The sequence below is a fragment of the Rhodococcus (subgen. Prescottella) equi genome (genome assembly GCF_003013675.1).
Lineage (GTDB): Bacteria > Actinomycetota > Actinomycetes > Mycobacteriales > Mycobacteriaceae > Prescottella > Prescottella equi.
In genome coordinates, this window is record NZ_CP027793.1 from 3313653 (window position 1) to 3428995 (window position 115343).

At 69.2% G+C, this 115343-nt stretch carries 109 protein-coding genes and 2 tRNA genes (2 of these 111 cut by a window edge); 43 read left to right on the plus strand and 68 right to left on the minus strand.

Annotated elements, in window-relative coordinates:
* The 6 genes in view from C7H75_RS15485 to C7H75_RS15510 are tightly spaced (at most 16 nt apart) and all read left to right on the plus strand, a layout consistent with a single transcriptional unit that may run on beyond the window.
* Positions 1-6, plus strand: the 3' portion of a protein-coding gene (locus tag C7H75_RS15485; protein WP_081181949.1) for a nitrite/sulfite reductase. Its footprint begins 1704 nt before the window's first position; the window shows 6 of its 1710 coding nt (coding positions 1705-1710); its start codon lies off the left edge, out of view; it ends in the stop codon at positions 4-6.
* A complete protein-coding gene (locus tag C7H75_RS15490) occupies positions 3-746 on the plus strand; it encodes a phosphoadenylyl-sulfate reductase (RefSeq protein WP_005512320.1) in 744 nt (247 codons plus the stop codon). The genes C7H75_RS15485 and C7H75_RS15490 overlap by 4 nt, the downstream gene beginning before the upstream one ends.
* A complete protein-coding gene (cysD, locus tag C7H75_RS15495; RefSeq protein WP_005512319.1) occupies positions 743-1684 on the plus strand; it encodes a sulfate adenylyltransferase subunit CysD in 942 nt (313 codons plus the stop codon). The genes C7H75_RS15490 and cysD overlap by 4 nt, the downstream gene beginning before the upstream one ends.
* A 2-nt stretch (positions 1685-1686) precedes the next feature.
* Entirely contained in the window at positions 1687-2982 is a 1296-nt protein-coding gene (locus C7H75_RS15500; protein ID WP_005512318.1) for a sulfate adenylyltransferase subunit 1, read from the plus strand.
* A 4-nt stretch (positions 2983-2986) separates the two neighbouring features.
* Positions 2987-3736: a sirohydrochlorin chelatase gene (locus C7H75_RS15505; RefSeq protein ID WP_044991231.1), complete on the plus strand. Its 750-nt coding sequence runs from the start codon at positions 2987-2989 to the stop codon at positions 3734-3736.
* A 16-nt stretch (positions 3737-3752) separates the two neighbouring features.
* Complete coding sequence (locus C7H75_RS15510) at positions 3753-4541, plus strand: pentapeptide repeat-containing protein (protein ID WP_081120483.1); 789 nt, start codon at positions 3753-3755, stop codon at positions 4539-4541.
* Here the strand turns inward: C7H75_RS15510 and C7H75_RS15515 are convergent.
* Positions 4538-4756 (minus strand): helix-hairpin-helix domain-containing protein, encoded by a 219-nt coding sequence (locus C7H75_RS15515; RefSeq protein ID WP_233281775.1) that lies wholly within the window; start codon positions 4754-4756, stop codon positions 4538-4540. The two genes, C7H75_RS15510 and C7H75_RS15515, sit on opposite strands and share 4 nt — an antisense overlap.
* A 114-nt stretch (positions 4757-4870) precedes the next feature.
* Between C7H75_RS15515 and C7H75_RS15520 the strand changes: the two genes are divergently transcribed.
* Positions 4871-5386 (plus strand): flavin reductase family protein, encoded by a 516-nt coding sequence (locus C7H75_RS15520; protein WP_005512314.1) that lies wholly within the window; start codon positions 4871-4873, stop codon positions 5384-5386.
* A gap of 87 nt (positions 5387-5473) precedes the next feature.
* Positions 5474-6751, plus strand: a complete 1278-nt coding sequence (locus C7H75_RS15525; RefSeq protein WP_233281776.1) for a serine hydrolase domain-containing protein — start codon at positions 5474-5476, stop codon at positions 6749-6751.
* Positions 6752-6819: 68 nt separating this feature from the next.
* On the opposite strand, the gene C7H75_RS15530 is transcribed toward C7H75_RS15525, so the two are convergent.
* From C7H75_RS15530 to C7H75_RS26405, 8 genes are all read right to left on the minus strand, one after another.
* On the minus strand, positions 6820-7767 hold the full coding sequence (locus C7H75_RS15530) for a sulfate/molybdate ABC transporter ATP-binding protein (RefSeq protein WP_022596709.1): 948 nt from the start codon (positions 7765-7767) through the stop codon (positions 6820-6822).
* Positions 7764-8570, minus strand: coding sequence for a sulfate ABC transporter permease subunit CysW (gene cysW, locus C7H75_RS15535; RefSeq protein WP_005512311.1), 807 nt, complete (start codon positions 8568-8570; stop codon positions 7764-7766). Before cysW ends, C7H75_RS15530 begins: the two co-directional genes overlap by 4 nt.
* Complete coding sequence (cysT, locus tag C7H75_RS15540) at positions 8567-9448, minus strand: sulfate ABC transporter permease subunit CysT (protein WP_022596711.1); 882 nt, start codon at positions 9446-9448, stop codon at positions 8567-8569. The genes cysW and cysT overlap by 4 nt, the downstream gene beginning before the upstream one ends.
* Positions 9448-10479, minus strand: coding sequence for an extracellular solute-binding protein (locus C7H75_RS15545; RefSeq protein WP_106851559.1), 1032 nt, complete (start codon positions 10477-10479; stop codon positions 9448-9450). Before C7H75_RS15545 ends, cysT begins: the two co-directional genes overlap by 1 nt.
* A 198-nt stretch (positions 10480-10677) precedes the next feature.
* Complete coding sequence (locus C7H75_RS26485) at positions 10678-10767, minus strand: Ms4533A family Cys-rich leader peptide (protein WP_350317242.1); 90 nt, start codon at positions 10765-10767, stop codon at positions 10678-10680.
* Between the two features lie 156 nt (positions 10768-10923).
* Entirely contained in the window at positions 10924-11148 is a 225-nt protein-coding gene (locus C7H75_RS15550; protein WP_005512307.1) for a hypothetical protein, read from the minus strand.
* Between the two features lie 94 nt (positions 11149-11242).
* A complete protein-coding gene (locus C7H75_RS15555) occupies positions 11243-12271 on the minus strand; it encodes a sulfate ABC transporter substrate-binding protein (protein ID WP_069856539.1) in 1029 nt (342 codons plus the stop codon).
* 223 nt (positions 12272-12494) lie between these two features.
* Positions 12495-12584 carry an Ms4533A family Cys-rich leader peptide gene (locus C7H75_RS26405; RefSeq protein WP_313957197.1) on the minus strand — a complete coding sequence of 30 codons (90 nt, stop codon included), beginning with the start codon at positions 12582-12584 and terminating at the stop codon, positions 12495-12497.
* A gap of 107 nt (positions 12585-12691) precedes the next feature.
* Here C7H75_RS26405 and C7H75_RS15560 point away from each other — a divergent pair, with 107 nt between their 5' ends.
* Positions 12692-14659, plus strand: a complete 1968-nt coding sequence (locus C7H75_RS15560) for a glycoside hydrolase family 15 protein (protein WP_084968384.1) — start codon at positions 12692-12694, stop codon at positions 14657-14659.
* Positions 14660-14705: 46 nt separating this feature from the next.
* Positions 14706-15083 carry a VOC family protein gene (locus C7H75_RS15565; RefSeq protein WP_013416484.1) on the plus strand — a complete coding sequence of 126 codons (378 nt, stop codon included), beginning with the start codon at positions 14706-14708 and terminating at the stop codon, positions 15081-15083.
* A 10-nt stretch (positions 15084-15093) separates the two neighbouring features.
* Here the strand turns inward: C7H75_RS15565 and C7H75_RS15570 are convergent, their stop codons facing one another.
* On the minus strand, positions 15094-16026 hold the full coding sequence (locus C7H75_RS15570) for an NAD(P)H-dependent flavin oxidoreductase (protein WP_064059059.1): 933 nt from the start codon (positions 16024-16026) through the stop codon (positions 15094-15096).
* A gap of 27 nt (positions 16027-16053) precedes the next feature.
* A complete protein-coding gene (lepA, locus tag C7H75_RS15575) occupies positions 16054-18000 on the minus strand; it encodes a translation elongation factor 4 (protein WP_013416486.1) in 1947 nt (648 codons plus the stop codon).
* Between the two features lie 474 nt (positions 18001-18474).
* Between lepA and C7H75_RS15580 the strand changes: the two genes are divergently transcribed.
* The gene (locus C7H75_RS15580) at positions 18475-19026 is read left to right on the plus strand and encodes a type II toxin-antitoxin system PemK/MazF family toxin (RefSeq protein WP_022596724.1); all 552 of its coding nucleotides are present in this window, start codon (positions 18475-18477) and stop codon (positions 19024-19026) included.
* Positions 19027-19087: 61 nt separating this feature from the next.
* Here C7H75_RS15580 and C7H75_RS15585 read toward each other — a convergent pair whose 3' ends face one another.
* The gene (locus C7H75_RS15585; RefSeq protein WP_005512291.1) at positions 19088-19858 is read right to left on the minus strand and encodes an aquaporin; all 771 of its coding nucleotides are present in this window, start codon (positions 19856-19858) and stop codon (positions 19088-19090) included.
* 327 nt (positions 19859-20185) lie between these two features.
* Here C7H75_RS15585 and rpsT point away from each other — a divergent pair, with 327 nt between their 5' ends.
* The gene (rpsT, locus tag C7H75_RS15590; RefSeq protein WP_005512288.1) at positions 20186-20446 is read left to right on the plus strand and encodes a 30S ribosomal protein S20; all 261 of its coding nucleotides are present in this window, start codon (positions 20186-20188) and stop codon (positions 20444-20446) included.
* Between the two features lie 157 nt (positions 20447-20603).
* Here rpsT and holA read toward each other — a convergent pair whose 3' ends face one another.
* The 11 genes from holA to C7H75_RS15645 all read right to left on the minus strand — a co-directional run bounded on the left by holA (position 20604) and on the right by C7H75_RS15645 (position 32144).
* Entirely contained in the window at positions 20604-21581 is a 978-nt protein-coding gene (gene holA / locus C7H75_RS15595) for a DNA polymerase III subunit delta (protein WP_005512287.1), read from the minus strand.
* Positions 21578-23956, minus strand: coding sequence for a ComEC/Rec2 family competence protein (locus C7H75_RS15600; RefSeq protein ID WP_106851560.1), 2379 nt, complete (start codon positions 23954-23956; stop codon positions 21578-21580). Before C7H75_RS15600 ends, holA begins: the two co-directional genes overlap by 4 nt.
* Positions 23953-24828 carry a ComEA family DNA-binding protein gene (locus tag C7H75_RS15605; RefSeq protein WP_013416489.1) on the minus strand — a complete coding sequence of 292 codons (876 nt, stop codon included), beginning with the start codon at positions 24826-24828 and terminating at the stop codon, positions 23953-23955. Before C7H75_RS15605 ends, C7H75_RS15600 begins: the two co-directional genes overlap by 4 nt.
* A 68-nt stretch (positions 24829-24896) precedes the next feature.
* Complete coding sequence (locus C7H75_RS15610) at positions 24897-25775, minus strand: DegV family protein (protein WP_069856543.1); 879 nt, start codon at positions 25773-25775, stop codon at positions 24897-24899.
* 4 nt (positions 25776-25779) lie between these two features.
* A complete protein-coding gene (gene octT, locus C7H75_RS15615; protein WP_064078097.1) occupies positions 25780-26535 on the minus strand; it encodes a diglucosylglycerate octanoyltransferase in 756 nt (251 codons plus the stop codon).
* Positions 26536-26575: 40 nt separating this feature from the next.
* Positions 26576-27307 carry a histidine phosphatase family protein gene (locus tag C7H75_RS15620; RefSeq protein ID WP_022596732.1) on the minus strand — a complete coding sequence of 244 codons (732 nt, stop codon included), beginning with the start codon at positions 27305-27307 and terminating at the stop codon, positions 26576-26578.
* A complete protein-coding gene (gene rsfS / locus C7H75_RS15625; RefSeq protein ID WP_005512281.1) occupies positions 27304-27720 on the minus strand; it encodes a ribosome silencing factor in 417 nt (138 codons plus the stop codon). The genes C7H75_RS15620 and rsfS overlap by 4 nt, the downstream gene beginning before the upstream one ends.
* Positions 27721-28416, minus strand: a complete 696-nt coding sequence (nadD, locus tag C7H75_RS15630) for a nicotinate-nucleotide adenylyltransferase (RefSeq protein ID WP_022596734.1) — start codon at positions 28414-28416, stop codon at positions 27721-27723.
* A gap of 81 nt (positions 28417-28497) precedes the next feature.
* A complete protein-coding gene (locus C7H75_RS15635; protein ID WP_106851561.1) occupies positions 28498-29946 on the minus strand; it encodes a vWA domain-containing protein in 1449 nt (482 codons plus the stop codon).
* Between the two features lie 13 nt (positions 29947-29959).
* Positions 29960-30841, minus strand: coding sequence for an AAA family ATPase (locus C7H75_RS15640; RefSeq protein ID WP_005512277.1), 882 nt, complete (start codon positions 30839-30841; stop codon positions 29960-29962).
* Positions 30842-30860: 19 nt separating this feature from the next.
* Positions 30861-32144, minus strand: coding sequence for a glutamate-5-semialdehyde dehydrogenase (locus tag C7H75_RS15645; protein ID WP_005512276.1), 1284 nt, complete (start codon positions 32142-32144; stop codon positions 30861-30863).
* Positions 32145-32188: 44 nt separating this feature from the next.
* Here C7H75_RS15645 and C7H75_RS15650 point away from each other — a divergent pair, with 44 nt between their 5' ends.
* From C7H75_RS15650 to C7H75_RS15680, 7 genes are all read left to right on the plus strand, one after another.
* A complete protein-coding gene (locus C7H75_RS15650; RefSeq protein WP_013416494.1) occupies positions 32189-33601 on the plus strand; it encodes an amino acid permease in 1413 nt (470 codons plus the stop codon).
* 39 nt (positions 33602-33640) lie between these two features.
* Positions 33641-34513, plus strand: a complete 873-nt coding sequence (locus tag C7H75_RS15655) for a ribokinase (RefSeq protein ID WP_084869528.1) — start codon at positions 33641-33643, stop codon at positions 34511-34513.
* 49 nt (positions 34514-34562) lie between these two features.
* Positions 34563-35018 carry an acetyltransferase gene (locus tag C7H75_RS15660; RefSeq protein ID WP_372439996.1) on the plus strand — a complete coding sequence of 152 codons (456 nt, stop codon included), beginning with the start codon at positions 34563-34565 and terminating at the stop codon, positions 35016-35018.
* Between the two features lie 52 nt (positions 35019-35070).
* A complete protein-coding gene (locus C7H75_RS15665) occupies positions 35071-37179 on the plus strand; it encodes a RecQ family ATP-dependent DNA helicase (protein ID WP_106851562.1) in 2109 nt (702 codons plus the stop codon).
* Positions 37180-37311: 132 nt separating this feature from the next.
* Positions 37312-37839, plus strand: a complete 528-nt coding sequence (gene ectA, locus C7H75_RS15670) for a diaminobutyrate acetyltransferase (protein ID WP_037084058.1) — start codon at positions 37312-37314, stop codon at positions 37837-37839.
* A 13-nt stretch (positions 37840-37852) separates the two neighbouring features.
* Entirely contained in the window at positions 37853-39112 is a 1260-nt protein-coding gene (gene ectB / locus C7H75_RS15675; protein ID WP_005512268.1) for a diaminobutyrate--2-oxoglutarate transaminase, read from the plus strand.
* Between the two features lie 43 nt (positions 39113-39155).
* On the plus strand, positions 39156-39572 hold the full coding sequence (locus C7H75_RS15680) for an ectoine synthase (protein ID WP_005512267.1): 417 nt from the start codon (positions 39156-39158) through the stop codon (positions 39570-39572).
* Positions 39573-39642: 70 nt separating this feature from the next.
* Here the strand turns inward: C7H75_RS15680 and C7H75_RS15685 are convergent, their stop codons facing one another.
* A complete protein-coding gene (locus tag C7H75_RS15685) occupies positions 39643-41550 on the minus strand; it encodes a YhgE/Pip domain-containing protein (RefSeq protein WP_069856914.1) in 1908 nt (635 codons plus the stop codon).
* A 140-nt stretch (positions 41551-41690) separates the two neighbouring features.
* Positions 41691-42164 carry a VOC family protein gene (locus tag C7H75_RS15690; RefSeq protein ID WP_022596750.1) on the minus strand — a complete coding sequence of 158 codons (474 nt, stop codon included), beginning with the start codon at positions 42162-42164 and terminating at the stop codon, positions 41691-41693.
* Between the two features lie 80 nt (positions 42165-42244).
* Here C7H75_RS15690 and C7H75_RS15695 point away from each other — a divergent pair, with 80 nt between their 5' ends.
* Positions 42245-43051 carry an NAD-dependent protein deacetylase gene (locus tag C7H75_RS15695; RefSeq protein ID WP_394342310.1) on the plus strand — a complete coding sequence of 269 codons (807 nt, stop codon included), beginning with the start codon at positions 42245-42247 and terminating at the stop codon, positions 43049-43051.
* Positions 43052-43059: 8 nt separating this feature from the next.
* On the opposite strand, the gene proB is transcribed toward C7H75_RS15695, so the two are convergent.
* The 13 genes from proB to C7H75_RS15760 form a co-directional block, all read right to left on the minus strand.
* The gene (gene proB / locus C7H75_RS15700) at positions 43060-44160 is read right to left on the minus strand and encodes a glutamate 5-kinase (RefSeq protein ID WP_005512262.1); all 1101 of its coding nucleotides are present in this window, start codon (positions 44158-44160) and stop codon (positions 43060-43062) included.
* Positions 44157-45617, minus strand: coding sequence for a GTPase ObgE (obgE, locus tag C7H75_RS15705; protein ID WP_106851564.1), 1461 nt, complete (start codon positions 45615-45617; stop codon positions 44157-44159). The genes proB and obgE overlap by 4 nt, the downstream gene beginning before the upstream one ends.
* A gap of 192 nt (positions 45618-45809) precedes the next feature.
* A complete protein-coding gene (rpmA, locus tag C7H75_RS15710) occupies positions 45810-46073 on the minus strand; it encodes a 50S ribosomal protein L27 (protein WP_013416501.1) in 264 nt (87 codons plus the stop codon).
* A 51-nt stretch (positions 46074-46124) separates the two neighbouring features.
* Positions 46125-46436 carry a 50S ribosomal protein L21 gene (gene rplU, locus C7H75_RS15715; protein WP_005512259.1) on the minus strand — a complete coding sequence of 104 codons (312 nt, stop codon included), beginning with the start codon at positions 46434-46436 and terminating at the stop codon, positions 46125-46127.
* A 262-nt stretch (positions 46437-46698) separates the two neighbouring features.
* A complete protein-coding gene (locus tag C7H75_RS15720) occupies positions 46699-49968 on the minus strand; it encodes a translation initiation factor IF-2 N-terminal domain-containing protein (protein WP_106851565.1) in 3270 nt (1089 codons plus the stop codon).
* A gap of 456 nt (positions 49969-50424) precedes the next feature.
* Positions 50425-50844: a nucleoside-diphosphate kinase gene (gene ndk, locus C7H75_RS15725; RefSeq protein WP_005512256.1), complete on the minus strand. Its 420-nt coding sequence runs from the start codon at positions 50842-50844 to the stop codon at positions 50425-50427.
* Positions 50845-50862: 18 nt separating this feature from the next.
* Complete coding sequence (locus C7H75_RS15730) at positions 50863-51264, minus strand: DUF4233 domain-containing protein (RefSeq protein ID WP_005512255.1); 402 nt, start codon at positions 51262-51264, stop codon at positions 50863-50865.
* The gene (folC, locus tag C7H75_RS15735) at positions 51261-52691 is read right to left on the minus strand and encodes a bifunctional tetrahydrofolate synthase/dihydrofolate synthase (RefSeq protein WP_013416503.1); all 1431 of its coding nucleotides are present in this window, start codon (positions 52689-52691) and stop codon (positions 51261-51263) included. Before folC ends, C7H75_RS15730 begins: the two co-directional genes overlap by 4 nt.
* Positions 52688-55348 carry a valine--tRNA ligase gene (locus C7H75_RS15740; protein WP_106851566.1) on the minus strand — a complete coding sequence of 887 codons (2661 nt, stop codon included), beginning with the start codon at positions 55346-55348 and terminating at the stop codon, positions 52688-52690. Before C7H75_RS15740 ends, folC begins: the two co-directional genes overlap by 4 nt.
* 151 nt (positions 55349-55499) lie before the next feature.
* Positions 55500-56111, minus strand: coding sequence for a hypothetical protein (locus C7H75_RS15745; protein ID WP_106851567.1), 612 nt, complete (start codon positions 56109-56111; stop codon positions 55500-55502).
* A gap of 123 nt (positions 56112-56234) precedes the next feature.
* On the minus strand, positions 56235-58274 hold the full coding sequence (locus C7H75_RS15750) for a S9 family peptidase (RefSeq protein ID WP_106851568.1): 2040 nt from the start codon (positions 58272-58274) through the stop codon (positions 56235-56237).
* Positions 58275-58310: 36 nt separating this feature from the next.
* Positions 58311-58913, minus strand: a complete 603-nt coding sequence (locus C7H75_RS15755) for a GNAT family N-acetyltransferase (RefSeq protein WP_005512244.1) — start codon at positions 58911-58913, stop codon at positions 58311-58313.
* A 22-nt stretch (positions 58914-58935) separates the two neighbouring features.
* On the minus strand, positions 58936-59949 hold the full coding sequence (locus C7H75_RS15760) for an iron-siderophore ABC transporter substrate-binding protein (RefSeq protein WP_013416507.1): 1014 nt from the start codon (positions 59947-59949) through the stop codon (positions 58936-58938).
* A gap of 118 nt (positions 59950-60067) precedes the next feature.
* On the opposite strand from C7H75_RS15760, the gene C7H75_RS15765 reads away from it, so the two are divergent.
* The 3 genes from C7H75_RS15765 to C7H75_RS15775 all read left to right on the plus strand — a co-directional run bounded on the left by C7H75_RS15765 (position 60068) and on the right by C7H75_RS15775 (position 61711).
* A complete protein-coding gene (locus tag C7H75_RS15765) occupies positions 60068-60346 on the plus strand; it encodes a hypothetical protein (protein WP_175280039.1) in 279 nt (92 codons plus the stop codon).
* The gene (gene fdhD, locus C7H75_RS15770) at positions 60347-61171 is read left to right on the plus strand and encodes a formate dehydrogenase accessory sulfurtransferase FdhD (RefSeq protein ID WP_081120500.1); all 825 of its coding nucleotides are present in this window, start codon (positions 60347-60349) and stop codon (positions 61169-61171) included.
* A gap of 81 nt (positions 61172-61252) precedes the next feature.
* Positions 61253-61711, plus strand: coding sequence for a 3-oxoacyl-ACP synthase (locus C7H75_RS15775; protein ID WP_081182032.1), 459 nt, complete (start codon positions 61253-61255; stop codon positions 61709-61711).
* On the opposite strand, the gene C7H75_RS15780 is transcribed toward C7H75_RS15775, so the two are convergent.
* Entirely contained in the window at positions 61708-62886 is a 1179-nt protein-coding gene (locus C7H75_RS15780) for an alpha/beta hydrolase family protein (protein WP_233281777.1), read from the minus strand. The genes C7H75_RS15775 and C7H75_RS15780 overlap by 4 nt on opposite strands.
* Before the next feature lie 94 nt (positions 62887-62980).
* Here C7H75_RS15780 and C7H75_RS15785 point away from each other — a divergent pair, with 94 nt between their 5' ends.
* Positions 62981-63616 (plus strand): TetR/AcrR family transcriptional regulator, encoded by a 636-nt coding sequence (locus tag C7H75_RS15785; protein WP_064078589.1) that lies wholly within the window; start codon positions 62981-62983, stop codon positions 63614-63616.
* 60 nt (positions 63617-63676) lie between these two features.
* Here the strand turns inward: C7H75_RS15785 and clpX are convergent, their stop codons facing one another.
* The 5 genes from clpX to C7H75_RS15810 all read right to left on the minus strand — a co-directional run bounded on the left by clpX (position 63677) and on the right by C7H75_RS15810 (position 68233).
* Positions 63677-64954, minus strand: a complete 1278-nt coding sequence (clpX, locus tag C7H75_RS15790; protein WP_005512233.1) for an ATP-dependent Clp protease ATP-binding subunit ClpX — start codon at positions 64952-64954, stop codon at positions 63677-63679.
* 288 nt (positions 64955-65242) lie between these two features.
* Complete coding sequence (locus C7H75_RS15795) at positions 65243-65914, minus strand: ATP-dependent Clp protease proteolytic subunit (protein WP_005512232.1); 672 nt, start codon at positions 65912-65914, stop codon at positions 65243-65245.
* A 49-nt stretch (positions 65915-65963) separates the two neighbouring features.
* Positions 65964-66572, minus strand: coding sequence for an ATP-dependent Clp protease proteolytic subunit (locus tag C7H75_RS15800; protein WP_013416512.1), 609 nt, complete (start codon positions 66570-66572; stop codon positions 65964-65966).
* A 130-nt stretch (positions 66573-66702) separates the two neighbouring features.
* Entirely contained in the window at positions 66703-68073 is a 1371-nt protein-coding gene (gene tig, locus C7H75_RS15805; RefSeq protein ID WP_005512230.1) for a trigger factor, read from the minus strand.
* A gap of 83 nt (positions 68074-68156) precedes the next feature.
* A tRNA-Pro gene (locus C7H75_RS15810) sits at positions 68157-68233 on the minus strand.
* A gap of 139 nt (positions 68234-68372) precedes the next feature.
* Between C7H75_RS15810 and C7H75_RS15815 the strand changes: the two genes are divergently transcribed.
* Together C7H75_RS15815 and C7H75_RS15820 are read left to right on the plus strand one after the other, a co-directional pair.
* Positions 68373-68443, plus strand: a tRNA-Gly gene (locus C7H75_RS15815).
* A 198-nt stretch (positions 68444-68641) separates the two neighbouring features.
* Positions 68642-69775 carry a nitronate monooxygenase gene (locus C7H75_RS15820; RefSeq protein WP_005512228.1) on the plus strand — a complete coding sequence of 378 codons (1134 nt, stop codon included), beginning with the start codon at positions 68642-68644 and terminating at the stop codon, positions 69773-69775.
* Positions 69776-69792: 17 nt separating this feature from the next.
* Here C7H75_RS15820 and dinB read toward each other — a convergent pair whose 3' ends face one another.
* A complete protein-coding gene (dinB, locus tag C7H75_RS15825) occupies positions 69793-71049 on the minus strand; it encodes a DNA polymerase IV (protein WP_106851570.1) in 1257 nt (418 codons plus the stop codon).
* A 104-nt stretch (positions 71050-71153) separates the two neighbouring features.
* Here dinB and C7H75_RS15830 point away from each other — a divergent pair, with 104 nt between their 5' ends.
* Positions 71154-72008, plus strand: a complete 855-nt coding sequence (locus C7H75_RS15830) for a GA module-containing protein (protein WP_106851571.1) — start codon at positions 71154-71156, stop codon at positions 72006-72008.
* On the opposite strand, the gene C7H75_RS15835 is transcribed toward C7H75_RS15830, so the two are convergent.
* The 3 genes from C7H75_RS15835 to C7H75_RS15845 form a co-directional block, all read right to left on the minus strand.
* Entirely contained in the window at positions 72005-72802 is a 798-nt protein-coding gene (locus tag C7H75_RS15835; RefSeq protein ID WP_084844877.1) for an Fpg/Nei family DNA glycosylase, read from the minus strand. The two genes, C7H75_RS15830 and C7H75_RS15835, sit on opposite strands and share 4 nt — an antisense overlap.
* 8 nt (positions 72803-72810) lie before the next feature.
* Positions 72811-73293, minus strand: coding sequence for a ribose-5-phosphate isomerase (locus C7H75_RS15840; RefSeq protein ID WP_005512220.1), 483 nt, complete (start codon positions 73291-73293; stop codon positions 72811-72813).
* 78 nt (positions 73294-73371) lie between these two features.
* Positions 73372-74004, minus strand: coding sequence for a mycothiol-dependent nitroreductase Rv2466c family protein (locus C7H75_RS15845; RefSeq protein WP_084869744.1), 633 nt, complete (start codon positions 74002-74004; stop codon positions 73372-73374).
* 131 nt (positions 74005-74135) lie between these two features.
* On the opposite strand from C7H75_RS15845, the gene C7H75_RS15850 reads away from it, so the two are divergent.
* Both C7H75_RS15850 and pepN read left to right on the plus strand, forming a co-directional pair.
* Positions 74136-75416 carry an NAD(P)/FAD-dependent oxidoreductase gene (locus tag C7H75_RS15850; protein WP_233281778.1) on the plus strand — a complete coding sequence of 427 codons (1281 nt, stop codon included), beginning with the start codon at positions 74136-74138 and terminating at the stop codon, positions 75414-75416.
* Positions 75417-75548: 132 nt separating this feature from the next.
* Positions 75549-78134 carry an aminopeptidase N gene (gene pepN, locus C7H75_RS15855; RefSeq protein ID WP_106851573.1) on the plus strand — a complete coding sequence of 862 codons (2586 nt, stop codon included), beginning with the start codon at positions 75549-75551 and terminating at the stop codon, positions 78132-78134.
* A gap of 69 nt (positions 78135-78203) precedes the next feature.
* Here the strand turns inward: pepN and C7H75_RS15860 are convergent, their stop codons facing one another.
* The 3 genes from C7H75_RS15860 to C7H75_RS15870 all read right to left on the minus strand — a co-directional run bounded on the left by C7H75_RS15860 (position 78204) and on the right by C7H75_RS15870 (position 79642).
* On the minus strand, positions 78204-78680 hold the full coding sequence (locus C7H75_RS15860; RefSeq protein WP_005512216.1) for a DUF5130 domain-containing protein: 477 nt from the start codon (positions 78678-78680) through the stop codon (positions 78204-78206).
* Positions 78667-78915, minus strand: coding sequence for an aa3-type cytochrome oxidase subunit CtaJ (gene ctaJ / locus C7H75_RS15865; protein ID WP_005512215.1), 249 nt, complete (start codon positions 78913-78915; stop codon positions 78667-78669). The genes C7H75_RS15860 and ctaJ overlap by 14 nt, the downstream gene beginning before the upstream one ends.
* A 61-nt stretch (positions 78916-78976) precedes the next feature.
* Positions 78977-79642 carry an HNH endonuclease gene (locus C7H75_RS15870; RefSeq protein ID WP_106851574.1) on the minus strand — a complete coding sequence of 222 codons (666 nt, stop codon included), beginning with the start codon at positions 79640-79642 and terminating at the stop codon, positions 78977-78979.
* A gap of 166 nt (positions 79643-79808) precedes the next feature.
* Between C7H75_RS15870 and C7H75_RS15875 the strand changes: the two genes are divergently transcribed.
* The 12 genes from C7H75_RS15875 (at position 79809) to C7H75_RS15930 (ending at position 92740) form a co-directional block, all read left to right on the plus strand.
* A complete protein-coding gene (locus tag C7H75_RS15875; protein WP_041674311.1) occupies positions 79809-80225 on the plus strand; it encodes a globin in 417 nt (138 codons plus the stop codon).
* A gap of 98 nt (positions 80226-80323) precedes the next feature.
* Positions 80324-81928, plus strand: a complete 1605-nt coding sequence (locus tag C7H75_RS15880; RefSeq protein ID WP_106851575.1) for a glycoside hydrolase family 13 protein — start codon at positions 80324-80326, stop codon at positions 81926-81928.
* A gap of 131 nt (positions 81929-82059) precedes the next feature.
* Positions 82060-83751, plus strand: a complete 1692-nt coding sequence (locus C7H75_RS15885; protein WP_106851576.1) for an FAD-binding protein — start codon at positions 82060-82062, stop codon at positions 83749-83751.
* Between the two features lie 26 nt (positions 83752-83777).
* Positions 83778-84551: an SDR family oxidoreductase gene (locus tag C7H75_RS15890; RefSeq protein WP_005512210.1), complete on the plus strand. Its 774-nt coding sequence runs from the start codon at positions 83778-83780 to the stop codon at positions 84549-84551.
* A gap of 6 nt (positions 84552-84557) precedes the next feature.
* Entirely contained in the window at positions 84558-85694 is a 1137-nt protein-coding gene (locus C7H75_RS15895) for an esterase-like activity of phytase family protein (RefSeq protein ID WP_081186734.1), read from the plus strand.
* An 87-nt stretch (positions 85695-85781) separates the two neighbouring features.
* Positions 85782-86495, plus strand: coding sequence for an IclR family transcriptional regulator (locus C7H75_RS15900; protein WP_106851577.1), 714 nt, complete (start codon positions 85782-85784; stop codon positions 86493-86495).
* Between the two features lie 206 nt (positions 86496-86701).
* On the plus strand, positions 86702-88426 hold the full coding sequence (mhpA, locus tag C7H75_RS15905; RefSeq protein WP_106851578.1) for a bifunctional 3-(3-hydroxy-phenyl)propionate/3-hydroxycinnamic acid hydroxylase MhpA: 1725 nt from the start codon (positions 86702-86704) through the stop codon (positions 88424-88426).
* A gap of 11 nt (positions 88427-88437) precedes the next feature.
* On the plus strand, positions 88438-89301 hold the full coding sequence (locus C7H75_RS15910; protein ID WP_106851579.1) for an alpha/beta fold hydrolase: 864 nt from the start codon (positions 88438-88440) through the stop codon (positions 89299-89301).
* A gap of 16 nt (positions 89302-89317) precedes the next feature.
* Positions 89318-90259 carry a 3-carboxyethylcatechol 2,3-dioxygenase gene (locus tag C7H75_RS15915; protein ID WP_005512200.1) on the plus strand — a complete coding sequence of 314 codons (942 nt, stop codon included), beginning with the start codon at positions 89318-89320 and terminating at the stop codon, positions 90257-90259.
* Positions 90260-90317: 58 nt separating this feature from the next.
* Entirely contained in the window at positions 90318-91550 is a 1233-nt protein-coding gene (locus C7H75_RS15920) for a cytochrome P450 (protein WP_106851580.1), read from the plus strand.
* 2 nt (positions 91551-91552) lie between these two features.
* Positions 91553-92134 (plus strand): TetR/AcrR family transcriptional regulator, encoded by a 582-nt coding sequence (locus C7H75_RS15925; RefSeq protein ID WP_064078113.1) that lies wholly within the window; start codon positions 91553-91555, stop codon positions 92132-92134.
* Positions 92135-92212: 78 nt separating this feature from the next.
* On the plus strand, positions 92213-92740 hold the full coding sequence (locus C7H75_RS15930; RefSeq protein ID WP_022596784.1) for an FAS1-like dehydratase domain-containing protein: 528 nt from the start codon (positions 92213-92215) through the stop codon (positions 92738-92740).
* A 7-nt stretch (positions 92741-92747) separates the two neighbouring features.
* Here the strand turns inward: C7H75_RS15930 and C7H75_RS15935 are convergent, their stop codons facing one another.
* From C7H75_RS15935 to ettA, 5 genes are all read right to left on the minus strand, one after another.
* Positions 92748-93428: a DUF8010 domain-containing protein gene (locus tag C7H75_RS15935; protein ID WP_106851581.1), complete on the minus strand. Its 681-nt coding sequence runs from the start codon at positions 93426-93428 to the stop codon at positions 92748-92750.
* Positions 93421-93888 carry an acyl-CoA thioesterase gene (locus C7H75_RS15940; protein WP_005512191.1) on the minus strand — a complete coding sequence of 156 codons (468 nt, stop codon included), beginning with the start codon at positions 93886-93888 and terminating at the stop codon, positions 93421-93423. Before C7H75_RS15940 ends, C7H75_RS15935 begins: the two co-directional genes overlap by 8 nt.
* Complete coding sequence (locus C7H75_RS15945; RefSeq protein ID WP_106851582.1) at positions 93885-98750, minus strand: NAD-glutamate dehydrogenase; 4866 nt, start codon at positions 98748-98750, stop codon at positions 93885-93887. The genes C7H75_RS15940 and C7H75_RS15945 overlap by 4 nt, the downstream gene beginning before the upstream one ends.
* Before the next feature lie 121 nt (positions 98751-98871).
* The gene (locus C7H75_RS15950; RefSeq protein ID WP_005512189.1) at positions 98872-99294 is read right to left on the minus strand and encodes an acyl-CoA thioesterase; all 423 of its coding nucleotides are present in this window, start codon (positions 99292-99294) and stop codon (positions 98872-98874) included.
* 4 nt (positions 99295-99298) lie between these two features.
* Positions 99299-100972 carry an energy-dependent translational throttle protein EttA gene (gene ettA / locus C7H75_RS15955; protein ID WP_022596787.1) on the minus strand — a complete coding sequence of 558 codons (1674 nt, stop codon included), beginning with the start codon at positions 100970-100972 and terminating at the stop codon, positions 99299-99301.
* A 149-nt stretch (positions 100973-101121) separates the two neighbouring features.
* Between ettA and C7H75_RS26000 the strand changes: the two genes are divergently transcribed.
* A complete protein-coding gene (locus tag C7H75_RS26000) occupies positions 101122-101514 on the plus strand; it encodes a TetR/AcrR family transcriptional regulator (protein WP_233281779.1) in 393 nt (130 codons plus the stop codon).
* On the opposite strand, the gene C7H75_RS15965 is transcribed toward C7H75_RS26000, so the two are convergent.
* From C7H75_RS15965 to C7H75_RS16020, 12 genes are all read right to left on the minus strand, one after another.
* On the minus strand, positions 101430-102572 hold the full coding sequence (locus tag C7H75_RS15965) for an alpha/beta hydrolase family protein (RefSeq protein ID WP_041674312.1): 1143 nt from the start codon (positions 102570-102572) through the stop codon (positions 101430-101432). The genes C7H75_RS26000 and C7H75_RS15965 overlap by 85 nt on opposite strands.
* A gap of 99 nt (positions 102573-102671) precedes the next feature.
* Positions 102672-103145 carry a single-stranded DNA-binding protein gene (ssb, locus tag C7H75_RS15970; RefSeq protein ID WP_049799625.1) on the minus strand — a complete coding sequence of 158 codons (474 nt, stop codon included), beginning with the start codon at positions 103143-103145 and terminating at the stop codon, positions 102672-102674.
* Positions 103146-103342: 197 nt separating this feature from the next.
* Positions 103343-105373, minus strand: coding sequence for a bifunctional copper resistance protein CopD/cytochrome c oxidase assembly protein (locus tag C7H75_RS15975; protein ID WP_044991249.1), 2031 nt, complete (start codon positions 105371-105373; stop codon positions 103343-103345).
* Positions 105354-106655, minus strand: coding sequence for a vWA domain-containing protein (locus C7H75_RS15980; protein WP_106851583.1), 1302 nt, complete (start codon positions 106653-106655; stop codon positions 105354-105356). Before C7H75_RS15980 ends, C7H75_RS15975 begins: the two co-directional genes overlap by 20 nt.
* Positions 106652-107317 carry an SRPBCC family protein gene (locus C7H75_RS15985; protein WP_005512177.1) on the minus strand — a complete coding sequence of 222 codons (666 nt, stop codon included), beginning with the start codon at positions 107315-107317 and terminating at the stop codon, positions 106652-106654. The genes C7H75_RS15980 and C7H75_RS15985 overlap by 4 nt, the downstream gene beginning before the upstream one ends.
* A gap of 10 nt (positions 107318-107327) precedes the next feature.
* Positions 107328-108206: an AAA family ATPase gene (locus C7H75_RS15990; protein WP_175274611.1), complete on the minus strand. Its 879-nt coding sequence runs from the start codon at positions 108204-108206 to the stop codon at positions 107328-107330.
* Positions 108207-108223: 17 nt separating this feature from the next.
* Entirely contained in the window at positions 108224-108814 is a 591-nt protein-coding gene (locus C7H75_RS15995) for a nucleotidyltransferase family protein (protein ID WP_081182087.1), read from the minus strand.
* Entirely contained in the window at positions 108805-109689 is an 885-nt protein-coding gene (locus C7H75_RS16000) for an XdhC family protein (RefSeq protein ID WP_081182092.1), read from the minus strand. Before C7H75_RS16000 ends, C7H75_RS15995 begins: the two co-directional genes overlap by 10 nt.
* Before the next feature lie 13 nt (positions 109690-109702).
* Positions 109703-112099, minus strand: a complete 2397-nt coding sequence (locus C7H75_RS16005; protein ID WP_106851584.1) for an aerobic carbon-monoxide dehydrogenase large subunit — start codon at positions 112097-112099, stop codon at positions 109703-109705.
* Positions 112096-112593, minus strand: a complete 498-nt coding sequence (locus C7H75_RS16010) for a (2Fe-2S)-binding protein (protein ID WP_022596807.1) — start codon at positions 112591-112593, stop codon at positions 112096-112098. Before C7H75_RS16010 ends, C7H75_RS16005 begins: the two co-directional genes overlap by 4 nt.
* A 1-nt stretch (position 112594) precedes the next feature.
* Entirely contained in the window at positions 112595-113479 is an 885-nt protein-coding gene (locus C7H75_RS16015) for an FAD binding domain-containing protein (protein ID WP_005512165.1), read from the minus strand.
* 106 nt (positions 113480-113585) lie between these two features.
* Positions 113586-114710: an XdhC family protein gene (locus tag C7H75_RS16020; protein ID WP_081182838.1), complete on the minus strand. Its 1125-nt coding sequence runs from the start codon at positions 114708-114710 to the stop codon at positions 113586-113588.
* Between the two features lie 88 nt (positions 114711-114798).
* Here C7H75_RS16020 and C7H75_RS16025 point away from each other — a divergent pair, with 88 nt between their 5' ends.
* Positions 114799-115343 carry the 5' portion of a LysR family transcriptional regulator gene (locus C7H75_RS16025; RefSeq protein WP_064077176.1) on the plus strand. Its footprint extends 412 nt past the window's final position, so 545 of the gene's 957 nt are visible here — the first part of the coding sequence; it begins with the start codon at positions 114799-114801; the stop codon falls past the right edge of the window.

Sequence of the window (115343 nt, forward strand, 5' to 3'; positions counted from 1 at the left end):
CGTTGACGATCGACATCACCACGGCAACCCAGGACGAGCTCCGGGCACTTGCCGCGCAGGGCGCAGCGGAGCTGGACGGCGCGTCCGCACGGGAATTGTTGCAGTGGACCGAGGACACGTTCGGGGCCGGGGCGAGCGAAGCGACGGGGTATCGCAACAGCTACATCGTCGCGTCGAACATGCAGGACGGCGTGCTGGTTCACCTTGCCGCACAGGTCCATCCGGGCGTGGACGTGCTCTTCCTCGAGACCGGATACCACTTCCCCGAGACCATCGGCACCCGTGACGCGGTGGAGCAGGTGTACGGCGTCAACGTCATCAACGCACAGACCGACGTCTCGGTCGCCGAGCAGGACGCGGCCGAGGGCAAGGATCTGTTCGCCCGCGAGCCCAACCGCTGCTGCGCGCTGCGCAAGGTCGCGCCGCTGAAGGCGACGCTGAAGAACTACCGGGCGTGGGTCACCGGCATCCGCCGGGTCGAGGCCCCCACCCGGGCGAACGCGCCGTTGATCTCGTTCGACGAGGCGTTCGGACTGGTGAAGATCAATCCCATCGCTGCATGGTCCGACGACGACATGCAGGCGTACATCGACGAGCACTCGATCCTGGTGAATCCGCTCGTCGACGAGGGGTATCCCTCCATCGGGTGCGCTCCGTGCACCGTCAAACCTCTCCCCGGCGCCGATCCGCGCAGCGGTCGGTGGGCCGGTTCGGCCAAGACAGAATGCGGGTTGCACGCCTCATGACCATCGACATCTCCCTCCCCGAGCCGCGGCTTCAGCTCGACGGCAACAAGTTCGACACCCTCGACGCCCTCGAGTCCGAGGCCATCCACATCTTCCGTGAGGTGGCCGGCGAGTTCGAGCGGCCCGTGATCCTGTTCTCGGGCGGCAAGGACTCGACGGTGCTGCTGCACCTGGCGATCAAGGCGTTCTGGCCGGCCCCGCTGCCGTTCGCGCTGCTGCACGTCGACACCGGACACAACCTGCCGGAGGTGCTGGACTTCCGCGACCACGTCGTCGCGAAGTACAACCTGCGCCTGCACGTGGCCAAGGTGGAGGACTACCTCGCCGACGGCCGCCTCACCGAGCGCCCCGACGGGATCCGCAACCCGCTGCAGACCGTGCCGCTGCTCGACGCGATCGCCGAGCACCGCTTCGACGCCGTGTTCGGCGGAGCGCGCCGTGACGAGGAGCGGGCTCGCGCCAAGGAGCGGATCTTCTCGCTGCGCAACGCGTTCGGGCAGTGGGACCCCAAGCGTCAGCGTCCCGAGCTGTGGAACCTGTACAACGGCCGGCATTCCCCCGGCGAGCAGGTCCGCGTCTTCCCGTTGAGCAACTTCACCGAACTCGACATCTGGCGCTACATCGCGCGGGACAACGTCGAACTGGCGAGCATCTACTACGCCCACCAGCGTCCGGTGTACCAGCGCGACGGCATGTGGATGACCCCGGGCGTGTGGGGTGGCCCGGCCGAAGGCGAAGAGCTGCAGACGCTGTCGGTCCGCTACCGCACCGTCGGTGACGGATCCACCACCGGCGCGGTGCTGTCCGAGGCCGCCGACAACGAGGCCATCCTGGCCGAGGTCGCGGCGTCCCGGCTCACCGAGCGCGGCGCCACCCGCGGCGACGACCGAGTTTCCGAAGCGGCCATGGAAGACCGCAAGCGAGAGGGCTACTTCTGATCATGAGCGACCTGCTACGACTCGCTACCGCGGGCAGCGTCGACGACGGCAAGTCCACTCTCGTGGGCCGGCTGCTGTACGACACCAAATCCGTTCTGGCCGACCAGATCGACGCCGTCACCCGCGCGTCGGTCGACAAGGGCCTGTCCACCCCCGACCTGTCGCTACTCGTCGACGGCCTGCGTGCCGAGCGCGAGCAGGGCATCACGATCGACGTCGCATATCGCTACTTCGCGACACCGCGCCGCTCGTTCGTGCTGGCCGACACCCCGGGCCACGTGCAGTACACCCGCAACACCGTGTCGGGCGCGTCCACCGCGCAGTTGGTGATCCTCCTGGTGGACGCGCGCAAGGGCGTCATCTCGCAGACCCGTAAGCACGCCGCGGTGCTGGCGCTGCTCGGAGTGCCGCGACTGGTGCTGGCGGTCAACAAGATCGACCTCGTCGAGGATCCGGCGCAGGTGTTCGCCGACATCACGGCCGAGTTCCGTTCGCTGACCGGATCTCTCGGCTGGGACGACGCCGACGTCCAGGCGATCCCGGTGTCCGCGCTACACGGCGACAACGTCGCCGTGGCGTCGGACAACACGCCGTACTACGACGGGCCGACGCTGATCGAGCATCTCGAATCGGTGCCCGTGGACAGCGACAACGAGGGCAAGCACGCCGTGGGTCTGCGGTTCCCCGTGCAGTACGTGATCCGTCCGCGCACCGCCGAGTTCCCCGACTACCGCGGCTACGCCGGTCAGGTAGCGGCCGGTTCGGTCGTTCCCGGCGACGAGGTGGTGATCCTGCCGTCCGGAACCCGGACGACGGTCACCCGCATCGACACCGCCGACGGCGAACTCGACGTCGCGCACGCGGGCCGCAGCGTGACGCTGGTGCTCGCCGACGACGTCGACGTCTCCCGCGGCGACACCATCGCGGCGCCGTCCGGCGCGCCGGAGCCGATCGACCAGTTCGACGCCACCGTGTGCTGGCTCGCCGAGAAGCCGCTTCGTCCGGGCGCACGCCTGCTGCTCAAGCACGGCACCCGCACCACGCAGGCCATCGTCGGCGCGCTCGTCGAGCGCCTCGACGAGCAGGAACTGACGTCGGAGCTGTCCCCGGAAACCCTCGAGCTCAACGAGATCGGCAAGATCTCGGTGCGTGTCGCGGAACCGATCGTGGCCGACGACTACACCGTCAACCGGCACACCGGCAGTTTCCTGCTGATCGATCCCGCCGGCGGCAACACGCTCGCGGCCGGTCTGGTGGGCGACGCCATCGCCGCGGTCGAGCTCGGTGAGCGGGTCTGACACCGTGACTCCACTGATCGCCGTCGCACACGGCAGTCGTGATCCCCGATCCGCTCGGGTGGTCACGGCTGCCGTGGCGGCGATCCGCGCGCAGCGGCCGGACGTCGACGTCCGGTTGTGCTTCCTCGACCTGAACACGCCGTCGGTGGACCAGGTCGTCGACGCCGTCGCCGCGGAGGGGCATACCGCTGCAGTGGTGGTGCCCCTGCTGCTCGGCAGCGCGTTCCATGCCCGCGTGGATCTGCCCGGGATCCTGGCCGCTGCCCGCGCACGGCACCCGCAGCTGACGCTCGTCCAGTCCGACGTCCTGGGCCACGACCGCCGCCTCGTCGACGCGGTGCGGGACCGGATCACCGAGACCGGTGTCGCCACCGACGACACCCGCGCCGGAGTCGTGCTCGCCGCGGTCGGCTCGTCCGATTCGCGGGCCAACGATCGCACCCGTGCACTGGCCGGCGTCCTCGCCGACGGCAACCTGTGGGCGACGGCCGCCTGCTTCGCAACCTCCGCCGAACCGACCGTCGGACAGGCGATCTCACAGCTGCGCTCGCGAGGGGTCGAGCGCATCGTGATCGCCCCGTGGTTCCTGGCGCCGGGACGCCTCACCGACCGTCTCGGCGCAGCCGCACTCGACGCCGCTCCCGACGTCGTGTTCGCCGAGACGATCGGCGCACACCGGAACGTCGCCGAAGTTGCGCTCGATCGGTACCGGACCGCCCTCGGCGCAGCGGACTCGTGGCGACTCTCCGCCTGACGTTTACAGTGAGTCGGTGACGACCGACAAGCACAGCGCGGCGAGTGCCGCATCGCTGCGCGGCAGGTGGAGTTCCGAGACCACAGCCCAGCTCGCGCGCCAGTTCGTCGATCAGGCCGGATTCGTCGGACGCACACACGAGATCACGTCCCCGTTCGGAACCGACGACGACGGTCGTGTGGACCTGCGCGGCGTGAAAATGGCTCGCGGATACCCGCTCTCGATCAAGTACCTCACGCTCGAGCGGCTCGACCTGAGCTACGCCCGAGGAACCCTCCACTTCGTCGAGACCGAGGTGAGCGACAGCCGCTTCGACGGAATCTCCGCGTCGGGCAGCACGTTCGACCGATTCTTCGCAAGGTGCAGTTTCAGATCGGCGCGCCTGACGCGGGCACGGATCGGGCGGCGATTGACCGACTGCGACTTCACCGGCGCATCGATGCGCAAACTCACACTCGGAGAGAACACCGTGTTCGAGCGGTGCACGTTCCGCGGAGCAGACCTCACCGACGCGAAGCTGGTGGGCGGCCGCTTCGTCGAGTGCACATTCGCCGACACCACGTTCTCGGCGCTCACGACCTTCGACCGCTGCGACTTCCGGGGCACCCTGCCCGAGCTCGGACCCGCGCGCCGAATCCGGTGCACCCACGGCGGCCGTCCCCTGCCCGACAGCTGGCCGGGTCAGGCGTACGCCGACGACCTCGAAAGTGACTACCTCGGGCGTTACGGGCGCGCAGTGCAGGCGGGGACCGCGGAGACCATGCCACTCGACCCCGAGTCACCGCCCGGGCACGCCACGCGCTAGGCGTTGTCGGTTCGGAAGCCGAGACCGCGCTCGCCCAGCGAGTCGGTCAACACCCGGAGCGCTTTGGGACCGACGCCGTGGAGCGCGAGGAGATCCTTCGCCGAGTGCTGCGCGACGGCCTCCAGCGTGGTGATGCCGGCTTGCGCGAGCGCCCGGGTAGCCGGACGCCCGATCCCGGCAGGGAGATCGCCGGTGATGTCGCTGGGTGGGGTCATGCACGTCATCGTAGGGAGCCGTACCCGTGGCGTCGACCACAATCCCTTTACCTCGAGTCAACTCGAGGTTCTAGCGTCGTCAGTGACACCCCCGCCTCGACGAAGGACCTCGCGTTGACGACCACTGCCCCGAACCCCCTGCTCGGCGAAGACTTCCGGCGCGCCTTCCGGGGTTACCCCGCGGGCGTCGCGATCATCACCGCACAGGGTGCCGCCGGCCCGGTGGGCATCACCTCGTCGTCGGTCGCGTCGATCTCCGCCGATCCCGCCGTGCTGGGCTTCTCGCTACAGGCCCTGCGGGGTTCTGCCGCCGAGATCGCGGTGGCGTCGAGCGTCCTGGTGCACCTGCTCACCGCCGACAACGTGGCGCTGGCCCGTCGGTTCGCGGCGTCCGGCAACACCCGGTTCGGCGTCGACACGGCCTGGTCGACACTGGGATCGGGTGAGCCACTCCTGCACGACACCGGCACAGTGCTGCGCTGCACCCCGCTCACGCGTACCGAGGTCGGGCAGGCACTGGTCGTCACGGCCGCTGTGACGGAGATCCACGACGCCGAGTCGCTCGCGGCTCCCCTGGTGTACCAGAACCGCTCGTACCACTGCGTGAGTGCCTGGACCGCACTCCCCTGATCCAACGTTCGTTCGGACGCAGGTCGGTCCCGACCGCTACGGGAAAAATCTGACGAAAACCATTACCTCAGATTTACTCTCGTGATCATGCAACCGACTCTCCGCCGCCCGTATCGACGGGCCGGCGCCGCCGCCCTGGCGACTGCGACATCCCTGGTGCTCGCCGCCACCCTCGCACCGACAGCCTCCGCAGCGATTCCCGTCCCGAATGCAGGGTCGTCGATCGGTGACGGGTGGGAGACGCGAGCCGTGGCCCGGGCCGCATCGAAGGTGGTCGGCCACAGTGCACCCGGCATGTCGATCGCGATCGTCAAGCGCAACCCCGACAAGCCCGACGAGGCGATCACCACCACATACCACTTCGGGTTGGCGGACAAGGAGAATCAGCGCCCGGTCGGTCCGCAGACTCAGTTCGAGATCGCCTCGGAAACCAAGACGTTCACCGCGGGACTGCTCGCGAAGCGGATCGACGAAGGCCTCTCCACTCTCGGCGATCTCGCCCAGGACTACGAGCACGACGTCACGTTCCCGACGATGGACGACACGGTCGTCACGCTCGGGGATCTCGTCACCCACCGGTCGGGGCTCACCGACGACCCGGGCAACCTGAATGCCGGCTGCCCGGGAGGCGGCGACCACGGGTGCTCGGACGCGAAGGCGCTCTACAACCGCACCCTGCTGTGGGAGGGGCTGGAGGCGCCGGGTTCGCTGGCGAGCGCACCGGGATCGGAGTGGATCTACTCGGACTTCGGTTTCGGAACCCTGGGCACCCTGATGGCCGATGCGTACGCACCGGGTCACGCCGAGCCCCGCTTCGCCGACGTGGTCCAGCGCGAGCTCACCGGTCCACTCGGCATGACCGGGACCGTCATCGAAAGCCCCACCCCGGACCTGGCCGTGCCCTACGCGAACGGCAGCCCGACCGACCTCTGGAACAACACCGGTGCGCTGGCCGGCGGCGGCGGTCTGATCAGCACGGCGGCGGACATGGCGAAGTGGGTGGCGGCCACCCTCGGCTACGGGGACGAGCCGCTGGTTCCGGTTCTGCAGTCGATGCTCGATCCGATCCCGGGCGTGGCGCCGACCAAGATGCCGAACATGCAGATGGGCATGGCCTGGCAGCTGTTCCCCCCGCAGAACGGGATCAACCGCCCGTACGCGTTCAAGGACGGTGGCGCCTCGGGAATGACCAGCGCCACCTACCTCGTGCCGTCCGAGGGATGGGGTGTGACGGTCATGGCGAACGGCGACTCGGAGCACACCGACGGGGTCGCCCTGGACCTGATGCGTGAGCTCGCCCCCGACTACCCGGCGCCGCCGGAGAGCGGCAGTGGCTCACTGTCGTTCGGCTCGCTGGGGTCCTGACCCGTCGGACGACGACGAAAGCCCAGCTCCACCTTGGCGGAGCCGGGCTTTCGTCTTTGCTCGGCGGACTAGCTTGCGATGTCGCTGGGCCGCACGTACACGGTCTCGCCCTCGCGCAGACCGAGCGCCTCGGCGTCGCTGCGGGTGATCTGCGCCGACAGCTCCTGCGCTCCGGTCTTGGGCTGCAGCTCGACGCGGACCTCGAATCCGAGGTGCACGACGCGGGAGACCGTGGCCGCGAACGACTGCGGCAGCTGGTTGCGGTCCAGGCGCAGATCGTGCGGGCGCACGAGCTGCCCGTTGAGCCGGGCGACCGGGCCGAGGAACGACATCACGAAGTCGTTGGCCGGGGTGTCGTACAGCTCCTGCGGGGTGCCGACCTGCTCGATGCGGCCCTTGTTGAGCACCGCGATCCGGTCGGCGACGTCCAGGGCCTCCTCCTGGTCGTGGGTGACCAGCACCGTGGTGACGTGCACCTCGTCGTGCAGGCGGCGCAGCCACGTCCGCAGGTCGTCACGCACCTTCGCGTCGAGCGCGCCGAACGGCTCGTCGAGCAGCAGCACCTGCGGATCGACGGCGAGCGCACGGGCGAGGGCCATGCGCTGACGCTGTCCGCCGGACAGCTGTGCGGGGTAGCGGTGCTGGAAGCCGTCCAGCCCGACGATCCCGAGCAGATCGTCGACCTTCTTGGTGATCTCCGCCTTGGGGCGCTTGCGGATCTTGAGCCCGAACGCGACGTTGTCCCGCACGGTCATGTGTTTGAACGCCGCATAGTGCTGGAACACGAAGCCGATGTCCCGCTTCTGCGGCGGCACGCCGGTGACGTCCTTGCCGGCGATCGTGATGGTGCCCGAGTCGGGATGTTCGAGGCCGGCGATCGACCGCAGCAGCGTCGACTTGCCCGAGCCGCTGGGGCCCAACAGGGCGGTCAGCGAGCCCGACGGGATGTCGAGGGTGACATCGTCGAGCGCGGCGAAGTCGCCGTAGTTCTTGCGCGCACCGGTCACGGTGATCATGTCGTGCTCCTCTTGCGGTCGAGCAGAGTCATCAGCAGCAGGGTGATCAGGGCGATACCCATCAGCAGCGTTGCCGCCGAGTAGGCCCCGAAGGTGTTGTGGTCGTCGATGTAGCGGGAGTGCACGAGCAGGGTCAGGGTCTGCGATTGGCCGGGAATGCCGGACGAGACCATGATGACCGCGCCGAACTCGCCGAGCGCGCGGGCGACGGTGAGGACGACGCCGTAGGTCAGGCCCCAGCGGATGGCCGGCAGGGTGATCCGGCTGAACGTCTGCCACTTCGACGCGCCGAGCGTCGCGGCGGCCTGCTCCTGTTCCTCACCGATCTCGTGCAGCACGGGTTCCACCTCGCGCACCACGAACGGGAGGGTCACGAAGATGGTGGCGATCACCATGCCCGGCAGCCCGAAGATCACCTTGAAGCCGGTCGATTCGATCCCACCGAACCAGCCGTTCGCCCCCCACAGCAGGATCAGCGAGACACCGACGACGATTGGCGAGACCGCGAACGGCAGGTCCACCACCGACTGCAGGAGACCGCGGCCCGGGAAGCGTCCGCGCACCAGCGCGAGCGCCGTCACGATGCCGAACACCACGTTCAACGGGACCACGATCGCCACGATGATCAGCGACATGTTGAGCGCCGAGATGGCGGCCGGGGTGCTGATCGCGTGGAAGAACGCGACGAAGCCGTTCTCGAACGTGCGGTACAGGATCACTGCGATGGGCAGGACCAGCAGGACGAAGAGGTAGGCGAGGACGATGGTCCGCAGACCGATCCGCGCCTTCGGGGACAGCTTCACTGGGCGTGCTCCTCTCGGCGCTGGTTACGGGCCGCGAACAGGCGCAGGACGAACAGCGTGACGAACGCGATCGCCAACAGTGCCACCGACACGGCCGCGGCGCTGACCGGACGGTCGATCTCGATCTGCTGTTGGATGTACTGCGACGCCACCTGCGTCTCGCGGGGAATGTTGCCGCCGATCAGGACGACGGAGCCGTACTCGCCGATCGCCCGGGCGAACGCCAGCCCGGCACCGCTGATGACCGCCGGCGCCAGCGTCGGCAGCACCACCGAGCGGAAGATGGTCCAGTTGTTCGCACCCAACGACGCGGCCGCCTCCTCGACCTCTCGGTCGGCCTCGATCAGCACCGGCTGTACCGAGCGCACGACGAACGGCAGCGTCACGAAGGCCAGCGCGACGATCAGACCCGGCTGCGTGGCGTTGAGGTGGATACCGACGGGGCTCTGCGGCCCGTAGAGCGAGAGCAGCACGATGCTCGCGACGATCGTCGGCAGCGCGAACGGGAGATCGATGAGTGCGCCCACGATCCGCTTGCCGGGAAACTCGTCGCGCACCAGCACCCAGGCAATGGCAGTGCCCATCACGACGTTGATCACGGCGACGATCGCGGAGACCACCACCGTCACCCGCAGCGCCGCCAGCGCGCCGGGAGCGGTGACCGCGTCCCAGAAGCCGGCCCAGCCGTTCTCGAACGACGTGACCGTCAGCGCCGCCAACGGAAGGAGCACGATGACGCTGAGCCAGAGGCCGGCGATACCGATGCCGAGCGGCCCGACGGCACCGGTGACGGCAAACCTGCGCCGCGAGCGGGTCTTCGGTTTCGGTGAGGGTGTCTGCGCCGGCTGTCGGGCCGGCTGAGTCGTCACGGTCGTCATCACTTGGTCGCGTTCTCGTAGATTGCGGCGATCCGTCCCGAGTCCTGCTCGAACAGATCCTGGTCGACGGCGTCCCAACCACCGAGGTCGGCGATGGTCCACAGCTTCTGCGGCTCCGGGAAGTCCGCGGCGAACTCGGCCAGCACGGCCTGGTCGACGGGACGGAACCCGGCCTGTGCCCACTGACGTTGCGCTGCAGGGGTGTAGAGGAACTCACGGAACGTGACGGCGGTGGACGCGTTGCGGCCCGTGGAGACGACGGCAACCGGGTTCTCCACCTTGAACGTCACAGCGGGCGTGACGTGCTCCACCGGATCGCCCTTACGCTCGGTGAACAGCGCCTCGTTCTCGTAGCTGAGCAGCACGTCACCGGTGCCCTGCAGGAACATCTCGGTCGCCTCGCGTCCCGACTTGGGCTGCACCTTCACGTGCTCGCTCACGAGCTTGCCGAGGTAGTCGAGTCCCGCCTGCGGGTTCCGGCCGCCCTCGCTCTCGGCGGCGTACGGCGCCAACAGGTTCCACTTCGCCGAACCCGAACTGAACGGGTTGGGGGTGACCACCTCGATCCCCGGACGCAGCAGATCGTCCCAGTCGCGGATGTTCTTCGGATTACCCTCCCGCACGACGAGAGTGACGACCGACCCGAACGGGACACCGCCGTATGCGTCCTGGTTCCAGGAATCGTCGACGAGACCCGCCTCGACGAGCCGGGTGATCTCCGGCTCGACGGAGAAGCTCACCAGATCGGCCTGCGCGCCGTCCCTGACCTTGCGGGACTGGTCGCCCGAGGCACCGTACGACGGATTGAACCGCACGCCCTGACCCTCGTCGGTCTCCGCGAACGCCGCGGTGACCTTGTCGTAGCCCGGCTTGGGGACGCCGTATGCGAACAGGTTGATCGTGCCGCCACTGCCGTCGGCACTGCCGTCGCCGCCACCCATGACGTCACTCGAACCGCCGCTACACCCGGCGAGCGCCACCGCGGCGACGGCGACGAACGCAGCCACGAGGGGGCGGGACCGATGGTTCATAGGGACTTACCTTCCTACAGTGCCGGCAGATGCAGAAGAGCTCGCAGCAGAGCGGACCGACCGGACGGTCGGGCGGCGGGAGCTATCGGGGCGCAGGGGGGGCGTTCGCGGCACGCAGGGCAGCGGGGTGACTCGGGGAAGAGCTACGCGTTCGGACCGAACACGAGTGTCACGACTGGGCGAACACCGACGAGGTGATCAACAACAGTCGACGTCGGCAACTGCAAGTCGGCCGACAGCGATCAACGCCAGTTCATGGCGGACCTGGTGGGCGACGACTACAGACACGCGGCAGACTTTAGCAGAGCGCCGAACCGCCGTCCGAATCGCTTTTCTGGTGACCGGGACGGCCGTAGTCGGGCAGGCCTCAGCGGGTGAAGTACCAGGCGATGACGACCAGGACGATAAGTGCGATCAGAGCCAGGGTCACGCGTGAGCGCGGCATCAGGAACCCTCCACCTTCGAGCGCGCGTCCGCGCAGACATCCGACGCGGCCGGTTCGGCACGACCGACTGCAGCGAACACCGCGGACAACACGCGGTCGAGCATCCAGGCGATACCGAAGCAGGCCGGGATCATCACCGCGAGCACCAGGAGAACCTGGGGAATGAACGGCAGGCCGGCGATCCACAGTTCGGCGCCGTCCCACCAGTTCGCGAGTTGATCCACCCGACCACCCTAGCGGCTGGCAAGGTGCGGACCGAACGCGGCGCAATGTGCGTGCCGCGTCCGGTCCCGTGTCCTCACCGTGCCTGCGCGCGAGCTACTTGGTCGCGTTCTCGTAGATCACCGCGATGCTGCCGGTCCCCTGCTTGAACAACTCGGCATCGACGGTCTTCCAGCCCCCGAGGTCGGCGATGGTCCACAGCTTCTGCGGCTGCGGGAAGTCGGCCGCGAACTCCTGCGCCACGGCCGGGTCGACGGGACGGAAACCCGCCTCCGCCCACAGTCGCTGGGCGTCGGCGGTGTAGAGGTAGTCGCGGAACGCGGTCGCCTGGGCCGCGTTGGGGCTGTTGGAGATGACCGCGGCCGGATTTTCGATCTTGAACGTCGCGGGCGGAGTGACGTGCTCCACCGGGTCGCCGTTGCGCTCGGTGAACAGCGCCTCGTTCTCGTAGCTCAGCAGCACGTCACCGGTGCCCTGCAGGAACGTCTCCGTGGCCTCGCGTCCCGACTTGGGCTGCACCTTCACGTGCTCGCTCACGAGCTTGCCGAGGTAGTCGAGTCCCGCCTGCGGGTTCTGGCCACCGTCGCTCTTCGCGGCATACGGCGCCAACAGGTTCCACTTCGCCGAACCGGAACTGAACGGGTTGGGGGTGACCACCTCGATACCCGGACGCAGCAGATCGTCCCAGTCCTGGATGTTCTTCGGATTGCCCTCGCGGACGACGATCGTGACGACCGACCCGAACGGAATTCCGTTGTAGGCGTCCTTGTTCCAGTTCTCGTCGACAAGGCCGGCGTCCACCAGTCGGGTGATGTCGGGTTCGACGGAGAAGTTCACGAAGTCGGCCTGCGCGCCGTCCTTGACCTTGCGGGACTGGTCGCCCGAGGCACCGTACGACGGATTGAACCGGACCCCCTTGCCATCCTCGGTCTCCGCGAAGGCCGCGGTGACCTTGTCGAATCCGGGCTTGGGCACCGCATACGCGAACAGGTTGATCGTGCCGCCGCTGCCGTCGGCGGTCTCGGTGCCGCCGACGACGTCACTGGAACCGCCGCTGCACGCGGACAGCGCGACCGCGCCGAGCGCGACGAGTGCGGTCAGGAACGAACGGGAACGATGCCTCATGAGGGATTGCCTTCCTACCAGGCTCACGGATGATGGTGATGACGTACGGAATCGGTCCGGCACACGCCGGACCGTACTCAGAGATCGGACGGATGTCCTGCATTGGAAGGGCGTTCGTGACGAACCGGGCGCGCAGCACGCCCCGGCCGGTCCACCGACGAAGAAGAGCGAAGCGCGCGGCCGCGGGCCGGATTCGACGGAAGACGAACGCCCGGAAAGGGCGTCAGCGACAAAGAATGTCGGCAACCGCCAGATCGCCGACGGCAATCAACGCCAGTTCATGGCGGACGCGGTGGGCGATGGCAGCAGACACGCCGCAGAGAGTAACAGACACCCGCAGTCGCGGCGAGCCGCACCGCTCCCCCGCGCGGCGCGGTCGAAACATGGACGGCGGCGTGCGCGCGGGTCGATGATGAGGAGATGACGTCGCAGGCCGAGCAGTCAGTCACCGGACCGTCGGGCGATTCGGACGAGATCGCGCCGGAGCACCGCAGCGTCTATCCGCCGATCGACGACTACGCATTCCTCTCCGATTGCGAGTCGAACTGCCTGATCGCCCGGAACGGCTCCGTCGAGTGGATGTGCATCCCGCGACCCGACTCGCCCAGCGTGTTCGGGTCCATCCTGGACCGCAGCGCCGGACACTTCCGGATCGGGCCGTACGGCCAGAACGTGCCGGCCGCGCGCCGCTACCTGCCGGGCGGGCTCATCCTGGAGACGACGTGGCAGACGCAGACCGGGTGGCTCATCGTCCGGGACGCCCTCGTGATGGGACCCTGGCACGCGAACGAGCAGCGTTCGCCGACGCGTCGGCGCACGCCGTCGGACTGGGATGCCGAGCACGTGCTGCTGCGGACGGTGAAGTGCGTCAGCGGCACCGTCGAGTTGGAGATGAGCTGCGAACCCGCCTTCGACTACCACCGCGCCCCGGCCCGGTGGGAATACACCGGCAAGGTGTACGAGGAAGCCACGGCGACGTCCCGCGCGTCCTCCGCCGACCACCCGACACTGCGCCTGACGTCGAATCTCCGGCTCGGCCTCGAGGGGCGCGAGGCCCGCGCCCGGACGCGAATGGTGGAGGGCGACAACGCCTTCGTCGCCCTCTCCTGGTCCGATCTGCCGGCCCCGCGTACCTTCGCCGAGGCGGCGGACCGGATGTGGCAGACCACCGAGTGCTGGCGGCAGTGGGTGACGATCGGCCGGTTCCCCGACCATCCTTGGCGTGGCCACCTGCAGCGCAGTGCGCTGACCCTCAAGGGCCTCACCTACGCCCCCACCGGCGCCCTGCTCGCCGCCCCCACCACGTCCCTGCCCGAAACGCCCGGCGGCGAACGGAACTGGGACTACCGGTACGCCTGGGTGCGCGACTCGACCTTCGCGCTGTGGGGTCTCTACACGCTCGGGCTCGATCGGGAGGCCAACGACTTCTTCTCGTTCATCTTCGACTCGTCCCAGTCCGACGACGGCGACCCGGCACCCCTGCAGGTGATGTACGGCGTCGGCGGCGAGCACACGCTCGTCGAGCAGGAACTGAGCCACCTCAAGGGTTACGACGGGGCCCGGCCGGTCCGGATCGGCAACGGCGCCTACAACCAGAACCAGCACGACATCTGGGGCACGATGCTCGACTCGGTGTACCTGCACGTCCGTTCCCGCGACCAGGTCCCCGAGACCCTGTGGCCGCTACTCAAACGTCAGGTCGAGGAGGTCGTCGAGAACTGGCGCCGGCCCGACCGCGGCATCTGGGAGGTTCGCGGCGAACCCCAGCACTTCACGTCGTCGAAGATCATGTGCTGGGTCGCGCTCGACCGCGGCGCCAAGCTGGCGACGTTGCACGGCGAGAAGGCTTATGCGGCACAGTGGGCCGACATCGCGGACGAGATCCGAGCCGACGTCCTCGCCCACGGTGTCGACGATCGTGGGGTGCTCACCCAGCGGTACGGCAGTCCGGCTCTCGATGCGTCGTTGCTGCTCGCTCCCCTGCTGCGCTTCCTGCCCGCCGACGACGAGCGCATCCGGGCCACCGTGCTGGCGATCGCCGACGAACTCACCGAGGACGGACTGGTGCTGCGCTACCGAGTCGAGGAGACCGACGACGGACTGTCCGGCAAGGAGGGCACTTTCACGATCTGCTCGTTCTGGCTCGTCTCGGCCCTGGTGGAGATCGGGGAGCTCGAGCGCGCCAAGCAGTTGTGCGAACGTCTGCTCGGGTTCGCCAGCCCACTCAAGCTGTACGCCGAGGAGATCGACCCCAAGACCGGCCGGCACCTCGGCAATTTTCCGCAGGCCTTCACCCACCTGGCGCTGATCAATGCGGTCGTGCACGTCATCCGAGCGGAGGAGGCCGGCGACACCGGCACCTTTCAGCCCGCTCACGGGCCGTCCTGACGTGGGAACGGCCACTTCTGTCGGTGACCTGTGTCACGATCGGCGCATGTTGGATCACCTGGGAATTCAATGCGTCGACATCGAAGCCGGTGCTGCGTTCTACGACGCCGTGCTCGCGCCCCTCGGCGGGAAGCGGGTCGTCGAACCCGCTCCCGGCGTCATCGGTTACGGCGTGCCGCCACACCCGGACTTCTGGATCAGCCCGCTGGTCCCGGCCGATGCCGGCTTCCGCGAGAACCATGTGGCGTTCGTCGCGGACACCCGAGCCGCGGTCGATGCCTTCTACGCGGCCGCGGTCGAGGCGGGTGCAGAGGTTCTGCACGCACCGCGCGAATGGCCGGAGTACCACCCCGGCTACTACGGCGCGTTCGTGCGCGATCCCGACGGCAACAACGTCGAGGCGGTCTGCCACCGCCCCGAGTGACGGCGTTCGCTCAGTAGGTGCGGCGTAGCAGGCGTTCGGCGTCGGCGGCGATGGCGCGGACCACGTCGCCGGCGGGTTGCTCAGTCGTGACCAGACCCGCTGCCTCGCCGGCGTAAACCACACCCTGGGTCGCGTCTGCAGGGTCGTAAGCGGCAGCGAGCGTTTCGTTGTCGGCGCCGCGACCGTGCCACTCGGCGGTGTAGTCGTTGGCAAGGGCACGGCCGCCCCACCTCGCCGGCCAGGGCTGATCGCGCGCCTGATCGAAGATCGACGTGTAGACGGTGTCGGCACTGCCGGCCTCGATCAGCTTGCGGCGGGCGTATTCCGGCCCGATCGTCTCCGGGCTCGCGAGCAGCGCGGTGCCGATCATCGCGCCCTCGGCGCCGGCGGCGATCACCGCCGCCAGTCCACGGCCGGTGCCGATTCCGCCCGCCGCGAGGACGGGCAGGCTCGTCGCGTCGAGGACCTCCTGCAGCAGCGGCAGGGTGCCGATCCGCCCGGTGTGGCCGCCGGCCTCACCGCCCTGAGCGATGACGAAGTCGACGCCCGCCCGCTCGACCACGTGCAGGTCGTCGAGCGTGTTCACCTGGGAGACGGCGAGCGCACCCGCGGCGTGGACCCGTTCGACGTACGGTGCCGGATCGCCGAACGACAACGACACCACGCGCGGGCGCTCGGCGAGCGCCGCGTCGAGCAGTGAATCGTCGGCGTCGAGAGACCACGTCATCAGCCCGATGCCGAGCAGCCCGCCGCCGATCTCGCGGGCGGTCGCCGACTCCTCGGCGATCCACTCGGGCGTCGCGTAGCGTGCCGCGCCCAGCAACCCCAGACCGCCGGCGCGGGTGACCTCCCCCGCGAGCCGTCCGCCCGCGCGGCCGCCCATCGGGGCACCGAAGATCGGCACCTCCAGCCCGAGCTCGCGGGTCAACCAGGTGCCGATCATCGAGTGTTCCTCCTACTTGCCGTCCGGCTACTTGCCCTTGGGCTTGTCCGCCACCGACTCGTTGGACAGGGCCGCAACGAAGGCTTCCTGCGGAACCTCGACGCGACCGATGGTCTTCATCCGCTTCTTGCCCTCCTTCTGCTTCTCGAGCAGCTTGCGCTTACGGCTGATGTCGCCGCCGTAGCACTTGGCGAGCACGTCCTTGCGGATCGCCCGAATGTTTTCGCGCGCAATGATCTTCGAGCCGATCGCAGCCTGGATCGGCACCTCGAACTGCTGACGGGGGATGAGCTCGCGCAACTTGGTGGTCATCTTGTTTCCGTACGCGAAAGCGGCATCCTTGTGCACGATCGCGCTGAAAGCGTCGACGGTCTCACCCTGGAGCAGGATATCCACCTTCACCAGCGCGGCCTGCTGCTCGCCCGACTCCTCGTAGTCGAGGCTCGCATAGCCCTTGGTCCGCGACTTCAGAGCGTCGAAGAAGTCGAACATGATCTCGCCCATCGGCAGCGTGTAGCGCAGCTCGACGCGCGTCTCCGATAGGTAGTCCATGCCCCCGAGCTCGCCGCGCCGCGACTGACACAACTCCATGATCGCGCCGGTGTACTCGCTCGGCGCGATGACGGTGCACTTGGCCATCGGCTCGTACACCTCGCGCACCTTGCCCTCCGGCCAGTACGACGGGTTGGTCACCTCGTGCTCGGAGCCGTCCTCCATCACCACCCGGTACACCACGTTCGGCGCGGTGGAGATGAGGTCGAGCCCGAACTCGCGCTCGAGACGGTCGCGGGTGATCTCCATGTGCAGCAGACCGAGGAAGCCGCACCGGAAACCGAAGCCGAGAGCGACCGAGGTCTCCGGCTCGTAGGCCAGGGCGGCGTCGTTGAGCCGCAGCTTGTCCAGCGCGTCACGCAGCACCGGGTAGTCGGAACCGTCCATCGGGTAGAGACCCGAGTACACCATCGGCTTGGGATCGCGGTAGCCGGTCAGCGGCTCCGATGCGCCGTTGCGGAACGTGGTGACGGTGTCGCCGACGCGCGACTGCCGCACGTCCTTCACACCGGTGATGAGGTAGCCGACCTCGCCGACGCCCAGACCTGTCGTGGCCTTGGGCTCGGGCGAGATGATGCCCACCTCGAGCAGTTCGTGTGTGGTGCCGGTCGACATCATGGTGATCTTCTCGCGGGGACGGATCTTGCCGTCGACCACACGCACGTAGGTGACGACGCCACGGTAGGCGTCGTACACGGAGTCGAAGATCATCGCGCGTGCCGGACCGTCCGCATCGCCGACCGGGGCCGGAACCTGCTTCACGACCTCGTCGAGCAACTCCTTCACACCGACGCCGGTCTTCCCGGAAACCTTCAGCACGTCCTCGGCCTCGCAGCCGACGATGTGGGCGATCTCGGCCGCGTACCGCTCGGGGTCGGCGGCCGGCAGGTCGATCTTGTTGAGCACCGGGATGATGGTGAGATCCTTCTCCATCGCCAGGTACAGGTTGGCCAGGGTCTGCGCCTCGATGCCCTGCGCGGCGTCGACGAGCAGGATCGCGCCCTCACAGGCCTCGAGCGCGCGGGACACCTCGTACGTGAAGTCGACGTGGCCGGGAGTGTCGATCAGGTGCAGCACGATCTCTTCGGTCGTGCCGTCCTCGTTCTGGACGGTCCACGGCAGACGGACGTTCTGCGCCTTGATGGTGATGCCGCGCTCGCGCTCGATGTCCATGCGGTCGAGGTACTGAGCGCGCATCGCGCGCTCCTCGACGACGCCGGTGAGCTGCAGCATCCGGTCCGCGAGAGTCGACTTGCCGTGGTCGATGTGCGCGATGATGCAGAAGTTCCGGATCTTCGACGGATCCGTGAACGTCTTCTCCGCAAAGTTGCTGCTCAAGCCCAATTCCCTCGTCTCACTCGCGCACTGACATCGGCCCGGTCCGGTCGCCCGTCCCGCACTGGTCCCGCACCAGGATCGCATCGACAGCGTCCCGTGCCCTCCCATCATCCCTTGACCATGGGTGGGCGTACACATCGAGGGTCACGGCAGGCCACTTGCCACCAACGTACTGAGCCGTCCCGGGGACCGGCGCCCCGAGCCTGCCGATCCCCGAAGACAGCGAACGCCCCGAGGATCACTCGAGGCGTTCGGCGGCTCGCTTCCCCCGAGCCACCTGTCGCAACCTACGCGCGGGGTCCGACAGTCGGCCTCCGCCGATCGGCTCGAGCACGGCCACGGTGGCCGTCGACCCATTCGACGTCGTGCAACAACACGAAGACCCCGCACCAGGGGGTAGCGCGGGGCCTGCGTGTGCGCCGTAGACGGGCACGTCCATAAACATACCGCGAGTACGTTTCGGTCGGCGTGCATCGTCGCGAAAAATTCGAAGTCCCCGGATTCGATGCCAGCTCGGTTCCCGGGCGCCGACGGTCTCCGGCGTTAAGCTCGGCTGTCATGGCGAGCACTTGGGGCAGCATCGGCAGGAAGCTCGGCGACTTCGCCGTCACGCAGGGCCCGAAGCTCCTGCGCCAAGTGCAGAACACGCCGGCGGTCAAACGCGCGACCGCGGCGCTCGCGGGCCCACCGTCCGCGGTGCCGGGCCGGCCGGTATCGCGTCGGACGTCACCGACCGCGCACCGCGCCCGCAGAATCGAGTACGCCCCCGATCTCGACGGCCGTGCCGATCCCGGCGAGATCGTCTGGACGTGGGTCACGTACGAGGAGGATCCCGGCCAAGGCAAGGACCGGCCGGTGCTGGTCGTCGGCCGGGACGGCAACACGTTGCTGGGACTGATGCTCTCGTCGAACAGCGAGCGCGACGACGAGCCGAACTGGCTGGCGCTCGGCACTGGCCCCTGGGATGCGGACAGCAGGCCGAGTTGGGTGCGACTCGACCGGGTCCTCGACGTTCCCGAGGCGGGCATCCGACGGGAGGGCGCCGTTCTCGACGTCGATCGTTTCGAGACGGTGGCCGCCCGCCTACGCGCCGACTACAGCTGGCACTGACACCTTCCACGACACGGCAGGGGCCCGGCGCATACTCGCGCCGGGCCCGTGCCCTGTCGCGTCAATCGTTCAGTCGGTTGTACCGGCCGAACAGCGCCCGGTAGATGACGGCACCCAATGCGCCGCCGATGAGTGGGAAGACGATGAACAACCAGACCTGCCCCATCGCACCCGGCTGGTACGCCGCGACCGCGAAACTCCGGGCGGGGTTGACGGACGTGTTGTCGATCGGAATCGAGATGAGGTGGATGACGGCGAGCGTGAAGCCGATCGAGACGCCCGCGAGCGGGACATCGGACAGCTGATCCGTCGAGGCGAGCACGACGAACACCAGCAGTGCCGTGAGAACGATCTCGACCGTCATCGCCGCACCGATCCCGTAACCGGGCTCGACGAGCTTGCCGAGCGGACCGGTCTGGGCCGACGGGCTGTGGACACCCCAGCCGTTCGCGGCCAGACCGTCCTCCCGACGGTTGTAGCTGGGGACACTCTGCGCGATCGCGTACACGGCCAGACCGGCCACGAGACCGCCGACCACCTGGGAGAGCACGTAGAAGCCGGCCCTGGCGGCCGTCACCCGACCGAGAATGTAGTGCCCCAGCGTGACGGCAGGATTGACGTGGCAACCCGAGATGGGGCCGATCGCGTAGACCAGGAACATCAGCGTCAGGCCGAACGCGAGTGCGATGCCGAGCTGACCGACCGTGCTACCCGAGAACACCGCTGTGCCGATCGCCGCGAACACCAGCACGAAGGTTCCGACCCCCTCGGCCAGGTACTTCTTGAGGTCGGAGATGTGTTCCTTCTCCGCGATTTCCTGTGCTGTCGACATTCACACCCTCACTTCCGAACCGAAGAGCGCCTGATGTTTCCGAACGGACGTTACGTACATCTCGGTCTCGTTTCGGCACATTCGGTACTCTCCGAGTCCGAATCGGTATGCGCGAGAGTGCGTTCCGACGGACCGCCAGCGGTGGTCGCGAGCACCGACCCCGCCGACACCCCGGCCACCGACCCGCATCAGCGTGTGGGTATGCTTTCCAAGCCCTGGACGGCCACCGGTTTGAGAACACCACACGGGTACTGGTAGTGTCGTCGGTCGGCGCATCCGTGCGCCCAGAGCTTTCCGACAGAAACCAAAGACGACAGGATTTTACGCGTGGCCAACATCAAGTCCCAGGTGAAGCGGATCCGCACCAACGAGCGCAACCGACTCCGCAACCAGTCGGTCAAGTCCTCGCTGCGTACGGCGATCCGTTCCTTCCGCGAGGCCGCGGCAGCCGGTGACAAGGACAAGGCCAACGAGCTCCTCGTCGCCACCAGCCGCAAGCTCGACAAGGCAGCCGGCGCCGGCGTCATCCACGCCAACCAGGCAGCCAACAAGAAGTCGGCGCTCGCGAAGGTCGCCAACTCTCTCTGACAAGTTTCTGACGGTTCCACCGTCGCAAGCTCTGTGGAAATAGCCCCCGATCGATGATCGGGGGCTATTTCTTGTTGTCGTCCCGGTCCTGTCGTCGCCCCGACCACGGACCGACAACCTGCATTCGGTGCGGGCCGAAGGGGCCCGTACCGGTGGTTCAGCGCCCCCCGTGCAGCGCGACGATTCGCTGCACCGCCGCTTCCACCGCGTAGTCGGCGTCGGCTGCTTGTCCCTTGACCTCGGCGTTGAGCCGGGCGACCACCTGCAATGCCTCTCCGATCGAGGCCGGATCCCAGCCGCGGACCTGCGCCTGCGCCTTCTTGATCTTCCACGGCGGCATGCCCAACTCCGACGCCATTCGGAACGGGTCGCCGCGACCGGCCGAGCCCACCCGGGCGATCGTGTGCACCGCGTCGGCGAGGGCGTCGGCGAGCAGCACGTGCGGCACACCCCGGTGCATCGCCCACCGCAGCGACTCCATCGCGCCGCGCCGATCCCCCGCCACCGCCTTGTCGGCGACATCGAATCCGGACACCTCGGCCTTGCCCGAGTAGTAGCGCTGGACGGCGGACGCATCGATCTTGCCGCCGGTATCGGCCACCAACTGAGAGCAGGCGGCGGCGAGCTCACGGAGGTCGGACCCGACGGCCTCGACGACGAGTTCGATCACTTCCGGCGACACGCGCACGCCCGCCGTGCGGAACTCCCCGCGCACGAAGTCCACTCGCTCGTTCGCCTTGAGCTTGGCGCACTGGTGCACGACGGCGCCGGACTTCTGCAGCACGCCCGCCATCGCCTTTGCGCGACCGCCGCCGGAGTGGAGTACGACCAGCACGACGCCCTCGGGGAGGTCGGCGGCGGCGTCCTGCACCAGCGCGACGGCATCCTTACCCGCCTCGGCGGCGGCTTCGAGGACCACCACCCGGTCCTCCGCGAACAGTGACGGGCTGAGCAGTTCCGCCAGTTCCGGCGCGCTCGCGTCCCCGGCGCGCAGTCGCGAGACGGGCATGTCCTGACCGGCCGACCCGGCAGCCTCCCGCACGGCGGCGATCACCGAGGCGACCGCGCGTTCGACCAGGAACTCTTCGTCACCGAGGACGAGGTGGAGCGAATCGGGCCGCGTTGAGGTGCTCACCGCACGATGTTCCCACGAGAATGCCCGACGACGGCAAGCGCCCCGGACCCCGAGCGCGCCACCGCCACATCGCCGTCCCGGTCGGTGCGCACGGTCACCGCGCCGAGCGCCGCGAGCCGTTGGAGGATACCGGGATTCGGGTGCCCGAAGGTGTTGTCGGCCCCCACGCTCACGAGCGCGACCCGCGGCCGGACCGCGTCGAGGAACTCCGGACTCGTCGTGCGGGACCCGTGGTGCGGGACCTTGAGCACGTCCGCACGCAGTGGGATCTTCGACCGCAGCAGCGCGCGTTGACCGTCCTCCTCCGCGTCGCCGGTGAGCAAGAGGCGGCCCGCCGCCGTCTCCGCCATCAGCACGAGAGATGCGTCGTTGGCGCCGTCCTCCGCGGCCGCCGGTGTCCGGGGTTCCGGGAGCAGCGGCCCCAGCACAGTGATCCGAACGGCGCCCACCGTCAGTTGGCGTCCGGCCGCCAGGCGCACGAGCGGCACGTCCGCGCGCGACGCCGCCGCAGACACGAACCGAAATCCGCCCTCCGGCAGGCTCGCCGGTCCGATCGCCACGGCCCCCACCGACCGCCCGTGCAGGACCGCGTCGAGTCCGCCGTAGTGGTCCGCATGCAGGTGCGTGACGACGAGTAGCGGGATCTCGTCGATGCCCAGCCGCCGCAGGCACCGGTCCATCGGACCCGGCTCCGGACCCGCGTCCACCACCACGGCCCTCCGCCCGCCGGCCGACAGCACCAGCCCGTCGCCTTGCCCGACGTCGCACGCCACCAGGGCCCACCCCGACGCGGGCCAGCCGGGCTGGTGGAATCGCGTCGGAACCCACACGGCCGCGACGCCGACCGCGACCGCCAGCAGCATGCGTCGCGACCACGGGTGGCGCGCGGCCAGGACCGCGACCGCGATCCCGACGGCCACGATCACCGCGCCCCCGAGTCCGTTGCGAACGGCGAGGTTTCCGCCCGGTACCGCCGCCGCGCGGTCCGCGACCTCGAGCAACCACCAGAGCGGGGGCCCGGCGACGCGGACGAGCAGGGCGGCCGCGGGCAGCCACACCACAGCCAGCACCGCCGTCGCCGCACCGACCACGGTGATCGGCGCGACCGCCGGCGCCACCAGCACGTTCGCGACGATCGAGACGATGCTGACCGTGCCCGACATCGCCGCCACCAGCGGCGCGGTCACCACGAACGCTGCGAGTGCGACGGCGCACATCTCGGCGAGCCAGCGCGGCCAGCCCCGTGCCCGCAGCCGCGCCACCAGAGCCGGCGACACGACGACCAGCCCTGCGGTCGCGAACACCGACAGCGCGAATCCGAAATCGACTGCGAGCGAAGGCGACAGCGCCAGCAGGACGACGACGGACGCGGCGAGCGCCGGAATCGCCTGCTTGCGTCGACCGGTCACCAGCGCCAACAGCGCGACGCAGCCCATCGCGGCGGCGCGCAGCACACTCGGCGACGGCCGGGCGATGACGACGAAGGCCACCAGCGCGATCCCCGCCAGCAGCGCACCGGTGCGGGGTCCCAGGCCGACACCGCGGACCACGAGAAGCACCGCACCCAGGACGATGGATACGTTCGCCCCGGACACCGCTGTCAGATGGGTGAGTCCGGCGGCGGTGAACTCGTCCTTGGTCTCCTGCGCGAGCCCCGAGGTGTCGCCGACCACCAGGCCCGGCAACAGACCCGCCTGGTCCGCCGGGAGGGCGGAGCCGGCAGCGGACGCCAGTCGGTCGCGGACCACGCCGGCCCACCTCTGGATGGCCGGCGGCTCGGCGACGTGCTGCGGCGATCCCGTCGCCCGCACCACGGCCACCGTGAGATCGCGGCGCTCGGGCTCGGCGAGCCGGCCCCGCAGGGTCACCCGCTGCCCGGGCAACAGGCCGGCCCACTGCTCTCCCTCGGCGAACACCAGTATCGACCCGCCCGCCCGCAGCACTGTCCGGTCGGTGCGGACCTCCTGTAGCGAGGCGCGCAGCATCAGCTGACGCTCCCCTCCGAAACTCTTGCCGCGCAGCATCTTCGGGTCGTCGTCGAGTTCGACTACGAGCGTCGCGGAGCCGCCGCCCGCCGTCAACGCGGCCAGGGGGTGTGTCTCGACGGCGTGCGCTCGCACGGCGACGGCCGCGGCGAAGCCCGCACCGAGCAGTGCCGCCGCGACCACCCCCACGCCGATCCCCAGCACAACCGACGGGCCGGCGCGACGCCGTCTCCACACGAGAAGCGCGAGCACCGCTCCCACCGCGGCCGACACGACCGCCGACACGGCGGCCGGCCGCCACCCCGCCAGCAACCCGACCAGGGTTGCACCCCAGCATGCGGCCGCCGACGGGACCAGACGCAGATCGAACGGGTGGTCCCGCTCGCTCACAACGTCACCAGGTCGCGTAGCTTCGCCAGTCGCGCGGGTCCGATGCCGTCGACCTCGCCCAACTGCTCGACATCGGTGAACTTGCCGTTGCTCTGCCGCCACGACACGATTGCCGCCGCGGTGACCGGCCCGACACCGGGCAGCGCGTCGAGCTCCCCCTCGCCCGCGGTGTTCAGGTTCACCTTCCCGGCGGCCTTCCCGCCACCGCCGGCTGCGCTCCCCGGCGCCGCACCGGGGCCGACGCGGGCACTGCCGACGGTGGTGGGACCGCCGTCCGGCGGCATCGCCCCGACCAGGATCTGGTCGCCGTCGTCGACCCGTTCGGCCATGTTCAACCCCAGGACGTCCGCGCCGGGGCGTGGCCCGCCCGCGGCGGCGAGCGCGTCGGCGACCCTGGATCCGGGCGGAAGCCGAACCAGCCCGGCCTGATTGACGAGACCGACCACGCTCACGACCAGTTGCGCGTCCCCGACGGGTTCCGCCTCGACCGCCGGCGCCGGCAGGCCGGCGTCCTCGTCGCCGACGGCCTCCGGCTCGCGCACCTCGACGACCGGCAACGGTGGAACCGCCTGCGCGGTGGGACGATCCCGCCACACCGCCACACCCGCAACTCCGGCGGCGATCAGCCCTGCGAGGACGAGGACCGCTGCGCCCCGGCGGCCGAGGGCCAGGCGCGACCGCGGTGAGAAGCTCGTGGGCTCGTCCTGCTCCGGCGCATCGCCGCGTTCGAACAGCCAGCCGGGAGCCCGTTCGTCGGCGGCGTCGAACGCGGAGCCGTCGCTGTGGGACTCGGCCGCGGTCCGCGGCACCGCCGTCTCGGACGCCGTCACCAGTCGACTGCGCACCGTCGCTCGATCCTGATCGCTACCCATGGGGAGAAGCTAGAACCCGTATCCGGCAGGACAGCGGCCGAATCAGCCGACGAAAAGAAACCTGTGGATCAACGATCAGCTGTGGATGACGGGCTCGAATCGCCCTCCGCTGCAGGTAGATCTGCCCCGCCCGGGCACACCACCACACCGACCGCACCCGGACCGACGTGCGCGCCGAGGACCGCACCGATCTCCGTGACGACGACCTCGCTCAGATCGGCAATCCGATCCTTCAGCTGCGCCACCACGTCCTCGGCCCGTTCGGCGGCATGGGAATGGTGCACGGCGACCGCGGCCGAACCCTCCCCTGCCTCCATCACGGCGGCGTCGACGAGTTTGGCGAGCGCCTTGCTCGACGTCCGGGTCTTCTCGCGGAGGACCAGTTTGCCGTCGACGACGTGCAGGACCGGCTTCATCGCGAGCGCCGTACCGAGCAGAGCCGCGGCCGTGCCGATCCGTCCGCCTCGACGCAGGTGCTCGAGACGGTCGACGACGATGAACGTCCGCCCCCGCGCCGCCACCTCCACGGCACGCTGGTAGACCACCTTGAGGTTGCCCCCGGCGCGTGCCACCCGGGCGGCCGCCAGCGCCGGGAACCCGAGGCCCATTCCCGTCGACTCCGAATCGACGATGCGCACCTTCTCGCCGAGCTTCTGTGCGGCCTGCCGGCCTGCCTCCCAGGTGCCGGAGAGACCGCGCGAGATGTGCACCGCGACCACGCCGTCGCCGCCGCTCTGTTCGAGCGCCGCCGCGTACGCATCGGTGAGCTCCCCGGGCGACGCACCGGACGTCGTCACCCCGGACAGGTCGTCCGGAACCGGGTCGACGCCGTCCAGGAGATCGCGGCCGCCGCTGAGCAGATGCAGCGGGACCACCCGGATGCCGAAGCGATCGACCAGTTCGGGCGACAGACAGGCCGACGAATCGGTCACGACGACGACGGGCACGGCGCTACTCCGCTCCGGATTCGGTGGACGGCACCGGACGTCGGACGTTCTTGATCGCGTCGATCATCGCCGCGGCCACCTCCTCGTGGGCGTCCCAGCCCCAGTGGATACCGTCCGGGTTGGCGTGGTCGGAGAAGACGTTGTCGCGCACGGCGGCCGCCAGATCGACCATCGGCACCCCCTTCTGCGCGGACCACGTCTCGAGGGCCCGCACCGCGGGTTCCCGTCCGGCGTGCACCCGACCGTACGCGTCGCAGCGATGCACCGACGGATAGGTGCCGATCACCGGGAGGTCCGGCCGGATCGCAGCGAGCGCGTCCCGGCAGCTCTCGAGATATTCGACCGACAGCCGCGGCGGCAGAGCGACGGGTCGGCCCAACTTCGACAGCCGCGGCTGCAGCCACTGGTAGCCGGTGCGGACGACCCGTCGCAGCGCTGGCGGACGGATGTAACGCAACTGCTCACGTAGTGCCGTCGGCAGCGGCGACGGCAGGGAATCCATGCCGCCGACCGCGAACACCACGGTCCCGGCCTGTGGTACCGCGGCCCACACCCGCGGGTCCTGCGTGATCGCCCACCAGGCGTCACGACTGGTCCAGCCGATGCGCGCCACCAACTCGACCCGCCAGCCCAATTCCTTCGCGACCAGGCTCGGCCAGATCCTCGGGTGATCGGCGGGGAGTCCGCCCTTCGGTCCGTAGTAGGCGAGCGAATCCGCGACCACCAGCAGGACCGGCTGCTCCGGCTCGGACGCGGTCACGACGGTGCCGCCGTCAGATGCCGAATCGACGGCGCCGCCGTCAGAGCACGTCGCCGGCGACGTTCGCCGACGCGTTCCACACATCCAATCGCCATACCGGTTCCGTACCCTCCCCGTGTCCGCTGAGCTGCACCCAGCTGGTGTTCCCGAGTCCTCCGAGCACCGGCCAGCGATCGGCCGGAAGGTCGAGCAACCGCGCCGTCAGCGCAGCGATCAGCCCCCCGTGCGCGACGAGCACGAGGGGGCGCTCCGCGCCCTGTGCGCCGTTCCGGTAGTCGGAACTACCAGAAAGGCGCACGGGTGCGTCAGCGCCCACGCCCCAGTTCTCGTGGCGCGCGAGCAGTTCCTGCACCACCGGCAAGCTGCGGGCGGCGACGTCGATCCGGCTCTCCCCGGCAGGCGGCGCCCACTCGGCGTCGGTCCGCCACCGCGCCCGCGCACCCGGCGAGATCTCGTCGACATCGGTGTGGGTGAGCCCCTGCCAGTCGCCGAGATGCGTCTCCCGCAGCCGGCTGTCGGTCTCGACGGACAGCCCGACGTGGTCGCCCAGCGCGAGCGCGGTGTCGTGCGCGCGGCGCAGGTCGGACGAGACGATCGCGAACGGCTGCTTCTCGGCGAGAGCCTGCGCGGCAGACTTCGCCTGCGCCCGCCCCAGATCGGACAGGTCGGTGTCGAGCTGTCCCTGCATCCGGTTGCTCGCGTTGTATTCGGTCTGCCCGTGCCGCAGCAGGATCAGCCGCCTGACCGCGGGCCCGGCTGCGGCCGCCGTCACTGCTCCGACTCCCCCGCCTCGTCGGCCGGCTCGTCGAGCGACAGGCTGCGGGGCTCCACGCCCTCGACGGGGATCACCGGGCAGTCCTTCCACAGCCGGTCCAGCGCGTAGAAATTGCGCTCGTCGGTGTGCTGGATGTGTACGACGATGTCGACGAAGTCGATCAGGGCCCAGCGGCCCTCGCGCGCTCCCTCGCGGCGCACAGGCTTGTGCCCGGCCTCACGCAGCTTGTCCTCGACGTTGTCGACGATCGCGTTGACCTGACGTTCGTTGGCCGCCGACGCGATCACGAAGCAGTCCGTGATCACCAGCTGCTCCGAGACGTCGAGCACCACCACGTCCGAGGCCAACTTCTCGTCGGCCGCCAGTGCCGCGATTCGTGCCATCTCGATGGCGTCGTTCGATGCGCTCACTCAGTGTTCTCCCGGTTCTGCTTGTACTGAAGATTGTGAAGGGTCTGCGGCCGGGTGTCGCGCCGGGACCGGCTCCGACATCGTGACCGCCCCGTCCAGCCGCTCCACCCCGTGCGGTCGGTACAGGTTTCGCTTGCTGATGTACTGCACCACCCCGTCCGGCACGAGGTACCAGACCGGCCGGTGCTCGCTGGCGCGCAGCCGGCACTCGGTGGACGAGATCGCCAGCGCGGGGATCTCGATCAACGTCACCGCATCGCGCGGCAGCCGCTCGAGGTGCGACGAGAGGTGCTCGGTGTGCAGCTCGTAGCCCGGCCGCGAGACGCCGACGAATTTCGCCAGCGCGAACAGCTCCTCCCAGTCCTGCCACGACAGGATGCTCTCGAGTGCGTCGGCACCCGTGATGAAGTAGAGCTCCGCGTCGGGGTGCTGGGCCCGCAGATCCCGCAGGGTGTCCACCGTGTAGGTGATCTTGCTGCGGTCGACGTCGACACGACTCACCGAGAACCTCGGGTTCGACGCCGTCGCGATGACCGTCATGAGGTAGCGGTCCTCGGCCGGACTGACGTCGCGGTCGTCCTTCTGCCACGGCTGTCCCGTGGGCACGAAGATCACCTCGTCGAGAGCGAATCGATCGGCGACCTCACTGGCCGCCACGAGGTGGCCGTGGTGGATCGGATCGAAGGTGCCACCCATCACGCCCAGGCGGCGCCGCGGGGCGATAGCTGTCGGCTGCTGCACGAGGATCCAGCTTACGGGCTGCCGCGGCGCACCCGGTCACACAGGCAGCAAACCGGCGACCACTGCCGCCAATTGCTGCGCGGAGCGGCACTCGTGCATGTCGATCACCTCGTTGTAGACGAGCGCCGCGGAATCGCCGGTCCCCCACTGACCGCGCGGTTCCGGGTTGAGCCAGTGCGCGTGCTTCGCGACGGACACCAGAGCCTCGAGGGCCGGCAGGCCGGGATCGCGATAGTTGTTGCGGGCGTCACCGAGGACGAGCAGAGAACTCCGTCCGGTGAGGGTGTGCGCGTATCGCTCCGCGAACACCCCGAGCGAGTGCCCGTAGTCGGAGTGCCCGTCGTAGGTGATCAGTTCGGCCTCGCGGATCATCCGCGACATCGACACCCCGAGATCGGCCCCGGTGTCGAAGAACCGGGTCACCTCGTCCGTGGTGTCGATGAACGCGAACACCCGCACCCGCGAGAACTGCTCCCGCAGGGCGTGCACCAACAACAGTGTGAAGTGTGAGAAGCCGGCCACCGACCCCGAGACGTCGCACAGCAGCACCAGTTCGGGGCGGGCCGGGCGGGGCTTGCGCTGCACCAGATCGATCGGCACCCCGCCGGTCGACATGGACTTGCGTAGCGTGCGCCGCAGGTCGATCGCGCCCGAGCGAGCCCGGCTGCGTCGTACCGCCAAGCGGCTCGCCAACAACCGGGCCAGCGGGGTGACGCTGCGCCGCAGGGCCACCAGTTCGGAGTCGGATGCCCGCAGGAAGTCGACCTCTTCGGCAAGCTTGGGCACCCCGTAGTTCGCCACCCGCTCCTTGCCGATCCGCTCCGCCGACCGGCGCCGGGTCTCGGACTCCACCATCTTCCGGAAGTCCATGATCCGCTGGACCGCGGCGCGCTTGGCGACCTCGGACGCGTAGTCGCCGCCCGACTTCCCTTCCTGCGGCTGGTTGCCCAGCAGGCCCGACAGGATCTTGTCGAGGAGCGTGTCCGGCGCGACGTTCCGCAGCGCCTGGTACGCCGAGAACGACGGGCCGTTCGTCGACTCGTACCTGCCGATGTCCTCGACCATCTGCGCGACGAGCGCCTCGAGCTGTTCGAGCGCCTCCGGGGAATCGTCCGAGAGGAGTTCGGCGAGCAGTTCCTGCAGCGCGTCGAAGTCGATCTCGCCGTCCGGGGTCCGGGGAATGCTCGGGGCTTCGTCCGCACCCTGACCCCGCAGGCCCACGCCGGCCGGGAACCACAAGTCGAACAGCGCGTCGAACGTGGCCCGATGGGTGTGGCGGCGCAGCAGCGAACACGCGAGTCCCTCGCGCAGCGCCTCCCGATCCAGCAGATCCAGGACGGACATCACCCGGCCGGCGTCGACCGTCTCGGACGGCCCGACCGAGATGCCGCGCCGACGCAGCGCCTCGACGAAGTCGACGAGATGACCGGGGATTCCGTACGGCGCGGGCGGGCCGCCACGACGGTTCGCGGGCGAGGTGACCATCGGTCGGGTCCTCTCAGTTCAGGCGCAGCTCGGCGGCGGCGCGCTGCTGATCGGCGCGGTGCTTGAGCACCACACCCATCGTGGCGCGGACCGCGTCGTCGTCGAGGGTGTCGAGTCCGAGCGCGAGCAGCGTCCGACCCCAGTCGATGGTCTCGGAGACCGACGGCACCTTCTTGAGCTGCATGCCGCGCAGCACGTTGACCGTGCGGACCAGCTGCTCCGCGACGGCCTCGGGCAGTTCGGGCACCCGGCTCGCCAGGATCCGTCGCTCGAGGTCGGCGTCGGGGAAGTCCAGGTGCAGGAACAGGCAGCGCCGCTTGAGCGCCTCGGACAACTCCCGCGTCGCGTTCGAGGTGAGTACCGCGAAAGGCTTTCGGGTGGCGGTGATGGTCCCGAGTTCGGGGATCGTGACGGCGAAGTCGCTGAGCACCTCGAGCAGCAGGCCCTCGATCTCGACGTCGGCCTTGTCCACCTCGTCGATCAACAGCACCGTCGGGTCCTCACGGCGGATCGCGGTCAGCAACGGCCGCGACAGGAGGAACTCCTCCGAGAACACGTCCTGCTTGGTCGCGTCCCAGCTGTGATCGCTGCCGGCTTGAATGCGCAGGATCTGCTTCGCGTGGTTCCACTCGTAGAGCGCGCGGGACTCGTCGACACCCTCGTAACACTGCAGCCGCACCAACTCGGCCGCCGACGTCTGCGCGACGGCCCGCGCCAGCTCGGTCTTACCGACCCCGGCCGGGCCCTCGATGAGCAACGGCTTGCCCAACCGGTCGGCGAGGAACACCGCGGTCGCGGTCGCCTTGTCGGCGAGGTAACCGGTCTCGGCGAGCCGTTCGACGACGTCGTCGACACTCGCGAACAGCGGCGGTGCGGTCGGCAGGGCGCGGTCCACACTCGCTCCTTTCGGGCCGTCAGGCCGGTCGGGTATGACCGTCTCCCCAGACAGTCCACTTGGTCGAGGTGAGCTCGCCCAGACCCATCGGGCCGCGGGCGTGCAGCTTCTGCGTGGAGATCCCGATCTCCGCACCGAACCCGAACTGCTCACCGTCGGTGAAGGCAGTCGAGGCGTTGACCATAACCGCGGCGGCGTCGACACGCGTGGTGAACTCGCGCGCAGCGGACAGATCGGACGTCACGATGGCCTCGGTGTGGCCGGTGCCGTAGTGGTCGATGTGCGCGACGGCCTCGTCGAGACCGTCGACGACCTTGAGGGCGATGTCGAGGGTGAGGTACTCCTCGGACCAGTCGTCCTCGGTGGCGGGGACGAGACCGGGCAGGTCGCCGTGCACGGTGACGCTGTGCTGCTGCAGCGCCTGCAGCAGCTTGGGCACCGCGGTCTCGGCGATCGCCGCGTCGATCAGCAGCGTCTCGGCGGTGTTGCACACGCTGGGCCGGCGGGTCTTGGCGTTGAGGACGATCTTCTCGGCCATCTCGAGATCCGCGGCGGCGTGCACGTAGACGTGGCAGTTGCCGACCCCGGTCTCGATGGTCGGCACCGTGGCGTCACGGACGACCGCGTTGATCAGGCCGGCGCCGCCGCGCGGGATGACGACGTCGACCAGACCACGGGCCTGGATGAGGTGCGTGACACTGGAGCGGTCGGCGCTGGGCAGCAGCTGGACGGCGTCCGCGGGCAATCCCTGCTCGGTGAGCGACTCGCGCAGCACCTGCACCAGCGCGGCGTTGGACTTCGCTGCCGACGACGACCCGCGCAGCAGTGCCGCGTTGCCGGACTTGAGCGCCAGCCCGAACGCGTCGACCGTGACGTTGGGGCGGGCCTCGTACACCATGCCCACCACGCCGAGCGGAACGCGCACCTGTCGGATCTCGAGGCCGTTCGGGAGCGTCGAACCGCGGACGATCTCGCCGACCGGGTCGGCCAGGCCGGCCACCTGACGCAGACCCGACGCGATGCCTTCGACACGCGCGGCCGTCAGACGGAGTCGGTCGAGGAGAGAGTCCTCGGTGCCGGCCGCGCGGGCGGTCTCGATGTCCTCGGCGTTCGCGGCGAGCACGGCGTCGGTCGCGGCGACGACCGCGTCCGCCGCCGCCTGCAGGGCGGCGTCCTTCTGCGCGGTGGTGAGCAGCGCCAGCGCGCGAGACGCGACACGCGCGCGCCGGGCCGCGTCGTGGACCTCCTGGCGGGTGTCCCCGGAGTCGGTGGCGGCCGGTGAAGTGTGCGTCGCGGCAGTCATCTCTACAGATTAGCGAGCGCCGCGGGCGCATAATCGTTCTGCCCATGCGCCGACTGCATAAGGAAAAGTCAGTGTCACAACACGAGACGATCCACCAAGCACCGTCAGAGGGATACAGTCGCGGACTCAACGCCCGCACCGTGCAGATGATCGCGCTCGGCGGCGCGATCGGGACGGGCCTGTTCTACGGCGCCGGCGGCGCGATCGAGGAGGCCGGGCCGTCGCTCATCCTCGCGTATCTCGCGGCCGGCCTGGCGATCTTCGTCATCATGCGGGCGCTCGGCGAACTGCTGACGTACCGGCCGATCTCCGGCAGCTTCGCCGAGTACGCCGAGGAGTTCCTGGGGCGGTTCTTCGGGTTCGCCACCGGGTGGGCGTACTGGGCGGTGTGGGCGGCCACGTGCATGGCCGAGATCACGGTCGCCGGCAAGTACGTCGAGTACTGGTGGCCGAGTGTCCCGACGTGGCTGACCGCGCTCGTGGTCCTGCTCGTGCTGTTCAGCGCCAACCTCATCTCGGTGAAACTCTTCGGCGAGGCCGAGTTCTGGTTCTCGGCCATCAAGATCACCGCCATTCTGGGGATGATCCTCATCGGGATCGGCGTCCTCACTCTCGGATTCGGTCACGCCACCAATCCGACGGTGACGAACCTGTGGGCGGACGGCGGCGTCTTCCCCAACGGGTTCGGCAGCGCGCTGATGAGCCTGCAGGTGGTCATGTTCGCGTACGTCGGCGTCGAACTCGTCGGCGTCACGGCCGGCGAGGCCAAGGATCCCAAGCAGACCCTGCGCAAGGCGATCAACACGCTGCCGTTCCGCATCGGCCTGTTCTACGTCGGCTCGCTGATCGTCATCCTCTCGGTCGCGAGCTGGCAGGACTTCCACGCCGGTAAGAGTCCGTTCGTCGAGGTGCTCGAACAGATCGGCATCCCCGCCGCCGCCGGCATCATGAATTTCGTCCTGCTCACCGCGGCGCTGTCGTCGTGCAACTCCGGCATCTACTCCACCGGCCGGATGCTGCGCAGCCTGTCGCTGCGCCGTGAGGCACCCGAGGTGCTGGGCAGGTTGAGCAGTCGGCACGTGCCGTACGCGGGTATCACCATGTCGGCCGGAGCGATGATCATCGGCGTCGTCGTCAACATCCTGTCCCCGGACCGCGCGTTCGTCTACATCACCTCGGTGTCGACGATCGGGATCATCTTCGTGTGGGGTGTGATCCTCGCGTGTCATCTGCGCTACCGCCGCTTCGTCAATCGCGGCGCGCTACCGGCGTCGGACTACCGGCTGCCCGGCGCGCCGTACACCAACTGGATCGCGCTGACGTTCCTGGCATTCGTCGTAGTACTGCTGTTCTTCACCGATGCGGGCCGGATCGCCCTCGCGGTCGGCGCGGTGTTCGGCGTGCTCGTCGGCGCGGGCTACTTCACCCTGCTCGGACGCGCCTCGTCGCGGTACTGACCCGGCCGGTCTCCCGCGTGGGGCGACTAGCCTCGGCACATGGAGCAGAACACCGTGGTCGTCGTCGGCAGCATCAACATGGACCTGGTGGCGCGGGCTGCACGGATGCCCGCCCCGGGCGAGACGGTCCTCGGCACCTCGTTCGCGACGACACCGGGCGGCAAGGGATCCAACCAGGCGATCGCCGCGGCGAAGGCCGGAGCGGACGTCGCCTTCGTGGGCGCGGTGGGCGACGACACGTTCGCGCTCGAACTGCGCCAGACACTCGTGGACGCGGAAGTGGACGCCGAACGGCTGCGGGAGGTGCCCGGCCCCAGCGGCGTCGCCGCGATCACTGTCGACAGCTCCGGCCAGAACTCGATCATCGTGGTGCCCGGCGCCAACTCCCGGGTCGTGGACCTCACACACGACGAGCTGGCGGCAATCGCCGACGCCGACGTCCTGCTGTGCCAGTTGGAGATCCCTCTCGACACCGTGACCGCGGCCGCCCGGCACGCCGCCGCACACGGGACCGTCGTGATCCTCAATCCCTCTCCGGCGCAGCCACTGCCCGACGGCCTCGTCGATGCGGTGGACGTCCTCGTCGTGAACGAAACCGAGGAGCGGCAACTCGGCGAGGACGCCCTCACCCGGGTGCAGCACGTGGTCACGACTCTCGGCGCCGACGGCGCGCGCTACCGCGGACCCGGCGGCGAGCAACTCCGGGTCGCCGCCCCCTCGGTCGACGCGGTCGACACCACCGGCGCGGGTGACGCGTTCGCGGGAGCGCTGGCATCGGCGTGGAGCCGCGGCCCGCTCGCGGCGCTGACGTTCGCCTGTGCGGCGGGCGCGCTCACCGCGACCCGTCCCGGCGCCAGTGCGGCGTCGCCGACGCGCGCCGAGATCGAGGAAATCTCGGCCGCGGACGCTTGACGTGGAAATCGGGTTGGCACCCGCGGTCGGGGCCCGTACGGTTCACCGGGTGATCTCTGCCGATCCGGTCCTGCGGCCGTGTACGAGTCCGACGGAGTGGCCGGCCCTGGTCCGCATCTGGCGGAGCGCGGTCGAGGCAACCCACGATTTCCTCACCCCCGAGGACGTCGCGTTCTTCGAGTCCCGGATGACCAGTGACTACCTCCCGGCGGTCGAAGTCACAGTGGCAGACGTCGACGGGGTGCCTGCGGGTTTCTCCGGACTCGCCGGCAACTCCCTCGAGATGCTCTTCGTCGACGACGCGCATCGCGGACGCGGAATCGGCTCCGCGCTGCTCGACCGCGCGCTCGCGGGTCATCCGGACCTGGTACTGGACGTCAACGAACAGAATCCTCAGGCCGTCGGGTTCTACGAACGCCACGGCTTCGTCACGCTCGGCCGCTCGGAGACCGACGCCGACGGTCGCCCGTTCCCGATCCTGCACATGGCGCGTTCCACCTACTGACCCGAGCCACCGTGACACCGGACCTGTCGGCGTCCTCGGGCACGATGGACGCATGACGACCGCGACCAGCACCGAGTCCGCCGCCGATCTCCGCGACGAGGCCGAACGGTTGCTCCGGGAGCTCGCCGGCCCGGACGCCCGGCTCCGGGAGGACCAGTGGACGGCGATCGAAGCCCTGGTGGTCGGCCGACGGCGCGCGCTCGTGGTGCAGCGCACCGGCTGGGGCAAGTCGGCGGTCTACTTCATCGCCGCGAAGCTGCTGCGGGCACACGGGCACGGCCCGACCGTCATCGTCTCCCCGCTGCTGGCCCTGATGCGCAACCAGGTCGCCTCTGCCGAACGGGCCGGTGTGCGGGCGGCGACGATCAACTCGGGCAACGTCACCGAGTGGGACGAGATCCACGAACGGGTGGCCGCCCGCGAACTCGATGTACTGCTGGTCAGCCCCGAGAGACTCAACAACCCCGACTTCCGCGACCAGGTGCTGCCGTCCCTCGCCGCGGATGCCGGCCTCGTCGTGGTCGACGAGGCCCATTGCGTCTCGGACTGGGGCCACGACTTCCGGCCGGACTACCGCCGCATCCGGACCCTGGTCGAGGAACTCGGCGAGGGCATCCCGGTCCTGGCCACGACGGCCACCGCGAACGACCGCGTTGTCACCGACGTCGCCGCGCAACTCGGAGTGGGCGGCGCCGAGACTCTGGTGCTGCGGGGCACCCTCGAACGCGACTCGCTGCGCATGTCGGTCGTCCGCATTCCGGAGGCCATCCAGCGCGCGGCGTGGCTGGCCGAGCACCTCGACGAGCTCCCCGGGTCCGGCATCATCTACACGCTCACCGTCTCCGCTGCCCGCGACCTGGCGAGTCTGCTGGCCGACCGCGGTCACCAGGTCGCCGCGTACACCGGGCAGACCGACGCCGCCGAGCGGGAGGTGCTCGAGAACGACCTGCTGAACAACCGGGTCAAGGCACTGGTCGCGACGTCGGCGTTGGGCATGGGATTCGACAAGCCCGATCTGGGGTTCGTCGTGCATCTCGGCGCCCCGTCGTCGCCCATCTCGTACTACCAGCAGGTGGGCCGAGCCGGGCGTTCCACCGACAGCGCCGAGGTGGTGCTGCTGCCCGGGCACGAGGACCAGCAGATCTGGAGCTACTTCGCGTCGGTGTCGTTCCCGCGTGAGCACATCGTGCGCAAGGTCATCGACGTCCTCGACACCGATCGCCCGCAGTCGACGATGGCCCTCGAGCCGCTCGTGGAACTGAACCGGACGCGACTCGACCTCGTTCTCAAGGTGCTCGACGTCGACGGAGCGGTACGCCGCGTCCGCGGCGGCTGGGTGGCCACCGGGCAGCCCTGGACGTACGACGCCGAACGCTACGGACGACTGGACGCCGCCCGGCAGGCCGAGCAGCAAGCGATGCTCGAGTACGAGCGCACCGACGAGTGCCGCATGACGTTCCTGCGCCGACAGCTCGACGATCCGGGACTGGCCGCGGCCGGTGACTGCGGCCGTTGCGACAACTGTGCCGGTCCGAAGTACAGCCCCGACGTGAGCGACACCACGCTCGCCGACACCCGGCAGCGTCTGCAGCGCCCCGGCATCGACCTCGCGCCGCGCAAGCAGTGGCCCACCGGGATGGCCAAGCTCGGAATCAACCTGTCCGGCAAGATCTCCGACGGCCCGGAGCCGGGCCGCGTACTCGGCCGACTGTCCGACCTGGGATGGGGTCAGCGCCTGCGAGGCCTGCTGGACGGCCCGGACGGGCCGGTACCGGACGCGATCGTCGACGCCTGCATCAAGGTCCTCGCGGCCTGGGACTGGGCCGAACGTCCGGGCGCGGTGATGGGTCTGGAATCGTCGACGCATCCGATCCTGGTGCGGTCGCTCACCACGCGACTGGCCGAGGTGGGCAGACTCGAGGATCTGGGTGTGCTGCACGTGCGGCCCGAGCTTGCGCCGGTCTCGGCGGCCAATTCGGCGTACCGTGTCGCGGGACTCGACGGACGGTGGGAGGCCCCGGACCTGTCCGGTGTCGCCCGCCCGGTGCTGCTCCTCGACACCGTCACCGACACGGGTTGGACGCTGACGATGGCGGCCCGCACGCTGCGTCGGGCAGGTGCCCCCGCCGTCCTTCCTTTCGCGCTCGCGACCCCCAAGTGATACCGTCTGTGATCAGGGTCACATACACCTTCTCACCTGCACGGCTGTAGGGCCTTCTCTGTCCGATTTCGCTGGTTCCGTGAAATCGAGGCGTCGGGTTGTTACGTTCGAACAACAAGGACGCCAACCACAATGACGCCAACACAGCTGAGAAATACCCCAACCACCGTGCCGGACGCGGTGGAGTTTCGTAAGCCCCAGATCTCAGACGGAGTCCGGCTCTGGGAGATCGCCAAGGATTCACAGGTGCTCGACCTCAATTCGAGTTACTCGTACCTGTTGTGGTGCAGAGATTTTCAGGACACCTCGATCGTCGCGACCGCCGACGACAGGGTCGTAGGATTCGTTACCGGCTATGTGCGCCCCGAGGTGCCGGCCACACTATTCGTCTGGCAGGTCGCCGTGGACGAGGATCAGCGGGGCCGCGGACTGGCCGGACGCATGCTGTCCCACCTGCTCGACCATGTTGCGTTGCAGGGTGTCTGGAAGCTCGAGACCACCATCAGCCCGGACAATGCCGCATCGATTGCGCTGTTCACGTCCGTCGCCCATCGGCGCGGATGTGAGATCACCAAGAGTGAACTGTTCTCCCCCAACGATTTTCCCGACGGGCACGAGGCCGAGGATCTTTTCACGATCTCGCCGCGGAATGCCTCCTGAGGAAGGAGCACCCATGACCACAGTCGAGACCAGCATCTTCGAATCGCTCGAATCCGAGGTGCGGAGCTACAGCCGTAACTGGCCCTCCGTGTTCGAATCCGCGTCCGGTGCGTGGATCCGCGACGAGGGCGGGCGCGAGTACCTGGACTTCTTCGCGGGCGCCGGCGCACTCAACTACGGACACAACAACCCTGTGATGAAGCAGGCGCTCATCGACTACATCGCGAGCGACGGCATCACGCACGGCCTGGACATGTCCACCGTCGCCAAACGGGAGTTCCTGAAGAGCTTCCAGCGCAACATCCTCGAGCCCCGCGGGCTCGACTACAAGGTCCAGTTCCCCGGTCCGACCGGCACCAACTCCGTCGAGGCCGCACTGAAACTCGCCCGCAAGGCCACCGGCCGTGAGTCGATCATCAACTTCACCAACGCTTTCCACGGTATGACGCTGGGCGCGCTGTCGGTGACCGGCAACTCGATGAAGCGTGCGGGTGCCGGTGTTCCGTTGGTGCACGCCACCCCCATGCCGTTCGACAACTACTTCGGCGGAGTCACCGAAGACTTCCAGTGGTTCGAACGCGTGCTCGACGACTCGGGCAGCGGGCTCAACCGTCCCGCCGCGGTGATCGTCGAGACCGTCCAGGGTGAGGGCGGCGTCAACGTCGCACGGCCCGAATGGCTTCGGGCCCTCGCCGACCTGTGCCAGCGGCGCGACATCCTGCTCATCGTGGACGACGTCCAGATGGGCTGCGGCCGAACCGGTCCGTTCTTCTCGTTCGAGGTCGCCGGGATCACCCCGGACATCGTGACCCTGTCGAAGTCGATCGGCGGCTACGGCCTGCCGATGGCGCTCACGCTCTTCAAGCCCGAACTCGACCTCTGGGCACCGGGCGAGCACAACGGCACATTCCGCGGCAACAACCCGGCTTTCGTGACGGCCACCGCGGCCCTCGATCACTACTGGGCCGACGACGCGCTGCAGAAGTCCACGCTCGCGAAGGGTGAGCGAATCAGCCAGATCTTCTCGAACCTGGCCCAGACTTTCGACGGCGTCAGCACCCGCGGCCGCGGCATGGTCCAGGGTCTGGTGTTCGCCGATCCCGGTATGGCCGTCAAGGTGTGCGGAATCGCATTCGACGAGGGGCTGCTCGCCGAGACCTCGGGACCGTCCGACGAGGTGGTCAAGCTGCTGCCGCCGCTGACCATCACCGAGGCCGAACTCGACCACGGACTGAGCATCCTGGCCGAGGCCACCGCCAAGGTCTTCGCCTGACACCCCCGGGCCAACCGGAAACGTAGCGACGAGAGGAGCTTTCATGATCGTTCGCACCACCGACGAGATCACCGACACCGACCGCGACATCACGAGCGAGGACGGAAACTGGCGCAGCAAACGCATCGTGCTCGCCGGCGACGGCGTCGGATTCTCGTTCCACGAGACCACCATTCGCGCGGGATCGGTCAACGAGTTCCACTACGCCAACCACATCGAGGCGGTGTGGTTGATCGAGGGCGACGGCATCCTCACCGACCTCGACAGCGGCGAGGTGTACCAGCTCCGGCCCGGGACGATGTACCTGTTGAACGGGCACGAGCGACACCGGGTGGAACCTGTCACCACGATGCGCATGTTGTGCGTGTTCAACCCTCCGGTCACCGGACGCGAGGTACACGACGAGAACGGTGTCTACCCGCTCGTCACCCTCGACGAGGACGAGCGCGCCGCCTCGTAGATCTCCACAACAGTCAGGGCCCGGTCGAACTACTCGACCGGGCCCTGACCGTTGCTGCGGATCGTGCTGATCAGCCGACGCGCTCCATCACGACGGTGGGGTCGTCCATCGGGGGAACGTCGTCCCCGACCGGTTCCTGGCGACGTCGCCACCAGATGGTGAACGCCACGGCGACGACGATCAGCGCGACGAGGCCTGCGACCGCCGTCCAGAACCGCGGCCCGTAGTAGCCGACGAGGACCATCCGCATGGCGTTGCGCGCCCACGTCAGCGGCATCAGTGCGTGCAACCACTGCAGCGGGGCGGGCATCTGCTCGATCGGGTAGACGGCGCCGAAAGCGAAGATCTGGATCATCAACGCCCCCAACGCCACAAAGGTGCCGTTCACCGCACCGAAGACCACCGTGAAGAGCCGTCCCAGCGCCACCGCCGCCGCACCCACGAGGATCATGACAGCGGCGAGGGCCAGAACGCTCGGCGGATCCGCGTCGGCGACGACGAGCGAGACCACCGTCGCCACGAGCGCCGCGACGAGCGTGACGAGCGCCGGCACCCGGTAGCGACGCAGCCCCTCCCGGATCACGTTCTCGTGCACGCGCTGCGGGCTTCCCCGACGCGGACGGACGACGAACCAGATCAGGATGCCGACGAGGAACAACAGCACCGACATCACAGCCGGCACCGCACCAGGCCCGAATCCGGCGGCCGGGTAGGCGTACTTCTCCTCGACGGCGACGGGCGCGGACAGGAGCCCTGCCGTGGTGGCCCGTTCTTCGTCGGTGAACTGGGGAACCTGCGCGGCGCCGTCGGTCAGCCCGGTCGCGAGTTCGTTGCTTCCGCTGTCGAGCTGGCCCATGCCGGTCGACAGCTGCCCCAGTCCGTCCCGCAGCTGGATTCCGCCGGTGTTCAGCTGCCCCAGTCCCGCCGACAATTCGTTCGCGCCGGTGCTCAGCTGGTTCGCTCCCGACGACAGTTCGCCGAGCCCGGTGTTCAGCTCCCCGGCACCCGCAGCCGCCGACATCAGGCCGCCGCGGTAGTCCGCCGACGGATCGGTGAGCTGACGTGCCAGCTCCCGTGCGCCGTCCCGCAGCTCGACGAGCTGGGACTGGATCTCGCCCTGTTCACCGAGGATGCTGAGCAGCGGTCCGGTGACCGTGTCGACGAGCTCGCTGATCTGTTTCGCGCCGGCCCCCAGCTCGTCCGTGCCGCCCACCAGTTGGTTCAGTCCGGCGCTCAGCTCACCCGAGCCCGCCGCAGCCTGGCCGGCGCCGGCCGCGAGTTCCCCGGCACCAGCCGCGAGTTCCTTTCCACCCTGGTTCGCCTCACCGAGTCCCGTCGACAGCTCCTTGCTGCCGGCGTAGAGCTCGTTGGTGCCGGCGAGCGCGTCCTTCGTACCGGCCGACAGCTGCTGCGCGCCGGCCGCCGCCTCGCCGAAGCCCTTGCCTAGGTCACCGAGCCCGATGAGGACCTGATCGACGGACTGCTCACCGATCGACTCCGAGACGGCCGAACGCACCTGCGCGACGACGCTCTCCCCGACCGGTGTGGCGACGAGACTGTTGTAGTCGTTGTAGACGACATCGAGCTGGGCCTTGCGGCCGCTGCCACTCGCGGCGCTGGCGACGTCGGCGCTGAACGTCTCCGGGATCAGGACCGAGAAGTAGTAGGTGCCGTCGTCGACGCCGTCCTGGGCCTGTTGCGCCGAGACGACCTTCCAGTCGACGTCGCCGCTGTCGACCAGACCGGCGACGACGTCGTCGCCCGCGACGATCCGGGTGCCGTCGACCTCGGCGCCCGCGTCTGCGTTGACGATCGCGACGGGCAGACGGCTCACGGTGTCGCCCGGATTCCACAGCGCCCACATGTAGAAGCCGGCGATCGCGAGCGGCGCGATGACGACCAACGCGAGAACTGTGCGGACGACGTGAGCCCGGCGCGTGGACGCGCCGGACTCACCGGACGGGGATGTGGACACCATGAAGAGCTCTCTCGTTGCGCGGACCGAGTGCGGCCGGCGCCCGAACGGCGCCGACGTGGACATATGTCCAATTCGGTCACGATAGAGAGTCAAACCGCTCGCGGTGGCGTTTCCCGCGAAATCGCGGCGTGGTGGCGTCGTCAGGACACCGGATCGGGAAAGAACAACTCGCGTGCCCGCCGCGCCACCTCGGCGGGCGGGACGTCCTCGATGCGGGTGCAGACGGCCCAGCGGTGCCCGAACGGGTCGAGGAACACACCGTGCCGGTCGCCGGAGAACGCGTCGGCCACGGGCGTGACGAGGGTGGCGCCGGCCCGCACCGCGGAGTCGACGAACGCGTCGGTGTCCTCGACGTACACCACCAGCGAGGAGTGCACCCAGCCCTGTTCTGGCGCCTTCAGTCCGAAGTCGGGCATCTCCTGTGACAGCTGGAGCATCGAGTCGCCGATCCGGATCTCGGCGTGCATCACGGTGCCGTCCGGGGCATCCATCCGGTCGACGATCACCGCGCCGAGTCCTCGGACGTAGAAGTCCAGCGCGGCGTGGCCGTCCGGTACCGCCAGGTACGGCGTGAGGGTTCGGTATCCGTCGGGAATCGGGTTCACTGTGGTCATGGCGACCAGTGTCCGACGGCGGACGCCGCGGCCGATTGAACGGATCGGACACGCCTACCCTGGATCGGGTGATCGACCGAATGCTCGAACTGCTCCACGGCCGCCGCGTGTGCGTGCTCACCGGGGCAGGTATCTCCACCGACTCCGGTATCCCCGACTACCGCGGGCCCGATTCGCCGCCACGGAACCCCATGACCTATCAGCAGTTCGTGGGTGATCCCTCGTTCCGCCGGCACTACTGGGCGCGCAACCACCTCGGTTGGCGCTTCATGGACGCCGCCCGCCCCAACACCGGGCATCGCGCCGTCGCCGCACTCGAACGGGCAGGCGTGGTGCACGGCGTCATCACTCAGAACGTCGATCTGCTGCACACCAAGGCCGGTACCCGGCAGGTGATCGACCTGCACGGCAGCTACGCACAGGTGCGGTGCCTGGACTGCGGCGCGCAGACGTCCCGGATGACGCTCGCCGACCGCCTCGATGCCGCCAACCCCGGCTTCGCGGAGACCGTTGCCGCCGCCACGGGTGTCGAGATCGCACCCGACGCGGACGCCGTGATCGAAACCACCGACCACTTCCGGATGGTCGACTGCGAGCAGTGCGGCGGCATGCTCAAGCCCGACATCGTCTACTTCGGCGAGAGCGTGCCGAAACCGCGCGTGACCGCGGCTTTCGAGATGGTTGCCGGCGCCGACGCCCTGCTGGTCGCGGGATCGTCGCTGACCGTGATGTCGGGTCTGCGCTTCGTCCGCCGCGCCGCCCGGGCTGGCCTGCCCATCGTCATCGTCAATCGCGGCGCCACGCGGGGCGACGAGTTCGCCACCCTCAAGATCGAGGACGGCTGCTCGGACGTGCTCGAGTCGCTCGTGTCCGCGCTGCCCGGTTGAACGGACGGCTACAGAGCCACCAGGTCGTCGGCGTGCACGACGGGACGATGCATGTCGGCGGGAAGGTCCGTGGTCGAGTGGCCCAGCATGTCCTCGATCTCCGTCGAGTCGTACGCCACCACGCCGCGCGCGACGGGACGGTCGTCGGGTCCGACGATGGACACCACGTCGCCGCCGTAGAACCGGCCGCCGACGGCGGTGATCCCCGCCGGCAGCAGCGAACGCCGACGCTCGACGACCGCCCGTACGGCGCCCGCGTCGAGGTGCAGCGCGCCCTGCGTGTCCGCAGCGTGCCTGACCCAGAACTTGCGGGCCGACATCCGGTGCGGCCGGGCCGCGAACACGGTGCCGACGTCGGCGGTGGTCAGTGCCGTCGCGGCGTCCGATGCCGCGGTCAACAGCACCGGCACACCCGAGTCGGCCGCCAGCCGGGCCGCCGACAGCTTGGACGCCATCCCGCCCGTACCCAATGCTCCGCCTGACCCGGCGACCACACCGTCGAGGTCCTCGGGGCTGTTGACCTCCGGAATCAGTGTGGCGCCGCCTTTTCGGGGGTCGCCGTCGTAGAGGCCGTCGACGTCCGAGAGCAGCACCAGGGCGTCCGCCCCGACCAGGTGCGCGACGAGTGCCGCGAGCCGATCGTTGTCGCCGAACCGCAGTTCCGTCGTCGCGACCGTGTCGTTCTCGTTGACGATCGCGACCGCGTGCAGGGCCCGCAGTCGGTCGAGGGTGCGCTGCGCGTTGCGGTGCTGGGTACGGCGGGCGATGTCGTCGGCAGTGAGCAACACCTGTCCGACAGTGCGCCCGTATCGTGCGAACGACGTGCCCCACGCATGCGCCAAGGCCAGCTGACCGACGCTGGCGGCCGCCTGTTTCGTCGCGAGATCCCTTGGGCGGTGCGTCAATCCGAGCGGAGCCAGGCCCGCTCCCACAGCGCCCGACGACACCACGACGACGTCCGACCCGGCCCGCATCCGCGCCTCCAGCGCGTCCGCGAGCAGGTTCAGCCGTCCGACGTCGAGTCCGCCGATCAGGCTCGTGAGTGCCGAGGATCCGATCTTGACGACGATGCTGCGCGCGGACGCGATGGCCGCTCTGGTCTCGCTCACCGGTTCTCGGGATCCTCGCTCTCGAGTCCCCGGCGGACCCGGCGGGCGTGCTTGCGCTCGGCAGCACCGATGCGCTCGTCCTGGTCGAGACGCGCGTCGGTGCCGCGTCCGGTACGGATGATGTCGACACCAGCCGCGGTCTGCGGCTCCCACTCGAATCCGACGTCACCGATGGTGACGAACGCGCCCGGTTCGGCGCCGTGCTTGACCAACGCGTCCTCGACGCCGAGACGGGCAAGACGGTCCGCGAGGTAGCCGACGGCCTCGTCGTTGTCGAACGCCGTCTGGCGCACCCAGCGCTCAGGCTGAGTGCCCCGCACGATGAATCCACCCGGTGTGTCCGGATCGGCGATGACGTCGAAGCCGGTCTCCTTGGCCGCGATCGGTCGGATCACCTGACGCTTCGGCTCCGCCGGCGGATGCGCCTCGCGGTACTCGGCCACCATCTTGGCGAGCGCAAAGGTCAAGGGCCGCAGACCCTCCCGGCTGACGGCCGAGATCGTGAACACCGGCCAACCGCGCGCCTCGAAGTCCGGCGTCACCATCTCGGCGAGCTCGGCCGCCTCGGGTACGTCGGCCTTGTTGAGGATCACGATGCGCGGACGGTCGGCGAGATCGCCCAGTCCGGCATCGCCCTTGAGCGCGGGCTGGTACGCCGCCAGCTCCGTCTCGAGGGCGTCGACGTCGGAGATCGGGTCGCGTCCGGGCTCGAGCGTCGCACAGTCGACGACGTGCGCGAGCACCGCGCAGCGCTCCAGGTGGCGCAGGAAGTCCAGACCCAGACCGCGTCCCTCACTGGCGCCGGGGATCAGGCCCGGGACGTCGGCGACGGTGAACGTCGTGTCGCCACTCGACACCACACCCAGGTTGGGCTGCAGAGTCGTGAAGGGGTAGTCACCGATCTTCGGCTTCGCGGCCGACAGCACCGACACGAGCGACGACTTGCCGGCGGACGGGAATCCGACGAGGCCGACGTCGGCGACCGACTTGAGTTCGAGGATCAGGTCGCCCGACTCGCCGTCCTCGCCGAGCAGCGCGAAACCGGGAGCCTTGCGCGCCTTGGACGCCAACGACGCGTTGCCGAGACCACCGCGACCACCGCGCGCCGCGACGAAACGGGTACCGATACCGACCAGGTCGGCGAGGACCTCGCCGTCCTTGTCGACCACGACGGTGCCGTCCGGCACCTTGAGGATCAGGTCCGAGCCGTTGGCACCTTCACGGTTGCCACCCATGCCCTGGGTGCCGTTGGTCGCCTTGGCGCGCGGATGGAAGTGGAAGTCGAGGAGGGTGTGGACGTTGCGGTCCACCTCGAGCACGACATCTCCGCCGCGACCACCGTTGCCACCGTCGGGGCCGCCGAGCGGCTTGAACTTCTCGCGGTGGACGGAGGCGCAACCATTGCCGCCTTTTCCGGCGCTGACGTGCAGCACCACGCGGTCAATGAATCGGGACATGACTGCCGGATCCTTCCTCAGTCAATTCTTCGGGCGGAGAGGGCGGCGCGCCGAGCGCACCGTTCTGGAAACAACAATAGGGGCGGGCAGGGTTGTGAGACCCTGGCCCGCCCCTATTGGGAGATCGGATGTGATGTCGGACTCGTCAGTGCATCGACACGACCGCAGTCCGGATCACAGTTGGCAGCAGGCTCAGGCCTCTGCCGCGACCGGAACGATGTTCACGGTCTTGCGCCCACGCTTGGTGCCGAACTCGACGGCGCCCGCAGCGAGAGCGAACAGGGTGTCGTCACCGCCACGGCCGACGTTCACGCCGGGGTGGAAGTGGGTGCCGCGCTGACGCACGAGGATCTCGCCGGCGCTGACGGACTGGCCGCCGAAGCGCTTCACGCCGAGTCGCTGTGCGTTTGAATCGCGACCGTTACGGGAGCTGGATGCACCCTTCTTATGTGCCATGTCGAATCCCTCCCAGGAATCGGTGAAAGCTGAATCGGTGAAAAGGTCGAGCTACTTGATGCCGGTGACCTTGAGGACCGTCAGCTTCTGACGGTGACCCTGGCGCTTGTGGTAGCCGGTCTTGTTCTTGAACTTGTGGATCCGGATCTTCGGGCCCTTGGTGTGCTCGACGACCTCACCGGTCACGGAGATCTTCGCCAGCTTGTCGGCGTCGGTGGTCAGCTCGGACCCATCGACCACGAGGACCGGGGCAAGCGAGACAGCGGTGCCGGGCTCACCCTCGATCTTCTCGACCTTGACGAGGTCACCAACAGCGACCTTGTACTGCTTTCCGCCGGTCTTGACGATCGCGTACGTTGCCATCGGACGGCTACCCCTTGCTACTTCGAACGTGCTCGCGCCGCTGCCGTGAGGCTTTCGTTGCTGCGCGACTGGTCTGGTGTGGCAGCTACCCCTTGCGCGCCCGTGGTAGGCCCGAAGCGGGCGCAGCAGAGCGGTATCGCCGGGTAGCGACCGGTCAAGATTACGGGACAGTGGCCGTCAGGGTCAAACTGACGCAACACCGTTCCCGCTGTGGTGCTTCACCGCCCGAAGTCGACGGAGCGGTGAAGCACCACGGGACGAATCAGGCGTCGGCGTCCACCGGAGGACCGGCGGGACGTGCGGCGGCACGGCGACGACGCGGCTTGCGTGGAGCGACTGCAGGCTCGGCGGGAGCCTCGCCATCGGGCGACGACGTGCCCTCCGCTGCCTCGGGCGCCGGCTCGGATGCCGCCGGGACTTCGGCCGTCGGAGCGGGCTCCGTGGCGGACATCACGAACACCGTCCCCGACTCGGGGCTGTCCGCCGCCGGTGCGGCCGCCTCGCGGGAGACCCGTCGGCTCCGTCGACGGCGCGGCGCCGCCTCCGGTTCGGGTGCGGACTCGGACGTCGGTTCCGCCGTCGCCTGCGGCTCGGGTGTTGCCTCCGGCTCCGTCCGCGGCGTCTCGACCGTGTCCGGCTGCGCGACGTCGGCCGGCGAGGTCTGCGTGGCGTCCTCGGCCGCCGGCGCTGCTTCCTCGGACGGCGGCGCTGCTTCCTCGGCCGCCGGCCCGCCGGACGGATCGTGGTCGGGGTGGTGCGACGCCATCGCGAGCGCGACCGGGTGGGCACGCTTGACGGTCGCGTCGGCGGCCGCCTCCTCGGCGGACGGGTGCGCGTGCTGACCGTTGGACTCCGGTTCGGGCGTCGGTGCCGGCGTCGCCGCCGCCGCGCGATCGCGGCCACGCTTCTTGCGGCCACCACCGCCCGACTCCTTGCCCTGCCCCTGGCCGCGGCCACCGTCGTCGGACGACTTCGTCTCCACCGGCTCGGTGTGGACGATGATGCCGCGCCCGTGGCAGTGCTCGCACGTGGTCGAGAACGCTTCGACCAGCCCGGTGCCGAGCTTCTTGCGCGTGACCTGGACCAGGCCCAGCGACGTCACCTCGGACACCTGGTGGCGGGTGCGGTCCCGGCCCAGCGACTCGGTGAGTCGGCGCAGCACCAGATCGCGGTTCGACTCGAGCACCATGTCGATGAAGTCGATGACGATCATGCCGCCGATGTCGCGCAGGCGCATCTGCCGCACGATCTCCTCGGCAGCCTCGAGGTTGTTCCGCGTGACGGTCTCCTCGAGGTTGCCGCCGGCACCGGTGAACTTGCCGGTGTTGACGTCGACCACGGTCATCGCCTCGGTGCGGTCGATCACCAGCGTGCCACCGGAAGGCAGCCAGACTTTCCGATCGAGTGCCTTCGCGAGCTGCTCGTCGATGCGGTGGGTCTCGAAGACGTCCGGGGTGCCCGGCGCGGGATCGTGCCGCTCGACGCGCGGCAGCAGGTCCGGCGCCACCGTCTTGATGTAGGTCTCGACGGTGTTCCAGGCCTTCTCGCCCTCGATCACCAGCTTCGAGAAGTCCTCGTTGAACAGGTCACGCACAACCTTGACGAGGAGGTCGGGCTCCTCGTACAGCGCCTGCGGCGAACCGGACTTGCCGTCCTTCGCCTTCGCGGCCTGCTCCTCGATCGTCGCCCACTGCGTCTGCAGACGGGTGACGTCGCGGGACAGTTCCTCCTCGCTGACGCCCTCGGACGCCGTCCGGATGATCACACCGGCGTCGGCCGGCACGATCTCGCGGAGAATCTCCTTGAGACGCTTGCGCTCGGTGTCGGGCAGCTTTCGGCTGATGCCGGTGGACGTTCCGCCGGGCACGTACACGAGGAACCGTCCGGCCAGGCTGATCTGCGTGGTCAGGCGGGCGCCCTTGTGCCCCACCGGGTCCTTGCTGACCTGCACCAGCACCTGATCGCCGGGCTTGAGCGCCTGCTCGATCTTGCGCTCGCGCCCACCGAGACCGGCGGCCTCCCAGTTGACCTCGCCCGCGTACAGGACGCCGTTGCGTCCGCGGCCGATGTCGATGAAGGCGGCCTCCATGCTGGGCAGCACGTTCTGCACACGACCCAGGTAGACGTTTCCGACCATCGACGTGGAGGACGACCCGGTGACGAAGTGCTCCACGAGCACGCCGTCCTCGAGGACCGCGACCTGCGTCGACGCTGCCGGGTTGGCACCACCGACCTTCTCGCGGACGACCATGACCCGGTCGACCGCCTCGCGGCGGGCCAGGAACTCCGACTCGCTCAGGATCGGCGGGCGACGACGTCCGGCGTCCCGACCGTCGCGGCGACGCTGACGCTTCGCCTCGAGTCGGGTGGATCCGCTGATCCCCTGCACCTCGTCCTTGGTCCGCGGCTTGTTTCGCGGCTCACGCTCGTGCACGACGGTGTTCGGCGGATCGTCCTCGGAGGCGACCTCACCGTCGGCGCCGCCGCGACGGCGACGACGACGGCGCCGACGACGGCTCGAGCCGTCACCCTCGTCGTCGGACTCCGACGCCTCGCCCTCGGATGCCTCGGTACTCTCGGTACCGGCCTCGGCTGCCGTGTCGTCGGCGTTCTTGCCGGTCGATTCGGCGGCTTCCGAGGCGGTCTCCTCGGTCTTGTCGGTGTCCTCGGTCTCGCCCTCGGCGTGCTGCTCGCCGCGCCCACGGCCGCGGCCGCGACGGCCCCGGCGACGGCGACGCTGCTGATCGCCGCTCTCGGTATCGGTCGACTCCCCGGCGTCGGACGAGGCGGACGACTCCGACGACTCCGAGGAGTCTGCGGTGGCCTCGGTGTCGGTCGCCTCGGCCGAAGCCTTGTCGGCGGCCGGCTCCGCGGCGGACGCCACCTTCTCCGGCTGCGGCTCCTCGGTCACCTCGGGGGCTGCCGCGGCCCGACGGCTGCGCCGACGACGCGGAGCAGGCTCCGCTGCCGCGGCGTCGGGCTGCAGGAACAACGGTGCCTGCACTACCGCAGGAGCGGCGGCCTCTTCCTTCTCGGCGGCGGGCTCGGCGTCCGTGAAGAGCGTTTCGCCCACGCCGGAGGTCTCTGCCGACTCCTCCGCCGTCGTGGGCGACGGGGCGGACTCGGCCGGCTTCTCGGCCTTGGGGGCAGCCTTCTTGCGGGCCCGCTTACGGGGCGCCGGCTTCTCGGCCGGCGGGGTCTCCTCGGGGGCTACCTGCTCGGCGGCTTCTGGCTCGGTGGCTTCTGGCTCGGTGGCGGCGACCGGTGCGGTCACCTGCTCGGCCCCGGCAGCAGTCCCCGTCACGGTGGCGTGGATACGCTCCGCGATCTCACGGGTCAGACTCGACTGCGCGCTGCGCAGCTCGGTGCCGAGTGCGGCGGCCTCGGCGAGGACCTGCTTGCTCGTCACACCGAGAAGCTTGGCCAACGCGTGGGCGCGGATCTTCTCGGGCAGTGCCGGGGTGGCACTCGCTTGGACCGACGCTTCCACGATCGGTTCCTGCACGTTTTCGGGCGGCGCTTGATCGGCCACGTATTCTCCTCGAGCCCCCGGGCGCGTCCATCCGTCTGTCTGTCGAATGTGACGCGGCCGCGCGGGGGCGATGGTTGTGTACTCGTACCTCGGGCACGAGATTGTCTGGTCTCGCTCCACGTACTCCACAGTGTCCGTTATCACTGCAGAATCGCGCGGTGCCTGGCTGGATGGCGGCGATCCACGGCGCATGCGCCTGACCGATCACGGCCCGAGCGCCTGCTCATCCAGCGTGCCTCACGTGACAGGGATTACCTGTACTGATGTGGCAGCGATGACGGGCTTCGTTCCGTGGGTGTCATCCGGCCGAATCCGCGTGGAACCAAATTGCGGTCCGGCCTCCCCCAGTATCCCACACGGCAGCGGTTTGTCCGCCCAGCGGCGCACCGATAGGTGCCGAAACGAAGGGACGCTCCGCGGGCACGAAAGCCCGGGAGCGTCCTGAGGTAGAGGGTGTCAGACCCGTGCGAGCTGCGGAAACCAGAGCGCGATCTCCCGCTCGGCGGATTCCACGGAGTCGGATCCGTGGACCAGATTCTGTCCGCCGTCCAGCGCGAGATCGGCACGAATGGTGCCGGGAACAGCCTTCTCGACGGGGTCGGTGCCGCCGGCGATCTGGCGGAACGCCGCGATCGCCCGCGGACCTTCGAGAACCGCCGCCACGAGCGGACCCGAGGTGATGAACTCGAGCAGCCCCGGGTAGAAGGGCTTGCCCTCGTGCTCGGCGTAGTGCGTGGCGGCCACGTCGTTCGGCGCGGTCCGCATCTCCATCGCCGCAATGGTCAGGCCCTTGCGTTCGATGCGGGAGAGGATCTCGCCGACGTAGCCGCGGGCCACGCCGTCGGGCTTGATCAGTACCAGGGTGCGCTCAGTCACGGCGAACAGCCTAGACGGTCAGTCTCGTTGTCCCGGCAGCAGACCCCGCGCGATGCGCTCGGAGATGTCCTTGCGCAGGTACACGATGTACAGCCAGACCGCGCCGAAGAGCACACCGATAACACCGAGCGAGATGTCGATGAAGAAGCCGAGGATCGTCGCAACCTGCAGCGTCAGGTTGAACTTCATCGCCCACGGCTTCCCCTGTACGCCCGCGCCCAGGATCATGAGCAGTGCCAGCACGCAGATGTAGAGGCCCGAGGCCCACGTCAGGCCCGTCGAGTTCACGACCGCCACGACCGGCAGCGCCAGCAGCACGACGATGGCCTCGAGGATGAGGGTCCCGGCCATCACGCCGCGGAACCCCTTCCACGGATCGTTCACCGGGGCACGGAACTCGGGTTCCGGGTTGTCGCTCACGCGGGGTCCTTTCCGAACAGGGATCGGGCGACGCCGGCGGTCACGACGGACCCGGTGACGACGACACCCGCTCCCGATACTGCCTCACCTGGTTCGGCGACCTCCTCGGCCAACCCGATCGCGGTCTCGAGGGCGTCCGGCAGGGTGGACGCCACCACGACACGTTCGTCGCCGAACCGCGCGACTGCACGGTTGGCGAGATCCTCGACATCCATCGCGCGCGGCGACCCGTTGTGGGTCACGACGATCTCGTCGAACACCGGCTCGAGGGCCGACAGGATCCCGTCGACGTCCTTGTCACCCATGACGCTCACGACGCCGACGAGCTTGCGGAAGTCGAACTCCGCCGACAAGGCGGCCGCGAGTGCCTGTGCGCCGTGCGGATTGTGCGCGGCGTCCAGGAACACCGTCGGCGCGTTACGGACCCGCTCGAGCCGTCCGGGATTGACGACCGACGCGAAGCCCGCGCGGATCGCGTCCGCGTCGAGCTGCCGGTCCGGGCCGGCACCGAAGAACGCCTCCACCGCGGCGAGGGCGAGCGACGCATTGCGCGCCTGGTGCTCGCCGTGCAGCGGCAGGAAGATGTCCTCGTACACGCCGCCGAGTCCCTGCAGCTCGAGTTGCTGGCCGCCGATCGCGATCTGTCGGCGCAGAACCCGGAACTCGGATCCCTCGCGGGCGACGGCCGCGTCGACCTCGACGGCCCGCCGCAGCAGGACGTCCATGACCTCGGGGGCCTGCTCGGCGATGATGGCGACGGTGTCGACCGGCGCGACACCCTCGACGCCGCTCTCGCGGCCCTTCTTGATGATTCCGGCCTTCTCCCCCGCGATCGACGCGAGATCGGGGCCGAGGTAGTCCATGTGGTCCAGGCCGATCGGGGTGATCACCGCGACCTGCGCGTCGATGACGTTGGTCGCATCCCACTTGCCACCCAGCCCGGTCTCGACGACCGCGACGTCCACGGGCGCCTCGGCGAAGGCCGCGTACGCCATCGCGGTGGTGACCTCGAACTTGCTCATCGCGGGGCCGCCGGCAGCCTCGGACTGCTGGTCGATCATCCGGATGTACGGCTCGATCTCCCGGTAGGTGTCGACATAGGTGCGGACCGAGATCGGGGACCCGTCGATGCTGATCCGTTCCGTCGCCAGCTGCAGGTGCGGGCTGGTGGTCCGGCCGGTCCGACGATGCAGGTGCGTCATCAGCGCGTCGATCATCCGCGTCACCGACGTCTTGCCGTTGGTGCCGGCGACGTGGATGGCCGGATAGCTGTGCTGCGGCGAGCCGAGCAGGTCCATCAGCGCGGAGATCCGGGTCAGCGACGGCTCGATCTTGGTCTCGGGCCACCGCTGGTCCAGCTCAGCCTCGACGAGCGCGAGTTCGGCGAGGTCGACCGGGTCGGGTGCGCCCGGACGTTCGGTACTCACGCTCCGCCCAGCTCCTTCAGACGTGCCGACATGCGTGCGATCTCCTCCTGGGCCACCTGCCGGCGGGCGCGGATCTTGTCGACGACCGCGTCGGGCGCCTTGGCGAGGAACGCTTCGTTCGACAGCTTGGCAGTGGTGCCGGCGAGCTCCTTCTCGGCGACCGCGAGGTCCTTCTCGAGACGCTTCTTCTCCGCCCCGAGATCCACGGCGCCCGACGTGTCCAGCTCGACGGTGACGGTGGCCTTGCTCAGTCGCACCTCGACGGACGCGGTGGCCGCGAACGTCTCGGTGGGCTCGGTCAGCTTCGCGAGGAACGCGACCGACGCCAGCTGCGACTCGATGTCGGCCTCGGCGGCACCGGTCAGGCGCGCGGCCACCTTCTGCGACGGCTTGAGTCCCTGGTCGCTGCGGAAGCGGCGCACCTCGGTGACGAGACGCTGCATGTCCTCGACCCGCTGCGCGGCAACGGGATCCGTCGCGATGCCGGTCGCGACCGGCCAGTCGGCGACGACCACGGACTCGCCGCCGGTGAGCACCTTCCAGAGCGTCTCGGTGACGAACGGGATCACCGGGTGCAGCATCCGCAGCAGCGTGTCGAGGACGTTGCCCAGCACGGCCTTCGTACCGTCGGTGTACACGCTGCCCTCGGCGAGCTGCGGCTTGGCGAGTTCGAGGTACCAGTCGCACACCTCGTCCCACGCGAAGTGGTAGAGCGCCTCGCAGGCCTTGGAGAACTCGAACTTCTCGAACGCCTCGTCGACCTCGCCGCGGACCTGCTCGAGCCGGTCGAGGATCCAGCGGTCGGCGTCGGTGAGCGCGTCGCGGGCCGGCAGGTCGGCAACGACCGCACCGTTCATGAGCGCGAACTTGGTGGCGTTGAACAGCTTGTTCGCGAAGTTGCGCGACGACTGCGCGTGGTCCTCGCCGACGGCCAGGTCGCTGCCCGGGTTCGCACCGCGGGCCAGCGTGAAGCGCAGCGCGTCGGCGCCGAAGCGGTCCACCCAGTCGAGCGGGTCGATGCCGTTGCCGCGCGACTTCGACATCTTCTTGCCGAACTGGTCGCGCACCAGGCCGTGCAGGAACAGGTCCTTGAACGGGACCTTGCCGCCCTGCACCGCGTCGTCGCCGGCGACGTACGTGCCGAACATCATCATCCGGGCCACCCAGAAGAACAGGATGTCGTAGCCGGTGACGAGAACGCTTGTCGGATAGAACTTCTCGATCTCGGCGGTCTTCTCGGGCCAGCCCATCGTGGAGAACGGCCACAGCCCGGACGAGAACCAGGTGTCGAGGACGTCGGGGTCCTGCTCCCAGCCCTCGGGTGCGGTCTCGTCCGGGCCGAAGCACTGCACCTCACCGTTCGGGCCGTACCAGATCGGGATGCGGTGGCCCCACCACAGCTGACGCGAGATGCACCAGTCGTGCATGTTGTCGACCCACGCGAACCAGCGAGGCTCCTGGCTGGCCGGGTGGATGACGGTGTCGCCGCCACGGACCGCGTCGCCCGCGGCTTTGGCCAGCGCGTCGACCTTGACCCACCACTGCATCGACAGCCGCGGTTCGATGGTCTCCCCGGAGCGCTCGGAGTGTCCGACGCTGTGCACGTACGGACGCTTCTCGGCGACGACGCGGCCCTGCTCGGCGAGCGCCTCGCGCACCTTGACGCGGGCCTCGAAGCGGTCCATGCCGTCGAACTGCGTTCCGGTGTCGGCGATCTTGCCGGTCTTGTCCATGATGGTGGGCATCGGCAGGTTGTGCCGCAGGCCCATCTCGAAGTCGTTGGGGTCGTGCGCCGGGGTGATCTTCACGGCGCCCGTGCCGAACGCGGGATCGACGTAGTCGTCCGCGATGATCGGAATCTGCCGACCCGTGAACGGGTGCTCGAGCGTGGTGCCGATCAGGTCCTTGTAGCGCTCGTCGTCGGGGTGGACGGCGACGGCGGTGTCACCGAGCATCGTCTCGACGCGGGTGGTGGCGACGATGACGTGCGGCTCGTCGTCGCTGAGGGAGCCGTAGCGCAGCGAGACGAGCTCACCCTCGACCTCCTCGAACTTCACCTCGATGTCGGAGATCGCGGTCTGCAGCACCGGCGACCAGTTGACCAGCCGCTCGGCGCGGTAGATCAGGCCGTCGTCGTAGAGGCGCTTGAAGATCGTCTGGACGGCGCGGGAGAGCCCCTCGTCCATGGTGAACCGGTCGCGGCTCCAGTCGACGCCGTCGCCGATGCGCCGCATCTGGCCCTGGATCGTGCCGCCGGACTCGCGCTTCCAGTCCCACACCTTCTCGATGAAGGCCTCGCGGCCGAAGTCTTCCTTCTTCTTGCCGTCGGCCGCGAGCTGCTTCTCGACGATGGTCTGCGTCGCGATACCGGCGTGGTCCATGCCGGGCAGCCACAGCACCTCGAACCCCTGCATCCGCTTGCGGCGGCACAGCGCGTCCATCAGGGTGTGGTCGAGGGCGTGTCCCATGTGCAGCGAGCCGGTCACGTTCGGCGGGGGAAGCACGATCGAGTAGCCGGGCTTGTCGCTCGTCGCGTCGGCGGTGAAGTAACCGGCGTCCACCCAGCCCTGATACAAGTCGGCCTCTACCGCGCTGGGGTCCCAGCTCTTGGGGAGGGCGTCTGCGGGGTTCTGGGGAGTCTCTGGCGCACTGGTCACCCCCCAATCGTAATCAGTGACGGCGAATCGCCCGGACCCGGCTCGCCACCCCCGCCACCGCCCCCGCCACCCCTCGCCCCTCCCCTCGCGTTTCGCGCACTTGTCGCGTGATTTCGGGGATCGCAAGCGCGACAAGTGCGCAAAACGCGGATCAGAAGCGCTGGACGAACGCGTACCAGTCCCCCTCGATGTGCCGATACCCGATGTCCCCGTCGCGGCGGGGCTCGCCGAGGTAGGGCCGCTCACCCGGCAAATAGGCGACACCCACGAAGTCGACCAGCCCGCCCTCGACAGTGAACCGGCACCCGCGATCTCCGACGCGTTGGACCGAATGCACCCGGTACACACCGATCCGTTGGGATCGGACATCGGTAGCGTCGGCCGGATCCGCGCACGCGATCGCTGCCCGCTGCAGGTCGTCCTTCGAAACCCACCACCCGAATCGCCCCGGCAACTCGGCGGCCGCCAGCCCGACGGTGACCAGCACGATGACCGGCGCGACGAGCGTGACGCCGCGCCAGCCGTAGCGGATCGAACCGAACACGACCGCGGCCAGCCACACGACGCCGACGATGATCAGGGCTCCCCATGCCAGCACGTACAGCGGGTAGAACACGACGGGCGGCACCAAGCTCCACAGCACGACCAGACATGCCGCAGCGGCGAGAAGTGGAATCACCAAGCCGACCGTCAGACGCCACCACAACGACGCCGGCCGCCGGGCAGGCCTTCCCTCACCGACCTCCGGACGCGTGTCGTCCATCCCCCCCACATCCCCTCGCGTTTTGCGCACTTGTCGCGACATGCCGATAGCCAAAAGTAGCGATAAGTGCGCAAAACGCGGGGAGAGTGGGGTGCAGGGCGGGCCCGGGGGGCGGAGAGTCGGTCAGCCGAGAACGTCGGGGAGCGGGACGTCCTCCTCGAGGACGTGCTCGGCGAGGAAGGACTCGACCACCTGGTACCAGACCTTGGCGTGCTGGGGGCTGAGCACCCAGTGGTTCTCGTCGGGGAAGTAGAGGAAGCGGTGGTCGGTCTTGCCCTCGGCGTCCGCGGGCAGCCCCGATTCGGACAGCAGCTCGTACCAGAGGCGCAATCCCTCGCCGATCGGCACGCGGTAGTCCTTGTCGCCGTGGATCACCAGCATCGGGGTGACGATGTCGGCGACTGCCAGGTGCGGCGAGTTCTCGAACGCCATCTCGGGGGTCATCTCGCGGGCCCAGTACCAGGCGGCGTCGGTGGTGGGGGCGAACTGGTCGAGCGCCCACAGGCTCGCGTGCGTGACGATCGCCTGGAACCGGTCGGTGTGCCCGGCGATCCAGTTGGCCATGTAGCCGCCGAAGGAGCCGCCCATCGCGGCGGTGCGCTTCGCGTCGATCTCGGGCAGCGCGACGGCCGCGTCGGTGATCGCCATCAGATCGGTGAACGGCGCCTTGCCCCACTGACCCCAGCCGCGCTGGACGAAATCCTGACCGTAGCCCGTCGACAACGCCGGATCGGGCAGCAGCACCGCGTAGCCCTTCGCCACCAGCAGCCACGGGTTCCATCGCCACGACCATGTGTTCCACGAGTTCAACGGTCCGCCGTGCACCCACAGCACGAGCGGCGCCGGCGCGTCGGCCGACGCGGACTCCGGTAGGGCCAGCCACGCGCGCAGCGGAGTGCCGTCGTCGGCCTGGCCGACGACCTCGGTGAGCCGCCCCGGCAGCCGCGGCGGCTCCGACGGGGCACGTAGTTCCGTGACGGTGCCCGCGTCGACCCCGGTGAGGGCGATCCGGACCGGGTGCGGCGGGCGCGCGTACGACGCCCGCAGCGCGTACACCGCCGAGCCGTCCGGGGCGACTTGCAGATCGGAGTAGGCGGCGTCGTCGGTGGTCAACGGCGCCGGGGTGCCGTCGCCGCGCAGCACGAAGACGGGGCCGCGGCCTCGCTCGTCGGCGGTGAGCAGCACACCGGCGGAGTCCGGGAGCCACACGGCCGAGGTGGGCCAGCGATCCCAGCCCGACGCGAGGTCCACGACGCGGGCGTCCTCGAAGTCGAAGCGGTGCAGCGTGATCCGCGGCGCCTGTTCGGCATCGCCGTACGACTCACGCAGGTACACGACGCTCGAAGCGTCGGGCGAGATCACCGGCCGCGACAGGTCCGCGCCGTCGTCGTCGACGATCGTGGTCCGCTCCCCCGTCGCCGCATCGATGCGCACCAGCACGGTGCGCATCGAGCCGAGAACGCCCGGCAGCGACCACGTGCTCACGACGAACGAGCCGTCGGGAGCCAGGTCGTAGTCGGCCTCGCGCAGCGCGATGCCGGGGGTCGGGGTGAGGTCGTCGAGCGAGATCTCGCCGTCGACGTCCGTCGTCCCGGCGAGCAGGTGCGGGACGTCCGGACCGAGGTCGTGATCCCAGTGTCGGACCGGGTATCCGGTGTGCAGGATCGCCTTGACCTTCTTGTCCTTGCGCTCGCCGCGGATCCGCTCGTCGTCCTCGACGGTGGCAGCCAGCGCGGACGTGGACACCACCACGCGCGGGGCCGAGCGTGCCGCGCGGACACCGGAGATTCCGCCGCCGCGGCAGGCCACACGGGATGCCTCGCCGCCGTCGGCCGGAAGCCGCCACAACCCATTCGGTGCGTCGTCCGCCGCGCCGGGTACGGGCCGCGACGCCGTGAACAGCAGGTCGCCGGTGCTGGTGAACGCCGCGCCCCCTTCGCCTTCGACTCCCCAGGTGATCCTGCGGGCGGACCGGTCACCGGCGGGGTCGATCTCCCACAGCGCCGACACGTACTTGGTCTCGTCGGCGTCGAGGACTGCCTGCGAGATAACGAGACGCGAGCCGTCCGGGGACAACACCAGTCCGGACAGCCGGGCCAGTGCCAGATAGTCGTCGAGGTCGTCGAACGGTGTGCCGAGCGGGGTCTGCGGGGTGGAGGTCACCCCTGATTGGTACCACTGATCGGTACGCCACCGAAGTCAGCGTGGATCGCGCCACATCTTCCACAGCGTCGGACCGCCGTTCGGGATCACGATCTCGCCGGTGACCTCGAACCCGAATCGTTCGTAGTACGGGATGTTGGCGTGCTTACTGGACTCGAGATAGGCCGGGGCCCCCTCGGCGTCACAACGCGACAACCGGGAGTTGAGCAGCGCCTTGCCGTAGCCGCCGCCGCGCCCGGCCGACGACGTCCCGATCGTCGACAGGTACCAGTGCGGCGCGGTGGGGTGGGCGGACTCGAGCGCGTGCGAGACCTCGGCGCCGACGCGGAGTTTGCCACCGAGGGCGCGGACGACGGCGGGCAGGCTGCGCAGCGAATCGAAACTCGACTGCTTCCATCGGCCCGGCGGATCCCAGAGCGCGCCCCCGACGATCGTGCCGTCGGGCGTCTCCGCCAGTTCCGCTCCGCCACCGGCGAGGTGGTGGTAGCGGGTCTCCGCCGCGAACAGACGCGCCATCCCGGTGGGACGTTTCGCGTCGTTCGGGAACATCCAGCACATGACGGGGTCGTCGTCGAACGCTTCCGCGAGAGCGCGCGACAGCGCCGGAATGTCTGCTCGGGTCACTGGCCTCACGCCCATGACCGCGAGAGTACCGGCTGGTTCAGGCGAACAGGGGCGCGATGCGCGGCGGGATCTGGTCCAGCGCGTACGGCAGGCTCACCACGGTCGACCAGGCCATCGCCTCGGCCGCCTCGTCCTCGAGCACGATCGTCCGACCGTCCTTGACGACGTCGAGGGTCTGGTAGACGGGTGTCTTCGCCAGCTCGGCCCGCAGGTCGTCACCGAAGCCGCCGCCCGCGTACCAGACGAGCAGGTCGACGTCCGCGAGGGAGAGCTGCTCGGTGCTGATCTCCGCGAAATTGGTCTTGCGGACCTGTTCCGCGACAGGCGGATTCACGAAGCCGAGCTCGGTGAAGAAACGGACCTTGGGATCCTCGGGCCCGTACACACCGAACTGGCCGGGACCCTTGAGTGCGCCGACGAGAACCGTCTTGCCCGCGAACGACGGGTTGGCCGCGGCCACGTCGGTGAAGCGCTGCTGCACACCCGCCACCAGTTCGGCGGCCCGATCCTGCTTGCCGAGCGCCTCGCCGAGGATCGTGGTCTGGTCCTGCCAACGCACGCCGTAGTCGGCGACGCCCGCGGGCTGTGCGACGGTCGGCGCGAGCGCGGACAGCTTGTCGTACTGCCCCTGGGTCAGTCCGGAGTACGTGCCCACGATGAGATCCGGTGCGGCGGCCGCGACCTTCTCGACGTCGATACCGGTGCTCGCGCTGCCGATGATCGCCGGCTGGGCGTCGCCGAGCAGCGGCTGCGACCACGGCCACACCCCGTACGGATAATTGCCGTACCAGTCGAAGACGCCGACGGGAACCGCGCCGAGCGCGAGCAACGCGTCCTGGTCGTTGTAGCCGACGCTGACGATCCGCTGCGGGTTCTCCGGCACCGTCGTGCGGCCGTACTTGTGGGTGATCGTCGCACCGGAGGCCCCGCCGGAACCACCGTCGCCGGATCCGCTGCTGCACGCGGCGGCGAACGCGAGAAGCGCGCCGGAGCTGCCGATCAGGAATCCTCGGCGCGAGATTGCGCCGGCTCGCGACTGGAGATCACCCATCGAAGGACCCTTCGTGTCGTGGTGGTGCATGCAGGAGAAGGTAAGGCTAGCCGACACTACCTGGTGGTTCGGTGCGTCGGATCGTGCGGACCCGACCGAATCGGGCCACTATGGGGTCATGACGCGCACGGGGCCCCGGGAGGACATCGCCGAGATGGGGCTGCACAACGGGCCACCGGTGGACTTGGTGCCGGAGGGGGCGACCGCCGACGGCACCGCCGAGGAACGGCGGGTCCTCGATTTCCGGGTGGTCGAGTACCGCACCCCCCGCGGCAACGCCGCCGCCTACTACTCGAAGACCAATCCCCTCGCCCCACTCGACCACGTGGCGGTGAAGTCGAACACTTCGGCGTCGAAAACCGTTGTCGTGCCTCTCGAACCGAACGGAGATCGCTAGGTGGGCCGGGTCACCGCACGCCGACCGGTCCTGCGCATCACGCCGGACGGCACCCGCCGTCGGCCGGACGCCCTCGCGGTCGAGGAGCCGCTCGAGATCCGTCTCGGCGGGCGGTCGCTCACCGTCACGATGCGCACCCCGGGCCACGACGTCGAACTGGTCCACGGGTTCCTGCTGACGGAGGGGATCATCGCGTCACCCGAGGACGTGCGAGCCGTCCGCTACTGCGACGGGGTCGACGCGGACGGCGCCAACACCTACAACGTCCTCGACGTCGAACTGGCCGCCGAGGTGCCCGACCCGGGCAACCGCGGGCGGCGCGAGTTCCTCACCACGTCCGCGTGCGGGGTGTGCGGCAAGGCGTCGCTCGACGAGGTCGCGGTGCGGAGTCGGTACCCGTTGTCCGACAACGCGCTCGAGGTCACCGCGACCGCGCTGGCGTCGATGCCGCCCACCCTGCGCAAGGGCCAGCGCGTGTTCGAGGCGACCGGCGGCCTCCACGCGGCCGGGGTGTTCACCGCCGACGGCGCGCTGCTCGCCCTCCGCGAGGACGTCGGGCGCCACAATGCGGTCGACAAGGTGCTCGGCTGGGCGCTCACCGCAGGCCGCGTCCCGGCGTCCGACACCGTCCTCGTCGTCAGCGGACGCGCGTCGTTCGAACTGGCGCAGAAGGCCGCGATGGCCGGGATCCCGGTCCTCGCCGCGGTTTCGGCACCGTCGTCGCTGGCCGTCGACCTGGCCCGAGACCGCGGGATGACCCTCGTCGGCTTCTTGCGCGGAGAGAGCATGAACGTCTACTCGGGCGAGCAGCGGATCAAGATCTGACACCCGTTCGCCCACTCGCGCGGGGCGCGGCGTGCCACAGTGGAGACCACGCGGGTCGGGCGAACGGGAGGGCGTCACGGCATGGCCGGAGGACGGAAACGGCACGTCGCGGGGGCCGCCACGGCGGGTGCACTCGCGGTGGCCGGGACATTCGGTGCAGCGCCGGCCGCGGCGACGGTGACCGGGCAGGGCGACGTGCGCACCTTCGGCAACTCGATCCTCGTGACGATGCTGAACATCGACTCCACCACCGACGCACCGGCGCGGTGCGCGACCGTCGTCTTCGACACCGTCGGCCGACCCGTGATCACCGATCTGCAGGAGATCTACGACGGTGGACTCGGCATCTGGTGGACCACGATGCCCACCGAGACACTCCATCTCGCGGGGCAGTACACGGGCAGCGCCGATTACCGCGTCACCACCGAGTGCCGGGACGACGACGGTGTCGTGCGACTGGCCGACACCGTCGTCACCCTGCCCGAGGGCGAACTCGTCGGGAACCCGCCCCGGTACTCGGAACTGTTCGGGCCGTTCTAGCAGAGGCCGGCCGGCTTCTCCCCCGCCTGCAAGGCGCCGAAGAACTGTTCGGCATCGTCGAACGACTGCGGCACGGCGGACCGGTGATCGGCACCCTCGTACGTCTTGTAGGCGACCTCGGAACCGTTGCTGCACAACGTCTCGACCACTGCCCGGCTGCCCGGTTCCGCGATGAGGGTGTCGGCGGTGCCCTGCAGCACCAGCGTCGGAACCATGAGCGTCAGCTGTCCGAGCGACTGCTTCTTCAGGTACGTCACGAGCTTGTCGATGTCGGCGCCCGGCGCGAACGCCTTGTCGACCGGCACCGAACCGATCACGTTCCGGATCTGACCGACGCACCCGGTACGCGCCGCGGTGAGCAGCACCTGCGACTCCGGCGTGACGTACGAATCCGCCACGATCGACGGATCCGCAGCCTCGGCACCCAGCAGGATCAGCGGCAGGAAGGCCAGTGCCGGGGCCACCGCGGGGTCACCGGACGCCAGGTACTGCGGCGTCGCACTCGTCTCGTTGCCCGGGGCGATCGCGACCGCGCCTCGCAGATCGAGTTCGGGTGCACGCTCGCTCCCCTGAGCCGCGGTGAACAGGGTGGCGTGCCCGCCCTGGCTGTGCCCCATCGCGTACCACTGATTGCTGATCGAGTCGTCGATCTCCCGGCTGGCGCGGACGATGTCGACCACCGCGTTCGCCTCCGTGCCACCGTCCATGTAGGGGTGGCCGCCGGGGGTGCCCATGCCGACGTAGTCGGTCTGCACTACGACATAGCCGTCGGCGACGTACCTGTCGAGAACCGCGTCGACGCCGCCCAGGTAGTCGTGCGCCGGACCGTCGGCGGTGTCGTTCGACGGCGCGCAGATGTCGGAGACACCGGTGGTGCCGTGTGCCCAGCTGAGCACCGGCCAACCGCCGTCGGGCGCCGGGGTGCGGGGTATCGACACCGTCCCCGACACAACCACCGGGTCGCCCTGCGCATTCTGCGACACGTATGTGATCAGTTCACTGCGGCCGGCGCTGGGGAGCACCGGCGCACCGCGCAACTCCTGGACCGAAAGCAGTTGCCCGGGTTCGAGAGCCGCATGGGACTCGTCGGACTTACCGTCGCTGCTGCATCCGGCAGCGACCAGCGCCACCGTCGTTGCAGCAACCGTGAAGAGGCCGGCACGACGGGCGCGCACGCCCCCGTTCCTCGACAGCGGATTCACGAACACCTCCAAATTAAGAAATCTTTCTTAGCCCGAAGAAGATAACCCATTCAGTACTCTTGCCGCTATGAACTCGAACGGTCGCGACACGATCCTTCTCGTCGCCGAGCGCCTCATCGCCGAACGCGGACTGCACGGAGTCTCCGCCCGCGAGATCGTGAGAACGGCCGGCCAGCGGAACAACTCGGCCATTACCTACCACTTCGGATCGTGGGACGGCCTGCTCGAATCGGTGTGGCTCGAACACATCGGCACCGTCAACGAGCTGCGCGCCCGCATGCTCGACGAGATCCCCGAAGACGCCGCCGATCGCCTCGACCGGCTGGTCGCCGCCTACGTCCATCCGTTCGTCGCGGAGATCTCCGCCCACAAGCCGTCCTACTGGGCGCGCTTCAACGAGCAGTGGTTGACCGGAGTCCACATGGACTTCGTCGACCGGCCCACCACCCTGCTCCCGGAGGACGCCCGCTACCCGCGCATCCAGGGCATGGACCTGCTCAAGGGGCTCTTCGCCCGTATCGGTGCGGAACTGGCACACCTCGACCCCGAGGCCCGGACCCGCAGGGTCGCGACGACGGCCCGGTTCGTCGTGTCCGCCCTCGCTACGTGGGAGCGGGAATCGACCACGGGCATCGCACCCGATCTCGACGCTTTCGAGAAGGAGCTGACGGCACTGGCGCTCGCGCTTCTGCTCGCACCCTGACACGGCAGAGGGGCCCGGGTGCCGATGGCACCCGGGCCCCTCCACGAGGTCCTACCGCTCCTACGCGCTCTTGTCGCGGCGCTCGCGTTCCGGCTTGCGGGGCACGATCGTCGGGAGCACGTTGTCGTTCACCGTCTCCGCGGTCACGACCACCTTCGCGACGTCGTCGCGACTGGGGATGTCGTACATCACCGGCAGAAGGACTTCCTCCATGATCGCCCGCAGGCCACGCGCGCCGGTACCGCGATGGATCGCCTGGTCCGCGATCGCCTCGAGGGCGTCCGCCGAGAACTCCAACTCCACCCCGTCCATGTCGAACAGCCGCGTGTACTGCTTCACGAGAGCGTTCTTCGGCTCGGAGAGGATCGTGACGAGCGAATCCTTGTCGAGGTTGGTCACCGACGCGACGACGGGCAGACGGCCGATGAACTCCGGAATCAGACCGAACTTGATCAGATCCTCCGGCATGACCTCCGCGAAGTGGTCCTGCGTGTCGATCTCGGCCTTGGACCGGACCTCCGCGCCGAAACCGATGCCGCGCTTGCCCACCCGATCCGACACGATCTTCTCGAGACCGGCGAAGGCGCCGGCGACGATGAACAGCACGTTCGTCGTGTCGATCTGGATGAACTCCTGATGCGGATGCTTCCGCCCACCCTGCGGAGGAACACTTGCCTGCGTGCCCTCGAGGATCTTCAGCAGCGCCTGCTGCACACCCTCACCGGAGACGTCGCGGGTGATCGACGGGTTCTCGCTCTTGCGGGCGATCTTGTCGACCTCGTCGATGTAGATGATGCCGGTCTCGGCGCGCTTGACGTCGTAGTCGGCGGCCTGGATCAGCTTCAGCAGGATGTTCTCGACGTCCTCGCCGACGTAGCCGGCCTCGGTGAGCGCGGTGGCGTCCGCGATCGCGAAGGGGACGTTGAGCATCTTCGCGAGCGTCTGCGCCAGGTAGGTCTTGCCACACCCGGTGGGGCCGAGCATCAGAATGTTCGACTTCGCGAGTTCGACCGTCTCCCCGCGGGCGTCGCGGCCCCGGTCGCCGGCCTGGATGCGCTTGTAGTGGTTGTACACCGCGACCGCCAGGGTCCGCTTCGCCGAATCCTGGCCGATCACATAGTTCTCGAGGAACTCGCGGATCTCCGCGGGCTTCGGCAGCTCGTCGAGCTTGACCTCGCTCGACTCCGCCAGCTCTTCCTCGATGATCTCGTTACAGAGATCGATGCATTCGTCGCAAATGTAGACCCCGGGTCCCGCAATGAGCTTCTTGACCTGCTTCTGGCTCTTACCGCAGAAAGAGCACTTGAGCAGATCGCCGCCGTCACCGATGCGTGCCATCTCGTAAGGTCCCTACTTCCTTGTCTACGTGCGAGCATCCTCACCCGGTCCCCCACCGCCGCGGTGCGGCCGATGCGAACCCCGAATCCGGATCGAAGGCCCCTGGTGTGACCGTACCCGCAGTTCGCGAACGAGGTCGACCAATAGAGCGGTGATTCCCCCGCGACACGGGCGCTCGGCGCGAAAATCAGGCCGACGTCGTGCGCGGACTGCCCAGCTTGACGGGGTGGCGTCCCGGTCCGCCGCAACCCGCCCCTCGGGCGTGTCGACGAACCGGGATGCCCCGCATCACTTCTGCGCCGAGAGCTTCCGGTACTGGAGCACGTCGTCGATGATGCCGTACTCCTTCGCCTCCTCGGCGGTGAGGATCTTGTCGCGATCGGTGTCCTTGCGGATCACGTCGGGATCCTTGCCGGTGTGCTTGCCGAGCGTGGTCTCCATGAGACGACGCATGCGCTCGATCTCCGCGGCCTGGATCTCGAGGTCCGACACCTGACCCTGGATGCCGCCGGTGGCCGGCTGGTGGATCAGCACGCGCGCGTTCGGCAGCGCGAGCCGCTTGCCGGGGGTGCCCGCCGCGAGCAGCACCGCCGCGGCCGACGCGGCCTGGCCGAGGCACACCGTGGTGATGTCGGCGCGGACGTACTGCATCGTGTCGTAGATCGCCATCAGCGACGTGAACGAGCCGCCGGGCGAGTTGATGTACATCGTGATGTCACGGTCGGGGTCGAGCGACTCGAGCACCAGCAGCTGGGCCATGACGTCGTTGGCCGACGCGTCGTCCACCTGCACGCCGAGGAAGATGATGCGCTCCTCGAACAGCTTGTTGTACGGGTTCGACTCCTTGACGCCGTAGCTGGAGTGCTCGATGAACGACGGAAGGATGTAGCGCGACTGTGCACCGGACGGGGCCTGGCCACCGAGTGCGTGGGCGGCACGGGGATCGAACAGGTTGGTCATCAGTTCTCCAAGGATGATGGGAGCGGAAGGAAGGGTTCGGGTCGCGGCACTAGTTGCCCGCGCCGCCCGCCTGCCGCGCGCGGGTGACGACGTGGTCGACGAAGCCGTACTCGAGCGCTTCCTTCGCGGTGAACCAACGGTCGCGGTCCGAGTCGGCGGTGATCTGCTCGACGGTCTGACCGGTGTGCTCCGCGATGAGCTCGGCCATCTCACGCTTGGTGTGCGCGAACTGCTCGGCCATAATCGCGATGTCGGACGCCGTGCCACCGATACCGGCGGACGGCTGGTGCATCATGATCCGCGCGTGCGGCAGGGCGTACCGCTTGCCCTTGGTGCCGGCCGACAGCAGGAACTGCCCCATCGAGGCGGCCAGACCCATACCGAAGGTCGCGACGTCGCACTCGGCGAACTGCATGGTGTCGTAGATCGCCATGCCCGCCGTGACCGAACCACCCGGCGAGTTGATGTACAGGTTGATGTCCCGTGTGGGGTCCTCGGCCGACAGCAGCAGGATCTGGGCGCACAGCTTGTTCGCGATGTCGTCGTCCACCTGCGTACCGAGGAAGATGATGCGCTCGCGAAGCAGGCGTTCGTACACCGAGTCGCTGAGATTCAGGCCGGAGGTGGCTGAAGTCATGGCGGGATTCTGGTAAGTCACGGTACCTGCCTTCTGATAAGTCGTTGGTTCCTGACACAGACACTAACGAAGTAGGGCGGCACCGGAGTCCCGGTGCCGCCCTACTTCGCTGAAAGCGGAAAACTAGCTCGCCGTCCGGCGGGCAGAAGGATTACTTCTGCTCTGCCGCCTCATCGCCCTCGGCCTCGTCGGCGGCCGGCTCCGCGGTGCCGAACATCTCGGCGGTGTCGATGGTCTCACCGGCGGTGTCGGTGACCGTCGCGGCGTCGACGACACCCGCGAGAGCCTTGCCACGGCGCACGTCCGCAAAGACTGCACCGAGCTGGTTGGCCTGCTGGATCTGCTGGATGAACTGCTCCGGCGCCATGCCGTAACGCTGCGCCTGGAACAGGATGCGCTCGGTGAGCTCGTCCTGGCCGACCGTGGTGCCGGCGGCGTCGGCGATCGCATCGAGCAGCAGCTGGGTCTTCACCGAGCGCTCGGCGGCCTCCTTGGCGTCCGCGTCGAACTGCTCGCGCGTGGTGCCCTGCGCCTCGAGGAGCTCGTTCAGCTTCTCCTCGCTGTGGTCGAGGCCGTGGATGGCGTCGTGCAGCGCAGCGTCGACCTCGGCCTTGACGACGGCCTCGGGCAGCGGGACCTCGACGGTCTCCAGCAGCGACTCGAGCACCTTGTCGCGGATCTGACCGGCCTGCTCGACCTTGCGGACACGGGCGACGCGCTCACGCAGGTCGGCCTCGAGGTCGGCGAGGGTGTCGAACTCGCTTGCCATCTGGGCGAACTCGTCGTCGGCCTCGGGCAGCTCGCGCTCCTTGACCGAGTTGACGGTGACCGTGATGACGGCCTCCTGACCGGCGAAGTCGCCGGCCACCAGCTTGGAGGTGAAGTCCTTGGACTCGCCCGCCTTGACGCCGATGATGGCCTCGTCCAGGCCCTCGATCAGCTGGCCGGAACCGACCTCGTGGGACAGACCCGAAGCGGTGGCCTCCGGGACGGCCTCGCCGTCGACGGTGGCGGACAGGTCGATCGACACGAAGTCGCCGTCCTGGACCTCACGCTCGACACCCTTGAGGGTTCCGAAGCGCTGACGCAGCGACAGCAGCTGCTCGGCAACCGCCTCCTCGGTGACCTCGATGGGGTCGACGGTGACGGCGACGGTGGAGAAATCGGGGAGAGTGATCTCGGGGCGGACGTCGACCTCGGCGGTGAAGACGAGCTCCTGGCCGTCCTCGAGCTTGGTGATGTCGATCTCCGGCTGGCCGATGACCTTCACGTCCGAGGCCGAGACGGCCTCCGAGTAGCGGGCCGGCAGTGCGTCGTTGACGACCTGCTCCAGCACGGCGCCGCGGCCGACGCGGGCCTCGAGCAGCTTGGCCGGAGCCTTGCCCGGACGGAAGCCGGGGAGACGGATCTGCTGCGCGAGCGCCTTGTAGGCCTTGTCGAAATCAGGCTTGAGCTCCTCGAAGGGCACCTCAACGTTGATACGGACTCGCGTCGGGCTGAGCTGCTCGACGGTGCTCTTCACGGATCTGGCTCCTTCGTAGTGGTGATGCTCTTCGTTGCTCTATGTCGTGCGTCGGCGCCGCGCTCGCGACACTGACGCACACGTGGTCGGGATGACAGGATTTGAACCTGCGACCCTCCGCTCCCAAAGCGGATGCGCTACCAAGCTGCGCCACATCCCGTCCGAAACAGGACCTCACCAACCTTGCGAGGACCCGAGGCAGAATCCTACGGCCCCCCGATTAGGAAATCCAAAGCGAGGTAGGTACAGTTCCATCTCGCACACGGCATCGCTGGCGATCCCACTAATGTCGTATGCACGGGGATGTAGCTCAATGGTAGAGCCTCAGTCTTCCAAACTGATTACGCGGGTTCGATTCCCGTCATCCCCTCCGCGAGGAGGAAACCCCCGCCCGGCGATTACGTCCGGGACGGGGGTTTTGTCGTTTCTCCACCAGCTTCCGCCCCGCCGAGTGACGCTTGTCACACAGGCAAGCCGGTGCCTGTTTCGCGCGAATCGCCACCCCACGCGACCAGGCCATCCTAAGTTGGAACCTGTTACAGATTTCAGGCCAGCGAAGGAGTGCCGGATGCACACCCCCCTCTGCGACGAACTCGGCATCGAGTTCCCGATCTTCGCGTTCACGCATTGCCGCGATGTCGTGGTCGCTGTCAGCAAGGCCGGCGGTTTCGGCGTCCTCGGCGCCGTGGGCTTCACCCCCGAAGAACTCGAGATCGAGCTCAAGTGGATCGACGAACACATCGGCGACCGCCCGTACGGCGTCGACATCGTCATTCCGAACAAGTACGAGGGCATGGACTCGAACCTGTCGGCCGACGAGCTGACGAAGATGCTCCAGTCGATGGTTCCGCAGGCCACCTTGGACTTCGGACGCAAGATCCTCACCGACCACGGCGTGCCCCTCCCCGAGGACGGCAACGACAACGCGTTGCAGCTGCTCGGCTGGACCGAGGCGACCGCGACACCTCAGGTCGAGGTGGCTCTGCAGCACCCCAAGGTGACCCTCATCGCCAACGCACTCGGCACCCCGCCGGCCGACATGATCGACCACATCCACGCGGCCGGACGCAAGGTCGCGGCCCTGTGCGGCTCGCCTTACCAGGCGCGCAAGCATGCCGATGCGGGCGTCGACATCATCATCGCCCAGGGCGGCGAGGGTGGCGGGCACTGCGGCGAGGTGGGCTCGATCGTCCTGTGGCCGCAGGTCGTCAAGGAGGTCGCACCCGTCCCCGTGCTGGCGGCCGGTGGTATCGGCAGTGGCCAGCAGATCGCGGCAGCGCTCGCGCTGGGCGCCCAGGGCGCGTGGTCGGGCTCGCAGTGGCTGATGGTCGAGGAGGCCGAGAACACTCCCGTCCAGCAGGCCGCGTACGCGAATGCGAGCAGCCGCGACACCGTTCGCAGCCGCTCCTTCACCGGCAAGCCGTGCCGGATGCTGCGCAACGACTGGACCGAGGCGTGGGAGCAGGAAGGCAACCCCGAGCCGCTCGGGATGCCGCTGCAGTACATGGTGTCCGGTATGGCCGTCGCCGCCACCCACAAGTACCCGGACGAGACCATCGACGTCGCGTTCAACCCGGTGGGCCAGGTCGTCGGCCAGTTCACCAAGGTCGAGAAGACGTCGGCGGTCATCGAGCGGTGGGTGCAGGAGTACCTGGAGGCGACCGGCACACTCGAGCAGCTGAACGCCGCCGCCGAAGCCTGACGGACGTCTCACCGCGGTCACTCGTCGGGCAGCATCGGGACGCTCACTCCTCGGTCGCGACCGAGGAGTGCGGCGCGCGTCACCGCGACCGACCCGAACTTGGCCCGCACCGCATCGAGCGCAGTATCGAGCCGGACCCCGTCGGTCTCCGTCACCGGAGGCCCGGTGTCCGGCTCGAACGGTAGGGCCAGCTGCTCGGCGCCTTCTCTGTCGAGATTGGTCAACGCAACGCCCACGAGCGTGAGCCCGCGCTCGGCGATGAGCGGATGTGATTCGACGAGCAGTGCCCGCACGGCGGCCAGCACGACCTCCGTCCGGGCCGACGCCTCACCGAGCGTGACCGATCGAGTGGCGCGTTCGAAGTCAGCGAACCGCATCCGGAGCACGACCGTGCGGCACACCCACCCGGCCGCCCGCAGCCTGCGCACGACCCGATCCACCAGCGCCGCGGCCGTGGACTCGACCTCCGCGAAGCTCCGTTGCCGCCGGCCGAGGGCGTGCTGCGCGCCGATGGACCGGCGGCGGCGGCCGGTCTGCACTCGCCGCGGGTCGCGGGCCCACGCCAGGGCGTGCAGGTGCCTGGCCGAACCCGGCCCCACCACCGTCGACAGCTCGCGTTCGGACAGCGCCGCCAGTTCCGCGACAGTCCGGACACCGTAGTCGCGCAGCTTGCGGGAAGTGACCTTTCCCACGCCCCAGAGCCGCTCGACAGGCAGCGGGTGGAGGAACTCGATCTCCCGGTCCGGTGGCACCACCAGCAGCCCGTCGGGCTTGCCGACCGCGCTGGCCACCTTCGCGAGGAACTTCGTGCGGGCCACACCCACAGTGATCGGCAGGCCCACCTGCTCCCGCACGTCGCGCCGCAATCGTTCCGCAATCCGCACGGGACTCCCGGAGATCCGCCGCAAACCGCCGACGTCGAGAAATGCCTCGTCGATGGAAATCCCCTCGACGAGCGGCGTCGTGCGGCGGAACACCTCGAAGACGGCCCTGCTGGCCTCGGCATACGCGGACATCCGCGGTGGCACGACGATCGCGTCCGGGCACAGGCGCCGGGCCAGCGCTCCACTGGTCGCCGTCCGCACACCACGCGCCTTCGCCTCGTAGCTGGCGGCGAGGACCACTCCCCCGCCCACGATCACCGGGCGTCCGCGCAGGCGCGGGTCGTCCCGCTGCTCGACGGACGCGTAGAACGCGTCGAGATCGGCATGCAGAATCGTCGCCTCGGCACGCACCGCGGCCTCGGGATCGCACACACCGTCGGACACGAACATATGTTCGCATGCGCCACCGACAAGACGATCGGTGTCCGAGTCGCAGGTCACCCGGTCCCGGTATCCTGGATGTTGTCCGATTTGTCGCCTCCGGAAGGCACCCCGTGGAACTCCTTCTCATCGTCGCCGTACTCGGCGCCGTCGTCTTTCTGGTCATGAAGAGCCAGAACAAGAACAAGGGCCACTCGGCGAACCAACTCGAAGACGCCAAGGCGGACGCACGCCAGGCGATCGAGCGATTGGGTGGCCAGGTCTACAACCTCGTCGGCAGCGACGAGGCCTCCAAGCAGGCGCTCGCCGACGCATCCGAGCGGTACACCGCCGCCGGTTCGCAGATCGAGCAGGCGACCACGCCGGTGCAGGCGCGTCTCGCGAAGCAGACCGCACTCGAGGGTCTGTACTACATCCGCGCGGCACGCACGGCGATGGGCATGGACCCGGGCCCCGAGGTGCCGAGCATCGACGGCCAGAAGTCGGCCGGTTCGGTCACCGAGGATCGCGAGATCGAGTTCGAGGGCCGTCAGGTCGCGGCATCGCCCAACCCGTCGTCACGCACGCCCAACTACTACCCCGGCGGCCGCGTCGCCGGACGCCCGGTGCCGGCCGGCTGGTACTCCGAGCCGTGGTGGAAGCCGGCCCTCGTCGCCGGCGCGTGGGGTATCGGATCGATGTTCCTGTTCTCCGCCATGTTCTCGGGCATGGCCGGTGTCCCCTACGACGCGCAGGCTTTCGAAAGCGGTGCCGGTGAGGGCGGCGACGGTGGAGACGCTGGTGTCGACGGCGGTGACGCCGGAGGTGACACCGGTGACGGCGACTTCGGCGGCGGGGACACCGACTACGGCGCCATGGGCGACGGCGGCGACTTCGGCGGGGGCGACTTCGGCGGGGGCGACTTCGGCGGGGGCGACTTCGGCGGGGGCGACTTCGGCGGGGGCGACTTCGGAGGCTTCGACTTCTAGTCGACCTGACAACCGGGGCACCAGAACAGGTTGCGCCCCTTCATGACAGCGTGAGCGATCGGCGTGCCGCAGATGCGGCACGCCGATCCTGCTCTGCGGTAGGTGTAGGTGCGCGGCCGATCCTTCGCGTACGACGGGTCGCCGTGGTCGTCCTCGGGCCGCACGACGTGCATCTTGCCGCGGCGCACCCCGACGTTCATCAGGTCGACGAGGTCGGCCCACATCGCGTCGAACTCGGCGCGGCTGACGTTCTTACCGGGGCGTTCGGGATGAATGCCGTGCCGGAACAGGATCTCGGCGCGGTAGACGTTGCCGACGCCGGCCAGGACGGCCTGATCCATGAGCAACGCCCCGATCGGCTTCTGCGACTTCGAGATTCGCGCCCACGCTCGGTCCGGGTCGGCGTCCGCACGAAGCGGATCGGGACCGAGGCGGGCCTCGATAGCGGCCACCTGCGGCTCGTGCAGCACCTCGCACGCGGTGGGCCCGCGCAGGTCGGTACCGAATTCGGTGCCCGCCATCCGCATCCGCACCTGTCCCACGGGCGGTTCGAGCGGGAGCGGCGACTCGGTGAACTTTCCGTACAGGCCGAGGTGGACGTGCACCACGAGGCCGTTCTCGTAGTGGTGCCACAGGTGCTTGCCCCACGCGTCGGAACGGACGAGGACGCGACCGTCGATCAGGGCCGCGTCCTCGGCGAAACGACCCTGGGGGCTCGACACCCGCACCGGTGATCCCGCGAAGCGCCGCTGATGCAGCCGCGCGAGACGGTGCAGGGTGTGTCCCTCGGGCAACGTGTCTCCTAGGCCTCGGGGGCCTCGGGCACGGCGGGTGCGACGCCGGTCTTCTCGTACTCGGCGAGGATGTCGATGCGGCGCTGGTGGCGCTCCTCGTCGGACCACTCCGCGGCCAGGAAGGCGTCGACGATCGCGAGGGTCTCCTCGAGCGAGTGCATGCGGCCGCCGATGCCGATGAGCTGCGCGTTGTTGTGCTGACGCGCGAGCTGCGCGGTCTCGACGCTCCACGCGAGCGCGCAGCGGGCGCCGGGCACCTTGTTCGCGGCGATCTGCTCACCGTTGCCGCTGCCGCCGAGGACGAGGCCGAGGCTGCCCGGGTCGGCGACGACGCGGCGAGCCGCCTCGATGCAGAAGGCCGGGTAGTCGTCGACGGCGTCGTAGACGTGCGCACCGCAGTCGATGGCCTCGTGGCCGTTCGCGGTGAGGTGTTCGATGATCTGGTTCTTGCGTTCGAAGCCGGCGTGGTCGGCACCCAGGTATACGCGCATGGCCTCAATTCTGACAGGCCACGCCGTCGCGGCGCCCCTCGGGGACGCCGCGACGGGTGTCGGGTGTGGCCGATGACCTCAGTCGAACTCGGGGTCCTCGGTGCGGGTGCGCTTGAGCTCGAAGAAGTGCGGGTACGACGCCAGCGCGACGGTCCCGTCCCAGACTCGGCCGGCGTCCTCGCCGCGCGGGATTCGGGACAGGACGGGGCCGAAGAAGGCGGTGCCGTTGACGTGGATGGTCGGGGTGCCGACGTCGTCGCCGACCTTGTCCATGCCGGCGTGGTGGCTGCGCCGCAGTTCGGCGTCGTACTCGTCGGTGTCGGCGGCCGCGGCCAGCTCCGCCGGTAGGTCCAGCTCGGCGAGGGCCTCGACCACGACGTTCGTCAGATCCTGGTCGCCGCCGTTGTGGATGCGGGTGCCCATCGCGGTGTACAGCGGCAGCAGGATCTCGTTGCCGCGCTGCTGCGCCGCGGCCATGAGGACCCGCACCGGGCCCCACGCCTGGGCCATCCGCTCGCGGTACTCCTCGGGCAGTTCCCGGCCCTCGTTGAGTACGGCGAGGCTCATGACGTGGAAGTTGGCCTCGATGTCGCGCACCCTCGTGACCTCGAGGATCCAGCGCGAGGTGATCCAGCACCACGGGCACAGTGGGTCGAACCAGAAGTCGACGGTATCCGTCGCATCGTCGGTGCCTGGGGTCTGTGCTTGCATGCTCACTGGCATCTCCTTGTCCGGGCGTAGCGACGTCCACGCCACACCTCTCGATTGAAGGGAACCACGTCGGCGCGGGAATGCTTCCCGAGCACGCCGATACCCGGTTAGGGTCGATCGAGGACAGCGAAATGACAGATCCAGTCGCAACACTGGAACGGAGCATTGACGTGACTTCCCTCGACCCATCGCAGCGCACCTTCGTCGTAGTCGGCGGAGGCCTCGCCGGCGCCAAGCTGGCAGAGTCCTTGAGAGCCAGGGATTTCGACGGCGCGATCGTGCTTCTGAGCGCCGAAGACCACCTTCCGTACGAGCGTCCACCGCTCTCCAAGGAGCACGTCGCCGGCAAGAAATCGCTGCCGGACTTCACGGTGCAGAACGGCGACTGGTATCGCGACCACCACGTGGACCTGCGCCTCGGCACCACGGCAGAGGCGATCGATCGCGACAATCGGCGCGTCGTGCTGCCCGACGGATCCACGATCGGTTACGACAAGCTCGCCCTCGCCACCGGGTCCCGCTCGCGGCGACCTCCGATACCGGGCGCCGACGCGGCCGGAGTGCACTATCTGCGGACGATCGAGGAGTCGGACGCGCTGATCGCGGCATTGATCCCGGGGTCGCGTCTGGTCGTCGTCGGCGCGGGATGGATCGGACTCGAGATCGCCGCGGGCGCACGCGGCAAGGACGTCTCGGTGACGATCGTCGAGGCGGCCGACCTGCCGCTGCTGGCTGCGCTCGGCAGCGAGATGGGCGCGGTGTTCGCCGACCTGCACCGCGAACACGGCGTCGACTTCCGGTTCGGTGCGAAGGTCGAGGAGATCACCGTCTCCGACGGCCACGCGAACGGCGTGCGTCTGGGCGACGGCACGGTCCTGCCGGCCGACGCGGTGCTGGTGGCGGTGGGCGCGCAGCCGAACATCGAGATCGCCGAGGCCGCGGGGCTTTCCGTCGACGGCGGGGTGTTGGTGGACGGCACCCTGACGACCAGCGATCCGCACATCGTCGCGGTCGGTGACATCGCGGCGCAGCAACATCCGCTGCTCGGGACTCGGATTCGCGTCGAGCACTGGGCGAATGCCCTCAATCAGCCGGCGACCGCGGCGGCCACGATGCTGGGCCATCCCGTCGAGTTCACGAACCTGCCGTACTTCTTCACCGATCAGTACGACCTGGGCATGGAGTACGTCGGCTGGGCGCCGGAGTATTCGAGGGTGGTCACGCGCGGCGACGTCGACGCCCGGGAGTTCCTCGCGTTCTGGCTCGACGAGGAGAACCGGGTCCTGGCGGGGATGAACGTCAACATCTGGGACGTCACCGACGACATCAAGGCACTGGTCGCCTTCTCGGGCCCGGTCGACCCGGACCGCCTCGCCGACCCCGCCGTCCCCCTGCAGGACCTGCTCCCCTGACCCATCGCGTTTTGCGCACTTCTCGCGCCCCGGGACCCGAGATCTGCGCGACAAGTGCGCAAATCGCGGGAGATGCGGGGTGCGTGATGGGATGTCAGGAAGTGTCCGTCCACCCGTGATGAGGAGTTCTCCGTGGCCCCACCGAATCTGACCCGCACTCAGGCCGCCGAACGGTCGGCGACGGTCTCGGTCGACAACTACCGCATCGACCTCGACCTCACCGACGGCGCCGGACGTCCGGGCGAGAAGACCTTCCGATCGCGGACCACCGTCACGTTCCGGGCGAAGGCCGGCGCCTCGACGTTCATCGACATCATCGCCGCCACAGTGCATTCCGCGACTCTCAACGGCGAGCCGGTCGACGTGTCGGCGTACGACGAGGCCACCGGGATCACGCTCGACGGCCTGGCCGAGGCGAACGAACTGGTCGTCGACGCGGACTGCATGTACACCAACACCGGTGAGGGCCTGCACCGATTCGTCGATCCGACGGACGACGCGGTGTATCTGTACTCGCAGTTCGAGACCGCGGACGCCAAGCGGATGTTCGCGTGCTTCGACCAGCCGGACCTCAAGGCCACCTTCGACATCTCGGTCACCGCGGCCGAGGACTGGGCGGTGATCTCGAACGCCGAAACCGTGCAGACCCTCGCGGCCACGCCGGGCCGGCACGTGTTTCGGACGACGCCGCGGATGAGCACGTACCTGGTGGCCCTCATCGCCGGCCCGTACGCGCAGTGGACCGACGCCTACACCGACGAGCACGGGACCATCCCGCTCGGCATCTACTGCCGCGCCTCGCTCGCGCCGTACATGGACGCCGAGCGGCTGTTCACCGAGACCAAGCAGGGTTTCGGCTTCTACCACCGCAATTTCGGGATGCCGTACGCGTTCGGCAAGTACGACCAGCTGTTCGTGCCGGAGTTCAACGCGGGCGCGATGGAGAACGCTGGCGCGGTGACGTTCCTCGAGGACTACGTGTTCCGGTCCAAGGTGACGCGCTACTCGTACGAGCGGCGCGCCGAGACGGTGCTGCACGAGATGGCGCACATGTGGTTCGGCGACCTCGTCACCATGCGGTGGTGGGACGACCTGTGGCTCAACGAGTCGTTTGCAACGTTCGCGTCGGTGCTCTGCCAGAGTGAGGCCACCGAGTACACCAACGCCTGGACCACGTTCGCGAACGTCGAGAAGTCGTGGGCGTACCGACAGGACCAGTTGCCGTCGACGCACCCGATCGCCGCCGACATCCCGGATCTGGCCGCGGTCGAGGTGAACTTCGACGGCATCACGTACGCCAAGGGGGCGAGCGTGCTCAAGCAACTCGTCGCGTACGTGGGCCAGGAGCCGTTCATGGCGGGTCTGCGTGACTACTTCGCCGAGCACGCGTTCGGCAACGCGACGTTCGACGACCTGCTGCGGGCGCTGGAGAAGGCGTCCGGCCGCGACCTGTCGGATTGGGGCGCGCAGTGGCTCAAGACCACCGGCCTGAACACCCTGCGTCCGGACTTCCAGATCGAGCCCGACGGCACGTTCCGCAACTTCGCGGTGCTCCAGGAAGGCGCCCGTCCCGGCGCCGGCGAGACCCGGGTGCACCGCCTCGCGGTCGGCATCTACGACGACGACCCGGCCACCGGCAAGCTGGTCCGGACCCACCGCGTCGAACTGGACGTCGAGGGCGACAGCACCGACGTTCCCGAACTGGTGGGCGTGCCGCGCGGCAAGCTGATCCTCGTCAACGACGACGACCTGACGTACTGCTCGCTCCGCCTGGACCGGGACTCGCTCGACACCCTCGTCGGCCGGATCGGCGACATCGCCGAGCCGCTCCCCCGCACCCTCGCGTGGTCGGCGGCTTGGGAGATGACCCGACAGGCCGAGATGCGAGCCCGCGACTTCGTCAGTCTCGTGCAGCGCGGCATCGGTGCCGAGACCGAGGTGGGCGTCGTCCAGCGGCTGCTGTTGCAGGCGCAGACGGCGCTCGCGGCGTACGCCGAGCCCGGCTGGGCGGATGCGTTCGGCTGGCCGGCGTTCGCCGACCGCCTCCTCGAACTGGCCCGCGAGGCCGAGGGTGGCTCGGATCACCAGTTGGCGTTCGTGAACGCGCTGACCGGCTCCCAGCTGTCCGCATGGCACACCGAGATCCTGCAGGAACTGCTCGACACGACCGATCCGGCCACCGTCGGGCTGGCCGGGCTCGTCGTGGACACGGACCTGCGCTGGCGGCTGGTGCACGCGCTCGCGGCGGCCGGGGAGATCGACGCCGACGGCACGGCGAGCCCGCTGATCGACGCGGAGGCCCAGCGCGATCCCACTGCCGCCGGCGCCCGCCAGGCCGCGGCTGCCGCCGCGTCCCGACCGCAGGCGGCGGTCAAGGAACGGGCGTGGACGACGGTGTTCGACGACGACACCGTCCCCAACATCACCGCGCGGGCGATCATCGGCGGCATCGTCGCCCCGGGGCAGTCGCAACTGCTCGAGCCGTACGTCGCGCGCTACTTCGCGGAGATTCCGTCGGTGTGGGAGCGCCGGTCGAGCGAGGTGGCGCAGACCGTCGTCGTCGGGCTGTATCCCTCGTGGTCGATCAGCGAGCAGTCGGTGGCCGCGGCGGACGCGTTCCTCGAGGGCGATCATCCGCCGGCGCTGCGCCGTCTGGTGGTCGAGGGCCGGGCCGGCGTCGTGCGCTCGCTGAAGGCTCGGGCCTTCGACGCCACCTGACCGCCGAAACGACGGTGACCCGGTGCCGTGCGGCACCGGGTCACCGGGGTGGAGCGTGAGTGCTCGGGCTTACTTGGGGGCGATCGCAGCGCTCATCACGCGCAGGGCCGAGACGAGGCCGTCGACGAGGTCGCCCTCGCCGAACGACGCCAGCGCGGCGGTGACGCCGAGCTGAGCGACCCGGTCGGTGACCCGGTGCTGGACGGCGCGGCCGCCGCGGACCTCGATCGCGCGCTGGTTGGGCGAGACCGCGATGAGGACCGAACGCTCGGCTTCCGGCGTGTGCGGGAAGATCGCGTCGGCGCCGAGCGCCGTGTTCTCGCCGAGATCGCCGACGTAGACGTTGAACCGCACCTTGGTGGAGCGGGTCGCGTCGGTGAGCGCATCGTCGAGGCGCACGAGCTGGTCGGTCGTGAACGGCAGCAGGTCGTCGAACGGCTCGCCGATGCGGTGCACGCCGGAGAGGCGACCGCTGGTCGTCACCACGGTGCCGACCGGCAGATCTGCCGGGGCGACCGAAGTCTGGATAACGTCACCACTTGCCACTTGCCGAACCTCCGATCGCGTCTGCGCCCACGGCGTGCGCGGCGTGGTGACCGTGCGTGGTCACCTCGTCGACGGCGCTCCACAGGACCGGCTGGTGGGTCCAGCGCTCGCCGAGGCGGTACTCGGTCGGCACGAAGCCGGGCGACTTCTTGGTCATGAAGGACAGTCCCGCGACGATCGCGATCACCAGGACGGGTATCCCTACGAATATCAGCACTGTCTCGAGAATGCTCACGAGGCAAACCGTAGCCGAGTCCTGCCGAAATGGAAGCGTCGGGGCCGAAACCGCCTTCTTCTCAGGCCGCGCCCTCGCCGAGATACGGCAGCCAGGTCGGATGCAGTTCGGTGGTGCTCGACAACAGCCTCCAGTGCGGGCCCGACGGTGGCACCAGCGCGGTCCGGAGCGTCCACCCCAGCTCGGTCAGCAGTTTGTCCGCTTTGCGGTGATTGCACGGCGCGCAGCACGCGACGCAGTTCTCCCACGAATGGCCGCCGCCCCGACTGCGCGGCACGACGTGATCGATCGTCTCGGCCTTGTTGCCGCAGTAGCCACAGCGGAAGCGGTCGCGGTGCATCAGCGCCGCCCGGGTCATCGGGACGCGCGAGCGATAGGGCACGCGAACATAGTTGCGGAGGCGGATGACCGACGGCACCTGCAGGGAACAGCCTTCGGAGTGGATCACGGGCCCGAGCGGATCCTCGTGGACGGCATCGGCCTTGTCGCAGACCATCAGCACGACGGCACGGCGGGCCGGCAGGGCGGTCAGGGGTTCGAACGTCGCGTTGAGCAGCAGTACCCGACGCTTGTTCCAGCCGGGCTGCGGGCCCCGACCCGGCAGAGCGAGCCCGGATGCTCCGGGCTCGGGAAGGACGTGCAGCGGAAAAGCCCCCGATGTGTGGTTACCCCGCACATCAGTGGGCACGAGTTGTCGATGCGCTCGCGCGCTCTGTCGGTGTGCCATGCGACCTCCGCGAAGACTGACCCAAGTTGACCACGGATGATGCGGTCCCGCACACCCATTTCCGGGAAAAAGTTGCTGCACGATCGGTGAACCCGGGGTGCCGGACACCGCGGGCCGGCCGTGCCCGGGTGACTTCGCCGCGAGAACGGGCACAATGGGACACGCCATGACTGAAACGAACCCCACGACCCCCACGACGGAGCAGACGTTCTACGACGCGGTGGGCGGAGCCGAGACGTTCCGCAAGCTCACCGCCCGCTTCTACGAGGAGGTGGCCAAGGACGAGATCGTCCGCCCGCTGTACCCCGAGGAGGATCTCGGCCCCGCGGAGCGACGTATGCGCATGTTCCTCGAGCAGTACTGGGGCGGTCCGCGCACGTACTCGGAGGAGCGTGGCCACCCACGCCTGCGGATGCGCCACAACCCGTTCAAGATCGGCCCGATCGAGCGGGACGCCTGGCTTCGCTGCATGCACATCGCGATCGCGTCCATCGACGAGCAGACTCTCGACGAAGCCCATCGGCGGGCCCTCGTCGACTACATGGAGATGGCGGCGGCCTCCATGGTGAACTCGCCGATCTAGCGGCCCACGACCGAGGCAACCACACAGGCCGAGACACGGGCGCAGACACAGCCTCATACCGCGATCCGCACGCCCCCGATGCGGCACTATGAAGTGCTGTGACCACCCGTGACGATCAGCCCATCACCGGCACGGCGCCCGACTCGCGTCCGTGGTGGTCGGACGCCGTCTTCTACCAGGTGTATCCGAGATCGTTCTCCGATTCGAACGGCGACGGCGTCGGTGATCTGGGCGGAGTCGTCGACCGGCTGGGCTACCTCGAACTGCTCGGCATCGACGCCATCTGGCTCAGCCCGGTGATGAGGTCCCCCATGGCCGACCACGGCTACGACGTCTCCGACCCGCGGGACATCGACCCGCTGTTCGGCGACCTGGCGACGATGGACACACTGATCGCCGAGGCGCACGCGCGCGGAATCCGGGTCACGATGGATCTGGTCCCGAACCACACCAGCGATCAGCACCCGTGGTTCCGTGAGGCCCTCGCCGCCGGACCCGGCAGCAGCGCCCGGGAGCGCTACATCTTCCGCGACGGGCGCGGTCCCGGCGGCAGCGAGCCGCCCAACAACTGGCCGAGTGTGTTCGGCGGCCCGGCGTGGACGCGCATCACCGAATCCGACGGTTCCCCCGGCCAGTGGTACCTGCACATCTTCGCCGCCGAGCAACCGGATCTGAACTGGGACCACCCCGAGGTGTTCGACGACCTCGAGAAGACGCTGCGATTCTGGCTGCACCGCGGCATCGACGGCTTCCGGATCGATGTCGCGCACGGCATGGCCAAGCCCGAGGGTCTGCCCGACCACGACTGGGACGCCAACGCGCTGCTCCGCAACGAGGACGACGATCCCCGGTTCGACAATCCGGAGGTGCACGAGATCCACCGGGGCATCCGTGCGGTGATGAACGAGTACCCGCACGCGATGGCAGTCGGCGAGATCTGGGTCCGCGACAACGAGCGGTTCGGCGAGTACATCCGCCCCGACGAACTCCATCTCGGCTTCAACTTCCGCCTCGCCGAGACGCCGTTCGACGCCGACTCGGTGCGCGCCGCGATCGAGAACTCGCTCGACGCGGTCGCCCGGGTCGGCGGCACGGCCACGTGGACGTTGTCGAACCACGACGTCGCACGAGAGGTCACCCGGTACGGCAACGGGTCTCGCGGGACGACCCGTGCCCGCGCGATGGCGCTGGTCGAACTCGCGCTGCCGGGGGCGGCGTTCATCTACAACGGTGCCGAACTGGGACTGCCGAACGTCGATCTGCCCGACGCGGCGCTGCAGGATCCGGTGTGGGAACGATCGGGCCACACCGAACGCGGCCGGGACGGATGCCGCGTGCCGATGCCGTGGGAGGGGACGTCGCCGCCCTTCGGCTTCTCGACCGCGCCGGACACGTGGCTGCCGATTCCGGCGGAGTGGGCGGACCTGACCGTCGAGGCACAGCTCGAGGACGTCACGTCGACACTGTCGCTGTATCGCGCAGCCCTCGAGCTGCGCGCGACGCTCACCCAATGCTCGGGCAGCGAAATCGATTGGTACGGAAGCCCTCCGGGATGCTTCGCGTACCGCCGCCGCGGCGGTCTCGTCTGCGTCCTCAATGCCACCGACGGACCGATCCAGCTGCCACCAGGCACCGTCGTGTTGTCGAGTCTGCCGCTCGTGGACGGCCTGCTCCCCGCCGACTCGGCGGCCTGGTTGGTCTGATTCGCCGTCCTCCCGCCCAGCGGGAGGGACGATTTCGCCGCCCTTCACGCGCTTCCTAGGGTCGTGGACGCGACGCGACCGGACACAGGCGCCTCGGGTCGCTCCCCCAACGCACCCCGAGGAGCTCCGCGATGGCCGCGACCGAACCGAACCCGACCGAGAAACCTGCGCAGTCCCACTGGGACCACGAGGTGGATCTGCTCGTCGTCGGCAGTGGCGCAGGGGGTTTCACGGCCGCCCTCGCCGGTGCCGCGGAGGGTCTGGACACTCTGCTGATCGAGAAGTCCGACGTCTACGGCGGTGCCACCGCGCTGTCGGGCGGCGGGGTGTGGGTTCCGAACAATCCTCTGCTGATCCGTGAGGGGCTGGGCGATTCCCGCGCCGACGTCCGCCGTTACCTCGACGCGGTGCTCGGCGACCGGGTGCCGTCGGCGAATGTCGACGCATTCATCGACGAGGGCCCGAAAACCCTCGAGTTCCTGGAGACGTCGAGCCCGCACATGCGTTTCCAGTGGTGCACCGGATACTCCGACTACCACCCCGAGCAGCCGGGCGGCCGTCCCGCGGGCCGGACGATCGAGCCGCTCCCCGTGGATCTCAGGAAGCTCGGCGCGGACGAGCACCTGCTGCGCCCCGCCGCCCTCGCGACGCCGCCGGGCCTGTTCATCACATCCAAGGACTTCGTGCAGCTCAACATGGTGATGCGCACGTGGACGGCCAAACTCACCGCGCTCCGAACCGGGTTCAACGCCGTGAAGTCGATCCTGCTGCGCCGACACATGGACACCCTGGGCCGCGCTCTCATCGCGCGACTGCGGCTGGCGCTGAAGGACGCCGGGGTGCCGCTGTGGCTCGAGACGCCGATGCAGACGCTCGTCACCGACGAGACCGGTGCCGTGATCGGTCTGGTCGCCGAGCGGGGCGGTCGCGCGGTGCGGATCCGCGCTCGTCGTGGCGTCGTCCTGGCCACGGGCGGATTCGAGTTCAACGAGGACATGCGCAAGACGTACCTGCCCGAGGGCGGTCGGGACAACTTCAGCGCCGCATCGAAGGACAACACCGGAGACGGCATCGTGGCGGGCCGGAGTGTCGGCGCCGCAGTCGATCTCATGGACGACGCGTGGTGGATGCCGTCGTTCCAACGGCCCGACGGCATCGTGCAGGTGATGGTCGCCGAGCGTTCCGTACCGCGGTCGGTCATCGTGGACCAGCACGGCAGACGATTCACCAACGAGGCGGCGCCGTACGTCACGTTCGTGCACGACCAGTTGGCCGGCGGCCACGAGCCCACCTGGTTCGTGTTCGACGAACGCGCCAAGAAGCGTTACCCGATCGGCGGCATCATGCCGGGGCAGAAGTTCCCCACATCGTGGATCGACGGCGGATTGGTCGTCGTCGCCGACACGGTCGAGGAACTCGCCCACCAGATCGACGTTCCGGTTGCTGGACTCACCGAAACCCTCTCCCGTTTCAACGGATTCGCCCGAAACGGGAAGGACGAGGACTTCCACCGCGGCGAGAGCGCGTACGACAACTCCTACGGCGATCCGAGCCTGCCGCACCCCACCCTCGACGTGATCGACACCGCTCCGTACTACGCGCTGCGGATGCGCGCCGGCGACCTGGGCACCAAGGGCGGACTGGTGTACAACGAGAACGGTCAGGTCCTGCGCGCGGACGGCTCCGTGATCGACGGCCTGTACGCCACCGGCAACACGTCGGCGTCGGTCATGGGCAACGACTACGCGGGAGCGGGCGCCACCATCGGACCCGCGATGGTGTTCGGCTACATCGGTGCCCGCCACGCCGCCCGCAGCAAGTGACAAAGCCAAACGCTGGAAGGTGAGCCATGAGTGAATCGGCAATGCTGTCCGACAAGGTCGTTCTCGTCACGGGCGGCGCCCGTGGCCTCGGCGCTGCATTCGCGCGCCGAATCGTCGAGGGCGGAGGCAAGGTGGTGATCGCGGACGTCCTCGACGACGACGGCCGCACCACCGCCGCCGAACTGGGCGACGCCGCCCGCTACGTCCACCTGGACGTCACGGACGCCGACGCGTGGCGGTCCGCCGTCGAGTTCACGGTCGCCGAGTTCGGGTCGCTGACCGGCCTGGTGAACAACGCGGGAGTATCGACCGGCCAGTACATCGAGCACGAGCCGCTCGAGCACTTCCGGCAGGTCCTCGACATCAACCTCGTCGGAGTGTTCAACGGCATCCAGGCCGTCATCGCCCCCATGCGGTCCGCGGGCGGCGGGTCGATCGTGAACATCTCGTCCGCTGCCGGCCTGATGGGGCTCGCGCTCACCGCCGGCTACGGGGCGTCGAAGTGGGGCGTGCGAGGCCTGTCGAAGATCGCCGCCGTCGAACTCGGCACCGACCGGATCCGCGTCAACTCGGTTCACCCGGGCATGACGTACACGCCGATGACCGCGGGCGTCGGCATCCAGCAAGGGGAAGGCAACTACCCCAACACCCCGATGGGACGGGTCGGCGAGGCAGACGAGATCGCCGGCGCGGTGACCTACCTGCTGTCGGACGCGGCGTCGTACGTCACCGGCGCCGAGATCGCCGTCGACGGCGGCTGGACCGCCGGTCCGACCGTGAAATACGTGATGGGACAGTAGGAAAAGATGGCCACTGCGCACCTGTTCGCGGCCGGCGCGGTGGCGCTCGCAGGGCTGGGCGGACTGCTGCCCGGCGCCGGATCCCTCGGTGCCGGGTCGGTGGACGCCGGTTCCCTCGCCGGTGCCACTCCCCCGCCGCGCGTCGACTATGTCAACGCGATCACGTTGCCCGCCGGTCTCGAGTTCGGCGGCTCCCGCGTGGGCGGGCTGTCGGGCATCGACTTCGACGAGGCGTCGGGCGAGTTCGTCGCGATCAGCGACAATCGCGGCGAGCAGGGTCCGGTCCGCCTGTACACCCTGGACCTCCCGCTCGAGGACGGCCGCCTCACCACCGCCCGGTTCGACGAGGTGGTGCACCTGCGGGACGTCGACGGCGCGCCGTACGCGCCGCGCACCGCCGACACCGAGTCCGTGCGGTGGTTGCCCGATCGCGGCGGCTACATCTACACCAGCGAAGGCGAGTCGAGAACCGGCCGGCCCGGCTTCGTCCGGGAAACGTCCTCCGACGGCATCTTCCTGAGGGACGTGCCGCTGCCGGAGCATTTCGCACCACGTCTCGACCTGGACGGTGCGCTCGTGTCGGGGATCCGCGACAACCTCGGTTTCGAGGCGATGACCCTGTCGCACGACGGTTCCCGCGTCGTGGCGGTGTCCGAGAACGCGCTGGTCCAGGACGGTCCGGCCGCGTCGCTCGACGGCCCGTCGCCGTCTCGGCTGGTGGTTCTCGATCGCGCGACGGGGGCCGACCTCGGCGAGTACGTGTACCCGGTGGACGCGGTCCCGCCCGGCGGCATGGCGCAGGCCACCGGAGTCGCCGAGATCCTCGCGGCCGGCGACGACGCCTACCTGACCCTCGAGCGCACGCTGATCCCGGGCCTGGGCTTCACCGGGAAGATCTACCGCACGACCATCGACGGCGCCGACGACGTGCAGGACGTGCCCGCTCTCACCGGCGCCGAGCGCGTGATGCGCAAGGAGCTCGTGTTCGACTTCGCCACCGTCGCCGAAGATTCCGATTGCATCGAGGGCATCACGTGGGGACCCCGCCTGCCCGACGGCTCCCGTTCGCTGGTCGTGGTCGCCGACGACAACTTCGGCCTCGCCGGACGCACCACGTTCCATCTGCTGTCGGTCTCGCGCTGACCGCGCGGGGGGGTGCGGCGACCGCGTCGTCGATCGCCGCACCCCGCGTGTGCACATTGTGCACACACTGCGGCATAGGGTGAGCCCGTGGCCGACACCGATCCGAACCCGCAGACCACCCCCGCGCCCACTCGCGCGGCCGGGACGCAGACGCTCGCCCGCGGCCTGCACGCGCTCGAACTCGTTGCGAACTCCGCGAGTGGACTGACCATCCAGGATGTCGCGGATCGACTGGGTGTGCACCGCAGCATCGCGACCCGACTGCTGGCCACCATCGCCGACCGGCGCCTCATCAGCCGCGGACCGGACGGCCGCTACCGCGCCGCGGGCGGTCTGGCCGCGCTCGGCCGCGAGGTCTACTCCGGTCTGCGTGAGGTCGCGACGCCGCTCATGCAGAATCTCGCCGACCGCCTCGGCGCAAGCGTCGCATTGTTCGTGGCGGAGGCCGACGACGCCGTCGCCGTGGTGGTCACCGAGCCCGCGAACTCGACGGTCCGGGTCTCGTTCCGCCAGGGCGGCCGCCACCCTCTCGATCGCGGTGCCGCAGGGTACGCCCTGCTCTCCGCACTCCCCCCGCGCCCCGGAGAGGATTCCCGGGTGACCGAGGGACGCCGGACCGGCTACGTCATCAGCTTCGGCGAGGTCGAACCCGGCTACTGGGGCCTGGGCGCCCCCCTCGCCCAGGTCGAGAACGAACCGGCGGCCTGCCTCACCATCATCAGCGCATCGAAGGAACTCATCGAAGGATCCGTGGACGCAACCCTCGAGGCCGTGGCGCAGTTGCGCCGGTACACCACCTGACCTGACGGCCCGATTTCCGGACGAGAGACCCGCACCGACCCGTTCGGTGCGGGTTTCGTGCGTTCTGCAGGGTGACAGCCACGTGGGCTTGCGAGGGGCGGCGTGTCCGTGTTCACATAGTGCGTATCGATGTGCAACTAACGGTCATCAAGACGCGCTATTCGCACACTCGAACCCCGGGCCGGCGCAACCGCAGTGAGGAACCTATGAACACCACCCACCACGACAGTGACGTGATCATCGTCGGCGCCGGGCCCGTCGGCCTGATGCTCGCGAACATCCTCGGCATGTACGGCCGGTCGGTGACCGTGCTCGAGGCCCTCGACGACCTCATCGACTACCCGCGCGGCGTCGGGCTCGACGACGAGTCCTTCCGGACGATCCAGACCGTCGACCTGGTCGATTCCGTGCGCCCGCACACCAATCCGCAGCACATCATGCGGCTGGTCAACGGCGCCGGGAAGGTGATCCTGGTCAACAATCCGCAGACCGTGGAGTTCGGGTGGGAGCGCAAGCACGGATTCATCCAGCCCGAGGTGGATCGCGCACTGTACGAAGGACTTTCGCGGTTCGACGACGTCCGTGTCCTGTTCGGCCACCAGGTCGAGACCGTCGAGGAGGACACCGAGTCGGTCACCGCGATCGCTCACGTCACCGGACGCGACGGCACGGTCGAGGAGCACCGCTTCCGGGCCCGCTACCTGGTGGGCTGCGAGGGCGGCAAGTCGCCGACGCGCAAGCGCCTGGGCGTCACCTTCGAGGGTGAGTCGCCGTCCACGCGATGGCTCGTCGTGGACGTGAACAACGATCCACTCGGCACGCCGAACGTGTTCCTCGGCGCCGATCCCAAGCGACCGTACGTCTCGATCGGTCTGCCGCACGCAGTGCGCCGCTGGGAGTTCATGCTCCTCGACGGCGAGACCGAGGAGCAGGTGACCGACCCGGCCTTCGTCGATCAGCTTCTCGCCGAGCATGTTCCGGATCCGTCGAAGCTCGAGTTCATCCGCCGCCGGGTCTTCACGCACCACGGCCGGGTGGCGTCGAGCTTCCGGAAGGGGCGCCAGATCGTCGCCGGCGACGCCGCACATCTGATGCCGGTGTGGATGGGCCAGGGCTGGAACTCCGGCATGCGCGACGCGACCAACCTCGGCTGGAAGCTGGCAGCGGTGCTGTCCGGACAGGCCGGGGACGACCTCCTCGACACCTACACCGACGAGCGCAAGGAGCACGCGCAGGCGATGGTCGACCTGTCGCTCACGTTCGGCAGGTTCATCAAGATCACCAACCCGGCGGCCGCCGCCCTGCGCGACGCCGCGTCGTCCGCACTGAACCTCTTCCCCCAGGTGAAGAGCTACTTCGCGGACATGCGCTTCAAGCCCATGCCGCGCTACACCCGCGGGGTGCTCGCCGATCCCACGACGCAGGCGTCCGGCCGGGCCGCGGCCCGCCTGACCAGCAGACTGGTCCCGGTCCGAACCGCCAACAGCACCGTGTCCCCGGTCGGCGTGCAGTTCCCCCAGCCACGGGTGACCACCCGAGGAGCCACCGACGTTCTGCTCGACGACGCGATCGGCAACTGGTGGTCGGTGCTGGTGTGGGGCAACAACCCGCGCGATCTGTTGCCGCAGGAATCGCTCGACAAGCTCGCCGTGCTGGGTGCCCGACTGGTCGCGATCGTTCCGGAGACCCAGCGCGAGTGGGCCGAGAAGTACATGGACGACGACGTCGTCGTCCTCGGTGATCACACCGGCGCAGTGAAGAAGTGGTTCGACGACCGGCCCACCCCGATCATCTTCCTGCGCCCGGACCGGTTCGTGGCCGGCGCCTGCCTGGCCCAGCACGCTCCCGCCACCCTCGACGCCATCCTGGCGGCGATGTCGTTCACCGGCCGACCCGCGTCCGTCACCGCCCAGCCGTCGCTCGCCAACTGAAGGAGATTTCCATGTCCGTCCCGACCCCCGACTACACGACCGACGCCTTCTTCGGGCTCGAGGACAAGTGGCTCGAGACCGCCGCCGGCGAGCTCACGCACTACCACGACCTCGGTGAGGGCACCCCGATCCTGTTCCTGCACGGCTCCGGCACCGGCGTCACCGCGGCCGCGAACTGGTGGCTCAACCTCCCCGAACTGAGCCGCTACGGGCGCTGCATCGCGATCGACTCGATCGGCTACGGGCAGTCCGTCGTCGCCGACGGCACTGCGTACGGCATCAAGGAATGGGTCCGCCACGCGGTGCGCGTCCTGGACGCGCTCGGCATCGAGAAGACGTGGATCGTCGGCAACTCCCTCGGCGGTTGGCTGGCCTTCCAGTTCGCGATCGACTTCCCCGACCGGCTCCTCGGCATCGTGTCGATGGGCACCGGCGGCGCCAAACTGACGGGAGCGCTTGCCGCGCATTCGAATCCGACGCTCACCGAGGACGGCATCCGCAAGACCCTCGAGATGTTCGTGGTCGACAAGTCGCTGGTCACCGACGAGTTGGTGTCGCTGCGCTACCAGTCGGCCCTCAACGACACCGCCTCCGACCGGCTGGCCGACGTCGTCGCCGCCCGCGACCGGGACCGCCACGCCCTGCCGCTGGACTTCGAGGACCTCGCCCGCCTCGACATCCCGGTCCTGCTCGTCCACGGCGTCCAGGACGTCGTGATCCCGGTGTCGCGGACGTGGGAGCTGCTCAACGTGATCCCCCACGCCGACGCGCACATCTTCAGCCAGTGCGGCCACTGGTCCCAGGTCGAGCGCGCAGCCGAGTTCAACGAGGTCGTCGGCAGCTACCTCGCCCGCCACGCCGACACCCAGCGCTGATCGGGGGAGGATCGTCATGCCACAGGCACTGCTGTGCATGTCCCACAGCCCACTGCTCGACCACGCCGACCCGCCGGCCGACGTCGTCGCGTCGGTGCAGGGTGCGTTCGAGCACGCGCGGACGTTCGTTCGCGACTTCGATCCGGACCTGGTGGTGAACTTCGGCCCGGACCACTTCAACGGGTTCTTCTACGACCTGATGCCGCCGTTCTGCCTCGGCTACCGCGCGCACGGCACCGGTGACTACGACTCGTTCGCGGGTGAGCTGGACGTCCCCGAGGAGATCGCCGAAGACCTCGCGCAATTCGTGATCGACCGCGGCATCGATCTGGCGATCTCGCGGCGAATGGAGGTCGATCACGGTGCGGTGCAGCCGATGGAGATCCTCCACGACGGTGACGCCGCCGCCCGGCCGGTTCTCCCGGTCTTCGTGAACTCGGTGGCCCGCCCGTTCGTCCCGATGTCCCGGGTGCGGGCGTTCGGGCAGGCCGTGGGCGAGTACTTCCGCGGCACCGACCGCCGGGTGCTGTTCATCGGTTCGGGGGGCCTGTCGCACGATCCCCCGGTACCCCAGTACGCGACGGCCACCGATGCGCAGCGTGAGTTCCTCACCGCGGGAAGACATCCCACAGCGGAGGCGCGCGCAGCGCGACAGGCGAACACGATCGCCACCGCGCGCCGGTTCGCGGCCGGCGAGGCGGACATCATGGACCTCAACCCGGACTGGGACCGCGGATTCCTCGACGTCTGCCGGTCCGGACGTGTGGAGGACTTCGACCGCTACACCGCCGACGACATGGATGCCGCCGCCGGACACTCCTCGCACGAGGTCCGCACCTGGGTGGCCGCATATTCGGCGCTGCACGCGTGCGGGGACTACGCCGTGACGTACGAGTTCTACCGGCCCATCCCGGAGTACATCGCGGGCTTCGCCGTCACCACCGCCGTCCCGCGCTGACCCACACCCGTTCCGGACTAGGGTTGACAAGTTCGGTGATCTGTCTCACAGTCGAGACATGACGACGACCATGTCCGGCAAGGCGTCCTACGTTCCCCGATCCGGCGAGTCGTGGCGGGATCCGTGGGGCATGTACGCGGCGCTGCGCGATCACGACCCCGTGCACCATGTCGTGCCCGACGGATCGCCGCAGGACGACTACTGGGTGCTCACCCGGCACGAGGACGTGTACACCGCGGCGCGTGACGCCGAGACTTTCTCGTCGGCCGAGGGCCTGACGATGACGTACGGCGAGCTCGACAAGATCGGGCTGCGCGACAATCCGCCGCTGGTGATGCTCGATCCGCCGGTGCACACGCAGTTCCGTCGCCTCGTCGCGCGCGGTTTCACTCCCCGCCAGGTCGAGGCCGTCGAACCGGAGGTGCGCCGCTTCGTCGTCGAACGACTCGAGGGCCTGCGCGCCGCCGGCGAGGGCGACATCGTCACCGCGCTGTTCAAGCCGCTGCCCAGCATGGTCGTGGCCCACTACCTGGGTGTGCCGCCGGAGGATCGCGGCCGGTTCGACGGCTGGACCGATGCGATCGTCGCCGCGAACGCGACGGGTGACCCCCTCGCGGCCCGGACCGCAGTGGTCGAGCTGATGACGTACTTCGGTGGTCTGATCGAACGCCGCAAAGCCGAGGCCGAGGCGGGCAACGCCGGTGACGACACCATCTCGCACCTCGTCGCCGCTGGCATCGGCGCGGACGGCGACGTCACCGGCCTGCTGTCGATCCTCGGGTTCGCGTTCACCATGGTGACCGGCGGCAACGACACCACCACCGGAATGCTCGGCGGCGCAGTGCAACTACTGACTCTGCGCCGCGATCAGCGGGATCTGCTGCTCGCCGACCCGGGGCTGATCCCGGGGGCGATCGAGGAGCTCCTGCGGCTGACGTCGCCGGTCCAAGGGCTGGCGCGCACCACGACGTGCGACGTCACGATCGACGACGCCACCATCCCCGCAGGACGCAAGGTGCTGCTGGTCTACGGGTCCGCGAACCGCGATCCCCGCGCGTTCGGCGAGAACGCCGAGGAACTCGACGTTCGGCGAAACCCGAAGCAGATCATGACGTTCAGCCACGGCAACCACCACTGCCTCGGCGCAGCGGCCGCACGGATGCAGGCCCGCGTCGCGCTCGAGGAACTGCTCGCTCGCTGTCCCGATTTCGACGTCGACATCGACGGCGTCGAGTACGCCGCCGGCAATTACGTGCGCCGCCCCACCCACGTTCCGTTCCGCGCCGGGTGACGATGTCCTCCAGCACATCCCGCACCTGGCTGAGCGACGAACGAGTCGAAGCGGCCGCCGGGAGGATCCTCGACGCCGCGGCCCTGTTGTTCGTCGAGCGCGGTGTCGCGACGACGGGCATGGCCGACATCGCGAAGGCGGCGGGCTGCTCGCGGGCGACGCTGTACCGGTACTTCGAGAACCGCGGCGCACTGCACCGCGCCTTCGTGCACCGCGAGGCCCGGCGGCTCGGTGATCGGATCGCCCGCGCCGTCGCGGCCGTCGCCGATCCGCGCGAGCGGGTCACCGAGGCCGTGCTCATGGCGGTCCGCGAGGTCCGGTCGACGCCGACGCTGGCAGCGTGGTTCGGTCTGGGCGACGCCGGTCTGGCCTCCGAGCTCGCGAGCACGTCGGAGGTGATCGAGGTGCTCGGCACCGCCTTCCTCGCCGACGTGCGGCACGCCGACGACGCCGAGATCACCCGTCGTGCGCGCTGGTCGGTGCGGGCGATCGTCTCGCTCCTCACGGTGCCGGGGATCGACGACGCGGACGAGCGGGCCATGGTCGAGCAGTTCCTGGTACCGGTGCTGCTGCCTTCCGTGTGATGCCGCACACTGTAACGCTCCGCCTCGCACCGTCGGATACACGATCGGAAAGTCGGTCGGGGACTCGAGGGAGCACACATGTCGATGGGCACGCGGAACACCACCTGTGAGGGCTCGGTCCCCGGGGTGATCGAGCCGGGCCTGGTGCTCCGGTCGTCCGACGTCTACGTCGTGGGACGGGAGAAGGTGCGCGAGTTCGCCCGCGCGATTCTCGCGACGGATCCGGCGCACCACGACGTCGACGCCGCCCGGCAGGCCGGGTACGCGGACATCGTCGCCCCGCCCACCTTCACGGCGGTGGTGACGGCAACCCTGATCCGGGACATGCTGACCGATCCGGACTCCGGAATCGACCTGAGCCGGCAGACTCCGATCCACGTGAACGAGAAGATCACACTCGCGGCGCCGATCCTGGCCGGTGACGCCCTCACCGCGTCGCTGGCCGTCACCGGTGTCAGTGAGCGTGGCGGGGCGGTGTTCCTCGACACCGAGACCACCCTGCACACCGCCGCGGGAGAGCTGCGGTCGACCGTGCTGTCGTCGATCCTGCTCACCCCCAACACCGAGCCGGCGAGTCCCGAACCGGAACTGGTGGGGGCCCGCTGACCCGGACCTATGCCGTGAACAGCGGGATCGCACCCGCACGGCGGGCGTAGACCGAGCCGAACCGCGCGTCCAGGCGCAGCCACGACGGGGTTGCCCGTACCCGCACGACCTCGGTCTCGGCGATAGCGTGGACGTCGGTGTCCGCGGTGGCCGGGCTACCGTCGGCGAGCGGCACGAATCCCATTCCGGTGAGCGCGAACACCGTTCGCATGGCGATCGCCACCTCGGTACCACCGCCCGCGACCTCGAGAACCTTCTGCTCGAGCAGCGATGTCGGCGGCCCCTGCGCGCTGCCGTGTTCCTTGGCGAGTGCGGCGCCGCGCTGCGCCAGATCGAGGAGAACCCGGGCCGGGACGTCGTCCACATGCACGAAGCCCGACTCCGGCGGCAGGGCGCCGCGCCACGCCGAATCCATCGCGAATCCCGGATCGATGTCGCCGCCGTCCCCGGCGAGCGCGCGCAATAGCTCGTCCCCCGCAGCGGTGGTGTCGGCAGGGCGGATGTCGCCGGCCACGACACGGGTCGCCAGGGCATCGAAACCCGTTGGCGCCCAGACCGAAACTCGTCCGTCGCTTCTCCGCTTCAACCGGACGACGGCGGCCTCGTCGAGCCGGGTCGCCCGCCCGACGAACATCGCGAGATCCGCGCGATCAGCTTCGGAGGGAATCGTCAGGACACGCTCACGCACGCTTCCACAACTCCAGGTACCCGCGCTCGGACGGGGTCAGCCGCCGCAGCCGCTGCGTCCCGATGTCGAAGGCCGCGATCTGCGTCGACGCGACGATCGACGGCGGCGTCGACGGCGCCGCTCCCCCGGGACGCACCTCGTAGGCGATCGTGAAGTCCACAGCCCGAATCTGCTCCACCCACATCAGCACGTCGAGCGGGCTGTCCTCGTGACGCAGTTGCCCGCGATACCGCACCCGTAGGTCGGCGATCACCGCGCCGTCGCGCAACGTCACCGTCGGCGCCCCGTCCTCGAACAGCCAGGGGATCCGCGCCTCCTCGAGCAGCGTCACCATGCGCGCATGGTTGATGTGCTGGAACGCGTCCATGTCCGACCACCGGACCACGACCCGTGTATGGAATCCCACCGGCTGCGCGCCGACGGCCTTCCCGTTGTGCACGGTCTCCTGGGAACCGCTCACCTTCCGACCTCCGATCTGGTGCCCACACCCCGCACCATGCTGCGTACCTGACGCGCCGCCACCGACAGCGTCGCAAGGTCCAGCGTTCCAGACTCGAAGATCTCGGCCAGCGCGGACCTCGATCGCGCGAGTCGTGAGGCGTTCGTGGACTCCCAGTAGTCGATCTTCTCCTCGGGGGTCTCGTCCGGTTCACCGCCGACGAGGACTTCGAGGGTGAGCGAGCGCAGCGACCCGTACAGGTCGTCGCGCAGCGCCAGCCGGGCCAGCGAATGCCACCGGTCGCCGCGGGCGAGGTCGGACACGGCGGTGAGCAGCCAGTCGATGCCCAGGTGCGCGTCCAGCGCGAAATACAGTTCCGCCACCTCCTCGCCGTCGCGCTCGCAGATGTCGGCGACGTCGATGATGTCGAGCAGACAGAACAGGTCCAGCAGCCGGTACACCTCGAGCGCGAGTTCCCGCGGGGCGCCGTCCGCGATCGCCGACCGCGATCGGCGTTCCAGATCGGTGACGTGGTGGCCGCGCAGCCAGCCCGGCACCTTCGGCGCGAGCCTGCGGAACTCACTCGAGTAGCGGGAGATCTCGGCACCCACCGCGATCGGCTGCGGCCGGTTCGACAGGAACCAGCGCGACGCGCGGTCCAGCACCCGCCGCGACTGCAGCATGAGGAGATCCGAGACCTCCGACGGCACGTCGGCCGTCCCGACCCGCGACCACACGTCGTGCAGTTCGAAGATCTCGGTCACCGCGGCGTAGGCGCGGATCGCGTCGGTGCTCGACGCGCCCGCGTCCTCCGCGAGCCGGTACGCGTACGTGATGCCGCCGTTGTCGATCGCCTCGTTCGCCAGCATCGTGGCCACGATCTCGCGACGCAGCGAGTGCCCGCGGATCGCCGCGCCGAACCGATCGCGCAGCGGCTCCGGGAAGTAACCGGGCAGACGAGCGGCGAAGAAGTCGCTGTCCGGCAGTTCGGTGGCGAGGAGGTCCTGCTTCAGCGCGAGTTTGGCGTGCGCCATCACCGTCGCCAGCTCGGGAGAGGTGAGCCCGCCGCCCGCCTGCGCCCGTCGGCCGAACTCGGCCTCGGTGGGCAGCGCCTCGAGCTTGCGGTCGAGCCCGTGGTGGGTGACGAGCGTGGCGATCAGACGACGGTGCACCCCCAGCATCTGGGGCGCGCTGGCACGGGACATGCCGAGCTGGTCGTTCTGGGCGATGTTGTCCGCCAACACCAGTCGGGCCACTTCGTCGGTCATCGATGCGAGCAGAGGATCGCGGTCCGCGCTCGGCAGTTCACCGCTGCTGACGACGGCGTCGAGCAGGATCTTGATGTTGACCTCGTGGTCGGAGCAGTCGACACCGGCCGAGTTGTCGATCGCGTCGGTGTTGATCTTGCCCCCGTGCAGCGCGTACTCGATTCGTCCCAGCTGCGTCACACCGAGGTTGCCGCCCTCCCCGACCACGCGGGCACGGACGTCGGCCCCGAGCACGCGAACCGCGTCGTTGCTCTTGTCGCCCACCGACGCGTCGGACTCCGACGCCGCTTTGACGTAGGTGCCGATACCGCCGTTCCACAACAGGTCGACCGGCGCCTGCAACACGGCCTTGACCAGATCCGGCGGCGACAGTTCGGTCACGTCGTCGCCGAGTCCCAGCGCAGCCCGCACCTGTGGGCTCACCGGTACCGATTTCGCGGTCCGCGCGTACACGCCGCCGCCTTCGCTGATCAGCGCGCGGTCGTAGTCGTCCCACGACGAGCGCGGCAACGCGAACATGCGCCGCCGCTCGGCGAACGAGCGCGCCGCGTCCGGCGTCGGGTCGAGGAAGATGTGCCGGTGGTCGAATGCCGCGACCAGCCGGATGTGCTCGCTGAGCAGCATCCCGTTCCCGAACACGTCGCCGCTCATGTCGCCGATTCCGGCCACCGTGAAATCGTCTGTGCCCACGTCGATCCCGAGTTCCCGGAAGTGGCGCTTGACGCTCTCCCAGGCGCCCCGGGCGGTGATGCCCATCTCCTTGTGGTCGTAGCCGGCCGAGCCGCCGGACGCGAACGCGTCGCCGAGCCAGAACCCGTAGTCGGCGGCCACGCCGTTGGCGATGTCGGAGAAGGTCGCGGTCCCCTTGTCCGCCGCGACGACGAGGTACGTGTCGTCCCCGTCCCTCCGAACAACGCGCGCGGGCGGCACCACGGCGCCGCTCGCCCGGTCGACGTTGTCGGTGAGGTCGAGCAGTCCGGAGATGAACTTGCGATAGCAGGCCACTCCCTGATCTCGTACCGCCTGGCGGTCGACGGCCGCATCACCGGTCGGCGCCACCGACTGCTTGACGACGAAACCGCCCTTCGCACCGACCGGGACGATCACCGCGTTCTTCACCGCCTGCGCCTTGGCCAGGCCGAGGATTTCGGTGCGGAAGTCCTCGCGCCGGTCCGACCAGCGCAGTCCGCCGCGCGCGACCGGACCGAACCGCAGGTGCACGCCCTCGACCTCCGGCGAGTACACGAATACCTCGAACTGCGGGCGCGGCTTCGGCAGTTCGGCGATGCGGGCGGGCTCGAACTTGAGCGAGAGGAACTCTCGCGATAGCCCGTCGGCCCCCTGCACGAAGTAGTTGGTGCGCAACGTCGCACGGACGAGCCCGAACAACGCCCGCAGAATGCGGTCGACGTCGAGGCTGACGACCGTGTCGATCGCCGTGCGCAAGTCGTGCTCGAGGGACTCCGACCGCTGCGCCGACGCGGCGTCGGGGTCGAACATCGACTCGAACAGTTCGACGAGCAGGCGGGCCACCTCGGGGTGCGCAAGTACCACCGACTCGATGTGCCCCTGGCTGTAGGCGAAGCCCGCCTGGCGCAGGTACTTCACGTAGGCGCGCAGCACCGAAACCTGCCGCCAGTCCAGCCCGGAGCGCAGCACAAGCTCGTTGAACCGGTCCGCCTCGCACCGCCCGTGCCAGATGGCGGCGAACGCCTCGGTGAGCCGATCGCGCAGCTGTTCACCGGGCCCGTCCGCGCCGATCCCCGCGGCGGCGTCACCCAGCAGCTCCCGGGGTACCGCGAGCCCGAACTCGTACAGCCAGCACTGGAGGCCGTCCGGACGCCGTACCGCGTACGGACGCTCGTCGAGCACCTCGACACCGAGGCTGTGCAGCGCCGGAAGTATGTGGGACAGCGAGATTCCGTCGCCGACGAAGTAGAGCGCGAACTGCCACCGCCACGCCGGAGCGGGCGAGTCGTGGTGGATCCGCATGTCGATCGAGTTGGCGTCGAGACCCTCGAAGCGGCTGATGTCGACGAGCGCCTCCGCGGCGTCGAAGTCCTCCTTGTAGGCCTCGGGGAGCTCGGCCGCATACTTCGCGGCGACGGCCGGATCCACATCGGGATCGGCTGCCACGGCGTCCGCGAAATGGTCGTCCCAACTGCGGCTCGCCTCGGCGAGCAGGCCCTGGATGCGGAGCCGATTGGCCTCCGACGTGTCGACGCGGCCGTCGCGTGAGCCGGGCGGCTTCCGGATCGTCACGTGCAGCATCGCGAGGTCTCCCTCCGAGACCCGCGCGGTGTAGTCGAGTAATCCACCGCCCAGCTCGTCCAGCAGGATCTGCTGCATCGCCAGGCGCACCCGGGTGGTGTAGCGGTCCCGCGGCAGGTACACCAGACACGAGACGAACCGTTCGAAGCTGTCCTCGCGCATGAACAGTCGGATCTGCCGGCGCAGCCCGATGTTGAGCACCGCGGTCATCGTCTCGAGCAACGCGTCGGCGTCGATCGAGAACAGTTCGGTGCGCGGAAACGACTGCACCACCTCGAGCATCGCCTGGCCCGAGAAGGAGTCGATACCGAAACCTGCGCGCTCGATCGCGGTGCGCACCCGACGCGCGATCACCGGAATCTCCAGGACGTTCTCGTGCATTGCGGTCACCGTGAACACCCCGAGGAAGCGATGCTCACCGACGATCGCACCGTCGTCGTCGAGGATGCTGACACCCACGAAGTACGGATACACCGACCGGTGCACCGTGGCCGGCGCCGAGCCCTGCGTCAACACCAACAGCGGACGATCCGGAATGTCCACCGTGAGCGGGATCCTGATGTGCTCGTCGGCGTGGGCTTCCGACCGCAGTACACCCAGTCCGCTCTCCTGAATCCGCCGGGTGCGGTGGTCGTCTCCGCATTCGTAGCGGCGATAGCCGAGCACGGTGTAGTGCCCGTCGGCGAGCCAGCGCAGCAGGTCCGCGCAGTCTCGCAGTTCGTCGGCCGACCGGCCGGGCGGCGGATTCTCCGCTCGGACATCGAGTTCGGCCGCGACCGCGAGTTGCAGTCCGCGCATGGCATCGGTGTCCGCCACGACCTGTCCCACGTCGGAGAGCACCGCGGCGATGGAGGATTCGAGCTCGTCGAGGATCTCGTCCTCGGTCGCAGGATGCAGTTGTACGTGCATCCACGACTCCGCGAGGGCATCGGTCGGGAGGTCGCGGATCGGGACGTCGGCGAGAATCTGTTCCAGCATGCCGTCGGCGTCCCGGCGCACACCCAGTATCGGATGGACGACCTCGCTGATCGACGCATCGAGTCGGCCCAGCAATGCGGTGACGGACTCGACGAGCAGCGGCATGTCGTCGGCGACGATCTGCAGTGCGGCCCCGACGCCGGAGCCGTCGGACGGACGGTGGACGCGGGTGACCGCTTCACCCGGCAGGCGCCGCGCCGCGAGCAACACGTGCTCCCGGACGATCGCGTCGGCATGCCGGTCGAGAACGCTGTCGGGTTCGCCGGCGGACGTGTGACGGAAATACACCGCCCTCAGGTCCGCCAGACCGGCCCGCACGTCCGAGGACAGCGTCAGTGACCAGTCGGTATCCACAGAATCCGTCATCGCGACGCTCCGTCCCTGTTCGAGATCACCGCGGTTGGCTCAATGGCGAGCCTAACCGCGGCGACCCCGGGTCGCCCGGAACTGCCGGTGCGGACGGGTCCCGGACGGACCCCCGCGTGGGCTACGCGGGCGTCGTGGCCGGCAGGTAGCGGCCGAGCACCTCGCGCTCGACATCGGAGAGCACACGTGACGTCTCCGCCCGCGCGTCGAAGCCGACCATGACGGCGTCGCCCTTGGCGCAGACGGTGCCGGCGATGTCCTTGACGACGTGCCGCAACGTGAACGACGACGTCCCGACGTGGACCACCGACACCTCCACCCGGACCGGGCCGGAGGCATCGGTGATGGGGCGCAGGAACTCGGCGTCCATCTTGCGGACGACGACGGCCCGGGGTGCGGCGCCCGACGACGCCGCACCCTCCGTCAGGAAGAGCGACCGCGCTTCCTGCATGTACTCCACGACGCGGGCGTTGTTGACGTGTCCGAGGCGATCGGAATCGCCCCAACGCACCTGGACGTCGCAGCTGTAGACCTGGTTCGACACGGGGTCAGTCGCGGGTCAGCTTGCGGTGGGTGACCCGGTGCGGACGCGCCGCATCGGCACCCAGCCGCTCGACCTTGTTGGCCTCGTACGCCTCGAAGTTGCCCTCGAACCAGAACCACTTGCCCTCTTCGACGTTGCCCTCCCACGCGAGGATGTGCGTGCAGGTACGGTCCAGGAACCAGCGGTCGTGGGAGATCACGACGGCGCAGCCCGGGAACTGCTGCAGGGCGTTCTCGAGCGAGCTGAGGGTCTCGACGTCGAGGTCGTTGGTCGGCTCGTCGAGGAGGATCAGGTTGCCGCCCTCCTTGAGGGTCAGCGCCAGGTTCAGACGGTTGCGCTCACCACCGGAGAGCACCTCCGACCGCTTCTGCTGGTCCGGTCCCTTGAACCCGAACGCGGAGACGTACGCGCGCGAGGGCATCTCGTTCTGGCCGACCTCGATGAAGTCGAGCCCGTCGGAGACGACCTCCCACACCGTCTTCTTGGGGTCGATGTTGGCGCGGGACTGGTCGACGTAGCTCAGCTTCACCGTGTCGCCGACCTTCACCGTGCCGGAGTCCGGCTGCTCGAGACCGACGATGGTCTTGAACAGCGTCGTCTTGCCGACACCGTTGGGGCCGATGACACCGACGATGCCGTTGCGGGGCAGCGTGAACGACAGGTCCTTGATGAGCACCCGGTTCTCGAAACCCTTGTCGAGGTGGTCGACCTCGACGACGACGTTGCCCAGGCGCGGCGGCGTCGGGATCTGGATCTCCTCGAAGTCCAGCTTGCGGTGCTTCTCGGCCTCCGCGGCCATCTCCTCGTACCGGTCGAGGCGGGCCTTGTTCTTGGTCTGGCGGGCCTTGGCGCCGGAGCGGACCCAGGCGAGCTCCTCCTTGAGCCGCTTCTGCAGCTTCTGGTCCTTCTTACCCTGGACCTCGAGGCGCTCGGCCTTCTTCTCCAGGTAGGTGGAGTAGTTGCCCTCGTACGGGTGCAGCTTGCCGCGGTCGACCTCGCAGATCCACTGGGCGACGTGGTCGAGGAAGTAGCGGTCGTGGGTGACGGCGAGGACGGCGCCGGGGTAGCTCGCGAGGAACTGCTCGAGCCACAGCACCGACTCGGCGTCGAGGTGGTTGGTGGGCTCGTCGAGCAGCAGCAGGTCGGGCTTGCTCAGCAGCAGCTTGCACAGCGCGACGCGGCGACGCTCACCGCCGGACAGGTGCGTGACGGGCTCGTCGGCCGGCGGGCACCGCAGCGCGTCCATCGCCTGCTCGAGCTGCGAGTCGAGGTCCCACGCGTCGGCGTGGTCGAGCTCCTCCTGGAGCTTGCCCATCTCCTCCATCAGCTCGTCCGAGTAGTCGGTCGCCATGAGTTCGGCGATCTCGTTGAACCGGTCGAGCTTGACCTTGATCTCGCCGAGGCCCTCCTCGACGTTCTGCTTGACCGTCTTCTCCTCGTTGAGCGGCGGCTCCTGCAGCAGGATGCCGACCGTCGCCTCGGGGTCGAGGAAGGCCTCGCCGTTCGACGGCTGGTCCAGACCGGCCATGATCTTCAGGATGCTCGACTTACCGGCGCCGTTCGGGCCCACCACACCGATCTTGGCGCCCGGGTAGAAGCTCATGGTGACGTCGTCGAGAATGACCTTGTCACCATGCGCCTTGCGCACCTTTTTCATCGTGTAAATGAACTCAGCCACCCAAAGGCTCCAATCTGGACTGGAAAAGCGCAGCTCACCGGCTGCGAGAACGTACGACTCGACCGCCAGCCTACCGCGCCCGTCCCGCACCCCTCCCGCGTGCGCGACCGGTACCCGATAAAGACGCGGTGCGGTCGCGGAAGAAGATCTTGGACGCCACGCTCGGATTGATCGGCAGCGCCGGGTTCGAGGGTGTCGACATCGCAGCCGTGGCCGCCGCTGCGGGTGTCACCCGGCAGACGGTGTACTCGATCTTCGGCACGCGCGAGGATCTCGTCTCACAGGCGATCGCCGGTCTCGCCGTCGAGGTGCTCGGCGACGTCGACGCCCGGCTCGCGGCCACACAGTCGGCGGCGCGCTGCTCTGCGCCGGGGACGGCCATCCCTTGTTCGATCCGAGGATCACCACCCGCACCAAACCGGTTGCCCCCGAACTTCTCTCACCGCTCGTCGACCGGTCACAGGCGCTGCCGGACGAACGGCGTCGAGTCCGGCAGCGACGCGGCCATCGTCCCGTCATGGTTGGTCGGGTACGTCATGTAGGTGGCGTCGACGCCGGCCAGCCGCAGGTCGGCGATGAGCTTGAACGACAGCGGTGCCGGGACCACGGTGTCGAGCAGCCCCTGCGCGATGAACAGCGGCCGGTCGTAACCGGTGGTGGGCACGCCCAGATACTCGGTCATGGCGGCATGCATCGCGGGTTCGCCGAGCGATCTGGTCAGCAACTCGCCCACCGACACGCCCTTCACTGCCTCGGACTGTTCGTCGTAGCACAGGGTCTCGGCCGCGTCGACGAGTTCCTTGCCGCGCGGGGTGAGGTAGCTGTCGACGTCGACCTGCGGCATGGTCGCGCGCATCCCGGCGAAAATGTACGTCGCGAACACCGTCAGCCCGTCCAGTCCGAGGGGCGGAATCCACGGTCCGCCGATCGAGAACGCCGTCTCGAGGTTCGACGGCGCGCCGGTGGTGACGGCGCCGCGGAAGTCGAGTTCGGGTGCATAGCGAGTCGCGTCGTGCGCGGTGAACAGCGCCGCGTGCCCGCCCTGCGACTGCCCGATCGTCATCCACCGCGGTGACAGCTCCGGCACCACGGCCCGGCCCGCGCGCACCATGTCGATCACCGCGGTCGCCTCGGAGGCTCCTTGGAGATAGGGATGGACGCCCGGGGTGCCGAGCCCGATGTAGTCGGTCGCCACGACGGCGTACCCCTGGGACAGCCAATGGCCCAGATAGTTCGCGTCGCGCTGGCTGCGCGGATTCCGCGAGGGCGCGCACGCGTCGCCCAGACCCACCGTGCCGTGCGCCCACGACAACACCGGCCACCCACCCTCGGGCGGAGTGCCCTGCGGGACGAAGACCACTCCGGAGCTCTCCGCTGGACGCCCGACCGCATCGCGCGTGATGTACGTGATCCGGTACTCCCGCGCGGCGCCGGGCAGTCCGAGCCCTGCCGGCAGAGCCTCGACGGACTGCACTTTCCCCGCCGTGGCGTCGGCGGGTGCACCGCCCGCCGACGCCACGGCCGGCACCAGCGCGGTGAGGGCGAACGCCGCCCCGACCGCGGTCGCGCGACGCAGTGACTCACCGATCGATCGACGCATGTTCGCTCCCTCGGGTTTTCGTTTCCGTTCGGCCTGGGCCGCAGTCACTGTCGCAGACCACCGGATGGTTCGCCCGGCGAAACGCCGAACCTTTCCGACCTACCCGGTGAGAGCCTCGACCCGTTCCTCACGGGCACCGGCCTCCCCGTCCCTGCCTTCCGATTCGGAAGGAGCCTCGCCCTCGGATCCGTCGGTCGCGCCGCCCCGCGTCCGGCCCGACCGGTCGAGCCGGGCGCTGCAGCGCGCGAGATCCGGACCGACCGCTGTGGCCCTCATCTCGAGGTCGGACCGCGGCTCGCCGTCGCGCGTCTTGTACTCGTTGGTGCGCAGTTCGCCGTGCGCGATGATCGGGTCGCCCTTCATCAGCGACGCACCCACGCCCTGCACGAGCCGGCGCCAGCAGCTCACCGTCAGGTACAGGGTGCCGCCGTCGACCCACTCGCCGGATTCGCGGTCGCGTCGACGGACGTTGCTCGCCATCCGGAAGCTCATGACCTCCTCGCCGGACGTGGTCTCACGCTTGATCGGGTCGGTGATCACGGTGCCCACCACCGTGCCGTGCGTTTCGTACATCGCCATCCCCCTGGATCGGCCGCTCGGGTGGGTCCCCGAGACGGCGAATGCACCGCCCCGGTCGGGACGGTGCATTCGACTGTGCCGTGGATCGCGCCCGGAAACGGGCCGGCGGGGTGATCTGTGGATGAACCGAATCGCCATCCACAGGGTGCGCCGAAGGCGCCCGGACGCCCGGAGCCTGTCGGCGGTGCGTGCTAGTGGCCGGCCTCCCGGTCACGTCGCGCGAGTTCGGCGAACATCGCGTTGTGCGCGGCCAGGTCCGCGTCGTCGTCGCGCTCGGCGGCACGGTCGACGCGTTTGGCGGTCTTCTGGTCGCTGCGCGACCACTGCACCAGCAGCGCGAGCATGACGAGCACCAGCGGAACCTCGCCGGTGGCCCACGCAATGGAGCCGCCCAACTGCTGGTCGTTGAGCAGGTCGGTGTTCCAGTCGAGGCCGAGCGACCGGTAGAACGTCGCTCCCATGACCTCGCCCATGCTCATGAGCGCGATACCGAAGAACGCGTGGAAGGGCAGCGACCCGAACACCATGGCCAGCTTGGTGATGGGCTGCAACTGCCGCGGCGACGGGTCGACGCCGATCACGACCCAGTAGAACAGGTAGCCGCTGAGGATGAAGTGCACGTTCATCAGCAGGTGCGCGGTGTGGCTGTCGACGTTGGCCCCGAAGATGCCGCCGAGATACAGCGCGTAGAAGCCGCCGACGAACAGCACCGACGCCACCAGCGGGTGGGTGAGGAAACGCGAGATGGGGCTGTGCAGGAACGCCAGTAGCCATTCGCGCGGGCCCGGGACGCCGTCCTTGCCGGCGGGGCGCATCGCCCGCAGCGCGAGGGTGAACGGTCCGCCGAGCACCAGCAGCACCGGCGCCAGCATCGACAGCGCCATGTGGGCGCCCATGTGAACACTGAACATCGCCGGTGCGTACCGGCCGACACCGGACGACGTACCGATGAGCAGAACCAGGCAGCCGGCGAACCACGCGATGGTCCGGCCCACCGGCCAGCTGTCGCCGCGCTTGCGCAGGGTCCGCAGACCGACGAAGTACAGCACGGCGAGGACGATCGCGGCGGTGCCGAAGATCAGGTCGAAACGCCAGTCCAGCATCAGCTTCGCGAAGGTCGGCGGACCGTCGAGGTTGTAGCCGAGTTCCACCTCGGTGAGCGTCGGCACCGACGACGGCGGAGGCGGCGGAGTGCGGCCGAGTCCGACGGCGATGCCGATCGTCGCGGCGAACACGAGGGCCTCGGCGCCCGCGAACCGGATGAGCGCGCCCCGCGACTCCGGGTCGGCGGCGAGCGCGGGCAGCGCGCGTCGACGCTGGAGGAAGCCGAACACACCGAGCACCACCAGCGCGACGATCTTCGCGACGATCAGGCGTCCGTACGTGGTGGAGAAGAGGTCGTCCAGCGGAACGCGGACGAGCGCGTTGACGACGCCACTGATGGCCATCGCCACGAAGCAGATGGTCGCGACGAAAGAGAACCGTCGGGCGGCGACATCGGTGTGCGCACCGCGACGGCGGGCGTGCGCGAGCAGGGCGAAGAGGCCGCCCGCCCAGAACGCGGCGCCGACGAGGTGCCAGATCAGGCTGTTGGTGGCGACGTCGTGCGAGCCACCCGAGGACGAATGCCCGGTCAGCGCCAACGGCATCATCGTCGCAACACCCAGCGCCAGCAGGAACGGCGTCCAGGACCAGCGCAGCGCGATCCGGCACAGCACGGCGAGGACCACGGCCATGATCGCGGTCCACTGCCACGCGACGGCCGTCTCCACCTGACCGATCGCCGAGAACAGGTTCGACGGCTTGACGGCTTCCGAGAACGGCTGACCCGATGTATCCGACAGCGTGAGTGGCACCAGGATCACCGCGCTGACCGCCCACACGAACGCGGCGTGCGAGGCGGTGCGCACCGCCCGGTAGCCGTCGATGTCGAGGACGCCCGACTTCTGGGGCGGCACCATGAACGCCGCGAACAGCAGCGAGCCGATCGCGATGACGGCGGCGATCTCGCTGACCGCGCGCAGGGCCGGCAGGCCGTACGTGGTGAGCGGGCCCGGATCCGGGATGCCCATCAGCACCAGCGCCTGCGACGCCGACATGGCGACCACGAGGGCGGCGACGAGGCCGGCGAAGACGCCGCTGACCGCGAAGAACAGGCCGGAACCGGGACGGGACGAGGGAACGGGAGCGTGCTCGGTCTGCTCACGCACGGGTGTTGCCATGCCTACCAGGGTAGGACCTACGACAATCTGTCGGACTCGTGCCTCGCCCCGGCCGCGGCTGCCGGAGCGCGGGCGGGCCCCCGACGATCTCGAGCACCTCCGCCAGGACCGCCACGGTGTGCGCGGGCAGGAAGTCGTCGCAGTACGGCAACGCCGCGGCCATCGACCCGGCGAGCGGCTCGAAACCCGGTTGGGCGGCGCGGGGATTGAGCCAGACGAGTCGGTGGGCGCGGCGGCCGACCCGGGCCACCGCCCTCGCCAGGTCGGCCGGGTCGTCGCTGTCCCAGCCGTCCGAGGCGACGATCACGACGGCGCCGCGCAACGACGACCCGTGTGGCGAGGACAACAGTGCGTCGAGGCTGCGGGCGATGTGAGTGCCGCCGAATCGGTCGACGACTCGTTCGGTCGCGCGCTGGGCGGCGACCTCGGCGCTGCGGTGCGCAAGCGTCGGCGTCAGCCGGGTGAGCCGGGTCGAGAACACGAACACCTCGGCGTCGCCGGGCCGGGATCCGAGCACGACCGCGCGCATCAGATGCAGACAGGCTTGGGCGTACCCGCGCATGGATCGGCTCACGTCGCACACCAGCACGATGCGACGCGGACGGGGGCGAGGTCGGTCCCGCGCCACCCGGACCGGCTCGAACCCGGTACGTCCCGCACGACGCATCGTCGCCCGCAGATCCACCCGGCCGTGCCGATGCGGTTCGCGCCGACGGCTCCGCCGTGCCGGCCATCGTCGCCGCGCCCGCTCGAGCCGTGCGCCGAGTGCCCGCAGATCTGCGTCGTCGAACGCATCGAACGGCTCGCCCGCGAGATCCTCGCGCGGGCTGGGTAACCGCCTGCAGGCGCCGACGGCCGCCGAGGTCTCGTCGTCGGACGCTCCGGCGCGCGTCACCCACGGCAGTGCCGTCCGCTCCCCCCTCGTATCTCCCTCGTGCACCGACGGACCGGGCTCCGGCCGTACGGAACGATCGTGCGGGCCGTTCCGTGCAGCGGCGCGGGCAGCCGGGTCGAGCGCGAGGACCGCGTCGGAGAACACCGCCGCGAACACGGCATCGAATCGCTCGAGATCGATCCGGCGGCCGACGAGCGTGATGCGGGCGGTCCAGTAGAGCCGGCGCCGGTCGGTCGGCGGCAGCACCCGCAGCGCCTCGGTGAACCGCCCCGCCCCGCTCGCCGACACCGCGATCCCGACCGATCGCGCCCGCGACACCAACGCGACGGCGAACGCCGCGAGGTCCACCCCGCGCAGCAGTGGGGCCGGAGCGTCGGGGGCCGTCACCGCCGGCGCGCTCGCAGGACGGTGAAGACGACGGCGGCCGCGACCGCCGCGGCGATCCAGGGCAGCAGCCGGCGCGCGGCCCCGATCCCGGACAGTGCCACGAGGTCGATGGGCTCGACGTCCGGTTCGACGGCGACCGGCCCGGTCAGCCCGGACACAGCAGCGACGCCGGGGCCGTTGTCGGGCGGAGGCAGCGCACCCGTCGCAGTGCCACTCGTCTCGGAAGCGAGCCGGTCCTCGAGCGACGACGCGAACTGCCCCATGAGCTTCGCGGACACCTGCGAGATCATCCCGCTGCCGAACTGGGCGAGCTTGCCGACCACCTTCATGTCGGTGTCGACGGTCACCCGCGTCGCGTCACCCTCCTCGTGCAGGCGCGCGGTGATGGTGGCGGACGCGTTGCCGCTGCCCCGCTTCTCCTTGCCGCGCGCGTCGATCACCGCGGTGTGGGACCGGGCGTCCTTCTCGGCGAAGGAGGCGCGGCCGGCGAACTCGGTCGTGACCGGCCCCACCTTGATCTTGACGGTGCCGAGGTAGTCGTCGCCCTCGCGGCCCGTCATCCGCGCGCCCGGCAACAACGGTGCGATGCCCTCGAGGTCGGTGAGCACCTCCCATGCCCGCTCGATGGGGGCGTCGACCGTGAACTGGTCTGCAATCTTCATCGTCGTCCTCTCATCCTGTCCTCCCGCTCGCGGCGTACGCAGTCACCGCCTCGGCCAGCACGGTCCGGTCGTCGGGGGTCTTCGCGATCGCGCCGAGGCTCGCGAGCGCATCGGCCGCCACGAGGTCGGCGGCGCCGAGCGCGGCGAGTGCCGACACCCAGTCGACGGCCTCGGCGACGCCCGGCGCCTTGTCGAGGTCGAGACGGCGGGCCACGCCCAGGAAGTCGGTGACGCTCGCGATCAGCGGCTGCGTCGCGCCGGGAACCGTGCGACGCAGGATCGCCGCGGCCCGCTCCGGAGCGGGGTAGTCGATCCAGTGGTAGAGGCAGCGTCGGCGAAGTGCGTCGTGCAGGTCCCGGCTGCGGTTCGACGTCAGCACGACGATCGGCGGCCGGTCCGCGACGAACGTACCGATCTCGGGCACCGTCACGGCCGCCTCGCCGAGGAACTCGAGCAGCAGCGCCTCGAATTCGTCGTCCGCGCGGTCGATCTCGTCGATCAGCAACACCGGTGGGATCGCCCCGCGGTGCCGCACGCAGCGCAGGATCGGGCGTTCGAGCAGGAACGGTTCGGTGAACAGGTCCGCCTCCTGCAGCCGGTCACCGCGCGCCTCGGACACCCGCACGGCCAGCAGTTGCCGCTGGTAGTTCCAGTCGTACAGGGCCTCGTCGGCGCCGAGGCCCTCGTAGCACTGCAGTCGCACCAACGGTGTGGTCAACGCGGCAGCGAGAGCCTTGGCCGCGGTCGTCTTCCCCACCCCGGGCTCCCCCTCGAGCAGCAACGGCCGCCCCAGTTGCAGCGCCAGGAACAGCGCCGTGGCGGTGCCCTCGTCGAGGAGATAGTCCCGCTCGTCGAAGCGGCGGATCAGCGTGTCGACGTCGGGGACGATCGCGGTGACGGCCTCGGTCACGAGGCGTCCCGGTCCTGGTCGAGCAGCGCCCGGTACTCGTCCCACGTGTCGACGTCGAGGGGCATCCGGCCTTCCGCCGGCACGTCGAACACGTCGATGTCGTCGCGGTCGAACAGCTTCCACACGGCCTTGTCGCCGTACAGGTCGGCGAGGTCGCCGAACACGTCCCGCCCCAGCCACAGCGGATGTCCCTCGCCGTCGCTGTAGCGACACAGTCCGATGTTCTCGAGACGGCCCCGTTCGACCAGCGCGCGGACCGCACGGGGAGACACCCCGGGCTGGTCACCGAGCATCAGCACGATCCCGGAGGCGAGGGGGTCGATGTGCGGCAGGGCGGCTTTCACCGACGCCGAGCATCCGCTTGCGGCGTCCGGGCAGTGCAAGACGGTGCATCCACCGAGGTCGACGAGGTCCTCGATGGCGTCGGCGGATCCGGGCACCGTCACCAACAGCTGGTGGAAGCGGCAGGCGCGGGCCACCGTGAGCGTCGCGTCGAGCAGCGTCGCCCCGCGGTAGGGCAGGAGTTGTTTCGGCCGACCCAGCCGCCGCGACGATCCGGCGGCGAGCACCAGTCCGGTCACGAACATCGCGCACGCTCCTTCTCGTAGGCGCGGCGGCAGCCCGGCGCGCAGAACCAGTAGTCCTCCCCGTCGATCTGCAGGTGCGGCGTGTCCGCGCCGACGAGGACCGTCATGCCGCACACCGGATCGATGACAGTGAGGGCCGCATCCGGTTCCGCCTCGGCCGCAGCCGAATCCAGCTGCCCGATCCGGATCGCGCGCACCAGTTCGGCCGCGATCGACACCGCGATCTCCCCCGGAGTTCGGGCACCGATCGGAAGCCCTGCCGGGGTGTGCACGACAGCCCGTTCCGGTTCGTCGAGGTCGAGTTCGTCGACGATCGTGGCGCCGCGCCTGCTACTCGCCACCAGTCCGACGTAACCGACTCCCGAGTCCAGCGCCTCGCGGATCACGGCAGGTTCGTCGCCGCCGAGACTCGCGACGATCACCGCAGCCTCCCCGTCGCCGACGGAGATGCCCCGGCGGACGTCGACGTCGAGCACCTCGAGGACCCGGGCGACGGCGTCGGCGACCGGCGTGGCGCCGGCCACCCGCACGATCGGGGCCGGCAGGCACGGTTCGAGGAAGATCTCCATCGCCCCACCGGACAGGCACGGGTTCACGACGACGTCGGCGCCCGGTGCGTCCGGGAAGGCCGGTCCGCCGTCGGGCAGGATGCGCAGCAGCACGCTCTCCCCCGACGCGACGGCATCGAGCGCCGCGCGGCGCACCGAGTTCTGAGCACAGTGTCCACCGACGAATCCCTCGATCATGCCGTCCGGCAACACGATCGCCTGATCGCCGGGCCGGGTCGACGTGGGCTGTTGGGCGCGGACCACCGTCGCACGCACGAACGGACGCCGCTCGCCCGTCAGTTCGGCGGCGCGCGCACTCAGGTCCATGCGAACTCCTTCGTCAGATCGGCGGGGTCGCGCGACCCTGCATCGCCTCCCACACCCGCGACGGTGTCAACGGCATGTCCGCGTGCTGCACCCCGAACGGTTTCAAGGCGTCGACGACGGCGTTCACCACCGCCGGCGGCGAGCCGACCGTCGCGCTCTCGCCGATCCCCTTGGCGCCGATCGGGTGGTGCGGCGAGGGGGTGACGGTGTACCCGGTCTCGAGGTGCGGCACCTCACGCGCGGTCGGAATGAGGTAGTCCATGAGCGACCCGCCGAGACAGTTGCCGTCCTCGTCGAACGCGACGATCTCCATGAGCGCCATGCCGATTCCGTCGGTGATGCCGCCGTGCACCTGACCCTCGATGATCATCGGGTTGATCCGGGTGCCGCAGTCGTCGACGGCGAGGAAGCGGCGCACGCTCACCTGCCCGGTGCCCGGGTCGACGTCCACGACGCAGAAGTACGCGCCGTACGGGTACGTGAGATTCTCCGGGTTGTAACAGATCTGGGCCTCGAGCCCGCCCTCGATGCCGTCGGGCAGATCACCGGCGCCGTACGACCGCATCGCGATGTCCTGGATGGTCACCGCCGCCGACGGGTCACCCTTCACGTGAAAGGTGCCCTTCTCCCACTCCAGGTCGGCGACGGACACCTCGAGCATCCCCGACGCGATGATCCGCGCCTTGTCGCGGACCTTGCGCGCCACCAGGGCGGCCGCGGCTCCGGACACCGGCGTCGACCGACTGCCGTACGTGCCGAGTCCGAACGGGGTGTTGTCCGTGTCGCCGTGGACCACGTCGATGTCCTCGGGCGGGATTCCGAGTTCCTCCGCGACGATCTGCGCGAACGTCGTCTCGTGCCCCTGGCCCTGGGTTTGCACGGACAGCCGGACCACGGCCTTGCCGGTCGGATGCACGGTGAGTTCACAGCCGTCGGCCATGCCGAGCCCGAGGATGTCCATGTCCTTGCGCGGTCCGGCGCCGACCGCCTCGGTGAAGAACGACATCCCGATGCCCATCAGCTCGCCGCGCCGACGCCGCTCGGCCTGCTCGCGGCGCAGGTCGTCGTAGCCGATCATGTCCATGGCCTTGCGCATCGTCGTCGCGTAGTCGCCCGAGTCGTACTTCCACCCGGTCTTGGAGGTGTATGGAAATTGCTCTGGGCGCAACAGATTTCGCAGCCGCAGCGTCGCGGGGTCCCGGTCGAGTTCGAACGCGAGACAGTCGACCAACCGTTCGACCAGGTACACCGCTTCGGTGATCCGGAACGAGCACGCGTACGCGACTCCCCCCGGTGCCTTGTTCGTGTAGACCGCGGTCATGTGGCAGTACGCGGCCTCGAGGTCGTAGCTACCGGTGAACACGCCGAAGAACCCGGCCGGGTACTTCACCGGGGCCGCGGTGCCGTTGAACGCACCGTGGTCGGCCAGGACGTCGGTGCGGATCGCGAGGATCTTCCCCTCCCGCGTGGCGGCGATCTCGCCGACCATGATGTAGTCCCGCGCGAAGCCGGTGCTGGTGAGGTTCTCGCTACGATCCTCCATCCACTTGACGGGTTTGCCGGTGAGCAGCGACCCGACGATGGCGCACACGTAGCCCGGGTAGATCGGTACCTTGTTGCCGAAACCGCCGCCGATGTCCGGCGAGACCACCCGGATCTTGTGCTCGGGCAACCCTGCGACCAGCGCGTACAGCGTGCGGTGCGCGTGCGGGGCCTGGCTGGTCGACCACAGCGTGAGCTTGCCGTCGACGGCGTCGTAGTCGGCGACCGCGCCGCACGTCTCCATCGGCGCCGGATGCACGCGCGGGTAGACCATCTCCTGCCGTACCACCACGTCGGCCCTGTCGAACACGGCCGCGGTGGCGGCGGAATCTCCCGTCTCCCAGTCGAAGCAGTGGTTGTCGGTCTTGCCGTCCAGGTCGGTGCGGATGACGGGGGCGTCCGCGGCGAGGGCTCGGCGGGCGTCGATCACCGGGTCCAGGATCTCGTACTCGACGTCGATCAGCTCGAGCGCGTCGCGCGCCGAGTACCGGTCCTCGGCAACGACGAACGCCACCTCCTGCCCCTGGAACCGGGCCTTGTCCGTCGCGAGCACCGCCTGCACGTCGTTCGACAGAGTCGGCATCCACGCCAGGCCCTTCTCGGCGAGATCGGCGCCGGTGACGACCGCCGCGACCTTCGGGTGCGCCTGCGCGGCCGTGGTGTCGATCCGCACGACCCGCGCGTGCGCCACCGGCGACCGCAGGATCGCCAGGTGCAGCATGCCGGGCAACTGCACGTCGTCGACGTAGCGTCCCTGGCCGCGGATGAACCGCGGGTCCTCCTTGCGGAGCATGCGACCGTGCCCGCATGGCTTGCCGTCGTTGACGGGGCGGTCGGGGTCCGTCTGCGGGTGGTCGAGCGTGGTCACGACGCGCCTCCCGTGGTGACGGTGTCGGTGGTCGCGCCGCCGTGCTCGGCCGCCCACCGGACGGACCGGACGATCGTGGTGTAACCGGTGCACCGGCAGATCTGGCCCGAGATCGCCTCGCGGATCGTCTGTTCGTCCGGGTCGGGGTCGCGGTCGAGCAGTGCGCGGGCGGTGATCATCATGCCGGGCGTGCAGAATCCGCACTGCAGGCCGTGGCACTGCATGAAGCCCTCCTGCACCGGGTCGAGGACGCCGTCGGCGGCCAGCCCTTCCACGGTGCGGACCGCGCGCCCGTCGGCCATCACGGCGAGCATGGTGCACGACTTCACCGGTTCGCCGTCCACCGCGACCACACACGTCCCGCAGTTGCTGGTGTCGCATCCCCAGTGAGTTCCGGTGAGGCCCAGACGGTCCCGCAGGAAGTGCACCAGCAGCATGCGCGGCTCCACGTCGTCGGCGACCTCCGCGCCGTTGACCGTCATCGTCACCTGCATCTCACAGCTCCGTCCGTCCGGTGTGCGCCCGCTCTGCGGCGGTCCGCAGCGATCGGACGGTCAGTTCCTCGGCGAGATGCCGCTTGTAGGCGGCGGTGCCGCGCGAATCCGTGACGGGTTCGCAGGCCTGCCCGGCCAGTTCGCCCGCCCGCCGGAAGTTCTCCTCGTCGGCCGGTTGCCCGCGCAGGACGTCCCCGATGTCGGCCAGACGCTCGGCGTCGGGCACCACCGCGGTGAGACCGAGCCGCGCCGCCGCGATGCGGTCACCGTCCAACCGGACCGCGGCGCCGGCGGCCGCGATCGCCCAGTCCCCCACCCGCCGTTCGACCTTCGTGTACGCACTCGATCCCGACGGCACCCGGGGAATCCACACCTCGGTGAGGATCTCGTTGCCGCGGACGGCCGTCTCGTAGGGCCCGACGAGGAACTCCTCCATCGGCACCTCCCGCACCCCGGTCGGCCCACGGATCACACAGACCGCGCCCACCACCGTGCACACCGTCGTGAGGTCCTCGGCTGGATCGGCCTGGCACAGCGACCCACCGATCGTGCCGCGGTTCCGCACCACCGGGTCCGCGATCACCCTCTCGGCGTCCCGGAAGATCGGCAGCAGCCGAGCCAGATCGTCGGACTCGAGAATCTGGCGATGCCGGACCATCGCCCCGATCCGCACCGCGTCCGCCTCGACCGTGATGTCGCCGAGCTCGGCCGCCAGGTCGTTGATGTCGATGAGATATTCGGGGTTCGCCAGCCGCAACTTCATCATCGGTAGAAGACTGTGGCCACCCGCGACGATCCGCGCCTCGTCGCCCAGCCGATCCAGCAGCGCGATCGCATTCTCGACGTCGGTGGCGCGCTCGTATTCGAACAGTCCCGGAACCTGCATGTGGCACTCCTCACAGCCCGGACACCTTCCAGCGTGTGCCCGGTCGGGCGGGGCGTCAAGCGCGATTCAGCGAAAGCTTGATCTCGACTCGACACGGCCGCCCCGATCACCCGTTTCGCTCGTGATGGATACGTCCGCGCAGGTCACGCAGCGGTAGCCCGCCGCCGCCCCAGCGCCGCGCGATGATCTCCGCCGCGATGGACACGGCCGTCTCCTCGGGAGTGCGGGCGCCGAGATCGAGCCCGATCGGGCTCGACAGCCGGGCCAGATCCACGTCGGTCAGACCGGCCTCGCGCAGCCGGTCCAACCGGTCGCGGTGGGTGCGCTGTGAGCCCATGGCCCCGACGTACCCGACGTCCGGCAGTCGGAGCGCGACCGCCAGCAACGGGACGTCGAACTTGGGATCGTGGGTGAGCACACAGATCGCCGTGCGGCCGTCGACTTCCCCCGCGTCGGCCTGCGCTTCGAGGTACCGGTGCGGCCAGTCGACCACCACCTCGTCGGCGGTCGGGAAGCGCGACGCGGTCGCGAACACCTCGCGCGCGTCACACACGGTCACCCGGTATCCGAGGAACTTCCCCTGCCGAGCGACCGCGGCCGCGAAGTCGATCGCCCCGAACACCAGCATCCGGGGCGGCGGCGCATAGCTCGCGACGAACACCCGCAGGCCCTCGCCGCGCCGCTGCCCGTCCGGCCCGTACGCAAGTACCGCGGTCCGGCCGGCCGCGAGCAGACCGCGGCCGTCGTCGACGACCGCGGCGTCGAGCCGGTCCGAACCGAGCGTCCCCGCGACGTCGTCGGGTCGGATTACCAGGTGCTGCCCGACGCGACCGGCGACGTCGTCGACGACCGTCGCCACCGCCACCGGACGCCGCTCCGCGATGTCGTCGGCGACGTCTGCGAGTGCGGGAAACGTGGCGCGAGAGACCGGCTCGACGAACACGTCCAGGATGCCGCCGCACGTGAGCCCGACCGCGAACGCGTCGTCGTCGCTGACGCCGTACCGCTCGAGGGTCGGCCTCCCCGTCCGGACCGTCTCGGACGCCGATTCGTAAACCGCGCCCTCGACGCACCCGCCGGACACCGAACCGGACACGCGGCCGTCGGGGGCGACCACCATCGCAGCCCCCGGAGCGCGCGGCGCGGAGTGGAAGGTGGCGACCACCGTGGCGAGTCCGGCCGTCTCGTCCGCGCGCCAGATCGCGAGCAGATCGGACAGAACGTCGCGCATGGCTTCAGCCTCCAGCCCCGGCCGTCGCCGCAGGTGAGGCCGGTCCATTCGCAGATGTCGATCTTCCTCGGCCCGTACCCTCGAGGGCGTGACACCCGCTCAACTGCGAGCCTATTCCGCGGTGGTGCGGCTCGGATCGGTTCGAGCGGCAGCGCGTGAATTGGGCATGACGGATTCGGGTGTCTCCATGCATATCGCCCAGCTCCGCAAGGAACTCGACGACCCCCTGTACTGCCGACGACCGTCGGGGCTCGCTTTCACACCGGGCGGGCTGCGCCTCGCGAGCCGGGCCGTCGAGATCCTCGGGCTACAGCAGCAGACGGCGCTCGAGGTGAGCCAGGCCGGCAACGGCCGGCGTCTCCTGCGGATCGCGGCGTCCCCGCTGTTCGCCGAACACGCCGCCCCCGGGCTGATCGACCTGTTTGCCGGGCGCGCGAAGGATCTGTCGGTCGAGCTGAGCGTCCACCCCGTCCGGCAGTTCGCGAATCTGATCTCCTCGCGGGCCGTCGACGTCGCGCTGGGGCCGCGGGTCCTGGGCGAGCGGCAGCCGCTGTGCCTGCACCCGTTCCTGCAGTACGAGGTGCTCACGGTGTGCGCACCCCAGCACCCGATGGCGCGGACCCGGCCGTCGCT

Coding starts and splice junctions, on each gene's coding strand:
- cysD (WP_005512319.1), top strand. CDS start 743: ATGACCATCGACATCTCCCTCCCCGAGCCGCGGCTTCAGCTCGACGGC.
- C7H75_RS15500 (WP_005512318.1), top strand. CDS start 1,687: ATGAGCGACCTGCTACGACTCGCTACCGCGGGCAGCGTCGACGACGGC.
- C7H75_RS15515 (WP_233281775.1), bottom strand. CDS start 4,756: ATGACCCCACCCAGCGACATCACCGGCGATCTCCCTGCCGGGATCGGG.
- C7H75_RS15525 (WP_233281776.1), top strand. CDS start 5,474: ATGCAACCGACTCTCCGCCGCCCGTATCGACGGGCCGGCGCCGCCGCC.
- C7H75_RS15530 (WP_022596709.1), bottom strand. CDS start 7,767: ATGATCACCGTGACCGGTGCGCGCAAGAACTACGGCGACTTCGCCGCG.
- cysT (WP_022596711.1), bottom strand. CDS start 9,448: ATGACGACCGTGACGACTCAGCCGGCCCGACAGCCGGCGCAGACACCC.
- C7H75_RS15545 (WP_106851559.1), bottom strand. CDS start 10,479: ATGAACCATCGGTCCCGCCCCCTCGTGGCTGCGTTCGTCGCCGTCGCC.
- C7H75_RS15555 (WP_069856539.1), bottom strand. CDS start 12,271: ATGAGGCATCGTTCCCGTTCGTTCCTGACCGCACTCGTCGCGCTCGGC.
- C7H75_RS15560 (WP_084968384.1), top strand. CDS start 12,692: ATGACGTCGCAGGCCGAGCAGTCAGTCACCGGACCGTCGGGCGATTCG.
- C7H75_RS15565 (WP_013416484.1), top strand. CDS start 14,706: ATGTTGGATCACCTGGGAATTCAATGCGTCGACATCGAAGCCGGTGCT.
- C7H75_RS15570 (WP_064059059.1), bottom strand. CDS start 16,026: ATGATCGGCACCTGGTTGACCCGCGAGCTCGGGCTGGAGGTGCCGATC.
- lepA (WP_013416486.1), bottom strand. CDS start 18,000: ATGCGATCCTGGTGCGGGACCAGTGCGGGACGGGCGACCGGACCGGGC.
- C7H75_RS15580 (WP_022596724.1), top strand. CDS start 18,475: ATGGCGAGCACTTGGGGCAGCATCGGCAGGAAGCTCGGCGACTTCGCC.
- C7H75_RS15585 (WP_005512291.1), bottom strand. CDS start 19,858: ATGTCGACAGCACAGGAAATCGCGGAGAAGGAACACATCTCCGACCTC.
- C7H75_RS15605 (WP_013416489.1), bottom strand. CDS start 24,828: ATGGGTAGCGATCAGGATCGAGCGACGGTGCGCAGTCGACTGGTGACG.
- nadD (WP_022596734.1), bottom strand. CDS start 28,416: ATGGGTGGCACCTTCGATCCGATCCACCACGGCCACCTCGTGGCGGCC.
- C7H75_RS15635 (WP_106851561.1), bottom strand. CDS start 29,946: ATGGTCACCTCGCCCGCGAACCGTCGTGGCGGCCCGCCCGCGCCGTAC.
- C7H75_RS15645 (WP_005512276.1), bottom strand. CDS start 32,144: ATGACTGCCGCGACGCACACTTCACCGGCCGCCACCGACTCCGGGGAC.
- C7H75_RS15650 (WP_013416494.1), top strand. CDS start 32,189: ATGCGCCGACTGCATAAGGAAAAGTCAGTGTCACAACACGAGACGATC.
- C7H75_RS15655 (WP_084869528.1), top strand. CDS start 33,641: ATGGAGCAGAACACCGTGGTCGTCGTCGGCAGCATCAACATGGACCTG.
- C7H75_RS15665 (WP_106851562.1), top strand. CDS start 35,071: ATGACGACCGCGACCAGCACCGAGTCCGCCGCCGATCTCCGCGACGAG.
- ectA (WP_037084058.1), top strand. CDS start 37,312: ATGACGCCAACACAGCTGAGAAATACCCCAACCACCGTGCCGGACGCG.
- ectB (WP_005512268.1), top strand. CDS start 37,853: ATGACCACAGTCGAGACCAGCATCTTCGAATCGCTCGAATCCGAGGTG.
- C7H75_RS15680 (WP_005512267.1), top strand. CDS start 39,156: ATGATCGTTCGCACCACCGACGAGATCACCGACACCGACCGCGACATC.
- C7H75_RS15685 (WP_069856914.1), bottom strand. CDS start 41,550: ATGGTGTCCACATCCCCGTCCGGTGAGTCCGGCGCGTCCACGCGCCGG.
- C7H75_RS15690 (WP_022596750.1), bottom strand. CDS start 42,164: ATGACCACAGTGAACCCGATTCCCGACGGATACCGAACCCTCACGCCG.
- C7H75_RS15695 (WP_394342310.1), top strand. CDS start 42,245: ATGCTCGAACTGCTCCACGGCCGCCGCGTGTGCGTGCTCACCGGGGCA.
- obgE (WP_106851564.1), bottom strand. CDS start 45,617: ATGTCCCGATTCATTGACCGCGTGGTGCTGCACGTCAGCGCCGGAAAA.
- rpmA (WP_013416501.1), bottom strand. CDS start 46,073: ATGGCACATAAGAAGGGTGCATCCAGCTCCCGTAACGGTCGCGATTCA.
- rplU (WP_005512259.1), bottom strand. CDS start 46,436: ATGGCAACGTACGCGATCGTCAAGACCGGCGGAAAGCAGTACAAGGTC.
- C7H75_RS15745 (WP_106851567.1), bottom strand. CDS start 56,111: ATGGACGACACGCGTCCGGAGGTCGGTGAGGGAAGGCCTGCCCGGCGG.
- C7H75_RS15755 (WP_005512244.1), bottom strand. CDS start 58,913: ATGGGCGTGAGGCCAGTGACCCGAGCAGACATTCCGGCGCTGTCGCGC.
- C7H75_RS15760 (WP_013416507.1), bottom strand. CDS start 59,949: ATGGGTGATCTCCAGTCGCGAGCCGGCGCAATCTCGCGCCGAGGATTC.
- C7H75_RS15765 (WP_175280039.1), top strand. CDS start 60,068: ATGACGCGCACGGGGCCCCGGGAGGACATCGCCGAGATGGGGCTGCAC.
- C7H75_RS15775 (WP_081182032.1), top strand. CDS start 61,253: ATGGCCGGAGGACGGAAACGGCACGTCGCGGGGGCCGCCACGGCGGGT.
- C7H75_RS15785 (WP_064078589.1), top strand. CDS start 62,981: ATGAACTCGAACGGTCGCGACACGATCCTTCTCGTCGCCGAGCGCCTC.
- clpX (WP_005512233.1), bottom strand. CDS start 64,954: ATGGCACGCATCGGTGACGGCGGCGATCTGCTCAAGTGCTCTTTCTGC.
- C7H75_RS15795 (WP_005512232.1), bottom strand. CDS start 65,914: ATGACCAACCTGTTCGATCCCCGTGCCGCCCACGCACTCGGTGGCCAG.
- C7H75_RS15820 (WP_005512228.1), top strand. CDS start 68,642: ATGCACACCCCCCTCTGCGACGAACTCGGCATCGAGTTCCCGATCTTC.
- dinB (WP_106851570.1), bottom strand. CDS start 71,049: ATGTTCGTGTCCGACGGTGTGTGCGATCCCGAGGCCGCGGTGCGTGCC.
- C7H75_RS15840 (WP_005512220.1), bottom strand. CDS start 73,293: ATGCGCGTATACCTGGGTGCCGACCACGCCGGCTTCGAACGCAAGAAC.
- C7H75_RS15845 (WP_084869744.1), bottom strand. CDS start 74,004: ATGCAAGCACAGACCCCAGGCACCGACGATGCGACGGATACCGTCGAC.
- C7H75_RS15850 (WP_233281778.1), top strand. CDS start 74,136: ATGACAGATCCAGTCGCAACACTGGAACGGAGCATTGACGTGACTTCC.
- C7H75_RS15870 (WP_106851574.1), bottom strand. CDS start 79,642: ATGGCACACCGACAGAGCGCGCGAGCGCATCGACAACTCGTGCCCACT.
- C7H75_RS15875 (WP_041674311.1), top strand. CDS start 79,809: ATGACTGAAACGAACCCCACGACCCCCACGACGGAGCAGACGTTCTAC.
- C7H75_RS15885 (WP_106851576.1), top strand. CDS start 82,060: ATGGCCGCGACCGAACCGAACCCGACCGAGAAACCTGCGCAGTCCCAC.
- C7H75_RS15890 (WP_005512210.1), top strand. CDS start 83,778: ATGAGTGAATCGGCAATGCTGTCCGACAAGGTCGTTCTCGTCACGGGC.
- C7H75_RS15895 (WP_081186734.1), top strand. CDS start 84,558: ATGGCCACTGCGCACCTGTTCGCGGCCGGCGCGGTGGCGCTCGCAGGG.
- mhpA (WP_106851578.1), top strand. CDS start 86,702: ATGAACACCACCCACCACGACAGTGACGTGATCATCGTCGGCGCCGGG.
- C7H75_RS15910 (WP_106851579.1), top strand. CDS start 88,438: ATGTCCGTCCCGACCCCCGACTACACGACCGACGCCTTCTTCGGGCTC.
- C7H75_RS15915 (WP_005512200.1), top strand. CDS start 89,318: ATGCCACAGGCACTGCTGTGCATGTCCCACAGCCCACTGCTCGACCAC.
- C7H75_RS15920 (WP_106851580.1), top strand. CDS start 90,318: ATGACGACGACCATGTCCGGCAAGGCGTCCTACGTTCCCCGATCCGGC.
- C7H75_RS15925 (WP_064078113.1), top strand. CDS start 91,553: ATGTCCTCCAGCACATCCCGCACCTGGCTGAGCGACGAACGAGTCGAA.
- C7H75_RS15930 (WP_022596784.1), top strand. CDS start 92,213: ATGTCGATGGGCACGCGGAACACCACCTGTGAGGGCTCGGTCCCCGGG.
- C7H75_RS15945 (WP_106851582.1), bottom strand. CDS start 98,750: ATGACGGATTCTGTGGATACCGACTGGTCACTGACGCTGTCCTCGGAC.
- C7H75_RS15965 (WP_041674312.1), bottom strand. CDS start 102,572: ATGCGTCGATCGATCGGTGAGTCACTGCGTCGCGCGACCGCGGTCGGG.
- ssb (WP_049799625.1), bottom strand. CDS start 103,145: ATGTACGAAACGCACGGCACGGTGGTGGGCACCGTGATCACCGACCCG.
- C7H75_RS15975 (WP_044991249.1), bottom strand. CDS start 105,373: ATGGCAACACCCGTGCGTGAGCAGACCGAGCACGCTCCCGTTCCCTCG.
- C7H75_RS15985 (WP_005512177.1), bottom strand. CDS start 107,317: ATGAAGATTGCAGACCAGTTCACGGTCGACGCCCCCATCGAGCGGGCA.
- C7H75_RS15995 (WP_081182087.1), bottom strand. CDS start 108,814: ATGTTCGTGACCGGACTGGTGCTCGCCGCCGGATCGTCGCGGCGGCTG.
- C7H75_RS16000 (WP_081182092.1), bottom strand. CDS start 109,689: ATGGACCTGAGTGCGCGCGCCGCCGAACTGACGGGCGAGCGGCGTCCG.
- C7H75_RS16010 (WP_022596807.1), bottom strand. CDS start 112,593: ATGCAGGTGACGATGACGGTCAACGGCGCGGAGGTCGCCGACGACGTG.
- C7H75_RS16015 (WP_005512165.1), bottom strand. CDS start 113,479: ATGCAGGTTCCGGGACTGTTCGAATACGAGCGCGCCACCGACGTCGAG.
- C7H75_RS16020 (WP_081182838.1), bottom strand. CDS start 114,710: ATGCGCGACGTTCTGTCCGATCTGCTCGCGATCTGGCGCGCGGACGAG.